Raw genomic sequence first — 115,343 nt, 5'->3', positions numbered from 1 at the left:
TTCCAGAACTCGCTTAATCGCTTCGCGAACTGGCAAAGTTATAATCGTACGCCCTGGAACACCATCTTCTACAACGTAAGAATTGGAAGAAGAATCAAACTTAGCCGTATAAGGCATTGCTCGATCTTTTTGGCTCACAAACTTTTTAACAACATATGCATCCATACGGTCGTTGTTTAACTTAGCTTTAAGCCCAACGTTTTCTTGCATCCACGGCATAAGCATTGTAAACACATTATTGTGCTTTGCGCGCATAATGCTCTGCACGGTTGCGTCTTTATCTATGTTTACCGATAAATCTTTAAGGGTTTCAACGGAGCTTTTTCCAGAATCGTCTTTAATCTCAATCTTTGTGTTTTCAATCGCGTTATTCACAGCGTTGGTAACTTTTTCAACCTGCGCGCCCGAAATCTCGCTGCTGCCAGCAAAATGTACTCCTGGCGCAACGCGATCGCGGAAGTATGCTTGCGACCCCACAAAAGCAGCCGCCAAAAGTATTAAGAAAATAACGAACGAATAAAGCAATACAAGCGCAGACTTATTAGACTTCCTACGCTTTTTTGATACTGCAAATTGTTCAGTATCGTCGGACTCAAAAACGTCTACATTATTTTCTTGTAATTCAGACATGACCATAAACCCCTATAGTTCAATCATGCAAAACGCATGTTGCAAGCTTATCACTTGCGCGTCATATAAGTCGCCATGCAAGTCGCATACAAATCGCCGTACAAATCGCCATATGTTAGGCACACAGTAAAAATGCACAGTCAAGATGCGCTAAATACGTAATGAAAATGTGAAAATAATTAAATATTGGAAATTATTTGACAATTATTAGAAAAATAATGCCCACAACTCGAATATATGTGCAAAAATGAGAATATGCCAGATATGCCAATTCAAGCAACAATTGCGTTAATGGTGATTGTTTTTGCGCTAGTTTTTGCGCCATTCGTCATTATGATAGTCGCGCGCGCCTTGAAAAAGCAGTATTTAGCCGAAAAATTATCGGAAAGGCACGAAGACAGCGTTCACTACGCTTTTATACTTAATCCTTCTAAACCACAAGCCGAACAATACCGAAAAAGCATTAAAGATTACTGCGCTTCCAACGATTTTACGTACGAAATAATAGATACGCAGCTTAACAAGGATGGGCGCGAATGCGCGCTAGAAGCACTGAAAAATGGCGCAAACGTTGTTGTTGCTGTTGGCGGAGATGGCACTGTTAGAACGGTTGCGAGCGCAGTTAGCGGAACAAACCACGCTATGGGAATTATTCCAATCGGCACGGGAAATCTGTTTGCACGAAATATGGGGATTCCAGTAGACGATGTTCAAGCCGCGCTAAAAGTGGCCACTAGCCATGGTTCTAGGTTTGTTGACGTTGGTCGCGTTTTTATACTCGACAAGCCATACGAAGATCATGGTCACGCATTTTTGATTATTGCGGGAATTGGATTCGACGCGCTTATGATAGACGACACTAATCCCGCGCTTAAAAAGAACATAAGCTGGCTGGCGTACTTTGTTGCAGGCGTTAAGCACTTGTTTGCGCCAAAATACCGCGGAGACGTTACTTTTACGCGCACAGATGGAACGGATTACACAGCTAAATCAATATCTTTCCGAACTCTTATGGCTGGAAACTGTGGACAAATTCCAATGTTTTCGCTTATGCCAGATGCCGCTTACGACGACGGCATACTCGACTTTGAGGTTATTGACACTTCTGGCGGATTAATTGGATGGGCTAACTTATTTGGAGATGTTGTGCATCAAACGGTTACAGGCAAAGCGCAACAAAGCCCACTTTCAACAAACTCCAAAATTGACCAATCGCAGGGGCTGGAGGCCATTGTAAAGCTTGAGCGATCTGCTCCAGTGCAGGTTGATGGAGATATTTTGGGATACACAAAACACCTGCGTTTTAGTGTAGATAAACGAGCATTATGCGTACGCGTGCCGCAAAGTCTGCAATCTTCTTTAACCCAAAATAACGCTGACTTACATTAAAATACCGCCGCCGTGGCAAAATAAAAAATTATGGTAGCAAAAAATGCGGGAATGCCCGCCACCCCAGAAGATCTAGTAGACGTTGACGCTTTAATTGGCGCTTACTACGATGAAGTTCCAAATTCCAACATTCCAGAACAGCGCGTGATTTTCGGCACGTCTGGTCACCGTGGTTCTGCTTTAAAAACTTCGTTTAACGAAGCTCATATTGTGGCAATTACGCAAGCAATTGCTGAATATCGCAAGAGCGCTGGCGTTAATGGCCCACTTTATATTGGTAGAGACACACACGCTCTTTCGGAGCCTGCTCAAAAAACAGCAATTGAGGTTTTGGTTGCTAACGGAGTTCACGTTCGCGTGGATTCCCGCGGCGACTTTGTGCCAACACCTGTTGTGTCGCAAGCAATTTTGACGCACAACCGCGCAGCAGATGGCACTCAGCGCTTTAGCGGAGACGGATTGGCCGACGGCATCGTCGTTACTCCTTCGCACAATCCTCCAACCGACGGCGGTTTTAAGTACGACCCTGTAACTGGCGGCCCTGCCCCAGCAGACGTAACTAATGCGATTGCAAACCGCGCAAACGAATTGCTCGACAACTACAAGTCCATTAAGCGCGTGCCTTTTGAAGAGGCAATTAAGTCTGACTTAGTAGAAGGCTTCGATTACCGCGAACACTACGTTAGCGACTTGGCAAACGTTATTGACTTTGATGTAATTCGCTCTAGCGGCGTGCGCTTGGGAATTGATCCTTTGGGCGGCGCAAGCGTAAACTATTGGCCACTTATGAACGAAAAGTACGGCCTGAATATTGGCGTTGTGCGCCCAGACGTAGATCCAACTTGGCGATTTATGACCATTGACCACGACGGCAAGATTCGTATGGATCCAAGCTCCCCTTACGCAATGAAGGGATTGGTTGATCAGCTTAATGCTGGCGCTTGGGATAAGTACGATTTGGTTGGCGGCACCGATCCAGATGCCGACCGCCACGGAATTGTGTGCCCTAACTGGGGTGTTATGAATCCAAACCACTACATTGCAGTGTGCGTGGAATACTTGTTCGGCGGCGCTCGCCCAGATTGGCCAAAGAACACAGCAATTGGCAAGACACTTGTGTCTTCTTCCTTGATTGACCGCGTGGCTGCTTCGATTAACGCAAAGCTTGTGGAAGTTCCTGTTGGCTTTAAGTGGTTTGTTGACCCACTCTTTAGTGGCGAAGTTGCTTTCGGCGGCGAGGAAAGCTCTGGCATGAGCTTCTTGCGCAAAGACGGCCGCGTTTGGACCACCGATAAAGATGGTTTGATTCCTGATTTGCTCGCTGCAGAAATCACTGCAAAGACTGGCAAGAACCCAGCTCAGCTCCATCAAGATCAGGTTGCTCGCTTTGGCGAAAGCTGGTACAAGCGCGTGGATACTCCAACAACGCTTGAGCAAAAGCAAAAGTTTGCATCTCTAAGCGGCAGCGACGTTGAAGCCACTAAGCTTGCTGGCGAAGATATTACTGCAAAGCTTACGGAAGCTCCAGGAAACGGCGCAAAGATTGGCGGCTTAAAGGTTACAACCGAAAACAATTGGTTCGCTGCTCGCCCATCTGGCACCGAAAACATTTACAAGGTGTACGCTGAATCCTTCGTTTCTCCAGAAGCGCTAGATAAGGTGCTTGAAGAAGCTACTGCCGTAGTAGACAAGGCTTTGGCGTAAGGCTTTGGCGCGACTAGTTAAAGTTAAACACATTAGTCGAAGTTGATTTGCGATTAATTCGCTTTTATATCTGCGCTGGTTGCTAATGCGGCCAGCGCATTTTTGAAAGGTTTTGCAATGATTGTTGTTTCTACCGATGGGTCCGCACTTGGAAACCCAAACGGATCAATGGGCTGGGCTTGGGCAGATCACTTAGATAATCTAGGCAATGCTAGCGAACACAATCACAGTGGAAATGCAGACGCAGGAGGTGCAACTAATGGCACTAATCAAATTGGCGAATTATGTGCTGTTCTGGAAGCTTTGCGCGCACACCCTGGAAGTGAGCCTTTAACAATCGAAAGCGACTCGCAATATGCGATTAACTGTGCAACCACTTGGATTCACGGTTGGAAAAAGAACGGTTGGAAGAACTCCAAAAAAGAGCCTGTAAAAAACGCAGATTTAATCCGCGCGATTGATGCAGAAATTTGCAATCGAAAAGGCCCTGTTAAGTTCGTTTGGGTTAAGGGTCATGCTGGAAACGCTGGAAACGAAAAGGTTGACAATCTTGCTAGAACTTACGCCGAAGATTGCCGCAGCAAATTGAAGGATGGATATTTGCCATTAGAAGGATGGAAATCGTTGATTTCTTCTGAATATTCAGATGGTGTTGATGTTCCGCAAGACGCAAAAATGCTGTTGGATGGCACAATTTCTAGTAGCGAATATCACATTGGCAGATGCGTTGGAAAAAGTGTGAATCCAGATTTTGATTGCAAAAACGCCGAGGATTCTAAAGCCGAGAACACTAAAGTCGATAACACTAAAGCCGAGCAGATAACGCGTGAAACAAAGTGTGAAACAACACAGGAATCAGCTTGCGAAGCGCATAAAAAATCAGATGCAAAAGTGGAATATAAACCAGTACCAGGGCTAAGCGTTAGTGGCGTTCTGCAATTTAGCCCCGCTCCACAAACAAGCTCCAACTTTGACGGAAATCCCCGATTTATAACGGGCAACATACAGTTAAGCGGATACGTTATGCCAGATGGCACTTTTAAACTAGACCCAACCGAGTTCTACATTAAGACTACGCGCTAATACTCACTAAACGCGCAATAATCTTAACGCAGACTAATATGTAATATGTATGAAATAGATGCGATTAGATAATCGCTAAAAATGGCGCAGTATCGCACAAAATCGCGCGATATTAGCCTGCCAAAGGCAAGAAAGTAGGCACAAATGGATAAAGCACAACAAGACGCGCTAAAGAAGGCCGCTGGAATTGAAGCTGCAAAAATCGTACAAAATGGCATGATGGTTGGACTCGGAACAGGATCCACCGTTCGTTTTTTGGTAGATGAGCTTGGTCGCCGAGTTAAAGAAGAAGGCTTAAGCTTTACGGGAGTTACCACTTCTCGCCGTACGCAAGAGCAGGCAGAAAGCTACGGAATTAAGATTCTTGATATTAACGATGTTGACCATATTGACGTTACGATTGATGGATCGGACGAAGTAGACAAAAACTTTAACGGAATTAAGGGCGGCGGCGCAGCTCTTCTTTGGGAAAAGATTGTTGCAATCAACTCCGATCGCATTGTGTGGATTGTAGACGCAAGCAAGGTTGTAGACACAATCGGCAAGTTCCCACTCCCAGTTGAGGTAATTCCATTTGGCTCCGCACAGGTTATTCGCAAGTTTGAAAAGCGCGGATACAAGCCAGTTTTGCGCTTGGATGCCAATGGCAAAGAGGTACGCACAGACGAGAATAACTTTGTTGTTGACTTGCACTTGGAGCGCATTGATCACCCACAGGAGCTTGCTAAAGATTTAATTGAAACTGTTGGCGTTGTTGAGCATGGATTGTTCCTTAACATGGTTGATACTGTGATTGTTGGCGATCCAAATGGCCCTCGCACGCTTACAAACCCAAATAAGTAAACGCATAATCTAATATTTAACCAATCATTTCCCGAGAATGTACGTAAAATCCACTGTTTTACGTACATTTTCGGGAAATTTTTTACAGTCGTCAATCAGGGTAATCGCGATAATCCTCAAGCGCAATAATCCTCAAGCGCAATAATCCTCAAGCGCAATAATCCTCAAGCGCAATAAAAAAAAAGCGCCGGAAAAATCCAACGCTTTTAAAAGTGTTACGTGCCCAAACGGGCAGGCGCGCCAAGCAGCTATTACTTACGCTGATGACGAGTCTTACGCAGCAGTTTGCGGTGCTTCTTCTTGCTCATCCGCTTGCGGCGCTTCTTGATGACAGAACCCATCTGAAGCCTCCATTCATATGTAAAGTGTGCAACTTGCCTAATGTTACACCGTTTTAACGACTTTGAAAAATCCTAAAGCAAAATTTTATAAAAACACATGCAAAACACATGCAAAACGGCTTATATTAGCGCAAATTTACATTGGGAATTGCTTGTAGAATCTTTCAACAGACTGCTTTGAGCCAGTTATCTCAAAAACGGAGGTATCGTTCTGCCAAACAGCACTAGCCTTCGATTTATTGCCTGACTCTGTTTTTAGCACATAGCTTCCAGTGGTTTTGCCAGAAACTTGAATCTTTCCAGACGCAACATCTACGCCACTTAATCCATCTACCAAAAGTTCGTACTGCTTGTTTGCTAAATCGCGGCTGCTCCACTGAGCAACAACTAGCGAAATATCACTCCCAGATTCACCCGTAGAATACTTAACTGTATATTCTTCTAGCGGAGAAGCAGAAGACCATTTTGCGCTGGCAGCAGCATCAACACGCGCAAAATCAAGAACGGTATCTGGCATAGATTTTAAAAGTGCGGTAGACGTGCTAGGCAAATCCTTAGCCTTAATAGAAGGCGTTTTAGCAGAAGACACATGCGTTTTAGCATCTTGTGCAGCTTGCTGGCGATTTAACGCCCACCCTGGCCAAACAAATGCAGAAACAATTGCCAAAACAACAACTATTGCGGCAACAACAATCACCTTACGCAAGTTATTATGAGATGCCGAAAAACCTTTAGATGAAGTAGAAGAATTATTCGCATAAAAATTCATTTTTTTACCCCAATAATGCCGTTAATCATAATTGGATTATCTCACAAAACTATGACGGTAAAATGTCTACAAATGCGGCTAGCGTCAAATCATGGCTGCAAAATCTTCTACTTACTACTTATGCTCCGAATGCGGTTGGAGCGGATCAAAATGGTACGGACGCTGCCCAGAATGTGGCGAATGGGGTACGTTAAGCGAGTTTAGCGAGCCAAAGGTGCAAAGTGGCGTCTCCAAAACTTTAAGATCTGCTAGAAATTCTAGAAGCGCAAAAGCTAACGCGATTGCCGCATTAAACCTTGATTCTAGCGTAGACGCACAGCCAATTAGCAGCATTCAAGCAGACAATGGAATTAGAATACACACGGGATTTAGCGAATTTGACCGCGTTTTAGGCGGAGGGCTTGTTCCAGGGTCTGTAACACTTATAGCAGGCGAACCAGGAATCGGAAAATCCACCTTGCTTTTGGAAACCGCTGGAAAAGTGGCCAATGCTTGCAGCAAAATCGCAGAAGTTAGCAGAAACGAATCCCAAAAAGGCATAGTCCTGTATATTTCTGGAGAAGAGTCAAAGTCTCAAGTAAAATTGCGCGCGTCACGCATAAACGCCATAAGTCAAAATCTTCTTCTTGCTAGCACAACAGACTTAAACACAGCTTTAGCGCTAATCGAAAAGTATAAGCCAACTCTTGCAATTGTTGACTCAGCACAAACCATTGTTTCTAGCGATGTTGAGGGCATTACAGGAGGCTCCACTCAAGTTCGAGAAGTAGCTAGTGCACTTATTGACGTTGCTAAAACATGTAATATTCCAGTGCTTTTAGTTGGTCACGTTACAAAAGACGGCTCGATTGCAGGCCCGCGCACACTTGAACACCTTGTAGACACTGTTTGCCAGTTTGAAGGAGACAGTCAAACCGCTTTGCGCATGCTTCGCGCTGTTAAAAATCGTTTTGGGCCTACAGACGAAGTTGGCTGCTTCGATATGAGTGGATGTGGCATTGAAGAAGTTCTAGATCCTTCTGGCCTGTTTTTGTCTTCTAACGAGGATTGCAAAAACGAAGGCACATGCGTAACACTTACTTTAGAAGGCAATCGAAGCCTTGCTATTGAGATTCAGGCGCTTGTTACAAACTCTGTTTTGCCTGCCCCTAGACGTGCAGTTTCTGGAGTAGATGCAAACAGAATTGCCATGCTTACCGCAGTTTTGTATAGGCATGGAGGATTGAATCTTCTTGCCAAAGATCTTTATGTTTCTACGATTGCTGGAGCAAAGGCAAAAGAGCCTGCTTGCGATTTAGCAATAGTGGCGGCCCTTGCAAGCGCAGCAAAGAATAAGCCAGTTTTGCCATTTACGTGCGCAATTGGTGAGATTAGCTTAACTGGCCAAGTTCGCTCGGCTTCTAGAATGGAAACTAGACTTAAAGAGGCGGCCAGAATTGGCTATAAGCGTGCGATTGTTTGCCGTTTGCAAAAAAAGATTCATGTTGCAGGAATTGATGTAATTGAGGTAAATAATCTTAAAGAAGCGTTGAGCGCGCTGGGATTGTAGGAGATAAATATGGTGGACTTTAGCCAATGGGCTGCGTTTACTTCGCAAAAAACTAATCGCTCGCTTGCAGGTTCGCGAGTGTTTATTGAAGATGTAATTGATGAGAACAACAGTGATAACTGCGATAACATCAACAACAGCAATGTGCAAAAATTCCTGCAAAGCACGCAATCTTGGGGAATAATTCCTGTAGATTCTAAGGAAGACGCTGATTTTTGCGTAAAAATCTGCCAAAAAAACCTAGAGACCACTATAGACGCGCCTAAATTAAGCGGAAAAGACGCCATTGACTACGCGCAAAGCCACATGCCAGTAATGCGCACGCTACTTAATGATTTACAAGAAAATGGTCTTAATTTAAAAGGCGTTAGAATAGCCGTTTGCCTTGTGCTGGAGCCAAAAACAGCCGCATTGCTAAGAGAGTTGCACGCGCATGGCGCTATTGTGGGCGTTTTTTGCGGCCCAGACGAAACAGATCAGCGAGTGGCAGATCAGCTTAAAAAAGAGGGCATTTTGGTGCAGGCAAATCGCGAGTGGACACCTGAGCAAACACACCAAGGCGCACTAAATCTTCTAGACGATATACAGCCAGACATAATAATCGACGATGGTGCTAGCTTTGCCCGCCTAGCAAGCCTGGAGCGCCCGCAAATCGCAGCAAATCTAATAGGCATTGCAGAAGAAACAACAAGCGGAGTGCGCGCATTTGAAGCAATGCAAAAAGCGGGTCACCTGCACTACCCTGTAATCGCAGTGAATAACAGCGCTTTAAAAACTGATTTTGACAATCGTCACGGCACTGGCGAAACATGCGTTACAACAATGCAGCAAATTCTTGGAAGCGAATGCTTTAAAAACGCTAAAGTAACCGTTGTTGGATACGGGCCAGTGGGCCGTGGATTTGCATTAAGAATACGCGCTCTGGGCGCAAAAGTTACAATCTGCGACACTAACCCAGTTCAAGCTTTGCGCGCAGTTTTCGACGGATTTGAAGCTAAAAATCTTGATTGTGCTGTTAAAGAAAGCAATATGATTGTTTCTGCAACTGGCGTTCGTCACACAATTACATTGCAACACATGCAGAGCATGCAAGAAAACGCGATTTTGGCTGTTATTGGTGGAATTGCAAACGAGATTGCACTAGACGAAATCCCTGATTTTAAGCCGATTGTTGGAACCGCGCAAAGAAAAATCCAAGTTCCGTTAGGCCCGCAAATTACGTTAATAAGCGAAGGAGACGGAACTAACTACACAACTGGCGGCGGAAACCCAATTGAGATTATGGACTTTAGCTTTGCTGTTCAAGTGAGCGCGGTTGCGTATTTGCTAGAGCACAATGGCAATAACAATAACAATAATGACAACGAAAATCGACTTGATTCTGGAATCTACCAACTTCCAGAAAGCTCCGATAGGCAAATAGCAAGCATCGCACTGGCAAAACGCGGATATAGCGCAAGCGAAGCCAATAAAAACAACGGCTACAAGTGGGATTTAACGCGATTTGCGGAAGAAAAAGCCAATTAACTAAAATCAATTAACCAAAACATAATAAATCTAGGCAATAATAGAATAAAAACAACAAAAGTAGTACAACATAATTCCTTAAGGAACACAATGCTTACAGACCCAATACGCGCACTCGCACACCCAACACCACTTAGCGAAGTTACACTATACAGCGCAGCAATGGTTATTCCAGTAACGGGGCCAATAATCCCCGAAGGTGCTGTTGCTGTATCTAACGGGCGCGTTGTGCACGTTGGAACACGTCAATGGGTTTTAAACACGCTAAAAAGTGAGATGCCTAGCGAATCGTATATGCAAATGTTTAGAAACGAGAAGCATTGGCATGGGCTTATGACGCCAGGCCTTATAAACGCTCACACGCATTTGCAATACACAAACATGGCGAGCGTAGGTCGCGCAGAATATAGAAATTTCCACGATTGGGAACAGGGATTCAACGTTGTTTACGACAAATTGCACGAAGATAAGCAGCAAAACCCTTCTTTAACTACGTGGAAAGATTCCGCATACAAAGGCGCAAGAATGATGGTGGAAGCTGGCACAACCGCAGCCGCCGATATTGTAACCGACATTGAAGCCGTTGGCGCACTTGCAAGCCAGGGAATGCACGGAATTGCCTATTGGGAGGTAATGGGCTGGAAAAACGTTGACTGGAAGGAAGAAGGCTACGCTAAGCTGCTAGAGATGCTTGGCAAAATGATGAACAACGGCAGCATACCGAGTATAGGTATTAGCCCACATGCACCTTATAGCCTAGAAACCGAGCCATTTGTGGACTTGCCAGACATTGCGCGTCAGCTAAATATGCGCTTGCATATACACCTTGCAGAAACGCCAATGGAGGCGGGAAACCACGCAGATACCTTAACTACGTATTCTGCTCCAGATTGGAATAGCAATGTTTGGGAAAGCTATAGCGAACTTAAATCGCACGGAATGACGGCATCCGCAATACAATTTTTGGATCAGCTTGGGTCTTTGGGGCCAGACGTTCATATTGCGCATGGCGTTTGGGCAGACGGCGAAGACCGCAGGATCTTGCGCCAGCGCGGAGTTGGCGTGGCACTTTGCCCAAGATCCAATCGCATTACGGTTACCGAGCGAGACGCGCCAATTCGCGACTATATGGAAGAAGGAAATCTGCTTTCGATTGGCACGGATTCGCTATCTTCTTCCCCATCTTTAGATGTTTTAGACGATGCTGCAAAAGTCTACGACTTAGCAACAGCGCAGGGCTATAGAAAAGATGATTTAACGCATCGCATTATTCGCATGCTCACTTTAGGAGGAGCCAGCGTTATGGGCTTGCATGTAGGCCCGCACAGAATTGGACAGATTAATGCTGGAGCCACGGCAGACCTTGCATTCTTTAACATTCCAACCGATACAAACTCTCCGCAAGGTGTGGAAGAGACTTTGCACAATTTTGTTCGCCACGGCGCAGGAAGTGCAAAAGCAACAGTAATATCGGGAAATCTTGTGTACAATAATGGCGCTTTTGCGCAATAACACTTGCGCAATAACACTTGACTAATATCAATGCAAATATAAGTCAACACATATAAGTCAACACAAAATAAAACAGTAAATATCAGGAGATATTATGAGCGTCAATGCAGAAGATATGAGCGATTACGCTAAAAATCTTGTTAAAGAATTGCACCTAGAAGCCCACCCCGAAGGCGGATGGTACACTCGCGATTGGCAAGCAGCGCAGTTATATAGCGCAAACAACGCAGATGCGAGCGCAAACAACGCGCAAATTGACGAAAACTCTAGTGCAAACGCGCCAAGACCACTTGCATCGCTTATTTACTTTCTTTTACCAGCTGGCGATTCAAGCGCGTGGCATAAAGTTGATGCAGACGAGATTTGGCTTTGGCATGGGCCAGCAAATCTTATGATTGAGCTTGGCGGTTGCGGCGTAAATCCTTGTGCAGAGGCAAATTCGCAGAGCTTTACACTTGGAAACATTAAAGATGGCAGCGGCTTATCTACGCGCGGTCACCTTGTGATTCCTGCTGGAACATGGCAACGAACTGTGCCTAGTAACGCAGATGTATTAGTTTCTTGCGTTGTAAGCCCTGGTTTTACTTTTAGCGGATTTAATTTAGCGCCTAAAAACGAGTAACTACTTTAAAGCGCAATCTACTTTAAAAGCGCGTTCAAAACGCTCAAAGTTAAGCTTCCAGCGCGATTTGCTGCAAGAACTAAATCGTCTTTATGCGCATCAACCGACTCGTATGATTCTCCACAGCGATTGCTCATTGCTCGAATCGCAAGGAACGGCACGCCATTTTTAGCTGCAATATGTGCTGCAGCAGCGCCTTCCATCTCTTCGCAATCGCCAAAAACCTCTTTGCGAACTGCGTCTAGAATCTTTGGATCTGTGTTAAATTGGTCGCTTGTTGCAATGTTTCCGCAAACATAAGCAACGCCATTTTCGCTCTTGTTGGCAGCGCTTTGCTTAAAAGTCGCACAAGAATCGCAAGCAGCCGAAGATAATTCTTGCAAAGACTTTTCAAGCCTAAATCCCAATAGCCTCGCCTGATTTGCTGCTAAATTGCACAGCTTTGAATCCGATTCAAAAACGGCCTTATACGGAGAGCACTCGGCAATAATTTGAGTATTTGTTTCTAGATAGTGAAGATTCTTGCCTATAACAACATCTCCAACACCAAGACGAGGGTTTAAAGCGCCCGCAATTCCGCTAAAAATCAACACTTGCGGCTTGGCTTCAATTATAAGAGCCTGGGCAGCTGCAGCCGCTGCACACTTTCCCATTCCAGCAACGCATATTGTAAGAATCGCGCTATTTTCTTTGTTATTAGAGGCGATTTTACCTTGAATAAAAGTAACACCGTAATCTTGCCAAGACTTATATTCACCATTAAATGCTTGCAAAATAGGCTGAGCTTCTTTTTGAAGAGCCACTATAACAGCGAGGCTTAAAAGATTGCTAAAATCGCCAGAATTACCGATTGAAAATTCCTTTTGCATAGTCTCCCCTAAAAATAAGTTCAATAAATCTAATCTAATAAAATCTAACAAAATCAAATATAGTCAAACACAGTCAAATACTTATGATTCTAAAATCATAAAGGCACTTCAACACACCGCAACACACCGCAACACACCGATTGCAACCACCGCTTAACATTTACAAAATTAAACATAAATAAGCAACCATTACACCACTAAATCAACAAACTATAGCACGTTATAAGCAATCGCGATAACAATTCTGTAGCAATTAAGCCTTAAATGCTTCTATCGTCTTATAAACTATCAAATGTACAACCGCAAAACCTCGATTATAAATCTAATAAAAATTACAATAACAAGGCTTTGCGTAAAGATGCGAAGGAGAAAAAATGGCTATTTTCGTACATAACAACTTGCACACTAACCGCGTAGCAGCAACAGCTACAAAGATTGCAGCAGCAGCATTAGCAGTGGCAGCAATGGTTAGCACAGCAGCATGCGGAAGCCAAAACGCACAAGATTCAAACCAAAAGACGATTACGCCAGGCGTTTTGACAATCGGCACAGCTCAGCCAACTTACACACCATGGATGTACGACAACAAGCCAGAAAACGGTAAAGGATACGAGTCCGCAGTAGCATACGCCGTTGCAAAGAAGCTTGGCTACAGCAAAGACAAGGTTAAGTGGGTTCGCACAACCTTCGATTCCGCAGTAACTCCAGGTCCAAAGGACTTTGATTTTAACCTTCAGCAGTTCTCCATTACCGAAGAACGCAAGAAGGCTGTAGACTTTTCACCAAGCTACTACAACGCAACTCAGGGTGTTGTAGTTAAAAAAGACAGCAAATTTGCTAACGCAAAGACTTTGGCAGATCTTAAAACAGCTACGATTGGCGCAATGGTTGGAACAACAAGCTACAGCTTTGCTAAAGACAAGATTAAGAGCGATATTCAGACCTTTAACGATAACGACGCTTTGGTTCAGGCTCTTGACTCTAAGCAAATCGACGCACTTGTGATTGATACTCCATCTTCTGTAAACATTGTTCGCAGCAAGCAGGTTAAAGATGGCATTGTTCTTGGCCAAATTGCTGGTTCGGAAGATAAAGAAGGAACTGGCCTTGTGCTTCCAAAGGGCTCTAAGCTTACGGCAGACGTTACTAAAGCTGTAAATGCGCTAGAAAAAGATGGTACTTTAAAGAAGCTCCAAGAAAAGTGGCTTGCAGAGTACACAACTAACGTGCCAGTTTTAAAGTAAATTGATCTAAATTAAATCAAACAAAATAGATTAAAAATAGATCAAAATAAATAAAAATCGTACCATCCTCATTACCAATGCGCATTATTGTAAGCAACTTGTAACCCAATCGTCACATAAAAGTGCTTACAATAGTGCGTATCATTCATTATGTCGAAAGGCTTGAGTGCCGCCAATGACAGTACTTAACGGCAATGCATTAGACAGCGAATCAAACAACGCTGGAGAATACGTTTTAAGCAATATCGAGCTTGAGCGTAGGTCAATCCGCAAAAAACAGAATCTTAAATCTGTTTTAACAAGCATAATAAGCACTTTGGTTCTGTTGGGCGTGTGCATTGCAGCGCTTGCAATGAGCCCTGGTTGGCCAAGAGTACGCGAAACGTTCTTTTCTGGCAAGTACTTTATGCTATCTTTGCCTTCTGTTTTGCAAGGCTTAATGCTTAACTTGCAAGTGCTTGTATTTGCCGTAATCGGCGTTGCAATACTTGGAACTTTAATTGCTATTATTCGAACAAGCGTAAGCCCAATGCTTTTCCCTCTGCGAGCTATAGCGCAATTCTACACAACCATTATGCGCGGCATACCAATGCTTGTTGTTCTTTACTTAATTGGCTTTGGCATACCAGGCTTGCAGCTGTTTGGGCGAATTCCGCCAGCAATACTTGGCACGATTGCTATTGTTATGAGCTACTCCGCATACGTTGGCGAGGTATTGCGCGCAGGCTTTGAAGACGTGCATCCATCTATGCGAGCATCCGCAAGGTCGCTTGGCTTAACATCTGGTCAAACTGTGCGATTAGTGGTTATTCCACTCGGCTTAAGAAAAGTGGCTCCTGCCTTAATGAACGACTTTATATCCATGCAAAAAGACGCAGGTCTTATATCGGTTTTGGGCGCTGTAGACGCAGTTCGAGCTGCTCAAATATCTGTTGCAACTTCTTATAACTTCACTCCATACGTTGTAGCAAGCGTTGTGTTTATAGCATTGAGTATTCCATTTATTGTTCTAAACGACTGGTATACAGCAAGGCTACGCAAGCGCGAGCTTAACGGAGGAACCGTGTGATGAATAACGTAACAAATCAAAAGGTAAATCAGCAAATGAGCGATCAAACAAATGCAAATGATTACACGGCTTCAACCCCCGTTTTGCGCCTAAGCAACATTCGTAAATCATATAATTCAACACCTGTTCTTAAGGGTATTTCTTTTGATATTGCGCCTCACGAAGTTGTGGCACTTTTAGGGCCTTCTGGAAGCGGCAAATCTACTCTTATGAAGTGCATTAATCTGCTTGAGCGAGTAGATGACGGCCAGGTCTGGCTTGGAAACACAGACATTACCGACCCGCGCATAAATCAAGATAAAATTAGGTCTCAGATTGGCGTTGTGTTCCAGCAATTCAATCTTTTTACGCATATGAGCGTTTTAGATAACGTAACTCTTGCTGCACGCAAAGTTCACCATTGGAGCAAAGATCGCGCAGAAAGCCGCGCAATGGAGCTTCTATCTAGGATTAAGCTAGAAAATAAAGCAAAGTCCTACCCAGATCAGCTTTCGGGAGGCCAGCAGCAGCGAGTGGCAATTGCGCGCGCACTTATGACCAGCCCGCAGCTTTTGCTTTTAGACGAGATTACGTCTGCGCTAGACCCAATGCTAGTTGGCGAAGTTCTAGACATGGTTGCGGAGCTAAAGCAGCAAGGAACAACCATTTTAATGGCCACTCACGAGATGCATTTTGCGCACGAAGCTGCCGACAGGGTGGTTTTGCTTAGAAATGGCGTTGTTGCAGAAAACGGCACACCATACGAGGTTATGGACGCCTGCAGCGACCCAGAAACGCAAAGCTTCTTTAAATCATTCCGACACTAGAGCGCGTGTTTGCTCAACGTCTTTGCTAATAGCGTCTTTAAGCTGCTCTTGCGATTCAAAAGCCTGCTGAGGGCGCAAGAAGCGCGCAAATTCAATGCAAACCCTGTGCCCGTATAAATCTTGAATCTTATCTGTTAGAGCATACGCTTCAACAGTGCGATTTTGGGCAGCGCGACTGGACTCTTGCTCTTCTAGAGTGTAATCGTAAGCATCCGCGCTATTTGCTGCGTCATCTTTAAAAGTAGGATTAGTGCCAACGGAAATCGCAGCTGGCCAGCGCCAAGGCGAATGCACTCCAAGATGAAGCTCATCTTTACGCAAAACACCCACGCTAGGAATGTTGCTGCAAGAAGAAGTGCCATTTTGCTCGTCTGCATCTAAATCAACAATCCAGCCAGCGTAAACGCCATCAACTGGAACATAGCCATCAATGCGCTCGCCAAGATTTACAGTTGGGAACCCAATTTGGTGGCCTCGCCCAGCTCCGTGAACAACAATGCCTTCTACCCTATGCGGCTGGCCAAGAATATCTCCAGCGTCTCTAACTCTGCCATTTGCAAGCATCCAGCGCACATTTGTAGAGCTCCAAGCACGAACCTTTTTATTTGGAATGCCTTTGCTCCAAGCGCGATATTCCGCCTTATTCATGCCTTCTGCTGGATTCTTTGGCTCCCCACTTTCTTCGGGAACTTCTGGAACAATTGGGTCTGGAACGCGAACGTCTCCTGGACCAAAATCTTCTACAACAACAAGATTAAAAACGCCTGTAGCTTGCGCAAGCTCTTTAATTGCGTGAACATTGCCAGCCCTTCTAGCACCAAGAGCTGCATCCGAGCCTAAAACAAGCGCGCGCATACCAAGCTTTCCAACCAGCTGACCAAGGAAGAACCTATACGATTTTGCCGCAAAAGCCAGGCTGTATCTAACAATAATAACGTGATCAACATCCATCTGTTGCAAAACCCTAAGACGTTGACGAACACTTGTTAGCGCCTGAGAGTCTACTGGAATTTGCGCATTATCGCCAAAGTCGTCGAATAAATCTGGATTCTCGTGCACAACACTTGGACGCGGATCAAACATTATAACAACTGAAAATGCGTTGTTTTTTCGCGCAATCTCCACTGTTCGCGCAATAACCTTACGATGCCCAAGATGCATTCCGTCAAATACGCCTATTGTAACGACTGCCTTACGCTGAGCGCTTAATGTTGGCCAATTAATCATGCCGTTGGCATCTGGTCGAATGTCGATGACCTTCATCATATCCTTACTGTTCGCAAGAGCTGCAAATACTGGTATCGCTTTATTTTTAGATGCCGCTTTGCTTGAGCCCCTATTTTCACACTATTTACTATTTTACCAGCAAACTAGCTTTGCACAAATACTACAATTGGTTTAGCTTCTATAAGATTTGAATTTTTTTCGATTTTTTCGATTTTTTCGATTGTTGTTGGAATTTTGGCTTGAGATATAGAAACCGTTCTGCTTAAATCTTCGGTTGCTTGCGATTTTTGGGCGGTCTGCAAAACAGCAACAACGTCGTTTTGCTCATCTTTTGCGGCTTTTACATACGCAATCGCATTGCTTGCGCTAATAGCAGGAATTGCAATCTTTCTACCAAATCGCAAGTCTTTAGCTTGATTTTCGCTTACTTCTACCACTTGCATTGTTGATTTTGCTGCTTCAAACATGCTGAGCAAATTGGTTTGCAAATCGTAGTTTTTATCGCCATTAGACTCGCTATTGGACTCGCTATTGGACTCGCCAGCATGTTCGCCAGCATGCCCGCCAAGTGTAGCCAAATCAACAATAGCCTTTGTGCGCGTTTTCGTAACGCCATTTTTGTCTGTAAACGTGCGAACTGTAGTCTTAAGCTTAAGCACGCGACTATCTTCTACCGAAAAATCGCCAATCTGCGTTCGCCTAAGGCTCACCAAATGGCCTCCAATGCCAAGAACACGCCCTAAATCGCGAGCCAACGCACGAATATAGGTTCCGCTAGAGCAAGAAACGCTTGCACGCACGTCAATAACCTTTGCGCCGCTTACGCCCACGCCAAAATGCGCATCAAGCAGCGAAAAATCGTGAATAACAACCTCTCGAGGCTCTAAATGCACGTCCTTGCCTGCGCGCGCTAAATCGTAGGCGCGAACACCATTTATTTTTATAGCCGAAAAAGCCGTTGGCGCTTGCATAATCGAGCCAGTAAAATTCTTGGCAACCGTGCAGCGCAATTCTTTAAGAACTTCATCAATATTTGCGTGGTTTGAGCTTAGAATGCCACTCTCATTCTTTGCGCTTTCTACAACATCTCCGTCTGCATCATCCGTATTAGTTGATTCACCAAGACGAATCACAGCCTCGTATGTTTTATTATGACCAAGCAAATAGTTTAGCAAACGAGTGGCGTTACCAAATCCAATGATTAAAAGACCAGTGGCCATTGGATCGAGAGTTCCAGCGTGACCCACGCGCTTAGTGTGCAGCAGGCCACGCGCACAAGATACAACATCGTGGCTGGTAACGCCTTTTGGCTTATCTACTAGCAAAATGCCAGAAGATGGCAATTTAGAATTACTCATTGCCCTCGTTAAAGTCGCTGTTAAAGTCGCCGTCTTCAAAGTCGTTATCTTCATCAGAGTCGCCGTCTTCAAAGTCGTCGTCAAATTCCTCGTCTTCACGCGGCTTTTTGTACGGATCTGCTTCTCCAGCGTATTTAGCTGTTTCTCGCGCTTTAGCTAACTCCTTATCGCGCTTACGCGCCGCAACCAAAATGTCTTCAATCTCGTGAGCTTCGCTAGGAACCTCATCGTAAACAAATTGGATTTGAGGCGTTAATCGCAAGCCTGCTTTAGCTCCAACTAAAGTGCGCAAACGACCCTTAGCTTGCTGCAAAGCCTGATTTGCGCGCATGCGCTCACCCTGCTCTTTTCCAGCAGTGCCAAGCTGCGTCCAATACACTTTGGCGATTTGCAAATCGTTAGTAACCCTTACTTCTGTAATAGTAACGTTAGCAAGTCGCTTATCATGCAAATGCGATTCCATATTGGACGCAATAACTCTGTGAATCAAAGCCGCAATTCGCGCGGCTCTAGGGTTTGTTCCAGCCATACTACTTGCGCTCAATCTGCTTCATCTCAAAGGTTTCGATTATATCGCCAAGCTCAATGTCGTTAAAGCTACCAAGGTTGATGCCTGCCTCGTAGCCTTCGCTAACGGACTGAACGTCATCCTTAAACCTGCGCAAAGTGGAGATTTCAAGATCGTTAACGGTTGCAACGCCGTTTCGCAAAATACGGCACTTTGTACCACGCTTAACTTCGCCATCTTGAACCATAACGCCAGCAATATTGCCAAACTTGGACGAGCGGAAGATTTCGCGAATCTCGGAATGAGATGTAACAACCTCTTCAAACTCTGGCTTAAGCATACCCTTCAAAGCAGCTTCAATATCTTCGATTGCCTTGTAAATAACCGAGTAGTACTTAACTTCAACGCCTTCGCGATCTGCCAAGTCTGCAACCTGGCGATTAGGACGCACGTTAAAGCCAATAATAACGGCCTTATCAACTGTTGCAAGGTTAACATCGTTTTGCGTAATCGCGCCAACACCACGGTGAATAACCTGAATTCCAACTTCGTCGGAAACCTCAATCTTCATTAAGGAGTCTTCCAAAGCCTCAACGGAGCCAGAAGAATCACCCTTAATAACAATGTTAAGCATATCCACTTCGGACTTAGCAAACTGTTCCTTAAGGCTTTCAAGAGAAACAACCTTGCGGCGCTTTGCAAGCTGAGCCGCACGCTCCGTAGCCTGACGCTTTTCTGCAATCTGGCGAGCAGAACGATCGTCGGAAGTAACCAAGAACAAATCTCCTGCAGTTGGAACAGAAGTCAAACCAAGCACCTGAACTGGAGTGGAAGGACCTGCATCTTGCAAGTGATTGCCATTTTCGTCGAGCATTGCTCGAACGCGGCCATAAGACGTGCCTGCAACAATGGAATCTCCAACTTTAAGAGTTCCCTGCTGAACAAGAACCGTAGCAACAGCACCGCGGCCTTTATCCAAACGAGCTTCAACGGTTGCACCGCGAGCATCCATGTTTGGATTTGCCTTAGGATCAAGCTCTGCATCGGTAGTCAAAAGAACAGCCTCAAGAAGCTTATCTACGTTGGTTCCTTGCTTTGCGGAAATATCCACAAACATTGTGTCGCCGCCGTATTCTTCTGGCACAAGACCGTACTCTGTAAGCTGGCCGCGCACCTTATCTGGGTTTGCTCCAGCAACATCAATCTTGTTTACTGCCACAACAATCGGCACGTGAGCAGCCTGCGCGTGGTTAATTGCCTCAACAGTTTGAGGCATAACGCCGTCGTCTGCTGCAACAACAAGAATTGCAACGTCTGTAAGCTCTGCGCCTCGAGCACGCATAGCTGTAAATGCTTCGTGGCCTGGAGTATCCAAGAACGTAATCTTGCGCTTGTCGCCGTCCAAAGTAACTGTAACCTGGTAAGCGCCGATGCGCTGCGTAATACCGCCAGCCTCACGCGCTATAACATTGGACTTGCGAATTGTATCGAGCAAACGAGTTTTACCGTGATCAACGTGGCCCATAACAGTAACAACTGGAGGACGCGTTACAAGATTATCGTCTTCTTGGAGCTCTTCTTCGTCTAAGTCAATGTCAAACTGCTGAAGAAGCTCTTTATCTTCCTCTTCTGCAGAAACAAGGTTAATATTCCAGCCGATTTCTTCGCCAAGAATCTGGAATGTTGTTTCATCCAAAGACTGCGTAGCTGTGGCCATTTCTCCAAGGTGGAACAAAACAGTAACCAAAGCTGCTGGATTTACATCAATCTTTTCTGCCAAATCAGAAAGCGTTGCTCCCTGGCGAAGGCGGATTGTAGCGCCATTACCAGAAGGAATACGCACGCCACCAATAACTGGTGCTTTAAGCTCTTCGTATTCCCTGCGCTTTGCAAGACGATTCTTACGAGCCTTAGAGGACTTTCCGCCCTGGCGACCAAACGCACCTGCAGCTCCTGCGCGACCGCGACCACCTCTAGATGGGCCAGCATTTGGAGCGCCTGCGGCTGCAGCCTGGAAGCTTGCCGCTTGATTTGCGTTAAAGCGCGACTCTGCAGATGGGCGAGAATTTGCTCCGCCGCCATTTGCGCCGCCTGAACGATGCGAACCTTGCCACTGCGAAGAACGATTTGCGCTGCCATTCGCGCCGCCCTGGCGATTTCCGCCACGACCGCGACCGCGACCGCCGCCATTTCCATTGCCGCCATTAGCGCCGCCAGCACCTGGCTTTGCTCCGCGAGCATTCTCTGCAGCCGCACCTGGGCGCGACATTGGGTGTGGACGAGGTATGTCTCCTGGTGTAGGCGCACGCATACCTTGCTTTCGGCTAAACGGATTGTTTCCTGGGCGAGGAGCAGACCCTGCGCCAGCGCCTTGGTGTGGACGAGGACGAGGAGGCATTTGTGCGGAACGATCTTGCTTAGCAGCACGAGATTCTGCGCCTCCGCGCTTTTCTGCACCGCGCTTTGAATCGCCAGCCTTTGAAGAATTATTAGGTTTTGCGCCACCAGCCGAAGGCTTAGGAGCTACAGAAGTCGAAGTGGAAGACCCATTAGAAGCCTTATTTACATCATGATTATCACGCGATTTTTGCGCAGAATTCTGATTTACAGAAGACTTTTGTTCAGACTTTTTTTGTTCAGACTTTTGATTGGTCTTATTTTCGGCATTTTGATCATGCGCTTGCGGCTTTACGCTAGATGCAGAACCTGCAACTTTATTGGACGCGTGCTCAGCACTCTTAGGCGCAGAAGCCTTCGACTCGTTCTTTGCTGCAGGAGCCGAAGACCCAAATTCCGTCTTTAAGCGGCGCACAACAGGAGCCTCAACGGTTGAAGATGCGGATTTTACAAATTCACCCATGCTCTTCAAACGCTCTAATACGGTTTTGCTATCTACGCCAAATTCCTTGGCCAATTCGTATACACGCTTTTTTACCACTCAGTGTTCTCCTCAGTCTGCGGCAGCGCATACGAACGCAGCCACTTTATATTGTTATAAGATTCTTACTCTTATGCTTTTTATTTAGATATCTCATAGCGCGATATCTCATCGTGTAACCATGATTTCAACCATGATTTTGTACCTCGTTCCCTAGGCAAAAAGCTGTTTATAAGCCCAGATTGCAGCTCTTAGCTTACTCGAAACGTTGGATTCTCGGGAGTGTCGCAAGTTTGTTAAATGCTAGCAAAAATCTATTTCGCCGAATTAGAATCGGCGTTCATTTCTTCTTGCTTTTTAGCATGTTCTTCTGCAGACTCAATTCCAATCTTCCAGCCAGTGAGCTTTGCTGCAAGTCGCGCATTCTGACCTTCCTTGCCAATAGCAAGCGAAAGCTGAGAATCGTGAATAAAAGCAACAGCAGTCTGACTTTTTTCGCTAACAACACGAACTTCGGTTACGGTTGCTGGCGACAAAGCTGCGGAAACAAACTGAGCTGGATCTTCCGACCAATCAACAATATCGATTTTTTCTTGACCAAGATTTTCCAATACAGCACGAACACGGGAACCACCAGGGCCAATCAAAGCACCCTTTGGATTAACGCCTTCTGCATTAGCGCGCACAGCAATCTTAGTGCGAGCGCCAGCTTCTCGAGCAATCGCCATAATAGACACAGCTCCCGAAACAAGTTCTGGAACCTCTCGCTCAAAAAGTCTACGCACAAGATCTGGGTGAGACCTAGAAACAACTATTTCTGGGCCGCGCAAACCGCGTGCAACATTAACAACATAAACTCGAATGCGTTCGCCATGGCGGTATCTTTCTCCAGGAACCTGCTCTCTGCGAGGCAAAATGGCCTCAACATCTCCAACAGCAACGTGAATGTTAGAAGGATCTTTAGAATCCTGCTGAACAATTCCGTTAATCAACTTTCCTTTTTGACCAGAAAAAGCTCCAAATACGCGATCGTCTTCCACCTTGCGGAAAAGCTGAGTAATAACCTGACGAGCCGTAGCAGCAGCAAGACGACCAAAATCTCTAGGAGTATCGTCGTACTCTTCGCCAAGAGTATAAGGCGGGTGAGGATTATCTTCTGTAGGAACACCTGGGATTTCATCTCGTGCCCATACAGTAAAGCAGCCAGCGCGCTCATCTAACTCAACGCGAGCATGCCTGGCTGGGTGGGAAGTCTTCATGTATGCAAGACGCAAAGCCTCGGCGAGTGCTTCGTCCAGCTCGTCGGCATTAATCCCCTGCTGAGCCGCAAGCTGATGCATTCCCGCCAAATCCAATTCCATCGTGCATGTCCTCCTGTTGATTCATTTATAAATTCACTTATAAAATTAATTTATTCTTCTTTTATGTTTTTTCACACATAACAAACACGCTAAAATCTAAGTTTAACAGGTCTGCAAAGCGCAAAATTTTATGACTATGATTAAAAATGTTAGACATAAAATGCTGAACAAAAAGCAATCCAACATTGGTCACAGTCACGGACTATTTTAGTAGATTATGCAGACACATTTTGTTTTGTTACAAAGCCTTGATTGGCGCACAAAACATTATCAAACACATGGCAAAAGGTGTTATAAATGCGCGGAAAAAAGTACTTTTTAACAGCTGCAATGCTTATTGCTACTACGCTGATTTTTAGCGCATGTTCTGGATCTAGGCAATTCAATAACACTGCTGTTCATTCTGCTAAAAATAACAATGCTTGCTACAAAGTTCTGCAAAGCGCAAAAACTAATCAAAAAATCGTAGATAAAAAGGGCAAAACTGCAACTAGCAAAGACTTGCAAAATGCTGCTCACTCTTGGAAAAACGTTGCAACGCAATGCAATAGTCGATTTGCACAAGGAGTTGTTTTTAGCGCGCAAAATACTTGGAAGTTGGTTAATTTAAGTCAAAGTGCAGAATCAAGTGCCAACGCGATTAAAATCGCAAATCAAATGGAATCAAACGTTTACAAAAAATTGTACGACTTTTCAAATAACACAAAAGACTTGCATTTATATTGGAATCACGACCCACTTGCAAAAGCGGCATTAGAACAAGATAAACTCGCTTTTATGCTGCAGACTTTAGCAGCAAAAGATGTTGATAACGTTTCACTACGCCAAAGCGATATTACAGCTACGATTGCAAACACACTCATGCACTTTGCTTCAAACGGCAAAGACTTGCGCCAAAAAGTGTACGAAATACCGCAAAAAAATCTGGACTCTGGTGTTGCAAAAGACGAAGCTAGCGAAAAAGATCTTCCAATAGTCGCAATAGCATACATGGATTGCGCACGAGGCGAACTAGACGCGCTAAATCAGGTGATTTTCCCAGCAGATAAAAACGGGAATGTGGATCATAATCAGATTTTTAGCAAAACGAATCAAGATTTTATTGATATTCTTGCAGACATTGCTATTTCGCACATTATAAGCGCGTACTCTTATGGATACCCTAGCGATTCTTCCGCGATTTTTGAGCAATAGCACACTACGATTTATATAGCGCGTTTACGCCACAATATTCCCGAAAATGTTGCTCAACACGCCAAAATCAACAACAAAATCGGGAAGATTTTCCCGAGAATGTAGCTCAAAACCACAAAATCAACAACATAAAGCGGAAATATCACTCGCGCAAGTAAAAAGGGCTTCTAGCGATTTGCTAGAAACCCTGCTTGCGGATGAAGCGAGATTTGAACTCGCGGAGGGTGTAGCCCTCACACGCTTTCGAGGCGTGCTCCTTAGACCGCTCGGACATTCATCCTTTGCGCAACACGCAAATGCTCAAAACGCAAATGCAAAAAGAAACGCAACTTTTCAATTGTAAAACAACCCTAGAATATACAAGCGCATGGCGCGTTGAGCTCATCCAAGCTCCTCAATCGTGCGCTTAGCGCGAATCGCGTTTGCGCGCGCCGCAAGCTCCTCGTCTTTAGGGTATTCAACATATTCCAAAGTCAAACCGTTTGCTGCAATCGGCCCTGTAGAGCCCTCTCTAATCGGATTTTCAATCTTATTTTTAAACCAATCAACTGAGCGCTTTGCACACCCAACTTGCACGCACGCTCCAACAAGCGAACGAACCATGTTATGCGCAAACGCGTCTGCAACAATAGTAAACTCAAGCAAACCGTTTTCAATGCTAGGAATTTTTCCAGTTGATTTAGATAAACAGCTCCCCTGGAAAACACGATTCCAAACAGCCTTTTTAACGCAGCGAATCGTAGTTCCACCAGGATTTGGCCGCGCAAAAGAGCCAAAATCATGCAAACCAACAATCAAAGACGCCGCCTGATTCATGGCATCAACGTTTAAATCGTAGTCAAGCTGCAACACAAAGCCACGCATGCGCGGATCCAAATTAGCGCGATTCGCCGCATCGCTAATCCTATACACGTACGTGCGATCCAACGCAGAAAAACGAGCATCAAAACCGCTTGGCGCAATGCTTACGCTGTGAATTGAAATGTCTTTAGGCAAAACGCCACAGAGCCTATATTCCAAGGCTTTTACTGGCGTAAGATTTGTGTGACCAACGCAATTTTGCAAAACGAATTCCGAAACGTCTAAATGGCAAACCTGGTAAGATGCGTGAACGCCCGTATCTGTGCGGCCAGCAACGCTAAGGCGCAAAGGTTCGCTAGCATCATCTTTATTTACGCGCAAAACCTTATGCAATGCGTCTTCTAAAACACCTTGAACAGTGCGCAAAGTAGGCTGCTTTGCCCAACCATAAAAATCGCCGCCATCATACGCTAAATCTAAACGAAGACGCATTCAAAACCTTTCCAAACAGACTTTCCAAACAGACTTTACACTAGTTTTTCTTATCTGAACCGCCAGCGAGCGCAAAAGCACTCATAACGCTACGAATCAACTCATGTGTTTTTGAATCCATATGCATTGCAATCTTCAATAATTTAGGAACAACCTCCGACCAATGCGCAGACATCTCGTCGAAAGTCGAGTACCCCAAACTGCTAAAAATGCTGTAAACGCTGTCGATTCTGCGCTTTCGCTCTTCAAACGGCAAATTCATCATCCACTCGTTTGCCGCCTTAGAAACGGCCAGAGCGCGCGGAGTTACACAATCGCAGTAGTCAAAATCGCCATCTTTAACTTGCCAATACATACCAAAATGTTGCATTAATCCAATTGAATCGGCAACTGTAACCTTATACGGCACTCCCGTATCCATAATCAATCCAATAAAAGCAGATTGCGGCACAACTTTTTCGATTCTGGAAACAACGCGAGAAAAAACCTTTGGATCAACAACGTCCGAGCCAAAACTAGGGCCGTCCATTGAGTAGATTTTACTAATGTGGTTTCCAAGGCTTCGATCTTGCGCATCCAATCTCATTGCCGCATATGCAGCCATATTCCCGCCTTTTGAATGGCCCACAACAAATATTTGAGGATTATCACTTAAATCGCAATCACTGCTATTTTCTAGATTGATCTTATCTAAATCACTATTCTTAAAATCACTCTTATCTAAATCACTCTTATCTAAATCACTGTCTTCACTATTGTTCTTCTTATTAAACAAATTCGCAAAATAATCCGCAACACTGTTAAAAATCCTACGAATACCGCCACTTTTGCAAGAATCCTTGCACACTCGCCTAGATATAGAGTGCAAATACTCCGCCGCCGACTCCTGCGCGGGCACTGGGCAGCGAAACGCCATGTTAAAGTCTTCCTTCCAGCCAACAAGCGTGTTGTCTGTTCCCCTAAAAGCAACAACAAAGCAGCTAGAGCCAACGCAATCTGTCAAATCAAAAGTAACAGCCGCAAATTGCTGTTCGCAAGAGTCATCAATATTCGACTCGTCAAAACGTTCAAGAACCTCACCAACGCGCATACCGCGATACCTTGGGCTTGCTGCAACCGCCAAAAGTAGATTCTTGCGAAACTCATCTACCTTGGTAGAACCAGAGCTAAACATTGCCGAAAAATCCTCGCCGCGTAGCAAATCGCTTATAGGAACGGTTGCTACTGCGTTAGAATCGTCATTATATTTTGGAATCGATTCAGGCATGCAAACATACGCCAACTCGCATAAAATAAGCGAATCTACGGCATTGAATTTTCGATCCTTAAAGTTAGTAAAATCGGTATTCATTAAATCGAGAATATTTGACATAGTTCAATAGTAGTTGATACCAGATATAGAAAAGATATGTCAGATATAGAAAAACGGGCTGGAGAAATCTCCAACCCGTTTAATAAACCTTTATGCTGGCGATTAATCGCCAAAGATTTACTTACCGATGCATCAAGATGCTAATCTCAACTACTCAGCTGCTTCTTCTTTAGCTGCAACCTTAGTAGCGGACTCAGCTTCCTTAACAACAGCCTTCTTTGGGCTTACTGGCTCAACAACAAGCTCGATAATAGCCTGTGGAGCAGTGTCACCACGACGAGGGGCCATCTTAACGATGCGAGTATAGCCACCTTCACGCTGCTTCATCTGCTCAGCAATCTGAGTGAAAAGCATGTGAACAACGGACTTATTGCGAATTACGCGCAACACGCGGCGGCGCGAATGCAAATCGCCACGCTTAGCGAATGTTACCAAACGCTCAGCGAGTGGACGAAGACGCTTTGCCTTTGGCAAAGTAGTCACAATACGACCGTGCTGGAAGAGGCTTGTAGCCATATTGGCCAGCATCAGGCGCTCATGCGCTGGGCTAGAAGCCAGACGAGGCCCTTGTTTCGGTGTAGGCATTATTACTCCTTATTGCCGCGGAATTCAGGTGGGCAAAAACCCGAACATCCAAAAACCGCGACGATTTGCGGTGGTTGTTTACTCGTCTTCTGGCGAGAAGAACGTGCCACCTTCGAGATTATTGGCGTCAAAGCCAAGCGGTGAAGGCTTAAGAGACAATCCCATGGATTGCAACTTTTCTTTAACCTCATCGATGGATTTCATGCCGAAATTACGAATATCGAGCAAATCCTGCTCAGTGTGGACTACCAGCTCGCCGACTGTGTGGATTCCCTCACGCTTCAAGCAGTTGTAGCTGCGCTGCGTAAGGTTCAAATCCTCAATCGGAGTAGCCATCTGGGAATCAGCTTCCTCCATGACTGGTGCTGGACCAACTTCAACACCCTCAGCATCGACGTTAAGCTCACGGCAAAGACCGAAAAGCTCAACCAAAGTCGAACCTGCGGACGCAACTGCGTCGCGTGGTGTAATAGCTGGCTTGGTTTCCACATCCAGGATTAGCTTATCGAAGTCCGTGCGCTGTTCCACGCGGGTAGCTTCGACCTTATAGCTCACCTTCAAAACTGGCGAGTAGATCGAATCCACTGGAATGCGACCGATTTCGCTGTTTTCCTGCTTATTCATCTGAGCAGGCACGTAGCCACGACCACGCTCCACAGTGAACTCAATTTCGAGCTCGCCATCTTCAGCAAGTGTAGCGATATGCATCTGTGGATTGGCAATAGTGACGCCAGCAGGAGGAGTAATATCTCCAGCTGTTGCTTCACCTTTACCGCTCTTGCGTAGATACATCACTACAGGCTCGTCATACTCACTTGTAAGTACGATGCCCTTGATGTTCAGCAGGATTTCAGTGACATCCTCTTCAACACCTGGCAGAGTCGTGAACTCATGAAGAGCGCCAGAGATGCGTACCGAAGTAACGGCCGCACCTGGAATGGAGCTCAACAGGGTACGACGCAGCGAATTGCCGAGCGTGTATCCGAAACCTGGTTCCAACGGCTCAATAGTAAAGCGAGAACGCTGGGGATTCAGTGATTCCTCGGTAAGTGTTGGACGCTGTGCGATAAGCACTTTTGTATCCTTTCAGCTTCTGGTCGGTGGTGCACTCGCCGCCCATAAGCGGGTTGGATGGATGGATTCGTAAGAGTGCTCAGACGCGGCGACGCTTTGGTGGGCGAACGCCGTTATGCGCTTGTGGGGTGACGTCGGTAATAGAACCGACTTCAAGACCCGCGGACTGAAGGGAACGGATTGCGGTTTCGCGACCGGAACCTGGACCCTTAACAAACACGTCGACCTTTTTAAGGCCATGTTCCATTGCCTTACGAGCGGCAGACTCAGCGGCCATACCTGCAGCGTAAGGAGTCGACTTACGGGAACCCTTAAAGCCGACATCGCCACCAGAAGCCCAAGAGAGGACTGCACCCGATGGATCGGTGATGGAAATAATCGTGTTATTGAATGTTGATTTAATATGCGCCTGCCCAACCGGTACCGACTTGCGGTCCCGGCGACGCGGCTTGCGCGAGGCTTGCTTTGCAGCTGCCATTGACCCTCGTTTCCTATGACGAATTAGTTGGTATGTCTAGGCGATGAGAATTAACTCGTGGCCTAGAGCCGACCACCGACTATCGGGTGGCCTTCTTCTTCCCGGCGACAGTACGCTTTGGACCCTTGCGGGTACGAGCATTAGTCTTAGTACGCTGACCACGCACAGGAAGACCCTTGCGATGACGCTGGCCTTGATAGCAGTTGATCTGAATCTTACGACGGATGTCGGCGTCGATTTCACGACGCAAATCGCCTTCAATCTTGTAGTTGGCCTCAAGATAATCACGCAAAGTGATTAACTGTTCATCCGTAAGATCCTTGACGCGGGTATCCGGATTAACACCGGTCGCGGCAAGCGTTTCCTTAGCGCGAGTGCGACCTACACCAAAAATATAGGTGAGGGCAATCTCAATGCGCTTCTCATTGGGAATATCTACTCCGGCAAGACGTGCCATTGTAATTCCTTTACTATTACGCAGGTCGTGCACCAAGTCTCCCGCAATAATAGCAATTGATTGCGGCCTGGGCCTGCGCACCCAGGGTTCAGCTTAAGCTGCGACTTAGCGCCTTATTCCTTTATCTTCGCGGTGGAGATCCACTCAGCCCTGACGCTGCTTATGACGTGGGTTGATGCAAATCACCATGACGCGACCGTGACGGCGGATCACGCGGCAGTTTTCGCAGATCCTCTTCACGCTAGGGCTGACCTTCATGGTTTTCCTTTGCTTGTACCTTTACTTATAACGGTACGTAATACGTCCGCGGTTCAAATCGTAAGGACTCATCTCCAGCACAACACGATCTTGCGGAAGAATACGAATGTAATTCTTGCGCATTTTCCCCGAAATCGTAGCTAGTACAATGTGCTCGTTCTCAAGCTGAACGCGAAACATCGCGTTAGGCAGTGCTTCCACTACCGTGCCTTCGACTTCAATCACACCGTCTTTTGCCATGAGCCTCGTTCCGTTCCTTGGACATACTACTTCGCGCATCCGAAGACACGCCAATCTTCTATGATACAGTAAATGCGCCCAATACAACACTCGGCGTGTCGCAAGGACGCATTTATAGTACAAAGATTTTTCTTATACCAAAGATTCAACTATGCGATTGTTGATTTCGGCAATGTCTCCAACGCCATCAACCTCAACAAGCTGACCACGGCTTTCGTAAATATCCAGCAATGGAGCTGTTTCCTTCTCGTAGGTTTCCAAACGCTTAGCAATCACTTCTGGAGTGTCGTCGGAACGACCCTGCTCAATAGCGCGCTTTTGCATGCGCTCAAGCAAAACCTCACGCTCCGCCTCAAGAGCAACAACATGATCCAAAGGAGTTCCAAGCTCTTCAAGCATAAGATCAAGAGCCTTAACCTGAGAAGCGTTACGTGGATAGCCATCCAGAATCCAACCATTCTTTGCATCATCTTGAGCAAGACGATCCTTAACAATGCTATTTGTTAATTCATCTGGAACAAGCTCACCTTTATCGAGATAACCTTGAACCTTTTTTCCAAGCTCCGTTTGATTCTTTAAGTTGTAACGGAAAATGTCGCCAGTGGAAATAGCAGGAATATTGTAATGCTCGGCAAGCAAAGCAGCCTGAGTACCCTTACCTACTCCTTGCGGTCCCATAATTAGCAATCGCATATTAATCTCCTTGTTTTATGCTCCATTGCAATCTTGCAAAACCTTAACAATCTTATTTGTAACAATCCTATTTGCTGGCAGCAACAGCAGACTGCTTATTTTTGCCGTGATCAAACAGGAATCCAGCATACTGGAATTGCTCCGTTTGAGCCTTAGCTTGGCGCAAAGTATCCAAGCCAACGCCTGCAATAATAAGAATTGTTGTACCACCAAATGGAAGCTTCATATTAAGGTGCAAAGACATAATCAAAACTGTTGGAATCAAAGCAACAAACAGTAAGTAGATAGCACCAACTGTGTTAAGTCTGTTCATAACGTAGCTAAGATAATGGCTTGTAGCGCTACCAGCACGAATGCCAGGAATAAAGCCGCCGTATTCCTTCATGTTGTCTGCAGTTTCATCTGGATTAAAAGTAATCTCGGTGTAGAAGAAGCAGAAGAACACAATCATAACAGTGTACAGAACAATGTACCAAGCAGAAGTGGAATTAGCTAAATTAGCATTAATCCAGCGCACCCAGCCCTTGCTGCTGTCTCCAAATTGAGCAAGAAGAGTTGGAATAGCAAGAATAGAAGATGCAAAGATTGGTGGAATAACACCACTCATATTTACCTTTAATGGCAAGTAGGTGGAAGAGCCACCATACATCTTTCTACCAATCATTCGACGTGTGTACTGAACAGGGATTCTACGCTGTGCAAGTTCCACAAAGTCAACGAAGATAAGAATAACAAGAAAAACGCCAGCAACAATGGAGAACTTAGTCCAATCTCCATTAAGACCATTAGTACCCCAACCAATTTCCCACAACTTTGGAAGGAATCCAGAGCAGATGGACATAAAGATTAATACAGACATGCCTTGGCCAATACCCTTATCGGTAATAAGCTCTGCCATCCACATTATGAGGCCAGTGCCACCAGTCATGATTAAGACCATTACAATAAGGCTCCACATAGAACCGTCTGGAATAACCTGACCGCACTGATAGTTGAATAACGCACCAGAACGAGCTGTAACCAAAATGGTGGTGGACTGTAAAATAGCCAAGCCAATGGTCAAATAACGCGTATACTGAGTAAGCTTTGTTTCTCCAGACTGACCCTCTTTATGAAGAGCCTCAAATCGAGGAATTACAACTCTAAGCAGCTGAATAACAATGGACGCAGTAATGTATGGCATAACGCCCAATGCAAAAATCGAAAGCTGCAAAAGAGAACCGCCAGAGAACAGGTTCACCAAACCAATAAAGTTCTCGCTAGAAGAAGCCAACTTAGCAGTACAAGCTCGAATAACTTTGTAGTCAACTCCAGGAATTGGAATAAAAGAACCAATCCTGTAGATGATAATCATTGCGAAGACGAAGAGGATCTTGTTCCTCAGCTCCTTCGTTTTGAAGGCCTGGATTAACGTTTTCACCTGGGTCTTCCTCCCTTTTTTGCGCTACAATCTAGGCGCATCAGTAAAAAAACAAACTCTGAGGCAATAGTTTATATCACGGTACATACCGAAACAATGGTTCCGTGAGTTGTGTAATAAATAATCCCCCTAGCCTAAAGCTAGAGGGATTATTGAACAGTTAAATCACTGCGTATTAGCTAATCGACTAATTAGCTGAGTATTACTACTCTTCGCTAACAGAGCCGCCAGCAGCTTCAATCTTGGCCTTAGCAGATGCAGAAGCCTTAACTCCCTTAAGAGTTAGAGCAACCTTAAGATCGCCATCGCCCAAAACCTTAACTGGGTAACCATCACGCACAGCGCCCTTAACTACCAAATCAGCAACAGTGACTTCGCCACCCTTTGGGAAGAGTTCTGCAAGGGCTGCAACATTAACAACCTGGAACTCCTTCTTGAATGGGCTCTTAAAGCCACGAAGCTTAGGCAAGCGCATGTAAAGTGGAAGCTGGCCGCCTTCAAAGCCTGGACGAACTTGGTAACGCTTCTTCGTACCTTTATCTCCACGACCCGAAGTCTTACCCTTAGAGCCTTCACCACGACCCACGCGGATGCGATCCTTCTTAGCTCCTGGAGCTGGACGCAACGTGTGCATGTGCAACATTGGTTCTTCATTAGCCATAATCAGTCAACCTCCTCAACGCTTAGCAAGTGGCGAACGGCCATAACCAAGCCACGATTGACTGGATTGTCCTCGCGAACAACGCTCTGGCCAATCTTGTGAAGGCCAAGAGTCTTAACGTTCGCGCGCTGACGCTCGGTGGAATGAACCAAACCGTGCACCAGAGTGATCTTTAAGTTAGCCATCACTCACCATCCTTTGCCTGGGCAGCCTTAGCAGCCTGAGCTTCTTCACGAGCCTTGCGAGCTTCGGCAATGCCAGCAGCGCGCTCACGAAGCAATGCGTCTGGTGCAACTTCCTCGAGGGAAAGTCCACGACGAGCGCAAATTTCTTCTGGCTCTTCAAGCTTCTTCAAAGCATCCACAGTAGCGCGAACCACGTTAACAGCGGTTGCGGAGCCCATGGACTTGGTGAGGATATCGGTAATGCCAGCGCACTCCATAACAGCACGCACAGCGCCACCTGCGATTACACCAGTACCTGGAGCAGCTGGACGAAGCAAAACTGTACCAGCAGCATCGTGACCCAACACAGGGTGGGTAACGGTGCCACGAATGCGTGGAACAGTAAACATGTGCTTCTTAGCGTCAAGCTGACCCTTAGCGATAGCTGCTGGAACTTCGCGAGACTTACCGTAACCAACACCAACAGTGCCCTTACCGTCGCCAACAACAACAAGTGCTGCAAAGCTAAAGGTACGACCACCCTTGTGGGTCTTGGAAACACGGTTAATAGTAACTACGCGATCCAAAAGCTCTTCGCCGCGGTTTTCTTCACGACGGTTACGACGCTCGCTACGCTTACCTTCGCCCTTAGAACGACGGGAACGACGATCGTCGGTACGCTCCTCAGCGGATGCCTGAGTGTTCTGAGTTTCTTCAGCCACTTGGGTTTCCTTTTCGTTATCGCTCACAGTGCTAGACCTCCCTGACGGGCGCCTTCAGCTACGGCTGCGACGCGACCATGATACTTATTACCGCCACGATCGAAGATAACAGCGGTGATTCCCGCTTCCTTCGCCTTGGCTGCGATTAACTCGCCAACCTTGGTAGCAGCTTCAGTCTTCGTACCAGTAAAACCAGCGAAGTCAGAAGTCAAGGTGGAAGCGCTTACAAGGGTAAGACCCTTGGTGTCATCCACAATCTGAGCAACCATGTGACGGTTAGAACGAGAAACTACCAAACGTGGGCGCTCTGGAGTACCAGAAATGCGCTTACGAAGACGGGCGTGACGACGCAAACGTGCGACTTTGGTACCCTTACCGAAAATCTTAACGCTCATATCACTTACCAGCCTTTCCAGCCTTGCGCAAAATACGCTCATCGCTGTACTTAATGCCCTTGCCCTTATAAGGTTCTGGAGCACGAAGCTTGCGAATGTTAGCGGCAGCCTGACCAACGGCCTGCTTGTCAGTACCCTTGACGATTACCTGATTTGCGTTTGGCAATTCAAACTCAATGCCCTCAGGTGGCTGAACGGTAATGGTGTGCGAATAACCGAGCGAGAACTCAATGCCCTTGCCCTTCATTACAGCACGATAACCAGTTCCAACAATGTCTAGAGTCTTGGTGTAGCCTTCGTGCACACCCTTAACCATAGACGCCACGATTGCGCGAGCCAAACCGTGCTTTGCACGAGTTGGACGCAAATCGTCAACTGGGGTCAAAACAATCTTGCCATCAGCAACTTCAGCGGTAATACCTTCTGGAATTACATAGGAATCAGAGCCCTTAGCACCCTTAGCGCTAAAGGACTGACCTTCAATCTTAACTTCCACGCCTGCAGGAATGTCGACGGGGAGCTTACCAATATGCGATGCCATTTTCAGCTCTCCTTTCTCACCATACGTAGGCGACAATCTCGCCGCCAATGCCTCGATCGAGGCATTCCTTCTGAGTCAACAATCCCGAGCTGGTCGAGATAATAGCGATACCGAGACCGCCAAGAGGCATAGGCAAAGAATCAGACTTTGCGTAACGACGCAAGCCTGGCTTAGAAATGCGCTTAATGCCCTGGATGGAACGCTGACCATTGGAGCCATACTTTAAAGTGACTTCCAAAGTCTGTCCAACCTTAGCTTCTTTAGCAGCGAAGTCTTTAATATAGCCTTCGCGCTTAAGAATCTCGGCGATATTCGCCTTGAACTTGGAGTACGGCATTTCCACGATATCGTGCTTTGCCGCGCTCGCATTACGCAGACGTGTCAACATGTCTGCGATAGGATCTGTCATTGTCATGTTGGGCTAACGCCCTTTCTCGCCGTGGTTTCCACCGCCTGTTTGTTTTAATTAATAAAGCAGTGGACCTTCAGCGTCGATATTTACCAACTGGACTTCGTAACACCCGGCAGTTCACCGCGATGTGCCTTTTCACGAAGGCATACACGGCACAGACCGAACTTGCGATACACGGAGTGAGGACGACCACAAACCTGGCAACGCGTATAAGCGCGCACCTTGAACTTCGGCTTAGCGGCCGCCTTGTTTTTCAGAGCGGTTTTTGCCATATCAGTTCTCCTTGAATGGGAAACCGAGGTGCTTAAGTAGCGACTTCGCTTCCACATCGTCCTTGGTGGTGGTCACCACGGTGATGTCCATACCACGCTGATGATCAATCGAATCAGGATCAATCTCGTGGAACATTGACTGCTCCGTAAGACCGAAGTTGTAGTTACCCTGACCGTCGAACTGGTTGCCATTAATACCACGGAAATCGCGGATACGTGGCAGAGCCAGAGTGAGCAAACGATCCAAGAACTCCCACATACGATCACCGCGAAGAGTTACGTAAGCGCCAATAGCCTGACCTTCGCGCAAATGGAACTGCGCAACAGACTTCTTAGCCTTGGTAACCTTTGGCTTCTGACCAGTAATCAAAGTGAGATCCTTAATCGCACCTTCGATGAGCTTGGAATCACGAGCTGCAGCGCCAACGCCCATAGAGACGACGACCTTCTGCAAACGAGCCACCTGCATAGGATTAGTGTGGCCAAATTCCTTTTCCAAAGCTGGAACGATTTGATCATTGTATTGCTGCTTTAAGCGCGGAGTTGCCGGCGCCTCAACTGTAGTATCGGTCATGCCAGCTCCTTTCCGGACTTCTTAGCTACACGCACGCGCACGGTCTTTACCTTGCCGTCGCGAGCTTCTTGCTTAACAATCACGCCCACGCGGGTTGGCTGCTTGGTCTCTGGGTCAATCACCATAACGTTAGAACGGTGAATTGGAGCCTCAACAGAGACGATGCCTGCCTGCTGACCCTGCTGGGTAGCACGCACATGCTTCTTAACAACCTGAACACCCTCGACGATCAAACGGTCTTCGGCGAGTACACGAAGTACTTTGCCTTCCTTACCGCGATCCTTGCCGCGGATAACCTTTACCTGGTCGCCGGACTTAATCTTGGCTACCATCTCAGATCACCTCCGGGGCGAGGGACACAATCTTCATGAAGCGCTTATCGCGCAATTCACGACCGACTGGTCCAAAGATACGAGTGCCCTTTGGTTCACGGCCAGAGCCGAGAATAACAGCGGCGTTCTCGTCGAACTTAATATAGGAACCATCAACACGACGATGTTCCTTGACAGTACGGACGACGACAGCCTTAACTACGTCGCCTTTCTTGACCGACCCGCCAGGAATAGCATCCTTAACGGAGGCGACGATAATGTCGCCGATGCCGGCATAGCGTCGCTTCGATCCACCGAGCACGCGGATGGCAAGCAATTCCTTAGCACCCGTGTTGTCGGCGACATGAAGCCGCGTTTCCTGCTGAATCATTGATTCTCCTTAGTCGAGCTGGTTCTCCCCGCTCACCCGTACCGCTCAAATAAGCAGCACAGGTGAAGCGCGGAGCCTTGCTGAACTTGTTTACTTGGCGCGCTCGATAATCGAGTCGAGACGCCAACGCTTGGTCTTGCTCAAAGGACGAGTTTCCATAATACTCACGAGGTCGCCAATATGCGCCTCATTGTGTTCATCATGGGCCTTGACCTTGCGGGTGGAGCGGACGACTTTACCGTAAAGTGGGTGTGTCGAACGCTGCTCCAACTCCACGGCAATCGTCTTGTCCATGGCCTCGGACACGACGTAGCCGCGACGAACCTTGCGGAAGTTGCGCTCTTGGTTCTCAGCCATGCTTACTTCTCCTTGACCTCAGTGGCGCCAGGCTCTTGGCTGATGCCGAGTTCACGCTCACGCAGGACAGTATACATCCTGGCTATGTCGTGCTTGACCGCCTTGAGGCGAGCGCTGTTTTCAAGTTGACCAGTTGCTGCCTGGAAGCGCAAGTTAAAAAGCTCTTCCTTAGACTTCTTTAAGAAGCCTTCAATTTCAGCATTAGTCTTCTCGTTTAAATTCTTGATGGTGTAGTCTGCAGTTCCGACTGGCATCAGATGTCACCGCCTTCACGCGCAATAACACGGCATTTCATTGGGAGCTTGTCGATAGCGCGGCGCAAAGCCTCGCGAGCGACGTCCTCAGAAACACCACCGATCTCGAACATTACACGACCTGGGTGAATGTTGGCAATCCAGAATTCTGGAGCGCCCTTACCAGAACCCATTCGTGCACCAAGCGGGTGCTTGGTTAATGGACGATCAGGGAAAACCGTAATCCACACGCGACCACCACGCTTAATATAGCGGGTCATTGCGATACGGGCTGCCTCGATCTGACGGTTAGTGATGTACGCCGGAGCCAGCGCCTGAATACCGAAATCGCCGAAAGCGATAGCGGTTCCACCCTTAGACATGCCGCTACGGGTAGGACGGTGCTGCTTGCGATATTTAGTCCTTTTTGGGATAAGCATCTGCTCACTCCTTCGTTTCCGTTGCGGCAGGAGCTTCAGCAGCTACAGCCTCGGCTGGCTTTTCGGCCTGTGCCTCGGTAGCCTTCTGCTGATTGGCAGAGCGTGCGCCACGACGTGGACGACGATCGCCACGGCGACCTTCACGCTTACCCTGCTGAGCCTGCTGCTCTTCGAACTCACGCTCAGTCATATCGCCCTTGTAAATCCAAACCTTTACGCCAATACGGCCGTAAGTGGTCTTAGCTTCAAAGAAGCCGTAATCAATAAGGGCGCGCAAGGTCTGCAGTGGAACGCGACCTTCGCGGTAGAACTCAGAACGGCTCATTTCGGCGCCACCAAGGCGACCAGAGAGCTTAATACGGATACCCTTGGCACCTGCGCGCATTGCGTCTTGCTGTGCCTTACGCATAGCGCGACGGAATGTAACGCGGTTAGTCAACTGTTCCGCAATTCCCTGAGCAACTAATTGAGCGTCAAGTGCAGCGTTCTTTACTTCAAAGATGTTGAGCTGTACTTGCTTACCAGTGAGCTTCTCAAGCTTTGCACGAACACGCTCGGCTTCTGCGCCACGACGACCGATGATAATACCTGGACGGGCGGTGTGAATATCCACACGAACGCGGTCACGGGTACGCTCGATAACAATGCGGGACACGCCTGCACGCTCGAGGTCATGGCTCATTTCCTTGCGAATCTTGTCATCCTCAAGGACGAAGTCACGGTAACGCTCGCCGGCTTTAGTAGAATCGGAGAACCACCTAGAGCGATGATTCTCGGTAATGCCCAGGCGATAGCCGAAAGGATTGATCTTCTGACCCATCTTTAGCGATCCCCTTCCTTAAGCGAGACGATAACAGTGATATGGCTTGTGCGCTTGTTAATGCGCGCAGCGCGACCCTGTGCACGAGCACGGAAACGCTTAAGCGTTACGCCCTCATCCACATAAGTTTCCTTGATGACCAAGTCTTGCTCGCGGAATGGTTCTCCAGCCTTTTCGGCCTTAACGCGAGCATTAGCGATCGCGCTTTCAAGAACCTTGCGCACCGGCAACGATGCGTCTTGAGGAGCAAACTTCAAAATGGTAATAGCTTCGCTTGCACGCTTGCCTCGGATGAGGTCGACCATGCGGCGAGCCTTGCGCGGCGTCACACGTACGTGACGAGCGATTGCTTTAGCTTCCATGTGTCCTAACTCTCCTTTAGCGGCGTGCTTTCTTGTCGTCCTTCACATGACCCTTGAAGGTCTTGGTTGGGGCGAATTCACCGAGCTTATGACCAACCATTGCTTCGGTAACGAATACCGGCACATGCTTGCGGCCATCGTGTACGGCAAAGGTGTGTCCAATGAAATCAGGAGTGATCATCGAACGACGCGACCACGTCTTGATGACGTTATGCGTGCCCTTGTCGTTTTGCTCATCGACTTTCTTCTGTAAGTGGGCGTCGACGAAAGGGCCCTTCTTGATGCTACGAGTCATCTGTTCGACACTCCCTTACTTGCGGTTCTTACCATTCGGACGACGACGAACAATCATCTTGTTCGAAGCCTTCTTCGGACGGCGGGTACGAACCTCGCCCTTGCCCCATGGAGAAACAGGTGGTTTACCACCACGGGTACGACCACCATGAGGGTGATCAACAGGGTTCATAGATTCGCCTCGGGTGATTGGCCTGCGACCAAGCCAACGAGCACGACCTGCCTTACCAAGCTCGATATTAGCGTGGTCGGAGTTGCCAACCTCGCCGATTGTAGCGCGGCAACGAGCGTCCACGTTACGAATTTCGCCAGATGGCATACGCAACTGAACGTAAGCGCCATCCTTAGCTACGAGCTGAACGGCAGCACCTGCGGAGCGTGCAATCTTTGCGCCACCAAGTGGACGAAGCTCGATTGCGTGAACCACGGTACCAGTTGGGATGTTCTTAAGAGGCAAGTTGTTGCCTGGCTTAATATCAGCCTTGGCGCCAGTCTCAATAACATCTCCCTGGGAAATGCCTTCAGGAGCGATAATGTAGCGCTTCTCACCATCTGCATAATGCAACAATGCGATGCGAGCGGAACGATTAGGGTCATACTCAATGTGAGCAACCTTTGCTGGCACGCCATCCTTGTCCCAACGCTTAAAGTCAATGAGACGATACTGACGCTTGTGTCCGCCGCCGCGATGGCGGGAAGTCATGCGACCGTAAGAGTTACGACCGCCAGTTTTGCTGAGTTTGCGTACCAACGACTTTTCAGGAGTGGAACGCGTAATCTCGGAGAAGTCCGAAACCGAAGCGTTACGACGTCCTGCAGTCGTAGGCTTATAAACGCGGATAGCCATAATGTAGTATTCCTTTACTTTTCTCGGCTAGCCTTCAGTTACCAAAGATATCGATTGTCTGGCCTTGTGCCACGGTGACAATAGCGCGCTTTTGATTCACACGACGACCGAAGCCGGTGCGGGAGCGCTTAAGCTTGCCAGCGCGGTTCAAGGTATTAACATTCGTTACCTTGACCTTGAAGATCTCTTCGATAGCCTGCTTAATCTGAACCTTATTAGCATCTGGAGCTACAACGAAGGTGTACTGGCCACGATCGGAAGCTGCATAGCTTTTTTCGGAAACAACAGGCTTTAAAATGATGTCATGTGCTGGGTTATGGACTGCGACCATTTAAATCAGGCCTCCTTAACTTCAGGCTCGGTCTTAGCTGCAACGAAGGCTTCGAAACCTTCCTTGGAGAAGACGACGTACTGAGCGGTGATGACATCGTAGGTGTTGAGCTGATCAGCGAAGATCACATGCACCGTAGGAATGTTACGAACAGACATCCACTCGTTGATGTTCTCGCGAGAGAGAACAACGGTGGTGAACTGATCCTTAGTTACTGGTGTAAGTGCTGCAACAGCTGCCTTGGTGGATGGAACATCCTTAATGCCAAAGTCCACAATTGCAATGCGACCAGCATTTGCACGATCCGAAAGAGCATAACGAAGAGCAGCTGCCTTCATCTTCTTTGGAGTACGCTGATCGTACTTGCGAGGAACTGGACCGTGTACAACGCCACCATGCACCCACTGTGGAGCGCGAATGGAGCCTTGACGAGCACGACCAGTGCCCTTTTGCTTCCATGGCTTCTTACCGCCACCAGATACGTTAGCGCGATTCTTAACCGCGTGAGTACCCTGGCGAGCAGCAGCAAGCTGAGCAATAACGACCTGATGAACCAATGGGCCGTGAGCCAAAACGTCTTCGTTGGAGATGCCGAAAATCTCGGCAGGAGCTTCAACAGTGCCGTTTGCCTTGCCCTTGGTGTCAGTTACGTTCAGAGTTACGTTTGCCATTTAAATCAGGCTCCCTTCACTGCCGAACGGACTAGAACGATAGCACCCTTAGGCCCTGGAATAGCACCCTTGATAGCTAAAATACCGTTCTCAACATCCGAAGAAACGATTGTGAGGTTGAGCGCAGTAGAAGTCACATGACCCATGCGACCAGCCATACGCTTGCCCTTCAAAATGCGGCTTGGAGTTGCACATGCGCCCACAGAACCTGGACGACGTTCATTCTTGTGCGAGCCGTGAGTACGACGGTAAGACTTGAAGCCCCAACGCTTGATTGTGCCAGCAAAGCCTTTACCCTTTGTAGTACCCGTTACGTCGACTTCTGCACCTTCAGCAAATACCTCAGCGGTCAATTCCTGACCTGGCTTGTAATCTGCTGCATTTTCAGTGCGCACCTCAGCAAGGTGACGACGAGGAGTCACGCCAGCCTTTGCAAAGTGACCAGCCAATGGCTTGGTAACCTTGGTAGGATCAATCTGGCCATAACCGAGCTGTACGGCGCAATAACCGTCAGTTTCTTCGGTCTTAACAGCGGTAACTACGTTGGTAGCAACCTCAACCAGAGTTACGGGGACAAAAAGGCCGTTTTCATCCCAAACCTGGCTCATGCCCAGCTTACGGCCGAGCAAAGCAGTGCGATTCTTATTTTGCGACATTATTTACCCCCCTTCCTACAGCTTAATCTCGATATTTACATCCGCAGGCAGGTCAATGTGCATCAAAGAATCCACAGCCTTTGGCGTTGGATCAACGATGTCAATGAGGCGCTTATGAGTGCGCATCTCGAAATGCTCGCGAGAATCCTTATATTTGTGAGGAGAACGGATAACAACAAACACGTTCTTCTCGGTCGGCAGAGGAACCGGACCCACTACTGTGGCGCCCGCGTTCGTCACCGTCTCGACGATTTTCTTCGCCGATTGGTCGATGACCTCATGGTCATAGGACTTAAGCCTGATGCGGATTTTCTGTCCCGCCATTGCCGTCCGCCCTTTCTAGCGATTCGTTTACTGTTTACCAACCTGTATTAAAGGGCACCGGGAGAATAGACACTAAAGGCCATTCCACATCAGTGCGCAGCCTACAAAAATCAACAAAAAACTGCGATTTCTGCTTCTGCGCTCGCTTTTTTGAATTACAATATGCGAGCCTTAAAAACAGGCAACTAAGTAATTAAACCATCAACCTTGGATTAACAAAAATCGGGCGTGTCGGCTATTTTCCAACGAAAAATGGCAGAAACTACAGCTAGTGCAGCCTCTGCCATTTATAACTAAATATGCAATAAATTACTCAATAATCACTTAGATTCACGCTCTAAACGCATACGATGACCTTCTTCTTGAGAAACGCCATAATATGCTGCAATCGCAATATCCTTCATATCTTCGATTTGAGGAATACGCGGATTTGCAGGAGCGCACTGATCTTCGTAAGCACGCATACCGATCTGATCCAACAAAGACCAATAATATTCTTCATCCACACCGCACGCCTTAAACGAGGCATCCATGCTAAGAAGATTGTCCCTGTAGTTTTCAACAGCACGCGCCAAATTCTCTACGCCCTCCTGAGGAGTTTTACCAGGATCTACGCCAAGATTCTTAGCAAGCTGCTGGTAGCGCTCTGGAGCAATGTAGCGATTGTACTTTGGCCAGCTTGTAGGCTCTTGTGGAATTTGACCATTGTAGCGAATTACATAAGGCAGCAAAATTGCATTCGTGTGACCGTGCACAACGTGGCACAAAGCTCCGATTGTATGCGCCATTGCGTGGCACATTCCAAGGAACGCAGAGCCAAACGCCATTCCAGCCATAGTAGCTGCGTTATGCATCTTCTCTTGCGCTTGAATCTTGCGCTCAGAATCTTCGGCATTCACAGAATCGTTAAGATTATCCCAAATCAACTTTGCTGCATGCAAAGCCATTGCGTCCGTAAAGTCGTTAGCATAAACAGATGCAAAGGCTTCCATAGAGTGCGTCAAAGCGTCAAAACCAGAATCGCAAGCAAGTTTTCTAGGCTGAGTACGCGCCAAAACAGGATCCACAATTGCAACCGAAGGCGTAATCGCGTAATCCGTAATCGGGTACTTGTAACCCGTCTTATGGTCTGTAATAACAGCAAACGGAGTAACTTCCGATCCTGTTCCAGAAGACGTTGGCATGCAAATCAAGCAAGCCTTTTTACCAAGAGGCGGAATCTTAAACGCGCGCTTTCTAATATCAAAGAACTTCTCGCGCAAATCTGCGAAGGAAATTTCTGGGTGCTCGTAAAGAAGCCACATAATCTTTGCCGCGTCCATTGGAGAACCGCCGCCAACAGCAATAATCGTGTCTGGCTGGAACTCTTCACGCATCATTTCCGCGCCGCGCTCAACAGTTTCAACGCTTGGCTCTGGCTCGACGTAGTCAATAATTCTAAACGTTACGCGATTATCTCTAGCACGAAGCTGATCAATCACCTTGTCTATAATCCCAAGCTGTTCCATCACTTTATCGCACACAATAACGGCACGCTCAATGCCATACATGTCACGCAAATAACGAACAGCATTCGGCTCAAAATACGTTTTGGCCGGAATCTTGAACCATTGCATATTGTTATTCCTTCGCGCTATGCGCTTTATATTAATAAGATTGACTGCTTGAACGTTTCCAGAAACGGAGTTTCCACCATAAGAACCGCATCCCAAAGTTAAAGAAGGCGCAATTGCGTTGTAGATATCTCCAACGCCGCCCAAAGATCCTGGGGAGTTCCAAATGATTCGGCATGCGTGCATGCGGCTGCCATATTCGCGAGCAAGCTGCTGATTATTGGTGTGAATTACAGCAGTGTGACCTGCTCCGTGAACAAGCATCTTCTCGCACATTTCAAAGCCTTGTTCTTTGCTATCTGCCTTAAGCAAAGCATGAACAGGAGCCAACTTTTCCATTGTTAGCGGCTCCATCTCGCCAACTTCTTTGCATTCGGCAATAAGAATCACGGCATCTTCTGGAATCTCAAATCCAGCCTGCTGCGCAATAAATTGAGGCGACCTTCCAGGAACAACAGAATTAAGCTTTGGAGTCTGGCCGCTGTAAGACGTGCAACCAAACATGTATTGCTCAAGCTTTGCCTTTTCTTCTTCGTTTACAAAGTAAGCTTTACGGCGCTTTAATTCTAACTTCAAAGCATTGTACACATCTTTATGCGCAATAATCGCTTGCTCGGTTGCGCAAATCATGCCGTAGTCAAAATGCTTTGAAAGTACCAAATCGTTTGCAGCGCGCTCAATATCTACATCTGCATCAACGTATGCTGGAGCGTTTCCTGCGCCAACGCCCAATGCTGGCTTTCCCGAAGAATAAGCTGCCTTAACCATTCCTGGACCGCCCGTTGCAAGAATTGTTGCAACGTCTGGGTGCTTCATCAAAGCTCCCGTAGCTTCGATTGATGGGTGTTCAATCCACTGAATGCAGTTTTCTGGCGCGCCCGCTTCTATTGCTGCATCGCGCACAATCCTGGCCGCTTCTGCAGAGCACTTTTGAGCAAATGGATGGAAGCCAAAAATAATTGGGCAACGAGTTTTAAGTGCGATTAACGACTTAAAAATGGCTGTGGAAGTTGGATTTGTAACTGGTGTAACACCCGCCACAATGCCAACTGGCTCAGCGATTTCGTCGATTCCAAGAACGTCATCTTCTCTAATAATGCCAACCGTACGCTGGCCTGCAAGATAATGCGTAATATGTTCGCATGCAAAGATGTTTTTTGTAGCCTTATCTTCCACTAATCCTCGGCCTGTTTCTTCAACAGCCATTTTTGCTAAGACTAAGTGCTTGTTTAGAGCTGCGATTGAGGCCTTTGCTACGATTCTATCTACCTGAGTTTGATTTAACTTTTCAAATTCATTTAAAGCGACTTTTGCTTTTTTAGCTAACTCATCAACTTCTTGTTTTGCAGCTAATGCCGCTTGCTCTTTTTCATCGAGCACATTTTCTTGCGCCGTTGTTTGCGCCTGCGCCATCTGGTCCTCCTCGATCTTTAGATTCCTTACGTACTTCTACGCTTTGGCACATCAACATTTACATGCATAATCTTCTATGAAAGACGCATCATAATGCTGGTATGTGATACAGTTCACAATCTACTTGATTTACTGTACTATTTTGGCTTTGCAGCGAGTTGCGCTATTTATGAGCGAGGTTTATCCTCTAATGTTCGTTATTTGTTCTTATTTGTAATGATTTATGTGCGACTTGCTGAAAAATTTTCTAGAATGTTAGATTTAGAGACAACTTGCAAACGATTAATAACATTTAACTTGATTTAGATTACGCATAAACAAAAATGGCTCCCAGCATAAGCCAGAAGCCATTGAAGTTGTAATTCTTCGCAGCTTAACGCTTCGAGAACTGAGGTGCACGACGTGCCTTGTGCAAACCAGCCTTCTTGCGTTCCACAACGCGAGAGTCGCGGGTCAAGAAGCCAGCCTTCTTTAGGGAAGCACGGTTTGCATCGCGGTCAATAGCATTCAAAGCGCGGGCAACGCCCAAGCGAATTGCGCCTGCTTGACCAGTGGTGCCGCCGCCGTCTACCAAAACGACAACGTCGAACTTACCTTCAAGCTTTAGAAGCACGATTGGGGAATTAACTTCGCGCTGCAATAAGCGAGATGGGAAGTATTCCTCAAGAGTGCGGCCATTAATAGTCCACTTACCAGAACCTGGAACCAAGCGAACACGAGCAACGGCTTCCTTACGACGACCAGTGCCATAGCCTGGAGCAATAGCGGAAGTACCAGTGCCTGCGCCAGCGTTGGTTTCGGTGGTGTAGCTAGTCAGTTCTTCTTCGTTCTCAAGAACCGCGGAGTTGTTGTTATCTACCATAATCATATTCTCCTTACGATTCACTTAGCCTGCTGGCTAACCTGAGAGATCTCGAAGACCTGTGGCTTTTGCGAAATATGAGGATGCTCAGCGCCAGTGAACACACGAAGGCGATCAAGCTGAACCTTAGCAAGACGATTCTTTGGAAGCATTCCCTTAACAGCGGAAACGATGATGCGCTTTGGATTCTTCTCCAAAAGCTCAGCATAGCTATCGCGGCGAAGTCCACCTGGACGGCCAGAGTGGGAATACAATTCCTTGCTCAACTTATTGCCAGTCAAAGCAATCTTATCTGCGTTAATAATAATAACGTGATTGCCAGAATCAGCGTGAGGAGCATACGTTGGCTTATTCTTACCACGAAGCAAAATAGCTACCTGGGAAGCCAAGCGACCAAGCACCACATCCGTGGCGTCGATAATGTACCAGTCATGAGTTAAATCTGCTGGTTTCGGTGTGAAAGTCTTCACAATCGTACCTTTTCTCTATTGTGTTTCGAGCTTTATATCTTCTTGGTTTATAGAAAATACTCTACTCATAATCCGTGGGCTCCCTGAAAGTCCTCGATGGCGAGTGGGAAAAGCGCTTTGAAGGACCCCTTAGGGAAACACAACAATCTGCAAGTATATCGCTATATGACGACTATTTGCAAATTTCTATTTTACATACAATGCGGACTACATCACGGACCACAATGTTATGCAAATGCGGACTACAACGCTCGCAAGTCAAAAACAAACGCTGCAGCCCGCAATTATTTACGCATCTATCTCTACTTATTCATGATTTGCGCTAAAGACTTAACTCTAGGCAAGTCAAACAAATCGTCCAAAAGAACAGGATTGCAATCGGCATCTGCCAAAGGAATACGCCAATTTGGATATTCGTTGTTTGTTCCAGGCTGATTTTGCGCTCTGTGCTCGCCAGTTGCATCAACAATCGATGCAGCAAGCAGCTTAGAAGGAGCAGCTTTAAGCGCTTTATACAACGCTTCAACAATCTCCTGCTCATGCTGCGACTCGTCCTCTAGCACACTTTCGTTTAAGAATCCGCAAGAGACAAGCATCTTAAGCATTGCATTGTGCTCTTTAACAGCGTCAGCGCGGAACTCTTCTACAGATCCAGTAAGAAGATTCAAACGCTCGCGAATGTTAACATGCTCGTAGTTTAAGTACCCTGCGGCAGGTGGCATATCGTGAGTATTTACAGATGCAAGCGTCATTTCGCGCCACTTCTTAGGCTCGCGGAATACGTTGTTACTCTGTTCAAACCACTCAACTGTACAGCCAAGAACCTTGTTTTTAGCCAAAACTTCTAGAGTTTCAGCTGGCACAACGCCAAGATCTTCTCCAACTACAACGCCATTAGCGCGCGTTGCTTCAATCGCAAGAATGCCAAGCATAATGTTTGCATCGTAGTAAACATAGGCACCGTCGCCTGGTGTAGATCCTTCTGGAATCCACCAAAGGCGGAAAAGTCCAAGAATATGGTCAATTCGTACAGCTCCTGCAGAAGCAAACATGCCATGAACCATATCTCTGTAGGTCTTAAAGCCCGTGCGCTCAAGCTCAAACGGATTAAGCGGAGGCTGGGACCAATTTTGACCCTGCTGGTTAAAGTAATCAGGTGGGGCGCCAACGCACGCACCATTTGCAAATCGCTCTGGATTCCACCAAACTTCAGAACCTGCTGGATGCACACCAACGGCCATATCCGACATAATTCCAATGCGCATGCCTGCTTTTTTAGCCGCCATTTGCGCATCGTGCAACTGGCCAAATGCAATCCACTCAAGCCAGCGATAAAACTCTAGCGTATCTGGGAACTGCTTTGCTAAAGCGCTAATCTCATCGGAATCCTTAGTAAGATGCTTCTCCCAGCAATCGCTGCCGTTAGGAGCGCCCCACTTATCGTAGCAAAGGCACCAAGTCGCATAAGATTCAAGCGTATCTCCCATATCTTTTTTAAACGCTTCAAACTCTTGCGAGCGCACGTCTTGCATGCCCGACTTAAAAATAATCCACAAAGCATGCATTTTTACACGCCACATTGCGTCGCGGTCAATAATCTGAGCATCGTTATTAAGAGGCTCTACTTGACTATGCAAATCGTCAACACTTTTGCGGTCTTGTTCGCTAAGAAGATTATATTCTGGAATGCTTTCTGGGCGAATATACGTAACGTTTACCATAGACCTAGCAACAGGCAAATATGGCGAAGGGGTTAATGGCGCAACTGGCTCGCCTGCATGAAGCGGATTTATAAGAACAAAATCTGCTCCCGACTTTTCCTTAGCTTTAACAAGCAAATCAGCCAAATCGGCGTAATCTCCTACACCCCAAGACTTAGACGAACGAATTGAATAGAGCTGAGCCATCCAACCCCAAATCTGCTTGCCGTCTTTTTCTAGCTTTTCAATCGTATCAATGCTTTCTGGCGCGCTAATAAGAGTGGCCTCTTCTACGCGATCCGCAACGCTAACGCGCAAAGTGTGGTATCCCATTGGAACGTCTGCAGGAATCTTAAGCAAAGATGTTGCTACAAACTTGCCGTCTACTGGGATTGCAACGTCGTTTTTAGAGGGCAAAATCTGCAAATCACCCTTGTATTCGCTCCCATCTTCCAAAACAAGAGTTGCAGTAGGATACTCCAAAATCCCTGTATTTACGCTTACTTCACTTTCTTTTCCAACGGTATGCAAAACCGTTGGCGCAACTAAGCGAGTGTGACGCTCGTTAAGGATTTTTTGCGTGGATTCTTCGATTTGTTCATCGGTTTGCGCTTCTACACATAGCGAGCGCAATACTTTTACAAGCACGCTGTCGGCAATTTGATGCTCAACTCCGTCTGATCCAACGAATTTAGAGCGAACGCCCATCAGCTCAGCCAATCGCTTCAATGGGCTTGCTGGCTTAGTGGTTTCTTCATTTTTAGTGTTCATATTTTCCATCGTAATATATGTGTGTACGTGTGTACGTATTTACGTGCATACGCGTGTTGTTTATGCAAACGTATGCAAACGTATGCAATTATTATTTATTTTACGTTTATACTCAAGACTTAAGTCTGATTTAATGGTATTTATTTATTTCTATTTATTTGCCACTATTCAAAACGCCTAGAGCTGCAAGCGAAACGTCCGAGTCTTTGTCTTTAGATAAAGCCACTAAAGTCGGCTGCGACACGCCGGGATTAAGTGCCACTGCTCGCCTAACCATTGCGGAAAGCACTGGAGAATCATCATCTTGTTCACTTGCGCCAAGCGACGCTAAATAATCCAATGTTTTTGCATCAATTCCATCTGTTTGAGCGCCTTCTAATCGCATTTTCCAAGATGTTCGCGGATTACATAACGCTGCATCTCTAACTTCTGCGCAAGAATCTTTAGTAAGCCTTCCAACAAGCCAATTCTTAGCATTTTTGTTCTTTGCAACAGCTAAACGGACTTTACTAGACTCGTCTTGAGAAAGCTTAACCAAGATATTCGGGAATGGCATTACCGTTGCTAAATGCACGCGATCTTCTTCTGGAGTATTTGCATTACCTGCTACAGCTTCCAAAAGTGCAGTCGCCCTAGAAAATCCTGCCTGATCAGACCTATCCGGTAGTTCTTTGATAGCAAATTCATGCAGCTCTTTAGAGTTGGTGGAGTGCCTTAAACGCTCATAAACCGCTGTTAATGGATTGTAGGAATCGTTTGAATTCTGGCCCAAATCATTGCCAAAATCATCGCCCAAATCACCGTCTTGCTTAACATTGTTTTGATTTTGCGCATCATTCATAAGCCACTCACCAACCTTTGCCTAGTCACCTTATAATCTATCAGCTTTGCAACACAAATCTTATATTTGAGAAATCACAGAAAACGCAAATCAGCAAATTCTACTACAAACACCACAAAAATCAGGAATTATTGCACCAGCAAACGTATTTTTTACTGCTTCAAGGAATCTGTCTGACTCTTCACACGGCACGCATGCTTTTAATTCAATAGAAACGCCGTATTCTTCGTTTACAACTTCCGCATTGTGCTTTAGCAATAAATGCTTAAACATTCTTAACTGCGTGTATTCAATTTTGCAAGAAAAACATTTGCACGAAACAATGTTTGCCATTTTGCTATTCTGCACAGATCCAGCAGCAGCACGCGAATACGCACGTATCAATCCGCCAGAGCCAAGCAAAATCCCACCAAAATAGCGCGTAACAGTTACAACCGTGTCTGTAAGGCTAGATGCGCGCATAACATCTAAAATCGGCTTACCAGCTGTACCCGCTGGCTCACCGTCATCGCTCATACGCTCGCACAATCTACCATTGTTATCTCCGCAAATCGCAGCATACGCAACGTGCCTTGCTTTTGGATTGCTTAGTCTAATGGATTCTACAAAATCCATTGCTTCTTCGAGACTAGAAACATGGCAAGCATCCGAAATAAATTCGGACTTCTTTTCTACAAACGAATAGTGCGAAGGGTTGTTAGGTAAATCGGTTATAGTTCGCATACTCTAAATATTGCTTAAACGCCTACTTTTTAAAACGCAACGATTAAACTCACGGCTTTATAAATCACGACTTATTTTAAAATCACGACTTATCGTAGCGCATTAAGTGGTCTACAACGTCTACAAGCTCAGCAACCTTTTTATCGGTAACCCTTTTATCTGCGGCATTTTGAGCTTCATCTAAAGCTTTTGATATTTCTTGATGAGCAACTATAAGCGCAACTGCCCTAAGAGCTGCTGTAGAAGCAGAAAGCTGCATAAGAATATTGTTGTAGTCTTCACCTTTTTCAACCATATTTTCAACAGCGTGAACTTGTCCGCATACTCTATGCAAGCGAACCAACATCTTCTCTTTATCTATGTTGTAGTCACTCATAAAAACCTCGTACAAAACATTGCGTTTACATTAATTATGCGTTGTATAGTATGCAAAAACTACAAACGCCAAAAATAGCTATGTTTATAGAATAAATTATGCATAATATACAACGCAACTATTTTTATCTCTATTTAATATCTTATCAATATATAGCGCAATATATACGTTTTGCTAAAACTACAGATCCCGAAATCAAAAGTGCAGCCAAAGAGAACATTAACATTGTCTCAACTTTTACACCCGTTGTTACTAAATACCCAGACCGCTCGCCTAAACGAGAATGCCTGCGTCTTTGGCTTCTTGCTCCCTTTCTATGCGGATCACTTTCCTGAGGATTCTGCGGATCTTGCGGGGTTTGCGGATCTTGCGGATCTTGTGGACCTTGCGGATTCTGGGAGCCTTGCGGATTCAGCAGGTCTTGGGAACCGTGGGAGCCTCGTGGATTCTGCGAACCCTGAGGATTCTTGGATTCTTGCGGATTCTTCTTACCGTGCGAACCTTGCGGATCTTGCGGATCTTGGGAACCGCGCAAACCTTGCTGAGCAGCCTTATAAGTGCCCTCTTTAGAACCTTCTTTAGACTCCTTCTTGCCGCCTTCTATCTTAGTTTCATCTTGATTAGAGCCACCCTGTGAGCCACTTTGTGGGCCACTTTGCGAACCACTCTGAGTGCCAGCACCACCTTGCGAAGCAGGATCACCTTGAGAACCCGACTCACCAGGCTTACCACCAGGCTGCGTACCTGCACTAGACTGACCGCCCTGCACGCCGACAGATTTGCCGCCAGATTCACCTTGCGTTCCAGCAACTCCAGAACCAGCAGCTCCAAGCTGCGTATTACCGCCCGCCTGTGCTCCGCCCTGTTTTCCAGCGCCACCTTGTGTACTGGCAGCTCCAGAACCAGCAGTTCCAGCACCGCCCTGAGCGTTACCAGCACCAGGCTTACCACCTTGCATTCCAGCAGTACCAGTCGCACCAGATTCACCAGGCTTACCAGCAGTACCAGCACCAGGCTCACCCTTACCACCAGATTCACCAGGCTTAACACCTGGCTGCGTACCTGCACCAGACTGACCGCCCTGCGTACCATGCGTTACAGATTCAGAACCTTGCGGAGACTTTGGATTCTGCCCATCTTGATTAGAAACAATGTTATCTACAACAGCGCCACCAGCAGACGTTTTTGGATCCACTTCCGCACTTGTAACATTCCCATTATTTTCGCCATTTTGACCACTCTGTGCACCACCTTGAGTACCAGCACCACCTTGCGAACCAGGATTACCTTGCGTACCAGACTCACCAGGCTTACCAGCAGATTCACCAGGCTTACCGCCCTGCGTACCAGATTGCACACCGCTTTGCGAACCGCTCTGCGAGCCAGTGCCACCTTGAGTACCAGCACCGCCCTGTGTACCAGGCTTGCCGCCAGACTGTGTACCAGGCTTACCAGCAGACTCGCCAGGCTTACCGCCTTGCGTACCAGCAGTTCCAACACCACCAGTCGCACCAGACTGATCACCCTGCGCACCACCAGTCGCACCAGCACCCTGCGAATTATTCACAGCATTTTTGCTAAACAAAATTCTGCTTTCCGCATCGTTGTACGCAGTCTTAAGCGCCTCTACTCTAGACGAGCCAGGAATTTCATATATAAAAACGTACATTCCGTTTTGGCCAACATTCCAAGAGTTTATGTTGATGATATTTGGATCTGCACTGGCAGAATTACCCGCACTTGCAGAATCATTTCCACCAGCGGCTTTATCTTCATTCTTACCAGGCTCTGCGCCTTCCTTCTTTCCAGGCTCTGCGCCTTCCTTCTTTCCAGGCTCTGCACCTTCCTTCTTTCCACCAGCCTCATTATCTGGCTTAATAATCACCTTTCTATCCGCAATTGTATAAGTGCCATTTTTAAGCGGCACACTCCATTCGCTGATTTCTTTGTGATTATCGTCTTCATTAGGCTCCCTAGCCGATCTTGGAGCAAGCTTAGCCATAGATTCTTTATCGGTAGCGCCATTTTCATACCCAATCCACCACAAGCGAATTTTCATATCCGAATCGGCAGTAAAATCATATTCCTTATTCCTCTTAAATTCACCATAATCTTTTGGCAATCCACTAACCACAATCGTATCGGATACCACATTATCTACCTTATTTTTTACGTGATTAATCTTTGGCTTTGCCTTATTTGATACAGTTGATTCGTCGACGCCAAATCCTTCAACATAGTCGCTAGCAATAAACTTTTTAGTACCTTCTTCTTGATTTTCAGACGTAATAGTCCAAACCCAAGTTCCGAATAATCCTTGCTCCGCATCCGTAACCTTATATTCTGCAGCGTTTTCAAGATCTGCATGGTCTAAATCGCCATTTGTAACGTGAGCAACTGCCTTAACTTCTTTATCTTCCCCAGAAAAATCAACATCACTTGCAGCAACCTGACGAATACTCTTATCGGCTCGCAACTCCTTTATGTAATCTTTTACACTCTTGTTACTTGCTATTTCTCTTTTTTTCAAAATATCTTTATGCGAACCAACAAAGTAATACCCTCTAGCTCTAACATTCTTTTTATCTATCCAAGTATCGTTTTTGCTATCTTTAAGACTACTTTTTACAACAACATCAACCGAATCGCCAACTTTTAGACTTTTATTAACAACTTCTGAAGATACGATTGGCTGGAACTGCCTATGAACATTAAACTTAAAATTATCCATAGTAAACTTAACGTCTTCTTTTTTTAAGTACAATAAGGTTGTTCCAGAACTTCTCTTTTGGGACCTCAATCTAGGCAGATAATATTCTCCGCTAATCTCCGCTTCTCCGTCCCCTGTGGCAACCCAGCTAACAGTAGTACTATTATTAGAAAAACTACCTAAACTACCCTCAAGTTCTGCAGTTTTATTGCCTTTGTTGTCTACAAACTTTAAATTTTCATTGTTGGATTTTAATTTAAACTTAGTTGCCTCTCCCAAACCAGAACCGTAAGTCATGCCATATCCAAAAATATTTAAATAGCCAGATTTGGTTCCTGTAGAAGAGCTATCGCTAATATATATTCTTGTTATAGTAGAGTTTTTAGCATCAGTCCATACAGATTTGGATCTGGACTCTATGAATTCAATAGAGCCAAATCCACCTTTTTTAGCAGTATCCCACTCAGATCTATTTGTATCAAGATTATCGTGAAGCGCATATGCTGCAGCAGCTAATTGATCTGAATTACTACTTTTCATAGAATCGCTAATCAACTTTGCAGCGATTAAATAATCATGATTATACTGATCTGCATCTTCCCATTCCTCCTCTTTAGGTTTTTCATCACCATAATAATTTTTTCTACTAGCAGTCTCTGGCGTATTAATACAAAATATATAGCCGCCTCCATAGGCAGGAGCATATAACTTTCCATCAGTTTCATTCCGTGCGCAACTGTCTTGTTCACCTTTATATTCTGGGTTATCAAAAGCAAATGCACTATTTATTGCGCCATTACCAACAACGATTGCAATAGTCGCCAGCAACGCTGTTAGTAAAGAGAACATTCGCATACGATTATTGCGCAAAAAGATTGGAATCTTTTTACATCCATGTTTTCCCATATCAACTCCTTAAAACGTTGTTTTCTCTCACGTGACAAACGTTTTGCTAGCCACGATGAACGAAAAAATCGCTCATGCTCTAACTATGATTTAGGGATTTCAATCTGTAAATAAAAAACTTCCAATGTGGTTAAAGGCTATTTTAGGGGGTAGTTATCCACATTGTTATGCACAATTGTGCACAATTACACACAATTTGGACGGCGGAGTAAGCGGCAAAAACTGTGTCTAAAAACTCGAGTTTTCGTTGAAATACCAAGGAAAACTCGCTGTCATTAAGCCCAAAGAACTTCGATTGGTATTACTTAACATTGAAAACAAAAAAGCTCCAAACCATTGATTTTCAACAGTTTAGAGCTAAATCGCGGAGTCAGAGAGATTCGAACTCTCGAGCCGCTTACGCGACTAACACCTTAGCAGGGTGCCCCTATCGGCCACTCAGGCATGACTCCACTTTGTTACCATCTAAGATAGCAACAGGTTCAAACTATATCACCGCTTGAGGACGTGCACAACACCTAAACGACACACCAAACACACAAAAGTGACTAGCACAACACAACTCAAGCGCAGCATAACGCAAGAATTATGCAGGATTATGGTCTCCCGAGAATGTAATCACAACAGCCAACATTACTAAAGCCATTCCGCAAACATCAATCAGCGTTGGCATCTCACCAAAACCCATGCCAACAATGGCCGCAATAGCAGGATAAAGTGCTTGCATAACCGAATATCTTGCTGAAGACACTCGCTTTAGTAAAACCTGGTCTAAAAGTGTTGGAATAAAAGACGCACAAATCGCAATAACAACCATTAACCCAAGAAGTTTTAAAGAGCCATAAGGCCCAGCAGCCCAAGTTGCACTAGCTTTAGGATGCACCACATTCAAAATTGCAGGAACACCAAGAACGCTCGATTGCAAAAGCCAACCAATCAAAATAGCAATGCTAACTCTATCGATTGCATTAGAACCTCTTGCAAGCATACGCCCAGATACAATGTACATTCCCCACATTGATCCGCCAATAAGAATCGCCACTAATCCAACCAAAAAATGCGGGCTTTCGTTAGACCCCATCGACGCGCTTGCAAGAAGCACTATTCCGCAAGCCGCAATAACAATTCCAACGCGCTCTCGCCAAGTTTTACCCGTTATAACAGCAACCATTAAAGGCCCTACAAACTCAATAGTTACAGCCACTCCAACGGCCATGCAGCTAATAGCCAAATAAAACATTGTGTTCATAAGAACAACGGAAATGCCTACTGCAACAACAATTAACCATTCTTTTAACGTTTTAGGAAGAGAGTTGCGAGCGCGCTTTTTACGCGAAAATGGCCTTCTCCAGGCAAGCAAAAACAAAGACATAAACCCAACGCGATACCACACAGAATATAGCGGATCGAGCTGGCTAAACGCGACTTTTGCTATAGAAGTTGCTAGATAAACAATTGCGGCTTCTGCAACAACAATCAGCAAAACAGGCATGCGATTTAGCGCGTTTACTATGATTTGTTTCATATAGCATACCCTACACGGCAGTAGTTATATTTGCAGATTTTAAACTTGATTTTCGCAAAATTTACTGCGACACACTATTGCATAAAATCGAACGTTTGTTCTATTATAAATTCATGAGCACAGCACCGCGAGTTACGGCAGCTAAGCGCGATTGGGGGCGCAATGCGTCTGGCTGCACAATACTTCACATCGATATGGACGCATTTTATGCATCACTCGAAGCGGCGCGTAATCCTAGGTTACTTGGCAAACCTGTGATTATTGGTACAGGCTCGCGCTCCGTAGTTTCGGCAGCCAGCTACGAAGCACGTAAGTATGGCGTGAATTCAGCCATGCCTACAGCGCGAGCACGCAGCTTGTGCCCTAATGGCATTTTCTTACCGGTAGATATGCCATATTACGTTTCCATTTCATCTAGGATTTTTAAGGAGGTCTTTTCAAAGATCACAGATAAGGTTGAACAGGTTTCTATAGACGAGTGTTACATGGACGTTAGTTCCGCATTATTGCAATGGAAAACGCCCATCGCCATAGGCGAGTGGATAAGAAGCGAAGTCGCGCGTAAGTTTCATATCACTTGCTCTGTGGGGATTGCATCAAATAAATTAATCGCAAAAATGGCGTCAACGAACGCAAAGCCAGACGGAATGCTGATTATCCCCCAAAATCGCAATGCCGACTTTGTTTCAATAATGCCATTACGAGCAATACCAGGAATTGGACCCGCGCTTGCTAAAAAACTAGCTACGTGGGGTATAAACAGCATTGAGATGCTTAGAAGTGTAGATGAGAACACTCTGGAACGAGTTGCTGGTTCTAAAGTTCTTGCACGAATGCTTTACAACACCTCGCGCGGAATTGACGCACGGCAAGTAACGCCCCACGTTCCAGAAAAATCCATTGGCACGGAAAGCACTCTTAATAAAGACACCACAGATATTGCAGCAGTGAAAAACCTGATTAGGCACTGCTGCAACGAAGTGGCGCAAGAGTTACGCAAGAAAAACACAATGGCAAGAACGGTAACGCTAAAATTGCGATTCAGTGATTTACATTACGTAACAAGATGCAGAACCTTAAAAAACGTAACTGATTGCGCGCCAGAGCTATACAGGCACGCTTGCGATTTACTAGAAGACGCAAATCCAACGGTTCACAACCACAAATTAGGCGGAAATAACGTTTGTTTACTAAGTCCAATTAGGCTTGCTGGCGTTAGCGTAAGCAATCTTATAGATAAAAGCAAAGCGCTTGTTCAGCCTACAATCAGCGACATTTTAGAAGAAAGCGAAAGAGAAGACACTATAAGCGCTATGCGTAAAAATTCAACAGAAATTACGCAAAACGCCATAAAAAATACGTCTGCAAGAATAAGTCACGCAGAGCACGTATTAGACGCAGTAAGAAAAAAGTATGGAAGCAATGCCGCTCAGATGGGTATTTAAGCATCTTTTTTAGGAAGAGCTGCTACGCGGTCTTCATCCCAACCAGATGGGCCAGCTTCTTGCGCTCCGCCTAAATCTCCAAGCTTGTTAAAGTACTCTACAGCAGCGTCTTTATACCATTCCCACTCTTCTGGAACGTCGTCTTCGTAGAAAATGGCCTCTACAGGGCATGCAGGCTCGCACGCACCGCAATCAACGCATTCGTTAGGATTTATGTAAAGCGTGCGATCGCCTTCGTAAATACAATCAACAGGGCACTCGTCAACACACGCTTTATCTTTAACGTCAACGCATGGTTCTGCAATAACGTAAGGCATAACAAACGCCCCCTTTCACACTCAAAAATCAACTAACTTTTCTATTATAGTTCACACCACGAGCGCAAAACGCATTGAGTCGGCATACGTAACCGCATACCGACTCAACATATTAAATTAATAGCACGTAGGGCAAAAGCCCAATGAGCAGCTACCAAACAGCCTACTGAGCAGACTCAGCAGCCGTCTCTTGAGCTACTTCTTGAGCTGCTTCAGCGCGCGCTTGGTCTTCGGACTCACCTTCCGCAACCTTTTCAGCTGCAGCAGCATCTTGTGCAAACAAGGTTTCTACTGGAACACCAAGCTTCTTAGCTTTATGCAACTGCCTTCCAAGCAAGGAATTTCGGTAGGAATAGCCAAAGTACACGGTAAAGCCAATTGCAAGCCAAATTGCAAAACGAATCCATGTAAGCACAGAAAGGTTTAGCATAAGCCAGAACGTAGAAAGCGCTGCGAAAATAGGCAAAATTGGATTCCACGGAACCATAAAGGATCGATGCAAATCAGGCCTACGCATACGCATAATCGGAACGCCTGCAGAAACAAGCAAGAACGCCGAAAGCGTACCAATATTCACCATATCGGAAAGGATTCCAATATCTAATGTAGAAGCGATTATTGCTACAACAATGCCAGAAACAATCTGAATACGTGCAGGAATTCCTCGCTTGCTAACCTTAGAGAAGCTGCGTGGAAGCAAGCCATCGCGGCTAACAGCAAACACAATACGTGTAAGACCCAAAAGAAGAACCATAACAACAGTTGTTAAGCCGATTACAATACCAAGGGAAATAATCTTTGCAGCCCAAGTTGCTCCTACAAGCTCAAAGCTAGTAGAAAGCGAAGGAGCCTCTTGCTTAGCCAAATCCTTGTAAGAAACCATACCAGTTGTAACAACAGCCACAAGAATGTAAAGAACGGTCACAATCAAAAGACCAAGACCAATACCCTTAGGAATGTTCTTGTGTGGGTCTTTAGTTTCTTCTGCTGTAGTTGCAACAACGTCGAATCCAATAAACGCAAAGAACACAAGAGCCGCGCCAGAAAGAATGCCCGTAACACCGTAAACAGCTGGCTGCATACCAGTTATCCACTGCCAGAGTGGCTGGCTCATCGTGCCAGAAACGTGAATTCCCTTAACGCTAGCAACGTCTGTTGCAGGTGGAACAAATGGAGTGAAGTTAGAAGCCTTAATGTAGAAGAATCCAACAACAACAACGAACAAAACAATACCAATCTTCAAGATTGTTAAAGCACCGTCAAAACGTGCAGAAAGCTTTGTTCCAACAACAAGCATAATCGTAAAGAACGCAACAATAACTACTGGAGCAAGATCAAAAGTAAAACCGCCAAGATTTACCGAAGTAGATACGTTAAGACCAAACAAGTGCATTAAATCGTTAAGATAAACGCCCCAATATTTGGCTATAACAGATCCTGCCATAAGCATTTCCAGAATCATATCCCAGCCAATAATCCAAGCAATAAGCTCGCCGACTGTTGTGTACGTAAAGGTGTATGCAGATCCTGCAACAGGAATCATAGAAGCGAACTCCGCATAGCACATTGCAGCCGTTCCACAAACGATTCCAGCAATAATAAAGCTAATAATAACCGCTGGTCCCGCATGGAATGCAGCAGCCTGAGCACCAACGGAGAAGATTCCAGCGCCAACAGCAACTGCTACACCCATAACCGCAAGATCCCAGGCATTTAGCGTGCGCTTAAGATGGCGATCACCATCCATTGTTTCTGCAATAGTCTGTTCAACAGACTTTTTTCTCCATATTTGCATAATCCAACCTTCTCTAAAAGTACGTCTAAACAATCCATATAAGGGTATATATGTTATAAATCGCAAAAAATACGGTTCAACACACATTAAGTGTCATCAAACAATAATTTTTACGATATTAAAAGAGCATAGTACTTTGTCCAGCGGAAAATCACAACACAAATCGCAATTTATTATGTTAAATTATGCTAAATTTGTGTTAACAGTTGTCTTAACGGTTTACACTAACGCCAATTAAAACAGGTTCTGGAATAAGTTTTACGCCAAAGGAATCGTAAACACCATCTATGATTTTGCGCGCCAAATCAACAATATCCGCGCATTTTGCACAACTGCGATTAGCCAGCGCTAAAGTGTGCAAAGAAGATAATCCAGCTTTACTTTTTTCGCCGTCGCATTGCGTAATCCTAAATCCCTTGTGGAATCCAGCATGGTCAATAAGCCAAGCCGCAGAAGTCTTAACTCCTTTAGAGCCATCTGGCAAAGTGGCGTCAAATCGCGGAGCATCTTCTGGCAGCAAATCTGCCTGAGATTTAGTCAAAATCGGATTCATAAAGAAACTTCCGCAACTATGGCGATCAGCATACTTAGAATCGCCTTCTTGCAAATCTCCAGCAACATAATCTTCGTTTTGAAGCCTAATCGAAGACTCAACACCGTTTTCGCTTTTTGCGTAGCACATCCACTTATTTGCGTAGCGCATGGCATCTTCAAGCATGCCTTTAGACGCTCTAACGCGCAAAACTTCGCGACGAATCTTAGATGTTTCCATGCTATCTCCAACTTGCACGCCAAGCGCGTGAGCAAGCTGCGAATGAGCCACAACACCCGTTTTTGAATGCTTTAAGCAAAAAGTGACAGATAAAACAACATAGCGAGGCGTTGGAAAGAAGCAATCCGCAGCAACACCAGGCGCTTTATACATGCTTTGTTTAAGAACAGACGTGCGGTAGCCAAATTTAAGATCTGCAAGATTCATATAAAAAGTTGTTTTATCTTTACGATCCCAAACCTCTACAGATTCAACGCTTTGCGCCACTTCCGCACCGTATGCGCCAATGTTTTGCACCACGGATGCACCAACCGTTCCAGGAATGCCAGAAAGCGCCTCTACGCCTTGCAGCCCAAGATTAATGGTGTGGCACACAAAATCATCCCAATTGCAGCCAGCTTCCGCGCTAACATGCACTAAAAAATCTCCACTGTTTTTATCAACACCGTCTTCACCAGGAGCCGCCTCGTCTAAAACGCAAATCTCGCGCCGAGCATCTCGCACAACAACGCCGTTAAATGGTTCATCGCCCACAAGCATATTCGACCCACCGCCAACAACGCAAAGCGGCAATCCAGCGCAATCAGCGTCTTCTACAGCCTCAATAACAGCAACTCTGCTGCTTGGCTCTACAAAACGCGCAATAGAACCACCAACGCCAATTGTTGTAATATCTGCAAAAGTTGGATTATCAGATTCCAATAAGGATGATTGCATACTCATACTGCTAATCCTAACAGCACTAAATAACAAAAAACCCCGCAAAACGCGGGGTAATAAAGCTCAAAACTTCGCCAAAGTTCACGCTTTTAGCGAGTCTCGCGATGGAGAGTGTGCTTGCCGCAGCGTGGGCAGAACTTGCTCAACTCAAGGCGATCAGGCGTATTACGACGATTCTTCGTCGTGATGTAATTACGCTCCTTGCACTCCGTGCATGCAAGCGTAATGCCTGGACGGATGTCTGCGCTCTTACTTGCCATTTTGTTCACCTCTAGAATATTGTATGTTGACCAACTCCTGCTGGCCATTGTAGCGAGGAAGAGACTCGAACTCTTGACCTTACGATTATGAGTCGTACGCTCTAGCCAGCTGAGCTACCCCGCCAGAGAGCCTCGAGTGAGAATTGGACTCACGACCTCTTCCTTACCAAGGAAGTGCTCTACCACTGAGCTATCGAGGCGTGGCGGGTAGTGGATTTGAACCACTGAAGCACGAAGCAACTGATTTACAGTCAGTCCCATTTGGCCGCTCTGGTAACCCGCCAACGTTTCCGCGCGGAGAAGAATATCTCCAAACGGCAACTTTGTTATTTTGCCACGAACGCGCGACTAATGCAAGCTTAAGACACGCCGAAGGTAAAAATCGCATCTAAATGCGGCCAAAAATGCAACTATTTATCTTCTATTTATCTTCTATTTAAACGAAAATCCGTCTTTCTTTAACGCCTCGCACACTTTAAGCACGCGATCATTTGCCTCAGTCTCCGCAATCGTAATGCGAATTCCTTCGCCAGCAAACGCGCGAACAGAAAGACCAGCCTCAACAAAACGCTGATTTGCGCTCTCGGTATCTTCGCCAAATGGCATCCAGAAGAAGTTTGCGTATGGATCAACAATATTCCACCCCTGCGCGCGCAAACCGCTTACAACGCGATTACGCTCCTCAACAAGCGCATCTACACGGTTGTGCATTTCTACAAGCGCTTGAGGCTCCAAAGAAGCAAGAGCCGCCACTTGCGCGATTTGACTTACGCCAAATGGAACAGCCACTTTTCGCATACCCTCTACGACTTGCGCATTTGCAATAGCGTAGCCAATGCGCAAACCAGCCAACCCGTAGGCCTTAGAGAAGGTTTGTGCAACAACAACGTTTGGATATTCTCGGTAAAGCTCAATGCCATCCGCCGTACCCTTTGCGTTGTTAAACTGCACATAGGCTTCGTCAATAAGCACCAAAACGTCGCTAGGAACAGCATCCAACACTCTTCTAGCTTCTTCGTTTGAAAGCGCTGCAGACGTTGGATTGTTTGGATTGTTTAAAATAACAAGACGCGTGCGCTCATTAATCGCAGCAATCATTGCGTCCACATCATGCGAACCGTCTGCTCGATTAGGGATTTTAACGCTTGTAGCGCCAGCACCCGTAACAATAATTGGGTACGCTTCAAAGCTTCTCCACGGGTATATAACCTCGTCTCCAGGACCTGCAACAAGGTTTACAAGCTGGGTAATAACCTCTGTAGAGCCACATCCAAGAACAACTTCGTCTGGAGTAACGCTAAACTTCTTAGCCAGCTCTTGAACAACCTCAGTTCCACGCATATTTGGGTAACGATTAATAACCCCAAGTGCGCGGCTAGAAATGGCGTTTTTTACGCTTTCTAGCGGCTCGAATGGATTTTCGTTGCTGGAGATTTTGTATGCACGAACGCCGTCTAGCGCGGGCGCTGGTTTGCCCTGCTTGTAATTTGGCAAAGTATCTAGAATACTGCGGTGTTTATAACTCATGATTTTATAATAGTCGCATCTTAAACAAAAACGCTGAAAACAGCGGCAAGCCGTCATTTTCAGCGTTAAATAAATCTAAGTAATCTAAATAGATTTGATTAATCAGGCGATTGACCTAGCGATTAACCTAACGATTAATCAGAATCAGCCAAGGATTGCAAGAACGTCACGAGACGAAACAATCAAGTAATCCTCGCCTTCGTAATGAACTTCTGTGCCACCATACTTGGAGTAAAGAATCTTGTCTCCAGGCTTAACATCCATAGGAATACGCTCGCCCTTATCGTCTCGGCGGCCTGGGCCTACAGCCAAAACCTCGCCCTGCTGTGGCTTTTCTTTAGCGTTATCTGGAATGTACAAGCCAGAAGCGGTTTGGGTTTCTGCCTGAGCTTGCTTAACAATAATCTTATCTTCCAAAGGTGTGAGCTTAATCGACACTTCGGTACCTCTTTCTAGAGAAATGTAACCTTTGCGCGAATAATGTTGACGAGGCTGACGATCACGTCAAAACTATCGAGCACTGAACCTTATAATAGCGCGTTTTTAGCACTCTACCAACTAGAGTGCTAAAATTTTAGAAAATTTTTACAAACTTTAAGCTGCGCGACGAGCCAAAACGTCCCTTAAATCGGCCTTACCAAGCGAATCTTTGGTGCTAACTGGAGGCTCTACAACAACTTTAGAAACTTCAGAGACTTTAGACACGTCAGAGACTTCAGCAACTTTGCTCGAATCGTTTGCAGGAATCGCCTTAGCAACTTGCTTAGTGGACTTTATTTCTAAGCTTTGTGGGTCTGCATTCTTGCTATTTGCGTTGGAATCGCGGCAATCAGAGCCAAACGAGAACGAGATAAGATCTTGATTAGAATTGCCACTGGCAGCAATATTGGCTACATCTTTTCTATTTGCTTCAGACAAAGCCATGCTTATATCGCGCTGCTGCATAACAGACGTCTCAGTATTGTCTGGATTACTGCCTGGATTTGCGCAAACATCTTCGGCGTTTTCGGCATTTTCAACAACGGAGTTTACTGTTGCGTCAAAAATTGGCTCTACAACAGAATCTTTAAACGCAGAAGAATGCTTTCTGTACACTGCAACCTTGGCTTCCCAAAGGCGAGCATGCTTAGCAGCCATGGATCCAAAGTAAAGAACCGTGCAAAGCGCAGCAAAAGGAATAACGGCAAACCATGCACTATAAATCCCCACAAGACCTGCCGCAAACACAACAAGAGTTAAAACCGCCAGCGAAAGAACTAAAATACGGCGACGGCGGATTGCTGCACGGCGAAGCGCACGAATACGAGCAACATGCTCAGGAGTAAAAATGCCATTAAAAGTGCCATTAGACTGCGCGGCACCCTTACGGTTATTTGCTTTTGCGCCATTACTTCTGGCCTTGCCATTATTAGGCTTTGCATTCGCTTGCATCTTCGACGGCTGCATGCCAACCCCTTTCACCATCGTGCCGCTGCACGCGTGGAACAGTGATTCACTGCGATAATCCACAATGTGCAACGAAGGTGAATACCTATCTTCGCTATGTTCCAACATTGACTTCATGCTGTTAACGGTGCACTTAGGTAACCAACCAAACATTAAGGCTACGATGATGATTAATACTATTAGCGCGCTCACCGATTCATAACCCATACGTACAAATATAAAATGCCTTAAGGATGTAAAGGCCAAAAAATAAGTCGGCGTGTCGGATTTTTTGCAATTGTTTCGCAGAATTTTACAAACAAAAGCGCATACGGGCTTTACACTTAGCTGCTTTAATGCGGCGATATTATGAGCTAGGATATGTGATGGAATTATAGATTGGAGGAACCGTTGCCTACTTATCATTACCGTTGCAAGCAATGCGGATATGATTTTTCACAGCATCAATCGTTTGAAGATGAGCCAATTACCGTGTGCCCAAAGTGCGGAAAACAAGAAGTTCGTAAGGTTTTTAGCGCACCACCAATCAACTTTAAGGGTAGTGGATTCTATCGCACCGATAAATAGAATGCAAATAACCAATTAAAATCTGTGCATATGTGCATAAGTAAAAAAGTATGACGTTACTTATGTGTGTATGTGAATAAGTCGAAGTTTTAAGACGCCATTTATGTGCTTATGTGCATAAATGGCAATTAAGACTCATCAAGAATGTTTATATGTGCGCAAAATCCGCATTTTCGCTAGCCTTTAACCACATTGCATAAAAAAGCTTGCGCAAAAGTTCTGCTTAATGAATGATGCTTATATGCAAACATCATTTTTACTAAAAACAGTTGGCTCCGAAGGCAGCAACAAGGAGCCAGTAGAGCTTTTAAAACGCAGGCAAAAGGCGCAAACCTTAAACCTGCTTTCAATATTTTTTATAAGCGTTGCAACGCTGTTTTCAATACACATGGTTTCAGCGTTTACGGCTACTCAAAGTGTGCCCGTGGCCGTTAGAAACATAGCAAAAGGCAACGTTATTAAGCAAAGTGACCTGCATTATGTTAGCGTGCCTAAAAGCAGCGTTTTTAACAATGTTCTTAACTACGATTCTGTAAACAATTCCGCTAAAAACGCGTATGTTGCCGCATGCAACATTAAATACGGAACGCCAATTTTTAGCAATCAAGTCACAAAGCAAACAAAGATTCCTCCTGGTTTTACAACCATTTCGGTTAATCTTGCAAGCAGTAGCACAAGCCTTGCTTCGGGAGACGTTATTTCTATAGCGTTTAGCAAAGTTCCAAACGATTCAAACGCGGCCAGTCACTCCGCAAACCCCGCAGCCCAGCTAGAAACGTCTAGCGATGCAGGGCAGCCAAATAACCTGGATTTTAACAACAAAAACGTTGAGGTTATTCACAACGTGATTGTTGTTAAGGTAAATAGTTCGGCGCAAAACACACTACTTGCAATGCCAGCGCAAAACGCGTTGCAAATCATAAACACGCAGGCGATTATTCCAAACCTTGCGGTTATAGCTGTGCAAAATTAGTGAGCAATACCTGCTTATCTTCCGCGTTCGCTAAAAACCGCCCAATGTGGAGGAAGCTCGCCAAGAATGCGATTATCGTCGTCTTTTGCACGCTGTTCAATCGTCTGAGCATCGCCTGGCTCTTGTTTTACGCCATCTGCGTCAAAAAGCTCCGAGCCTTTACGAACCACGCGAAAATGACCCCTAGAACATCTGCGATTAGCGTTGTAACCGCTCACTGCTGCTCGCCACTCCCGTAAAGTTCGCCGATTCTAGAAACAATGCGCTCAACTTCTTTTTCGGGATTAACAAACGCTCCAACACTCCAAACGTTCATAACCGACCAACCAAGATACTCCAAATCTTGAGCAAACATGCGATTTCGTTCGCGAGTGGACTCAATGTTCATAAAACGCACGTCGTCGGTTAGAACAGCCAAAGCAAACGGCTTATCTGGCAAACCAACAACAAGAGGAATACTATGATCTGGGTTAAAACCGTAATTTACCGCCACTTTAAGGCCGCGAGCGCGAATTCGCTCTGCCAAGTCGGCAAACAAAACGTTGTTAAAGCCGTTTGCGGAAAAATCGCCAGCCGCTTGCGATTGTTTAGCTTCGCCCGCGTCAGCAGAATCGGCGGAATCGGCGGAATCGCCAGCAACTGCTGCATTTTCAGCATTCTCAGCATCTGCTGGATCCACTGGATTATCCTCCAAATTCTCCGCCCAAGTGAGCAAATCCTTAAGCAGCTTAGGCCCGTCTTGATGCAAACGATCATCTTCCATATCGCTAGACTTAAACGCGCAAACAATGTCCAAATTCCTTCGAGCCAAGGCCAAGGAATCAAGAAGCATAAACTTTCCGCCTTCTTCTTCCAAAACGCCAAACTGCTGCAAAAGCCTGCCGTGCGAAGTCTTTGCGTAGCACAGCGAAAGAATAACATCCGTTGCAGCAGCTCCAACGGCCTCGTTTACGCTTACAAGTCGAACGTGTCTAAGGAACCTACCCATGTTTTCGTCTTTAACAGCCAAAGCCTTAAGCTCCGCGCCAAGCCTGTTTCTAAACACGCTTGTAAGGGTCACAACTGCAAGAACGTAGCTAGAAGGAACAACGCTAAATGTTTTAGCGCGCTGCTTAATCAAAGACACAACCTCGTCAATTTCGCGCTGGCTGCTTTCAATAAGCCCCGTTGCCATAACAGGAACCCCAGCGGCTTCCACCTGATGGAGCTTAACTCTGCCTTGCATTCTTTCTACAGGAACATCGTGCCTAAGCAAGCCGTAGCCGTGATTTTCAAGGAATTCAGCAAGATACGTGGACCGCCTAGTTGCTCGCGACTTAACGCAAACAGTAGGCAAAACGCTAATAAGGTCGCCCACGCTTTGTGAGCTAACCGTTTGCTTGTGCGCAATAACAACAACTTGGCGTGCGCGCGCAAGAACGCTAAGCAGCTCAATGTTGTTAATATGCTCCGCCGAATCAACAATTACAACGTCTACAATCGGCTTAAACTCAGTCATCATAGTTAAGGTAGACGGCATTGCAACCAGAATCGGCTTAGCAGCAAGCAGCAAATCTGGGTAGGAGTTCATCAACTTAGCAAAAGTAACGCCCGACACGTTGCTTGCAAGCGCAGTGTGAAGCTGGTTTGCTTCTTGCGAACGCGCAAAAAGCAAATCGCAAAGCTTTTTAAGTGCTTCTTGTTGAACCATTGGCCCTACGGAACGCACGTGCTCTGTGTCTACCTGAACAAAACGATCGGAAGCATCTTGCAACGCGGAACCGTCTTGGTTAGATATAATCTCGGAAGAATTAACAATATCTTCAAAAACGGTAGTCCACCAAGCAAGATGAAGCTCGCCATCTAAGGCCTGACCCGTAACTTTACGCCTACGCAAATCGCAAACAAGGTCTTCTAAGCCCATGCCACGCAAATCACGCTCAATAATGCACCTTCCTGGAAGCGTATCTAAGGATTCGCGACTATCGTGCAAGGCTTGCAAGCGTTCGTCCAGCTTAGCAAACTCAATGTTTTCAAGGTCTGCACCAAGTCGCGTTGTGGAAAGAACTGCGTTAAGAGCTACAAGATTACGGTCTAAAAGCTCCTGCGTGCTAACGATTTCGTCTAGTTTAGGAGGCAATACTGGCCAACCGCCATGAGGCACAAAAGTACGCCATTGAGACGCTTGCGCAGCAACAATCTTTAACGCTTCGTGAAGGTCGTCTACCTTTGCGCCAACACGCAAAAGACTACGCGCTTCTTTAATGTGATGCCTGCGCTCCCAAAAGCCCATTGGCGAGCCTTCGCGCTTTCTAATGGCCTTCGGTTTGCTTGCCTCAATCATTGCGCTAAGATCGCGCTCAAAAATGTCTGGCTGGAAAACGTCTAAAACGCGGCGAAGATTCTTTAAAACCGTAACCTGCCTGCCCCATTCGCGCGCCGTAGAAGGAATAGGGAAACCGCATTTTTGCACGGTTGACTTAACCTGTTCGCGAGCAGCTGGCAAAAGCTTTGTAAGAACGTCTACAATACGCTGATACACAGCTACGGCCTCTTTTTCGCTAAACAACGAGGCGCCAAACCACGGCGTATCTTCAGCATTGGTGGTAAATTCGCCAAGAGAATCTGCCTCGTGCAGCTTTTGCGCCCACTCGTCTAAATGGCCAGAAAGCGAGCGCGCAGCGTCTACACTAAGACGCACGTGCGTGCATGGATGCGTAGGGAGCATGGCGATTCCTGCAAGATTTTGCATTGTCTGGTATGCAGAAACGCCCCAGCGCTCGTTTACTCCATGTAAATCACCCAAGTAGCGGTTTAATCGCGTTTTAACGCCAACAAGCTCGTCGCAAACCTGCTCAAAACGGCTAGAAGCAACGCTTTGGCGAGAGCCAACGGCCGCTATAAGCTGCGAATCAACATGCTTTGCAAGATGCGAATCCGAAACGTCTAGCGAAAGCGAAGAAATCTCGTTTGCACTGAGCGCGTGACGGAATCGGCGCTGCTGCTCCATAACGTTTGGAACGTACAAAACGGATTTTCCTGCAAGAACGCAGCGCGAAGAAATTGCAGCCGCAATTAGCGCGGAGTCACACCCAGCGTCTGCATCTATAGCCAAAGAAGCGCCATTTGCCGCCATTCCTGCAGCATATCGCACAGCGTTATTAACATCGCCAACTTCGTATTCATGGTGTGGGTCAACGTCTAGCGGCGAGTAGTCGGGAGTGGTTTTTGCAGCAAGCACCTCAACGGCAGTGCTATTTCCCGCAATCGCGTCAATCATTGTATTTCCAACATTCCCCAGCTTAAGCGCGTGCAGAATCTGGCCGCTTTCTGCTAAGAATCTAGATCCCGAATCTGTAAAGCAACCAAGCACAATATCTCGCTCAATGTCAAAATCTGGGAAGACTCTTTGAGCCGCAGCACAAATCACATCGAAAACTGCGGATGTTTCTGGTGTGCCGCTCTGGTAGTTTGCACCATCAAAAAGCGCGTCTTCGCTAAGGTTTATGCCTCTTTCTTGCAATCTAATAACAAGAGCGTGGTTTAGGCGAACGTTTCCCGAAAAGTAAATCGTTGCAGCCGTCTCGTCTTTTCCAGCTTCTCGCAAAACGCGTACTGGGTATGTTAAAACTGGCACATGATTTCCGCTCCAAGAAGCAACGCCAACAACAAGCGAAAGCTCCGAAACGCCATTTTCGTGCGCTTTGTTGTCTCTGTCTTCAAAAACTCTGTCTAACCTGCGACCCGCCGCGCGTAGCATTCCCGAATCACGGAAAAGCGCCTGAAGAGTGGCCTTTCCACTGGCAAAAAGCTGGGCGATTCCCGAAGGGTGTGCGTGAGTCAACTCCAGTTGCGCACAAAGCTTTGTAATGTCTTCCAACGGCGAAGGCGCAAGCTGCGACTTGTATTTTTCATACCATTTGTTCATGCGCTCGAGTTTTTCGGCGCGCAAAGTTTCGGCAGATTGGCGAGATTCAGCCTGGGATGTCTGATTAAGCTGCTCTGGCTCAGCAATTGGCTGAGCACTTAGCTGGTCTGAAAGATTTTGTGCGCTTTGCATGCTTTGCATAAAGTCGTTTTTATTATCGCTCATACTACTCAACTCCCTTGTTTACAAGCCGATTGCATTGCGATACGCGCTGTATCCGCTATTTTGTGCCAACGCTTGATCCACGTCTGCGTTCCCCTGCGCCGAAAGCCACGCGTACAAATCGTCGTACAAATTTATGTTCATTGCCAAGAATGGCAGCAACTCCTGGTACTTTGCCATCTCAAATTGCTCGGCAAAATCGGCGGTTTTCTGCGCTTCTTCCGATGTAAACCCTCCAGCAGAAACCACTTCTTTGCGCGCGCTAAATTCGCCGTTTGAAACTTTTTCAAACACGGATCCTGGCTCAAAAGCTGGTGTAAATTGTGCAGAATCTTCGGCAATTATGGAGCCGCTGGCATCGCTTGCGTTATTAACAGACTGAACTGCCTCCAGCGCCTGATTAGCCTGATTTTGCGCCTCTTGAGCCGCTTCCAAAGCTTTATCAACCTCAATCTGGGCAGCATCTTGAGCCGCTTCTTGAGAGTCTAACTGGGCATCTAGCTGCGTGTCTAACTGCGATGCTTCAGCGTTGCTGTTTGCAGCATCATTATTTGCAGCATCGCTAGCCGCAGAATCATTATCCGCCACATCGTTAGCAGACGCATCATTCACTGCGTCACTATTCGCAGCATCGTCAAACAAATTACGCGGTTCCACAGGCGATTCAAACTCATCTCTAACAACAGGCAAAACAACCTGACCCGCAATAACAGGCTTAATTTGCTCCGCAACACTTTCTGCAACACTTGCAGCATCCGCAACGCTTGAAGCAGCAACACCAGCATCACCAGCACCAGCAACATCACCAGAATCCGCCGCCGAAGCACTACCAAGATCATCCGCAGCAGCCGCATCATTAAGTCGCTTCTGGCTATCCCAAACCAAATCAGGCCGCGAAACCGACTGTGCATGGAACACGCCCGTTGGCTCCCCCGCGCGAATGTCAAGAATGTCGTCTACCGACAAATCCGCCGCATCTGGCTCCTTAATCGCATTGTCTGGCGCGTAAGAGAACAAATCGCGCACTGGCTGCGCACCCGCATCGCTTCCCTGCGGCGCCTTTTCTTCAATGCGCACAAAATCAACTGGAACGTCGCCAAATTGCATGCGAACAATGCTGTCTGGCATGTGGAAATCAACGCCTGGATCTAGTCGCAGCAAATCGCCGCTTTCGTTAACCAAGTAAGTTCCGTTTGTAGAGTTTAAATCGCGAATTGTAGCCGCGCCGTTTGCGTCCACAATCAAAAGCGCATGCCTCTTAGACATGGAGCGCTTATTGTCTACAACGTCTACGCGCATAAAACCGTCTTCGCGCAAAGGGCGTATAGGCTTCCTGCCAATTTCCACAGACTCACCCGCGCCAACGCGTGCCTGCTCCACTCCACCTACCGTAATCATCCAGCGCTGCAAGGTTTGTTGAACACTCACGGAACCTGCTCCCTTCAAAAAACACACTACACACTATTGTGTCATGCTTTGTGTATATTGCGCTAAATGCTAATCAAATGCTTAGCGCGCAAATCAAGCTTTCCGCGCTTTCTTTTAACATCCGCCACAACCATAGTCGCAAGAATCACCGCGCACCCAACAAGCGCAATCACAAACAGCGTCATCCAAAGCGGCCACTGCAGCTTGTCGTCTGGCGCCTTAACAAGATCCGGCAGCACGCGATACCCCGTTACCAGCAGCCTTTGCGAGTTAACACCGTACGGCGTGCAAGTGAGCAGCGTCACCAAATCACGCCCCTTTTCTCGCTGCAACAAGCTTATGTTGTTTGGCTCTACAACGCTAATGCGAAACACCTTGTATCGTAAGGTTTCGCCTTGAATATCCAAATAGAAAAAATCGCCTTTTTTAAGGTAGATTAAGTCGTCAAACATAGTGGCATGCGGCAAACCCGTGTGCGCCGTAATAACCGAATGCCTGTTTTTGCCCCCAACTGGCAAATCCGTGCCATACAAGTGACCAGCACCATACGCTAAAACATCTTGCGAACTGCCGTGATAAATAGGGAGCTTTACACCGATTTTAGGGATTTTTACAATTCCCATAATGCCCATTGGCTCATCCAGCACGCTATCGTACTTTTTATACTCAGGCGTTTTTTTAAAATCTTCCGTGCCGTTATAAGGATCTGCCGTAAAAATCGCGCTACGATGCGCGTTGTACTCGCGCGCCTTGTCTAAGTTAATTGCGCGCGCATCTTTAGGCTGCTCGCGGCTAAGCTTGTCGTAAATGGCAGAGAGCTGCTTAGACGCGTGATTATTCCACAGCGTTGACGCCACTGGGTAAGTGAAACATAGGATTGCGGCGACTGCCAAGACCACTGGCTCTAGCGCGCGGCGCAAAGGGCTTTTCTTTTTCTTAGCCTTCATTCCTCCTCCAATGTTTTAGTACAGATTTTCCCGATTTTGTAGCTGATTTTGCCATTTTGAACAACATTTTCGGGAAATTTTTCCCGAGAATGTAGTGCAAAAAGATTAGAGCACTTTGTACCAGTACACGCCAGCGTAGAAACAAAATGCTCAATGCATTTTGTTTCAAACGCTGCGGCGTGTCTTCTGGTACAAAGTGCCTAAATCTTTTTAACGCTAAACCGAACGTTTAATCAACGCTGGTTATCTACGCACATCAGGCTTTTGCCTGCTCCTCTTCTTTGCGATTGCGCATGTAGAGGAACACGCTAGCCGCAATCAAGCCCATGCCAGCAAGCGCAAACAGAATCACGCCAGCAGCACCAGTTGCAGGAAGGTTGAACCACGCCCACTTATTATCTGTAGAGCTCTTCTTTGTGTTAGAGAATTCAACGGTCGTGAGTTTGTCTGCTTCTACATTCACAGCCTTAACTTCTGGCAAGCGCATGTAGTCTTTTGGAGCTTTAACCTCAACAAGGTAAATGTTTGTGCCAGCTTGAACCTTAACAGCCGCCTTCAATTTACCAGTAGTTTCTTGAGTTGTAGCCTCTTCGCCCTTAAACGTAGAAGAACCAGCTTTGCATTCTTCAACATTATCTGCATCCTTACTTGCGTCAACAAGTTTCTCAGCGCAAGCATTCGCTTTCTCTTCAGTGTTGAAAAGCCTAAACTCAGCACCAGAAAGTCCAGTCCTCTTCGATGCTTCCTTGCTTTCTTCTGCAGCGTCGTACTTGAACACGTCGAACCAGCCATACTTGACTTGAGAAGTACCGCCTTTAACATCGCCATCACCAGAAACGATTGGGTCTGGTACTTTTGGAGCGCTCTTAAAGTGTGCTGGGAAGAAACCAGACTTGTTTACGACTTCGTTCTTGCCACTAGTATCAGTCGCTCCAGCAGCAGGAGCGGTAAGATTATCGTAATATGAGCTATCAAGCTCGAGCTTAATAGTAACATTTACCTTAGTGGCCTTAGTGCTACCATCAGTGTTCATCTGTTGCGCAATCTTGCCCAAGCCAGGATTCTCAAATTTAACCAAGATACGCTTGCGGCCATTTTCAAGACTCTTCTTGTCGTTTTCATCAGATGATGAGGAATCCACGATAGAAACTTTATAATCAGTAGCTTTAGTTAGTTCAGTAGCACTGTCACCCTCGCCAATCTTTACAGATTCAACAGCTGCTGCCGTAATGCTTGTTCCAAATGGAGCAGTTGGCGCGTCATCAAACACAGCAAATCCATAAATGTCGTCTGCTGTCAAATTGTTAAGCTTAGTACGGTTTACAGTAGAGCTAATCGTGTAGTAAAGCGTCTTATCTTTTGCAAGAACAGAGTTGTGATCTTTTCCGTTGTCTAGCGTCTTGGTAAACGTCTTAGAAATATCCTTGTTCTTTGGGTTGATTGTTGGGTTCCAGTTGTAAGTGTTAGTCTTATTATCAGGCTCAATCATAGGCATTGTGATGTAAAACTCGGTCACATCTGCAGCGCCATAGCCTGCAGGAGGCGTTTCAACAACCTTGTACAAGCCCTCTGGAAGATTCTCGAACTTTGTAGCGTTTTCACTTACAGTAGGATTATAAGTTGGATTATCTTCAAACGTAAGATTTGCGCTAGCCTCATCACCACGATTCAGCGAACCGACTATTCCAGCAATCTTGGACCAGGTGGTAAATTGAGTATAGTCAAGATCAACGCCACCAATCTTGGTAACCTTTTTAAGCGTGAACGTTGCGCCAGAAAGAGCATCGCCCTTGTGGTGACCCTCGTTATCTACAGCATCCGAGTACTTAAACTTGTTAATCGTTAACGTACCTGTTTTATCTTTTTTCTTACCCCACGGAGAGTTATCGGCAGAGGGTTGAACAAACGGCTTAGGCACACCCCACGCAACGCTGGCCATGGTGACGGCGCCAGCGACGCACAGCGTGCCAGCCATCGCGAGCGACGCAATCGCCGCCACGCACTTTTTTGTTAATTTATTCATCTTTTCTCCTTTACTCGATGCTCCTAAGAGCTGTTTGAGATAAGTTACTTTGTGTTTTTAGTTTGTGTTTTGTGTGTTTGCGTACCGATTGAGCACTTGTTTACGTACTTACTCGATACTTGTTTATGTTTGTGTGTTTGTTTTGTTTTTTGACTACCTGGAATATCTTCTGGAAATATCTTGGTTTAGTTAATCTAATTATGTTTTTATTTTTGCTACGCGCACTGCACTAATACGCGCGCACAACTTGATTACGTAGGCAGCTTTCACATTAGCATCGCCGCCTTTCGTAAAGCAGCTTTCTGCATGCTTCACTTTGACTTATAACAAATCCAGCAGCGAGCACGTTCACCATAACGGCAGCTATAGCGCCCAGCTGCAAGTTCCAATTCTGCTCGCCCGTGTCTGGCAATTCAAATTTTTTTGGCACGTGAATGTTAATATCCAACTGCGCATAGTCTTTATTGGCTGTTAGCTTCGCAGATGCAAAGGAGGCGGATAATGTGTCTGGCGTTACGTTTGTAGTAACTTCATTGAACTTAGCAAGCGCTTCTGGTTTCAGCGCATACACAACGCACTTGTAATCGCCAACATCAGTCGGCTTTATGCTCACGTCCATAGTAGTTTGCGACGCAACGTCCTTCGCGGTACATTTTTTATCCCCATCCCCTGCTTCATTGCATCTAGTTTGATCTTTATCCTCAGGCACACCACTCAACCCAAGCCCATCAGGATTACTGCTCCACTTCTCCTCGCCCTTTGCGCACAGCATTTTAAGCGTAATTGTTTTTTTAGAATCCGCCGCAGACGTGGCTTCAACAAACGGCTTAAGCTCCATACCGAGCATCGCAGAAATCTTGTTATTCTTGTCAGACAACGCCGCCGGCAACGAACCATCGCCGTTTTTAAACGGATACACTTTCAGCTTAAGATCATTTTCCCCAACATCATTCGACTTAACTTCAATCGTAACTGACTTATAAGCCACGTCGATATCTTTATCAACAGAATATTCAGTATTCGAACCGGTAAATGAAATTAAACTATCTGGATTCTCAAATAAATTCTTTTTTTTATCAGCATACCTTATCTGATCCTTGAAATGGTCTATTGTTTTTGGATGAATTTTAATGTTACCTGTATAACTATATTGAACATCCTTAATAGCAAACACTTTGCACTCAAAAGTTCCAGCCTTTGTAGGAGTTCCACTAATCCAGCTTTGCGAGCGCTCAGTATCGTCATTTTCTTCATATACAGTGTACGGATCTGCATTTTCACTAGGTCGAGTCTGATTTTCCATATGCTTGAACTGAGTCTGCAATTTATCTGTAGAAGGATTATCCTTTTTATCTTTAAGGCTCAAACCATTAACAGTGTCTACCGTGTAACTGGCATCATCATTACTACCATTTTCATGGCAAATCATACGGTGATAAATAACACCAGGCTTTTTAGTTGATTTAGAATCAATAAAAAGCTTATTAATAGAATCGTAAGTATCTTTCTTATCAGTACCGCCAGTAGTACTACCACTAGCACCCTGACTATTAGACTTTGGTTTTATAGTAATTTTATTATCAGTTACCGCAGTACCATCCTGAGCATTTTCAAAATCGTATAAGCTCAGTGATAAGTCATTGTTTAAATGACTCTTCTCATCGTCAGATAGATTAACTTTTACACTTATTTTAGTGTATATTGTTGTGTCTTTATTTTCATTTTTGTAATATGCAAAAACTTTGAATTCATAACTACCGTAATCCCATTTACCATTTGGACTCAAAGTTATAGAACCATCAAAGTCTGTTTGATCTTTAGTACTCTTAACTTTGATAGTTTTACCCTTTTCTGTTTTTTCAAAATTCGCCCAACTTGGTGCAGAATATCTACCAGACTCTACTAATTCAAACCACAAGTCGCTCGGCATAGTGGCGTCTTTTTTCTTACTAGCCGTAAGTTTAATTTTGAATTTTGGATTAATAGTTATAGTGCTACCACGCTTTATTAAAATAGTCTTACCATTATCGACAGTAGCAGCAGTACCAAAATCGTAGCTAATCTCGTAGCATGATTTGAGAGATCTTTTTTTAAGTTGTCTGCACTCTTGTGGAAGATCAACGTTGCCAGCGGCGGCGCGATCCTCTGCTCCTGCAGAACGCTTTTGGCGCTTAGATCTCTTTACAGATTTGGATTTTTCAGCGTCTTTAGCAGCGTCTGCAACGTCTTTGTCAGCGGCTTTGTTTGCACCTTCTGCAGCATTGTTTTGCTGCTGCTTTGTTGGGTCAACGTTTTGGGCGCTGTGCGCATCAGAGACGCCTTGCTTGGAAGGAGTCTGCGAATTTTTAGGCTCAGCGGTATTAGATTCTTCAGTCTTAGAATCGCCAGCATCGCCCTTTGCAGAAGTTTCACCGCTTGCAGCGGATCCGTTTTTTGCAGACGCTCCAGCAGTTTCTGCAGGCTTATTCTCAGCATTCCCATTCTGAGTCTGCACCTGACTAGACTCGCTTTGCTGGCTAGCGCCCATAGAGGCGGATGGCATAATCATAAAAGTGGCAAGAATAGTAGCAACAACAACAAAAAGCGCAACAATCGCGCGGCGAGCGCACGCTGTTTTAGCGCAAATTGAGCGCAATAATCGAAGGAAACGGCTACCGCGATGTAAATCACTCATTGGCACATCTCCTTCCCTGAGTATTTACTAAGATTGCAAACAAATGCAAAATTTATAAATAAATAGCATCTGCAGAGCTGCTACAGATGATGCTTATTATGAGCCGTTAATAATATACCCCCCCCCTGTGAAATTTCAACACCAATTCGCGTTCAACACGCCGTCTAGAACAACAAACTCGGTAAGTTTTTCCCGATTTTGTTGTTAATTTTGCCGTGTTGAACAACATTTTCGGGAAGCTCGCGAGCGATTTTATAGCGGGTATAATTAGAGTGCAAGAAAACGCAGACCAAAAAACACAAACACACAAAACACAGACCAAACAAACACAAGCATTAGGTTAGAACATGAAACGCATTAAAACGAGCACAAACGCGGCAAGCAAAATCGCCGCAAACTCGCTAGTCGTTTTTACATGCATCTTTCTTGCAACCTGCACGAGTCTGGGCGTAATCTACCGCGCGCAAGGATCTTTAACAGATTTTAACTGGTTAAATGCGCTGATTTTTGTAATCGCATTTTGCGCATATTACGCAATTTTGCAAGTTCTTATTTATTTTGGCAAAAACGGAGTTATGCCAAAAATCGTAAGATTTATGCGCACAAAATCATCGCAAGCAGAATCCCAAACGCGTCAAACGCAGCAATCACAACAATCACAAACAAAAATCGCCACAACCTTCCGCGCCGCATTTTTTAACACAAAACGCGCCCTAAAGTGGTGTTTTTACCACTCAACCTGCCGCAAACGAAACATTTTTCTAACGCTGATTATCGGCTGGCTGTGGGCGCCCGTAACGCTGCTCGCCGCATACGGAGCCGACATTTGCTCGCAAATCCGCGAATACAGCTGGGCGTGGAATCAAGTAACTGGCCTAAAACAGCCATACATTGGCTTCTTTAGCTTTGTTCCAGCAGACATTTACCCTACGGCGCACTACCTTTGGCCCGCAAAACCAACGTACTTAAGCGACCAACACAACATTGTTTTAACGCTTATTTACGGTGCCACAGCCGCAATATCGCGCTATTTTACAGAGTCGAACGACGCAGGAATCGTGTTACTTGCCGTTATGCAATTTGTGCTGGCGGCATTTTGTTGCGCTGCAACCGCAAACCGATTCTTAAACACGCCGTGGGCTAATGCTAAAACAAGCGAATCGCAAACTGGATGCGCGCCATGTGCAACAGCACCAACACCAATCGCCCTGCGCGCCGCCGTAATAATCACATTTTTATTTAGCCCACTCGTAGTGTTTTCAACAATTTCGCTTACAAAATCGCCGCTGTTCGCGTTTGCATTTGTGTGGTGGTTTGGCATAATGTACGAGCTTAATTGCCTGGAATTCAAGCAAAAGCCAGCCGTACACACAATCGTCGAATTAATAATCAGCGTGTGCATTATGCTGATTGCCGCAAAATACGCGTGGTATATTCTTGCGATTCAATTTGTATTGCTGATTATATCTAGCAGAAAACGTTGGAAAATCTGGGTTTTGTGCATTCTTCTTCCAACCGTTTTTATACACGGCGCAATTGTGCTTGCCATTTCTAGCGGCGCGATTATAAATGGCGACCCAATCGAAAGCCGCGGAATACAGATTCAGCAAATCGCCAGAATCGCAAAGCTAGATCCAAAAAGCATACCGCATGCAGCAAAGCGCGCAATATCGCCAATTTTCAATCTTAGTCAAGCTGCCGAAGCCTATAATCAGCAAGACGCGGATCCTGTAAAATCTTCGGGATTGCAGTCTAAAAAAGTGAGCTACCGTTGGCGTTATATTACAAAAGACGACATGAAAAAGCTTAACCACGCGTGGTTGCTTATGATTACACACAGCCCGATTGTGGCAACGGACGCGCTGCTAGCAAAGTCGTACGGCTACTTTGACATTCTAGACGTGCCTTATGTTGGCCCCGAATACTACGTAAACACCGAGAATATAAAGAATTCTGAGTGGATTCGCTATTGGCTGCCCGAGTGGCGCAGTACCGTATCGAGCAGCGCGGAATCGTGGAGCGATACGCCGATTCTTGGGTGGATTATTCACGGAAACTTGTATGTTGTTGCAACATTGCTGATTGGCGTTGCCGAGATAGTGCTGCGCAGGTGGAAAACGCTGGTTTTGCACGCGCCGCTTGCGCTTTTGATGGGCGTAATGGTGCTGGCGCCTGCAAACAATTTTGAGCGACACATGCTGCCGATTACGTTTGTGTTCTTCTTTACGCTTCTAATGTTTGTAAGGGATAGCGCTTATAGCGCATGCCGTGGCACATGCCACCAAAGTGATAAAATGGTTTGCGATTTGGCGCATGATAATGCGCATGAGGACTCGCACAAGAATACGCACAAGGATTGAGGGAGTGAATGGACGAAAACACTGACTTTCTTACAATTCTTACAGGCGTAAAGCCAGATAGCACACGCAGCGAAGCATGCGAATCTGCCGAAGAATCTAGCGCACAAGGCTTTACACAAGGCTTTACACCAAGTTTTACACCAATGCCATGCGCTCCAAAAAGCGAAGATGCACTTGGGATTTTTGACATTCGAGACGGCAAAATTTTTGACGCGGCAACACGCTTGCGATTGCACACGCTAATCGCAACATGCCTTATGAACGGCATTGCAGATAGTCGCGTAAGCGCGCTAATGCACCTCTTGCAATGGCAAGAAAATACGCGATTTGTGGCGATTGCGGGCACGTATAAAACGGAATCGAGCGCAAATGACGATAACCCAAATCCAACACCACAAAACGCAGGCGCGCATGCGGCGCAAAACAATACGGACTCTTTAAGACGCGCAATCTGGACGCAACTTGGCGCATGTGGAGCATACGATGCAATAGTTGACCGCGTGCAGCTAGACGCCATTAGCGCGCGTGCAAAAACGTGGAAAATCGGCGGCAAATCGGGGGAAAGCGTCGACGCGAGCAAATGCAAAGATGCGGCGCCTTCGCACATAATCATTCTTGCGCTAAAAGAAAACCCAAATCCAACAGCCCTAAACAAGATGTGCGAAGTGTTTGCAAAGTCGGGAAGGCCTGTTTGCATAAGCGGTGTGGTGGTTGGCGCGCAAAAAATATGCAAAGAAATCACGGCAACACTTGCAGCGCTTGCCGTTGCGCCGTCTGTAACACATTTGCCGCAAATAATACGATGCGACGACGTTCTTCCAGAGCGCGCGCTTATAGGCGACGAAACCGCCGTAGAAACCTTGTACACTAAGGTGTATCAAAGCTTGGCGCCATACAACCCAGACGACCCGACTTTGCAAACAGTCGACGCTTTCTTGCGATTTGGCGGCGCGCTGGATCAAACTTCGCACAATCTTAACGTGCATCCAAACACAATACGATACCGCTTGCGCAAAGTGGCGCAAACAACAGGCTGGGATGCCACTGACCCGCGTGAAGCATACGTTTTGCAAACTGCGATTACGATTGGGCGAATCCGCGATTCTGCGCTCTAAAACATTGACGTATTTTGTTGAGATTTTCGGCGCGCCATGCAATACACTCAGCAAATACTTACACAATTGCTTTCCTTGCTTGCTGTTGCGCGCCTTCCTTACTTGGTATTGCGCGAGGTTTGAGTATTTCTCTCCTCGCAAGTCCCGTCGCTACGCTCCTCTTTTATTGCTCGTAGAGAAATACATCAAACCTTCTGGATATCTAGAACTTTTGCGTAGATTTCATCACTGAGATTCTCGATTTTTCTTGCTCTCTCGGCGAGTCACCACCTTCGGCGCTGAGGCTCGCCTCGCTAGCGGCGAAAAATCTCGAATCTCTACCTAACTTGGTGACGCTGTTTGAAAAGAATATAAAAATAAAAGCGCCGAAAATGGTGCAATCTATAAAAGAACACACTATTTTCAGCGCTAATAAAATTACTCAGCTATGCTTGGCTAAAATCACGCAGCAATGCTTGCAATATCCACTGGAACGCCAGGAGCCATTGTAGAGGTAATCGTTACCTTAGTAATGTAACGACCCTTAATGGTAGTTGGCTTCAAGCGGCGAATCTCATCGGCAACAGCCTTGAAGTTCTCTTCAAGAGCCTTCTCGTCGAAGGAAAGCTTGCCAAAGAGGAAGGAAAGATTGCCCTGACGATCAACGCGGAACTCAATCTTACCGCCCTTAATGTCGGCAACAGCCTTTGCAACATCCATTGTAACGGTGCCAGTCTTAGGATTTGGCATCAAGCTACGAGGACCAAGCACACGACCAAGGCGACCAACCTTGCCCATCATGTCTGGGGTTGCAACAACGGCATCGAAGTCAAGGAATCCACCGGCAACCTTCTCGATAAGCTCGTCATCGCCAACAATGTCTGCGCCAGCTTCTTGAGCCTCAGTAGCCTTTGGGCCACGAGCAAACACCAAAACCTTAGCGGTTTTACCAGTACCATTAGGCAAGTTTACAACGCCACGAACCAACTGATCGGCCTTGCGAGGATCCACATTAAGGCGCATAACAGCCTCAACGGACTCGTCAAAAGCGTACTTTGGCATGCTCTTAATCAAAGCAATAGCCTCAGCTGGGGTGTAAAGGTTGTTACGGTCAATCTTCTCGGCCGCTTCACGATACTTCTTAGAACGCTTCACCATTTTTTCCACTCACTTTCAGTCGGTAACGGTAATACCCATCGAGCGAGCAGTGCCCGCGATAATCTTCATACCAGCTTCAACATCTCGTGCAGAAAGATCTGGCATCTTGATTTCGGCGATTTCGCGCACCTGAGCCTTGGTTACAGAACCAACCTTGTGGGTCAATGGGTTCTCGGTGCCCTTTGGAATGCCAGCAGCCTTAAGCAACAAAGCAGCGGCTGGTGGGGTCTTAAGAATGAATGTGAAGGAACGATCTTCGTAAACAGTAATCTCTACTGGAACGATCTGACCCATCTTGTCCTTCGTCTGGTCGTTATAGGCCTTGCAGAAGTCCATGATGTTTACGCCGTGGGAGCCTAATGCAGGACCCAGTGGTGGGGCTGGATTTGCTTTACCAGCCTGAATCTCGAGCTTAATAAGCGCAGAGACTTTCTTTTTTGGAGCCATAATATGGTTCTTCTTTCTTTTGAAGCGGTTAAATCGGCGCCTTAAAAACGTTGATATTAAGCCGTTTTAAGGATCCTCCCGCAACTTATATTGCTGTGCTGTGCTAGCGGATTACTCCTCCAGTCACAAGCCTTCCTATTATGCCACTTTGCCGCGACGATTTTGGAAACAAATGCGGAAAAGTCGTTCGCGCACTACGCTCTAAGCGCTCAGGCAGGTCGTCGCGCCCACGTTTGTTTCTTTTTTCCCGCGTTTGTTTACGTTTTGGCCGATTTTGGGAACAAACCCGGGCACACTTCCCCACGTTTGTTTCTTTTCCCCCACGTTTGTTTACGTTTTGGCCGATTTTGGGAACAAACCCGGGCACACTTACCCACGTTTGTTTCTTTTCCCCCACGTTTGTTTACGTTTTGGCCGATTTTGGGAACAAACACGGGCAAAAGGGAACAAACACGGGAAAGTAGATTCTATATTGCAGATAAGCAAAAAGCGGCAAGGAATTCGTGATAATCACAAAAACCTTGCCGCCTTCGATTCACGCTTGCGACTATTGCACTAGCAAATCACGCTAGCAACCAGCCGCATGCGTTAACAAAGTTAACAAAAGAGCCTAGAACTACTTAAGTTCAACAGTTGCGCCGGCTTCTTCAAGAGCAGCCTTAGCCTTGTCGGCATCTTCCTTCTTAGCCTTCTCGAGGACTGGCTTTGGAGCATTGTCAACAATGTCCTTAGCTTCCTTCAAGCCGAGGCCAGTCAAAGCCTTAACAGCCTTGATGACGGCAACCTTCTGATCACCTGCAGAAGCGAGGACAACGTCAAACTCGTCCTTCTCTTCCTCAGCAGCGCCAGCAGCAGCGGCTGGAGCAGCAGCAACAGCAGCTACAGGAGCAGCAGCCTCAACATCGAACTTCTCTTCAAAGGCCTTGACGAACTCAGAAAGCTCGACGAGGGTCATTTCACCGAAAGCTTCAAGAAGCTCTTCGCTAGTGAGCTTAGCCATAATGGCTTCCTTTCTTACTTGGCCAGACACACCTTGTGCCTTAGAGCCATAACATTTTTATTATTTTTTGGTCTCATGCAGCAAGCTGCAAGGGAATCAAGCGGCCTTTTCCTGCTTCTCGCGCAAAGCGTCGATAGTACGCACTGCCTTGGTTGGCAAAGCGTTGAACAGGTAGGCGGCCTTGGACATGGTGCCCTTGAGCGCGCCAGCCATCTCGGAAAGCAATTCTGGGCGAGACTTGAGGTCTGCCAGCTGCTTGGCGCCTTCGGCATCGTAAACGGTTCCATCTGCGAAACCGCCCTTAATGACGAGGGTCTTATTCTCTTTGGCAAAATCACGCAAGGTCTTAGCAGCCTCAATGAAATCGCCCTTTACAAAGGTGATTGCAGTTGGGCCAGCAAGAAGCTCATCAAGACCTTCAATGCCCGCTTCCTTAGCGGCAATGCGAGCAAGCGTATTCTTAGCCACAGAGTAGGAAGTATCGCGGCCTAGCTTTTCGCGCAGAGAAGAAATCTGCGGAACTGTAAGCCCGCGGTACTCGGTAAGGTAGACAGCGTCGGCGTTACGAAACAAATCCGTAAGCTCTGCAACTACCGCTTCCTTTTCGGGCCTCTTCATGGCGTTCCTTCCTAAATTGGCCGCTGGAATGGAAATAATATATCGAAAGCCTGCGCACGGCAGAGCAATAAGAAACACATAGTGTTAAAAAGTTTGTGATAAATCGCAAATAAATGCAACCATCACTGCTCAACCTGTGCTGGCATGACACATCATTTTCAGGAATCTTGCGACTCCACCAACGGTCTGTGGTTTACGTTGGGCAAGTTTAATACCCACACGCGACAATGTCAATACCTTATCAATGTCTTATAAATTCTTTACAAAACTGCGTTAGCAACAAAGTCAAGAATGAACAAGATCGAAACAATCCAAAGCATTGGATGAACGTCTTTAGCACGCTTCTTGCAAGTCATAACCAAGCAGTACATGATGAATCCAGCGGCAATGCCGTAAGAAATCGAGTAAGAGAACGCCATAAACACGGCGGCAAAGAACGCAGGAATAGCTTCGGAAATATCATCCCAAGCAATCTCCTTTAACGAGCTTGCCATCATGCAGCCTACAACTACAAGCACGCCAGCCGTAGCAGCCGCAGGAACAGCGCTAGCAAATGGCGCAAGAACAATCGAAAGCGCAAAGCACACGGAAACAACTACAGAAGTCAAACCAGTGCGGCCACCAGCACCAATACCAGCAGCAGACTCAACGTAAGTAGTAGTGTTGGAAGTACCGCAAATTGCGCCAACCGAGGTTGCAATCGAATCAGCAAACAGCGCGCGATCCATCTTGGAGCTAAAGCCAGAGCCGTTTTCCAAAGCCTTCTCATCTTCCTCCGAGAAGATGCCAGTTCTGCGGCCGGTACCAATAAACGTTCCCAAAGTGTCGAAAGTATCCGACATAGAGAAGGCGAAAATAGTTACCAAAACAAGCGGAATGCGTGCTGGATTAGAGAAGAGCGCAGGGAAACCTTGCGGACCAAAAATAGCACCAAAGGTGGTTGGAAGCTGGGCAAAAGCGTCTGTAACAGAAACGGCGTTATTCAGCGAAGTCAATCCAAGCGGAATACCAACCAAAGAGGTTGCAATAATCGTAATAAGCAGGCTTGCGCGAACCTTAAGAACGGTAAGAACAATAGCCAAAACAAGTCCAATAAGGAATAGCCACAAAATAGGATTGTTAATAACAGCAAGGCCTGGAATAGCAGCGGTTGGCTTACTCTTAGCGGCGGCGGCAGGATCTTTAGAAGTAAAAGTGATTAAGCCAACGCTCATAATACCAACGTATGCAACGAATAAACCAATGCCACCACCAATCGCTTGTTGCAGCGAAGTTGGGATGGCACGAATAATCATTTTACGAATCTTGGTAACGGTAATAATGATGTTAATCAAACCGCACAAGAACACCATGCACATGGCTTCTTGCCACGTAAAATGAAGGCCAAAGCACACTGTGTAAGTAAAGAATGCGTTAAGACCCATGCCAGCAGCTTGAGCGTAAGGCACGTTAGCAAACAAGCCCATAACAAGCGTGCCAATGATTGCTGCAATGATTGTAGCGAGGAAAACGCCACCCTTAGGCATGCCAGTTTGGCTTAAAATCATTGGGTTTACAACAATAATGTACGACATTGCAAAGAATGTAGTGAGACCTGCAGTGATCTCCGTTGATACATTCGTGCCGTTTTCTTTGAGATGGAAGAACTTTTCCATAAACTCGGTTCCTTGGTTTTACAGCGCAAAAGACCATAAAAAGCGTGGCGAGAGCACTTGAGCAATCGCGGACGCAATTACATTTGGGCATTCACGCAGAGGTTACTGCGACTCGCTCAGCGCGCAAAGCACACAAGAAGAACGAACACTCTAGAAAACTCGCGAGAATTAGAAACAACTTGTAGAACTTTGAACAACCGAACAGGTTCGACCTTACGCGCACGTGCTGACCAAAGAAAAATCACGCAAAAATAGCGCAAAAATTATGCAAAAATCACACAGTAATCGCCCAAAAATCGCGGCAAAATCACCCAAATCGGCCAGAAATGTAGCGTTCCGCCTCCGCATTGCGCGGATTGTTGAACATAGTGGTTGTATCTGCAAAATACTCAAGATGCCCTGGTTTTCCAACCGCCTTAAGGTTAAAGAACGCAGTGTAATCGGCCACGCGCGCGGCCTGCTGCATGTTGTGCGTTACAATCACAATCGTGTAATCGCGCTTAAGCTCGTTAATCAAATCTTCCACAGCAAGCGTAGAAATTGGGTCTAGAGCAGAGCAAGGCTCGTCCATAAGCAGCACTTGCGGATGCACAGCCACGGCTCGCGCAATGCAAAGTCGTTGCTGCTGGCCGCCAGAAAGCCCGATTCCTGGCTTATCGAGTCTATCTTTAACCTCGTTCCACAAATTCGCGCCACGCAAAGCCCACTCAACTAAGTCGTCGGCATCTTGCTTAGAAATCTTGCGATTGTTTAAGCGCACACCTGCAAGAACGTTTTCTCGAATAGACATTGTTGGAAAAGGATTTGGGCGCTGGAATACCATTCCAACATCTCGGCGAACGGCCACAGGATCCACGTCTTTGCCGTACAAATCGCGGCCTTCAAGCAACACCTGACCTTCCACGCGAGCGCCTGGAGTAATCTCGTGCATGCGGTCTAAAGTGCGCAAAACCGTTGATTTTCCACATCCCGAAGGCCCGATAAAAGCCGTAACCTTGTTTGGCTCAATGTTTATGTTAACGTCTTCTACTGCTAGAAAATCGCCATAGTAAATGTTCAAATTCTTAACATCAATGCGCTGACCCATTTGCGCCTCACTTTCTAAAATCCTTCGCTTACCTTGATTTACCTTGATTTACCTTGATTTACTTCGCTTTGTTTCGCTTAACTTCGCTCTATTTTGCCTTTACTGAAAACACTCGAGCCACAACTCGCCCAACAATATTCAGCAGCAAAACAATCACAATCAGCGCCAAAGCCGCCGCCCACGCGCGCTCCATTGGAATCGTAGTAACACACGAAGCAGGCGCGTTAGCTGGGCAATTTGCCGAAAGCTTGGAATACTCCTGGTAAACGTACACTGGCAAAGTGGTCATTTGCCCGTCAAAAAGATTGAAATTCGTGGATGCAATAAACCCAGCTGCCATTAAAAGCGGAGCCGTCTCTCCAACCACGCGCGCAACCGCAAGAATACAGCCAGAAACAATTCCAGGCAACGCGGTGCGCAACACGATTTTTGTAATCATGCGCTGCTTTGTAACGCCTAGAGCCAGAGCCGCTTCACGCAAATCGTTCGGCACAATTTTTAACATTTCTTGACACGATTTAACAACAGTTGGCAGCATAAGCAGCGAAAGCGCAACCGACCCTTCAAAACCGTTGATTGTTCCAGGGCCTACAAAAATCGTAAAGCTAGAAAACGCAAACAAGCCAGCCACAATCGAAGGAATTCCGCTCATAACGTCTACAACAAGATTAATCACCCTAGCTAAGCGACTTCCTCGCGCGTACTCAATCAAATACACGGAGCACATAATTCCAATCGGAATCGAAATTGCCATTGCGCCAAGAGTAATCTCCAAAGTTCCAATAATGGCGTGCAAAATACCACCGTAACCGCCTGTGCCAGTGGCTGCGCCTCCAACAACATAAGTCATATTATGAGTTAGAAAATCAAGGTTTAGACGCTTAATGCCGTTTACAATAGTGGTAAAAAGCAAAGAAAGTAGCGGAATTAGCGCAATTATAAAAGACAAAAAGATTAGAACGCGCATAAACGCGTCTTTTCGCTTACGACTTGCGATTCTAGAGCGCGTTGGGCGGAACTTGTTAAAGTCGATTTTTGGAGATTCGAGGCTGGCTTCAGAAGAGTCAACAGCCTGGTCAACCCCAACAGAGCCAACTTGCAAAGATTCCGAATTTTGCATCATGCACTCGCCTTTCCCGTGATTTTGCGAGCAATAAGGTTTACAGCGAATGAAATAACAAACAGCACCAAGCCTGTAGCAATAAGCGCGCTAACACCCAATCCGTTTGCTTCTGGGTATTGCGCTGCTATATTTGCTGCAATCGTTTGGTTTTGCGAAGCTTGCAAAATGTTGAATTTAAAGGTGAATCCTGGAGACAAAATCATAAGAACTGCCATTGTTTCGCCCAAAGCGCGACCAAGACCAAGCATAGACGCGGAAACAATTCCCGACTTTGCAAACGGCAAAACCGCTAGCTTTATCATCTCCCACTTTGTGGCACCAAGCGCGAGCGCGCCTTCTTGTTGCAATTGTGGAGCTTGCTGGAAAATATCTCGCGCCATAGAGGTTATAATCGGCAAAATCATAACTGCCAGAACAATACTAACGGTTGCAGCACTACGCGAAGGACTTGCCGCAGGACCCGCAAAAAGCGGAATCCAGCCAAAAATGTGCGAAATAAACTTCCAGAACGGGTATATGGATGGCACCAACACCAATCCGCCCCAAAGACCATAGATTACGGACGGAATCGCAGCAAGCAAATCAACAACACCACTTAAAAGCGGCACTATTTTTGGCGGAGCATAGTGGCTTATAAACAGCGCGATTCCAATCGAAACAAAAAATGCAAAGAGCAGAGCGAGTGCAGACATAAGAACGGTGCCAAAAACCATCGGCGCTACGTAGCCTAGAAAATCGTGCGCTTTGCCGCCAGTAAAGTCTAAAAATACTTGACTTACTTGGCTTTTGTTTGCGCCTATAATAGGCCACGCTTGAAACAGCAAGAACAGTGCCACAGCTGTAAGCACCATTAAAATCAGCAATCCGCAAGCAAGAGCTACGTTTTTGAACAAGCGGTCGGCAAAACCACCTGCAAAACCACCTGCAAAATGGCCACTTTTGTGCGCATCTTTACTGATTTCAGTTCTTTGTTTAGAACTCACTCATGCTCCTTTTGTAGTCATTATATAAATGCTATCAGTAGCAATATATTGACTACTCTATTAACTACTCTAAAACCTTGGCAAAATGCTATTTTTACTTGCCTATAGACTGAACCGACTTGTTAATCCTGCCCATAAGCTTTTCTGGCAAAGGTGCGGTTCCAGCAGCATCTTGAGCCGCAGCCTGGCCTTCTTTGCTAGTAACGTAGCTAAGCCAAGACTTTGCAAATCGTGCAGTTGCAGCATCTTTGTAAGCACCGCACACAATATCGTAAGAAACTAGCACAATTGGGTAAGCGCCTTTTTCTTCCGTTTTGTGGTTTATTTTAACAACAACGCGGTGCTTTGCTTTTGCTGCAGCATCTTCGTCAATCTTTGAATCATTAACTGTTATAGAGCCGCCTTCTGGGCTAATCTCGTTGTAAGAATCTCCCACTTTTATTGCCACAGTTCCAAGCTTTCCAACTTGCGAAAAGTCCGCGTATCCAATCGCTCCGTCTGCCATGCGGATTGTGGAAACAACGCCAGACGTGCCTTTTGCGCCCTGGCCCACGCTATTTGGCCAATTTTCGCTAAGATCGTAGGTCCAATCGTTTGGAGCAACGTCTTTTATGTAGCTTAAGAAGTTTTGCGTTGTGCCAGATTTATCGGACCTGTGAACAACTGTAATCGCCTTATCTGGTAGCTTTAGCTTTGGATTTTGCGATTTAATCGCATCGTCATTCCAACGCGTAATCTTGCCGTCGAAGATTTTTGCGATTGTAGAAGCGTCCATATTTATGTGTTTTCCAGCATCCGAAACGCCTTTTAGATTAAAGATTACTGCGATTGGAGAAACGTATACTGGAACGTCAAAAGCTGTAGTGCCATTTGCGCAAACCGACTTTGACTTTTCTAATTCGTCGTCGCTTAGCGATTTATCGGATCCAGCCCACGCTGTGGCTCCAGTCATAAACGTTGTAACTCCTGCACCCGAGCCAGTTGGATTATAGGCGATTTTTGCGCCAGGATTTTTGGATTGGAATCCTGCAACCCACGCTTCTACAGCAACCTGCTGGGAAGATGCACCCGAGCCTTGGAAATTTCCTACGATTTTTGCGCCAGTATTTGCGGATGATTGCGAACTACTTGCAGGAACATTATCTCCGCAAGCTGCAAAGCTCACTAAAGTTGCGGACGCTAACAATCCTGCTGCAATCGCGCGCATGTTCCACTTTATGTTCAATTTGATTGATTGATTTTCTACTGCATTATTCTTTACTGCATTATTTACTGCATTTTTACGCATATTCTTCATTCCTTTCAAGAAGAATTGCCATCATGCCAGCCAATCTACGTTTCTCGTATAACCTACCGAAAATTTTCCTCTTAAACTATTTAAACTAATGTTTAAAACTGGCATCTTTTATTTCTTATTACCTTTTTCTTCTATTAACGATGCCAATCATAAGAGGTGGGTAAAAACCTTGCCGCCAAAATCTGATTGCACTCAAAAAATGGCGGCATTTAGCACTACTCGCTTTTTGTTTAGCGATGCTGCGCGTCGGCGACCACATCGGCGTGTTGAATTCTACAAATTCCTAACAATATTTACCGTCATTTTTGCAGCCGTATCCGCGTATTCCGATATGTCGAAAGTGTGGAACTCCTCGTATTTTGTGTCTGCATTGTCGCTCATTGCGCGCACAACTAACGCTGGAACGTCGTTTCTTGCAGCCACGTGAAGAATCGCAGCGCCTTCCATTTCTACAGCATCCGCTTGAGTCGCCTCAATAACTTCCGCCACTTTTTCGGGCGTGTCTACAAAATATCCGCCAGAGGCGATTGTTCCCAAAATGTGGTTAATGCCCATCTTTGTTAAAACGCTGTCTGCAGTTTTAAGAAGATACTCGTCTGAATGGTATTCGTTTGTAAACGGCTTCCACTGATTAATCATGCGCATGTCGGTGTCTAAATATCTCAATGTTTTTCCAAGAACAACATCATTCGTATGCAAATTTTTATTGAGACTTCCCGCAATTCCCGAAAAGATTACGGCCTGAGGCTTGTACGCATCAATTAAATACTGCACAGTTGCGGCGGCATTTACTAAGCCCATTCCACCAACAGTAGCGGAAACTTCGATTTTTCCGCCATCTTCGCATTCAAGCATGCCACAAGATACGTCTAAGCTGGCGGCTTTATTATGCTTAACATTGCTAAGAGAAGCGGCAATGTGTGCAACTTCTTCTTCCATAGCGCCAACAATGGCGATTTTTGTAAACTTAGGCATTCGTCAAATCATCCTTTAATCTCGTATGTTACATTGCGTCTAATCAAAAATACGCTTACACAACACATAATAACAAAAGATGCGGTTGCAATTTTTAGCAAAGCGTTGCACGTAAATTCAAACCAAGGATTTGTGGCGGGAACATTCAAAAAGTCCATGATTTGATTTTGAAGCGCAATAAATCCAAAGAAAGACGCTATTAGCAAAACGCAAATTATAGAGCCAACAACAAGACGCCATCCGCGCACAAAAACGCAAAGTACAATCAGCGTAATAAACGGAACAATAACGCTAAACCATAGTGCAGAACAGGTAACAACTGTGTAGCCTTTGCTGTGAGTGCCACGATACCAGGCAAACGCAAGAAGAAATGCGCCAGCAAGCAAAAGCGCAAAAATCGCGTATCGCACAATTGGCAGAGCACGGCTTAAAACGCCATCTTTATCTTTAGGAAGACTGTTGTACTCGGGGGCTGGTGATCCACACATTTTGCACTCCTTTGTTCAAAAATGCTGACTATTTGAGGATTTATTGTAATAGTTTGTAACTAAAAAAAAACACGGCGTGTCGTTTCGTTCGCACGGCCAATCCGCGCGAACGATTTTCCGCTTTTTGTAGCTCGACACGCCGATTAAAGCAACAAAATCGGGAAAATCAAGACTTAAGTCGGCGAGAAGAAACAGACTGCGCAAGAGTGTTAAGCAAGCGCTCGGTATCTTCCCAAGAAATGCATCGATCCGTAATCGACTTTCCGTACTCAAGCTCACTCAAAGGCGCAGAATCTTGGTTTCCGCCTTGCAAGAAGCTCTCCATCATAACGCCTTTAATGCCATTTTCTCCGTGCGCAAATCGATCCGCAATATCTTGTACAACTTGAATCTGACGATTCTCATCTTTGCCAGAATTCCCGTGCGAGCAATCGATTACAACACCATTAGACGCCATGCAATTTGTGCCAAGCCTTAAACGAACCGCCGCAACAGCCGCCGCAACAGAATCCGCATCGTAGTTTGGCCCCTTGCTAGAGCCGCGCAAAACAACATGACAATCAGGGTTTCCAAGCGTTTGCACAGCGCACGCGCGCCCAAGATGGTCAATTCCAAAGAAAGTGTGATGCTGACTAGCTGCCAAGCAGCCATTGACGGCAACCGTAACAGAACCATCTGTGGCGTTCTTAAATCCGACTGGCATAGAAAGACCGCTAGCAAGCTGGCGATGAATCTGCGATTCCGTGTTGCGCGCGCCAATCGCCCCCCAGCTAACCGCATCCGCAATAAACTGAGGGCTAGTCGGCTCCAAAAACTCGGTTGCTGCAGCCAGGCCAGCGTCTAACACGCCAAGAAGCGTTCGACGCGCCAAAAGCAAACCCTTGTGAATATCGTTCGTGCCGTCAATATCTGGGTCGTTAATTAAGCCCTTCCAGCCAACTGTTGTGCGCGGTTTTTCAAAGTAAACACGCATAACAATCAAAAGCTCGCCTTCGAGCTTTGCGCGCAAATCAGCCAAGCGAGCTGCGTAATCAAGAGCCGCAGCGGGGTCGTGAACCGAGCAAGGCCCAACGATTACAAGCAAGCGATCGTCATCTCCGTTAAGGCATTGGCGAATCTCATCGCGCGACTCGGCAACAATGTCTTGCGCATACGGCGAAAGTGGCAACTCGCCAAGAACCTGTGCAGGAGTTGGAAGAGGTTCCAGCTCCAACACGCGGCGGTTGATTATGCGATCTACGCCAACCTGGTCTTCCCAGCGCTGGAATTTAGACGAATCAAGCGGATTCATGCCGTTTTCAAGAGCCTTCTTGACTGCGCTTGAAATGCGTTGATCAGGCGTAGATTCCATTTGTCACCATCCTATAAAATAAGCAGCGCTTGATGTTAGAGCGTTTGACGCAATTACAAAAGCACTACAAGTTTATGTAGTCGCTCTGACCTACCTTTTCGCTTAGAGCAAGATTCGTTATATTTGCATCATTGGTAAGACATTTGTTACGTTTTTTGGCTAATTTTCGTTACATTTGTCTCACTCATGAGACATTTGTAACACTTTTTGACTGATTTTCGTTATATTTGCATCATTGATGAGACAAATATAACGCGAGAACGACATTCTTGCTTTTGTTTCTTTTTTCCCGATTTTGTTTCCCAAATCGACCAAAAAGGGAACAAACGCGGGATAATCGACGATTCCGAGCTGCGTTGAAAGTCCACTTGGCGTGGCACCTGCTGCGTCAATCGAGACGCAGCAGGCCTCGCTTGCGTTGAAAGTCCACTGGACTTTCAACTTGAGCAAGCTCGGGCGCTTTGGAGTAACGCGAAGCGCATTATGCAGCTTCGCGTTAAGCCACTGCATTCGCGCGGTCTACGCGCGCGAATGTCCTCGCCGCAGCAGAAGCAATGCTTCTGCCTTAAGCGGCTCGGGCGCATTAGAGTAGCTTGAAATCCTAGTGATTTCAAGCTAGGCTAATGCGCCCATTGGGTCCCACGCCGGCAAAACAATTGCTGGTTCTTCCAGTGCTTTCTTATATTCCTCTGGCAAAAGCGCCTTAGGAACCGCCACCTCGTACACGTACTCAGTGAACCAATCATCGCTCATCGTAAAGTAACCCTTGTCCGCAATATCCGCGCCCCAAGAGTTCTCCACGCGCCAACGGCGAGTAGTCGTGCCGTCATCCGCAACATCAACTCCAGCAAACGCCATAGCATGATTCATAGCCGAATCAGCAAAACGCACGCGCTGCTCCTTGTTTAAATCAAAATCAACGCCATAAACGCGATCATACTCAAACAAATCCGTAGCCCAAGCGCCATTATCGCGATCCATCATAGGGTGGCAATCGGCACCAAACCAAACTGGAATACCCTGCTCAACAAGAATCTTACGCACACAATCCTTCATAAACTGGTTTGGCACGTTCAAATACTCGGTTGCATCTCCGCCAGCCACATTGCCCAAATGCTCAATGGCAATCTTCTTGCCCTTTGGATGCTCCGCGCGCGGGTCGTCTACCAAGCAAACGTAGTCTTCAAGCCCAGCCGTAACGTACTTATTCCAAAACTCAACTGGCGTAATCTCGCCATCGCGATGGAACTTTCCGTCCTCGTCCGTCCACTCCCAATCGAAGCTCTTTGGTGGCTCACCCAGGTGGATTGTAAGAATCCTATGCCCCGCAGCCATAGTGGTGTCAACAATATTGTCAATGTCGGCAGCGTTGGCATACATATGAGCCACAGCTGTATGCAAAAGCTTTTTAAGCTGAGTATTCATATCGCCAGTGTCTTTAGAAGACTCGGTTTCTGGGTACAAATCCTTTGGAACAGCACCATACTTCTTATAGATGTTCATAGCCATAGTCCACTGGCCGCCGTCGCCCATAACATCACTAAGCAAATGCTGCAACAAACGAGAATCAGAAGGCTCACCAGAGCGAATAAGAGCCGCAACATCCTTTAAGAAGTAGTTGATTCGCTCAAGCTTGTCGAAGTACATTGCGTAATTTTGCGAAAACTCAAAATCCTTAACTTTAAGCGATTTTTTAGCAACAAATCGCGCAACATTCAAAGAGCTAAATAGCCAGCAGCGACCAGAATGATCCTGATGCCTTGCGTCGCCATTATCCACAACCGTTGAGAATCGGCGCTGCAGCAGGCGTGCGCGGTCGTAATTGAGCGCCACCTTGTTTATTCCAGCAGCCGTAACGCCGTTCATTGCCAAACGATTCAATGGATTTGCGTCAAAATCATCGCGCAAACCTTGCAAAGCTTCGGCACTTAATTCAGAGATTTCAGTCACTGTATAACCTTTCTTGTTTTTTATTATTTTATGTTTATTTTTTATAGTTTATTTTAGCTTTTTTCGCAAATCTTGCGGCTGCTTGCGATTCTTCCACGCAATCTCACGCAGCACAAATCACGCCGCCAAATCACAAATCACGCAGTGCAGCTCACGACTCCTGCGCAATCGCCTCTTCAACTTGGGCCTGAGCATCTTTTCTAGCTTGCTTTTGAGCATCAACATCTCTATGCTCCGAAGCATCATCATCTGCAGAATCACTAGAATCGCCAGACCCCCCTTGCACTCCAGCAGCATCTCCAAAGTCAAACCCCGAGAATGCATTTGCAAACAGAGACCTAAGCTCGGTAACGCGCTGCGTGATTTGCGCCTCCCTATGCTGAAGCTGCGTTAAGCGCGCCGTCATGCCATCAAGCTCCTGCTGAGCCGCCGCCCTGCGCTCCTCCACCTGAGCCGTTGCATCTTGCATTGCTTTGCGAACAATTTGCGCCGCCTGAGCATCCGCATCCTTATGCGCCTGAGCCGCATAATCATCCGCATCTTGATGCACCGTCTTGGCTCGCGCAACAAGCGCATCTGCCTCTTCTTGCGCAGCACGCTCGCGCTCTTTTAGCCCAGAAATAAGCTCGTTCACCTTTTTTGTTGCCTCTTCTTGCTGAGCCGCAATGTCGTTTCTAATTTGCTCAACTTCTGCACTAACCTGGCTTAGCGTGCGCGTGCGCTCAATTTGCGCTTCGTCCGCAATCTCTTGAGCCTTTGCCGCAGCCGCATCCGTGATTTCTCCAGCCTTGCGCTGAGCATCCGCCATCATCTTTGTTGCGCGCTCTTGCATATCTGCAAGCTTCTTATTCGCCTCTGCCAAAGCTGATTCAATCTGATCATTCGTTTCTGCTTTAGCATGGGCAATTTCCGCGTTTGCAGCCGATCTCTGCTCCGCGATTTTTTGCGCTGCATCCGCCTTCAGCTGTGCGATTGCTCTCTCTTGTTCAGACTTTTCGGAAGCCATCTTCTTTGCATGCTCTTCGCGCGCATTGTTGATTTCTAGCGCTGCAGCATCTTTTTGCGCCGCAACATCTTTACCCGTTGTTTCGCGCAAACGCTCCGAATCCTCTTTTGCAGCGCTTGTCATCTGATTTGCTTTATTGCTTGCAGTAGAAAGCAGCGTATCTGCCTTGGTTTGCGCCTCTTGCAGCAAATGCTCCGCATCTAACTTCGCATTATTTAGCAAAGTTCCAGCCTGAGCCTGAGCCGTTTTTTTAATCGACGCAGCGTCTTGCTTTGCACGCTCAATTAGCTGCGCACTCGTTTGCTCTGCAGACGCCAGTAATTGTTGCGCATTTGCACCCAAAGATGCAAAAGTATTACCGCTTTTTGCGCGTTTTACATTATTTTTTTCTTCTTGCAATTGTGCCTGCAATTGCAAAATTGATTCATCACTAGAACGCACCTGTTCGCGCAGGCGAGATATTGTTCGTTCATAGTTAGTAAAGGCTTCGTTGACTTTATCTTTGTCGTACCCGCGCAAAGCAGTTGGGAAACGATCTGGCACCATGTTTATTCCTTTCACAAACCCCCGCACGACTCTACTATCGTGCACACTCCATCAGCAATAACGCTATCACTTTAGTCGCTAAAACACTCGGGCGTGTCGAGCAAACTATTCTAGCAATATGCTTAAGGACGAAGGCTTCATATAGTACTTTACGGCTTCGCAAATTATGCTTTTACCAGCTTTGATTTGCGCATCCAATGGCAGCCCGTGGCGTGCATCATGTAGAGCAACCACTGGCGGAAAACTTACAAACCCAGCAATTATGCGCTTTTGGGAGTTATTCGACGCCCAATCCAGCAGCCTGTAAAACAACGAATTGCAAACATACGTACCCGCATCCGAACTTAGCGTAGACGCAATCCCGCTGTGAGCAAAATCATTTAAAATCATTCTTAGCGGCAGCCTCGTCCAATACGCAGCAGGGCCATTTTCAACGATTTGTACGCTTTGCGGCGTGCGATTATCCACGTCTGGCTTGTTTGCATCCATAATGTTTGTGGCGCATCGTTCTAGCTGCACTCCGCGAGCCGCATGTTTTACGCCCGTTGCAATCACAATATCCGCGTCTTGCGCATTAATCGTATCTAAAAGCTGCGGCCAAGCGTTTGCAAAGCTGATCGGCAACATTACAGATTTTACTTTGATTTCAACGTCTTCTGGAAGGTCAAAATCCGACTCTAAGTCGCCATTTTTGGCGTGCTCAAGAGCTAGCGGAACCTCGTACGATGGATTTATGCTTAAATCCTCGTATGGTCCAAATCCAGAAATCACTACGTTAATTTTCGTCATAATGCTTCCATTCGTAGCTCTACTTGTCTTTTATAACTAACGCTAACATTCTGCCTTCGTGCGATTTTCCTGCAAGACCCGCGCGCCTGTGTGAATACCAGAGTGGATTTTCCAGCGTACACATTGGGTTTTGCAACGCCTGCAGGCGATTTTCCAGCGCTTCGCCTTCGCCATCTACCTTACAAATAGTTTGCAATTCCTCGTCTTTAGCCAAATATTGCGTGGCGGCAGTAACGCGCGGAAAAGCCTCCACAACGTTTGCAACTCCTGCCAGCGCTAAATCAATACGAGCAGCTTGCGCAATATCAATTCCAACGCCGCCAAATCGCGTACGCGTTGCAGTCTGCGGGTAGCGCCGCTCAAAGTCGCACGCTATTTCTTCTCCAACTTCGTAGCAATCGCCACAAATGCATGGCCCCAAAACAGCAGTTATGCTAGAACGATTAGCGCCCTTTTTGCACATTGCTTCAATAACCGAATCAAGCACTCCAGCCATTAAGCCTTTGCGGCCGCAATGCGCTGCAGCAACTACTCCCGACTCGCTATCTGCAAGCAAAACTGGCAAGCAGTCGGCAGCAAACATTCCTAAAGCAAGCGAACAAGCAGTTGAAACTTGCGCATCTGCTTCAATTTGCAATTGAGAATCCGCAAAACCCGTGGCATCAAAGCCATACGACGTATCCCACGAATCAACTATTTCGTCTGCATCAAATACGCTATTGCCGTGAACTTGGCTAACAAGGCACAAGTCGGCTTTAATCGCACGTTGCAAAGCGCAACGATTGCTAAACACGGATTTAAAGTCGTCTCCAGCCTTGCCGCCTAAGTTAAGCGAAGCAAACGCGCCTTCGGAAATTCCACCCAAACGCGTTGTAAAAACGGCGTGCGCGCGCGAGCCTAATGGCACTGGAATTGTTACTGGAATTGGCAAGCCGTCTTCATCTTCGTGCGCAAGTGGCATTCCTGCTACGCTAGTTTCTTGCATATTATTCGCTTTCGTTTTGTACCATTTTTGTACCATTTAATGCATTAATGCAACAGACTAATCCAAATCAACTAGCCTAAATAAGCTAATTCTTCGTCGCTTAATTGCAAATCTGCAGCCTTTAAACTGTCTAAAATCGTTGCTGGCCTATGCGCTCCTGGAATAACAAAAACGTTGCTGCCCTTGGCAAGTTCCCAAGCCAAAACAACCTGCTGATAGCTAACTTTGTGAGCATTTGCCACTTTACGGAACGGATCAAAAAGATGCTCATCGTACGGGTGACGGAATCCACCAAGTGGACTCCAGCAAACAAACGCAATTCCAAGCTTCTTGCAATATTGCAACGTGTCTTCGTTTTCTAAATGCACTGGCGAATACTGATTTTGCACAGCCACTAGCTTGCTTCCTAAAATCTTGCGCGCAATGTCAATTTGCTCAACAGACGCGTTAGAAATGCCGATTTCGCGCGCAACACCCTCATCGAGCAACTGTTGCATTGCCTCAATCGACTCGTTGTATGGAACTTGCGGATCTGGCCTGTGGAAGTAAAGCAAATCAATAGTGTCTACTCCAAGAGCCATTGCCGACTCTTTAGCGTGCGCAATCAAATGCTCTGGCTTTCCATCTTTACCCCACGTTGGCTTTCCGTCTGTAAAGTTGCGGAAGTGACCGACTTTTGTTGCAACAAGAATTGAAGATTTGTCTCCATTCCAGCTTTCCAACGCCTCGCGCACAAGCTTTTCGCCAGTTTGCTCCTCGCCACCCGAGCAGTAATACGCCCACGCCGTATCTATATGCGTACAACCCGCGTTTAAAGCTGCGTGGATTGTTTCAATGCCCATACTGTGCCCAAGATTGTTTTCAATCGTTAGAGGCATCTCGCCAAAGCCAATAGCCGTGGTATTAAACGATCCTAGAGTGCGATTCATGGCCATTTTTGCTCCTGTTCAAGTGTTTTAAAAACTGTTTCAAAATGCCCCCAAGCGCAAAAGCAACTTGAAGGCATTTAGATCTTTTATTTTATATGATTACGCGCTTACGATACGCGATTACGTTAAGCGATTACTCGCTTGCATTTGACTTGCGATTAACCTATTTAAATTAATCCTCGTCAAATGGGTCAAAATCGCGGCGGATTCTGCGACGAGGGCGTTCTGCGCGCTCCTCGCGTGCAGCGCGATACTCATCGTAGTGGTCGTCGTCTGCAGCGTAGCGCAGGTTGCGGTCGCTCACTCGGCGATCCGAGTTGCGGCGAGGGCGTTCTGCGCGATCGTCGGAGCGGTCGGAACGTTCGCTCGTATTATCGCCTCTATCGTCATAGCGCGAATCACGGTCGTCACGAGGAGCACGCCTACGTGGACGGTCTTCATAATCGTTGTTATCGTAGCGATCACTTCTACGATCATCTCTTCTAGAAGAGCGGTCATCGTAGCGGCTGGAACGATCAGAACGATTATCCCTGTCGTCGTAGCGCGAATCGCGGTCGTCGCGAACACTGCGGCGGCGAGGGCGATCGTCTCTATCTTCGCGATCTTCCCTATCTTCACGAGGAGCACGCCTACGGTCGCTTCTGCGATCATCCCTGTCATCCCTATCTTCGCGTGGCCCGCGTCCGCGATTTTCGCGAGGTGCTGGCGCCGAAGACTCTTGATTTTCAAAACCAGGAATTGCCAAAGAAATCTTGCCGCGCTCATCCACGCTTTGCACGATTACTTCTACGGTATCTCCCTCTTTAAGCACATCTTCAACAGTGTCAATGCGCTCACCGTTAGCAAGGTTACGAATCTGAGAAATATGCAACAAGCCGTCGCTTCCAGGCGTCAAATTAACAAACGCACCAAAGCTTGTTGTTTTAACAACCTTGCCCGTAAAGGTTTCTCCAGCCTTTGGAATACGTGGGTTAGCAATGGAATCAATGATTTCCTTAGCCTTCTCGGCAGCTTCGCCACCTTCGGAAGAAATGTAAACGGTACCGTCGTCTTCAATAGCAATCTCGGCACCAGTTTCTTCTTGAATCTGGTTAATCATCTTGCCCTTAGGGCCAATCACTTCGCCAATCTTATCTACAGGAATCGTAGTTGTAATAATGCGTGGAGCGAATGGGCTCATCTCTGCTGGGCAGTCGATGCACTCGTTAATAACCTCAAGAATGGTAGCGCGAGCCTCGTGAGCCTGCTGCAAAGCGGAAGCCAAAATGTCTGCTGGAATGCCATCGAGCTTTGTATCCAGCTGCAAAGCGGTGATGAATTCAGATGTACCAGCAACCTTAAAGTCCATATCTCCAAACGCATCTTCTGCGCCAAGAATATCGGTTAAAGTCTTAAAGATGTGCTTGCCATCAACGTCTCCCGAAACCAAGCCCATAGCAATACCGGCAACTGGAGCCTTTAAAGGCACGCCAGCAGCAAGCAGGGAAAGCGTAGAAGCGCACACAGATCCCATAGACGTAGAACCATTGGAACCAATAGCTTCCGATACCTGACGAATAGCATATGGGAACTCTTCGCGACTTGGCAAAACTGGCACCAAAGCCTTCTCTGCCAAAGCACCATGGCCAATCTCGCGACGCTTAGGGGATCCAACTCTGCCCGTTTCGCCAGTGGAGTATGGAGGCATCTCGTAGTTGTGCATGTAGCGCTTGGTCTGTGGGCCAGAAAGCGCATCCACCTGCTGCTCCATCTTAAGCATGTTCAAAGTGGTTACGCCCAAAATCTGGGTTTCGCCGCGCTGGAAGAGCGCAGAACCATGAACGCGTGGAACAATATCTACTTCGGCACTAAGCGTACGAATATCGCGCAAGCCACGGCCATCAATGCGGTAATCTTCCGTCAAAATACGACGACGAACAATCTGGCGCTGCAACTCCTTAAAGGCGTTACCAAGCTCCTTTTCTTTTTCTTCATCGTCCATATCGGTAAACTCTTGCGCAATCGCCTCGCGCACGCCTTCCTTAATTTCCGCAATGCGGTCTTGGCGTGGAAGCTTTTCTGCAATCGAAAGAGCTTCGTTCAAATCTGCATGAGCAATCTCATCGATTCTTGCATAAAGCTCATCCGTGTACTCTGGGAACAGCTGGAATTCCTTGGTTTCCTTAGATGCAATGCGCTTCAACTCATTTTGTGCTTCGCAAATAACCTTAATAAACGGCTTTGCAGCTTCTAAGCCTCCAGCTACAACTTCCTCATCTGGCTTGATTTGACCTTCGTTATAAATCAAATTCCAAGCATTCTTTCCAGCGCCTGCTTCAATCATTGCAATAGCAACGTCGCCATTTTCAATAACGCGACCAGCCACAACAATCTCAAACACAGCGCGTTCGCGTTCGCTCCAACGAGGGAATGCAACCCACTGGCCATCAATCAAAGCCAAACGAACGCCAGAAACTGGGCCTTCAAATGGAAGACCAGAAATCATAGTAGATGCAGATGCAGCGTTTAAAGCAATAACATCGTAGGCGTCATCTGGATTAATCGCCAAAATCGTCTCTACAACCTGCACTTCGTTACGCAAAGTGTGTGGGAAAAGTGGACGCAACGGGCGGTCAATAATACGGCACGCAAGCGTTGCCTCATTTGATGGGCGGCCTTCCCTGCGGAAGAAAGATCCTGGAATCTTACCAGCAGCGTACATTTTTTCTTCCACATCCACAGTCAACGGGAAGAAATCGTAGTTTTCTTTTGGACTAGACCCTGCAGTCGTCGTCGACAAAATCATGGAATCGTCATCCAAGTATGCGGCAACAGCACCGTCAGCCTGCTGAGCGAGGCGACCTGTTTCAAAACGCAGCGTGCGCTTTCCAAATGAACCATTATCAATAACGGCTTCTACAGCCTTAATTTCGGGACCCTCCACGGGTTCCTCCTTTTCTAACTTACCTAATCAACCAACATGCGTCGTCATTGGCAGACCCGCTTTTTTGTTACCTTTACCTAACATCCGCGCGAATCTTTGCAAAATGCATAACCAACATTTCGTAGTTTTTTGTTTCGGTTACTTCAATCATCCATATTCAATTATGTTTTATTCTTCAGTTATAAATCCTACAAACTTAAGAATTCACTAAAACTAAATCGCTTAAATCTTCAATCTAAAATCGCTTTAAATCACTAATCTAAAATCACTTTAAATCTTAAATTCATCTATTTAATCAGCCATTTAATCAAGCTTTTTAATTCTACTTCAAACCCGCTAAATAAACTAGGACTTAATAAATAGTATGCATAAACACAACCGCATAAATACAAAAGCCCGAGCTTATGCCCGGGCAAAAAGACTTATCGACGCAATCCGAGTCGATCAATCAAAGAACGATAGCGGTTGATGTCTACGCGCTTCAAGTAATCAAGAAGACGGCGACGATCACCAATCATGAGCATCATACCACGACGAGAGTGGTGATCATGCTTGTGCTCCTTCAAATGATCGGTAAGGTCGGAGATGCGCTTGCTGAGCAAAGCAACCTGAACCTCTGGGGAACCCGTGTCACCCTCGTGCGTTGCGTATTCGTTGATAATGTTCTTCTTATCTTCAGCCGTTAATGCCACGGCGTCCTCCTTATATAATTACTGCGCGGTGCCGCATCCTTTAATGCAGCGCTTGCAAATCCGCGGGCGTTACACGCCGAGTTTCAATGTTACAACTATGCCCAAACAAGCTTATAAAGGCTACATAGCCGTTATAAATCCGCCAAAAATCACCACAAGAATCGCCAGAACTTCAATAGCGTAAAACATTATGAACGAAGCCCAACTGCGAGTCAAAACGTTTAATCGCGACTTTTTAGGAACTACTACAAGCAATCCAACAAACAGAATCGCATAAATGGCAACACCAAATCCAGCAGAGATTATTCCAAGATTTGCAGCATTTGCAAGTCCACTAAAAGCACCATAAACCACGTACGTTGAATACCAAAAGCTTAAGCGAAGCAGGCATAATCCGCTAATAAACTGTTCAATCGTTAGAAAAACAACAAACAAAAAGCGCCACAACCATTTGCTGGACTCAATTAATGCCATTGCCAAAGCCGTAGCCGTTGCAACAGTTGTAACCCATGCAATAAACACAACACCTTGAGCAGATAGGCCAGAAAAATTCTTAACAACCCAAGCCGTGTGTTGAACCGCCAAAGTTCTACCCACCCAGTATGGAACAACAATCGCTACAAGAAGAATCGCAAAATACAACACCCAACGTTTAGGATTTGAGTGGCGTTTGGAAATATCGGCTATAGATAGCTCCGACTCCAATTCGCTAGGTGATTCAAGGGTTTTATCTGCGTTAGCATTTGCGTTTGCTTTACGCTGATCCATCTCTTGCACTCTCCTTTAACGCGCTAAACACTTAATGAATACCTTACCAGGCACATTCCCCTATCTAAAGCGTGCAATATAATGGTTACTCCACGCGATTGTAGCAAAATGCGCAATCACAAATAGATTTAGGTACGTACATGGGTTTTATTCACTTTATTCTTAACCTTCTTAAAGATCCACGCTCTGCTATAGCTGGCTGGATTGCTATGGGAACCGCCCCAGCACTAGGACTAATCTTTCTAATCATCTTTATTGAAACTGGTGTTGTGTTCTTCCCATTCTTACCTGGCGACTCCTTGCTTTTTGCAGCTGGATTCTTTGCAGCCCCAGATTCCACAACGGGTAAAAGCTCACTTCCACTTGCAATTTTGCTCGCCGTTGTTTGGCTTGCGCCTATTATTGGCGACCAATGCAACTACTTTATTGGCCACTTTTTTGGCAGGCGAATCGTTGAATCTGGCAAAGTTAAAGCCCTAACACCTGAGCGCATTGCTAAAACAGAAAAGATGATAGATAAGTGGGGCCCAATCGCCGTATTCTTAGGCAGATTCTTCCCATTTATCCGCACATTTATGCCGTTTATTTCGGGCATTTCTGGCATGCGCTGGACTCGTTTTACGCCATTTTCTATTTTTGGCGGAGTAGTCTGGTCGTCGCTTTTTACTCTTCTCGGATACTTCTTTGGAAACATTCCTTTTGTTCAAAAGAATTTTGAGCTTGTTATAGTTGCGATTTTGCTGATTTCTCTTGTTCCAACTTTTATTGGACTTTACAAAGCTCACTCTGCCAACAAAGCTAAAAAGCGCTTGGAAGGCAAATCGCAGCAGGATTAACCAAAGGATTAGCAACGTTTTACAACACTCCCACGCTGCTAGCGTTGTACTTTTACACATTTTGTAGTACAGTGTGCAGAGTTGTGTAAAACATTGGGGCTATAGCTCAGTTGGTAGAGCGCTTCGTTCGCATCGAAGAGGTCGTGGTTTCGATTACCATTAGCTCCACTAAGCCCACTGCATTCATTCCACCGCAGTGGGCTTTTTCTTTTCTCTACCTCGCTTGGCGAAGTCATTAAATCCTAGGCACCGCTGTTATCGAATGTGTTTTCAACAGAGTCGATTAGCGAATCCGCCTGGCCTATTATCTGCTTAACTCTGCTATCAACGTTCTTATTTTGCGACTTTAAAGACCGCGCCAAATCCAACGCATCGTCAAAAATCTTTTCAACAATATCTTGATTTACGCCATCTGCCTTAAACTGCGCGCTCCACTTATTTAGCGACTCAAACGCAATCTCGCTTGCATCGATTTTTACAATCTCATTTTCGTTTTTCTTTGCGTTTTCAATAAAAGTGCGCAATTTTGCAGCGTACTCTCGCGCCTTGGGTTTTTCTTTTCCTTGCGTATAATTTGCAAAATCCAAGTAACCGCTGCCAAGCGTAGAATACATTAACGCAGATTCATAATCCTTTGATTTAACTCCTTTTAGCGCCTCTGCAAACCACTTAGCAGATTGCTCTATGCGCTCTTTTCTGTTTGCATTTATTGGCGCTTCTTCGTCTTTAGCCGCATAATACCAATATGCTTTGCCCACAGATAGGCACAGCTCATACCAGTCTTCGGATTTTTTAAGCGTCGACTTGTACTTATCAACAAATGCTGTAAAATCTTCTCTTTCGCTTGCGTTCCACCTAAAATCTTCAATCTGGTTTACTAAAAGTCGCAGCGCTGGCTGAATAGATATAGGCTGAACATTTGCATTAAAAAGTTTGATTTGCAAAGCCATAGCCTTATCAACGTATTCAACAACCTGTTTAGAATCTGTTGACTTTGCAGCTTTAACCATGTATTGCTTATATTCTTGCGCTCTACTTGTTGTTGCAGATGCGTTCTTGTTTTTTGCAGCGATATTGCCATTTTTTACATACGCACTCTTCTGGCTTTGCGTTTGCTTACTTTTAACTGTTATTACAGATTTGCAAGCAAATACAAACACAACACATCCAATAAGTGCCATTAACGCGCAGCAAGCAATCTTAACAATATTTTTCTTTCCACTTTGCACACCATTTTTCTTATGTCTTTTGCCAACATTTTGTTTACCGCCTTTTGCACGCCCTCTTTTGCGCAAAACCAGCCCAGACTCTTCCGTATTTGACTTGATTTTTACGCCAGACTCTAAATCTTCTAAACAATCTTTTAACGCTTGCGCAAACTCCGCGCAATCTTCGTACCGATCCTTTGGATTATTTGCCAAAGCGCGCATCAAAACAGCATTAACGCCACTAGCAGAATCACTCTTAGTTAAATCGAAGTTAGTAAGCGGATGCGATTGTCCTAAACGCGCTTGGCCTAAACGCGCTTGGCCTAAATCTTTAAATCCTTCTAAATAACACCTACCCGTAAGCGCATAAAACAACGTTGCTCCAAGCGCATAAACGTCTGTAAAAACTCCGATTTTAGCGCCCTGCTCAAATAACTCGGGAGCTGCAAATCCCTGCGTTGCAAAACGCGCATCTTGCTTAAATCGGCTTGGCTGCACTAAAACACCATCTTCGTTTTTAAGTTCTAGTGCGGAGCCAAAATCAATTAAATGCACGCTGGAATCGCCAGAAACCATAACGTTAGAAGGTTTTAAATCGCAATAAATAACAGCTGGCTTTAACGAGTGAAGGTATTGCAATAAATCGCATAGCTTAATTCCTAAAACGCACACTTGGCTAGGACTAATAACGCCACTTTGCTCAATAATTGTTTTTAAAGAACAGCCTTCAACATAATCGCGAACAGCGTATGCTCTGCCGTTTTCTTTAAAAAAATCAACGATTCTAGGAATACAAGGATGATTGCAGTGGTTTAAAACCTCCACTTCCGCTCGAAGCGACTGCAAAATCAAGTCATTTTTATCGCTATCTAAATGCTCAGCAGACGTCTCTTTAACAGCCCACTGCTTGTGTAAAACAGTGTCTACAGCAAGATACACGCTAGAAGTTCCGCCAGAACCGAGTTTTCCCAGCAGCTGATATTTTCCACCCACACAAACCATATTTTCCGCACTTTCATAAAATCACGTCGACAATAATCCTGTGCGCTAAACTCTATGCACTAATTTATGCAAAGAAAAGACTTAGAGGAAAATGTGTACCAAAGCCATTAAAGCCCTAGAAAAATAAGGGAAAAGTTATCCACATTGCTAGTCGATGTCTGCACCAAGAGCAGTGAGCTTGCCTCTAAAATCTGCATAACCGCGGTCAATAAGCGAAATACCCTTAACGTTAGACGGCCCCTTAGCTGTAAGAGCAGCAATAAGATGGCTAAAACCGCCTCGCAAATCTGGAACATCAATATCTTGACCAGTAAGAGGAGTTGGCCCAAAAATAACAGCAGAATGCTTGTAATTGCGCTGCTGGAATCGGCATGGAAGCGATCCAAGGCACTCGCGATATAGCTGAATCATTGCGCCCATTTGCACAAGAGGCTTTGTAAAGCCAAAACGATTCTCGTACACCGTTTCGTGCACAATACTCAAGCCCTTAGCCTGCGTTAAAGCAACAACAAGCGGCTGCTGCCAATCGGTCATAAAACCAGGATGAACGTCGGTTTCAATAGCAACTGGATGCAAATCTCCGCCTGGATGCCAGAATCGAATACCGTTATCTGCAACGTCAAACTGTCCGCCAACCTTGCGGAAAACGTTTAAGAATGTCATCATCTCTGGCTGGGTTGCGCCCTTAATAAACACATCTCCATGAGTGGCGAGCGCCGCCGAAGCCCAAGATGCTGCCTCAATCCTATCGGTTAAAGCAGTGTGGTTGTAGCCTTGAAGCTTATCTACGCCTTCGATTCTAAAAGTGCGATCAACATCTACAGAGATGATTGCGCCCATTTTTTGCAAAACGGCCACCAAATCCATAATCTCTGGCTCGATTGCAGCACCCGAAAGCTCCGTTTTGCCATCTGCAAGAACGGCAGCAAGAAGCGTCTGCTCCGTAGCACCAACCGAAGGGTACGGAAGGTGGATTTTGGTGCCATGCAAGCCGTTTGGAGCAGTAATGTGAATACCATCTTCGTGGTCTTTATTTACATTTGCGCCAAGCTTGCGCAAGGTTTCAAGATGAAAATCTATAGGGCGCCCACCAATATTGCACCCACCAAGCGCTGGAATAAAAGCCTCACCAAGCCTATGAAGAAGCGGGCCAGAAAACAGAATTGGAATACGAGAAGACCCCGATAGCGTGTCTACGTCTGCAACGTCTGCAAGTTGAACCTTGCTTGCGTCAATGCTAACAACGCCTGCAGCGCCATCAACGCTTACATCTACGCCATGCAACCGAAGCAAATCCGAAACAACATGAACATCCCTAATTTCTGGAACATTCTTTAACACGGATTTTCCAGGAGCTAAGAGCGCGGCAACCATTGCCTTGCTAACAAAGTTTTTTGCGCCACGAACTTTAATAGTTCCGTTAAGCGGCTTACCACCTTCTACATGCAAAACGTCTGCAGCCCCAACGCCACTTTCGTTCTGTTCAGCCGTGTTTTGCGCAGACACATTTACCTCTTTCGTTTGCAACTAAAACTAATAACTATAATACCTACATGCGTGCCAATCGCGCTCAGATTTGCGCCAATGCTACATAATCACGCGCTACTTTGCAGCTAAAGACCGCCATCTTCTTAAAATCCTTGCAAAAAGTGAAGGCTTTTGCAATAAGTCAACTTCTGGCAAATCGTGACTGCAATCTGCGTTTAAACCATACGTGTATGCCTTTTTAGATGAGGCTTTTCCAACCAAATCGCCAAATTCTAGCATCTGTGTTCTAGGCTCATAAGGGTGACGAATGTCAAACTCAAGAAGCCTTGCGCCGCATTTAGACGCCACTGGCCCGTAAGACCCAAATCCGCACGTTGCAGTGGCCATTAGAAGTATGCCAGAATCCTCGCACCTGCCCGCAAACGCGTTTCTGTGATCATGACCCGCGCAAAAAGCAAAGGCCCCAATCTTTTGCAAAATATTATATTCACCACTGTCTTTATCTGGGCAGCTCACGCCTTCTCCAAGATATCCATCTGGCAAAACGCGATTATCGTCTAAAGCGTAGTATTTTCCAGCAAAACGCCTATAGCCTTCGATTGCGTGTTCTTTAGCAGCGCAATCCTTAGAAACTTCGCGCAGCAAATCGTAGTATTGCGGAAGCGGAAAATGCTGAAAAACGCAGAATTTTGGTGGCAAAAAGCTTGGCAAATCCGCTAAAAAGTCAAGTGCCTTGCTGGAAGGACTTCCGTAACCACCACGCTTTTCGTAGTCGCCAGAATCTACAAGAACAATAGAAAATACGACTTTTTCTTGATTTACATCCATAACAGGCAGAGCAAAAGTTCCCGCTTGGCAAGGAAATATTATTTGCTTTGGCAAAATGCTTTTTGGAAGAGACATTGCAGATGCGCTAGAAAATCCCCCATCGGTTTGCTGGCGATTCAAGCAGCCCGAAAACTCTTGATACAAAGAATCCAGCTCCGCGTTGCTTAATCCGCACTGAAAATCGTGATTCCCGTACGTTAATGCCCATGGAATTGAGCGATCTTCTAAAGGCTTTACCATGCGCTTAATATGCTCTAAGACTTTTTTGCGCGTATCTTGCAAAGCGTTTTCACGCGACTTGCGAGCGTCTACTCCACGGTTATCTTGCGACTCATCCCAGCGCCTACGCACAAAAGTGTTTGCAAAATCTTTAGCATACCCAGCAATCTGATTTCCGCTAAAAATCACAATATCTGGCTTAACTGCATCGCATGCAGACTCTATAAGCTTAATGGTGTCTTTACTGATTTTTGGCGCATCTTGAACATCCGCAAACTGTAAAACACGGAATTTTCCCGAAAGATGAAATTGCAACTTACCTAATCTTGCAGAAACGGACATTGGCAACTTTGGCAAATCCGATGCATTAGATGACTTAGATGCGTTAGATGACTTAGCAAAACTTGACGATTTAGCATTTTGAGAAGACTCTTGCCCGTTTAGACTACTTTTCAAAATCTTAGAGTCGTTTTTATCAGATTCTGCAATTTCTAACATAGTTCAAGCATACGGCACAGCATCGGGCGTATCAACAAAACGCGGAAAAACGGCGATTTTTTACAATATTTTAAGATAACTTTAAGGCAATAACCTATTTGCCTTAAGAAAAGGGTGATTATATATAAACCATAAAGCTAATAAATCGCAATAGGCAGCGATTTACACCAATAACTGAACCTCTCTTCTTCTCTTCTTTCTAACCCCGAGCTAACCGCTCGGGGTTTTTGCTTTGCATGAGATTTGCACAAGAGGGGTTATAGGCAAAAAAGGTAGGTCGGAGAGAACAAAAAAAGCCCCCGCGATTACGAGAGCTATTCGCTGGGGTACCTGGACTCGAACCAAGAATGGATGAACCAGAATCACCTGTGTTGCCAATTACACCATACCCCAATTGGCAGGCGTCGCGGCTCTTGGAACCGTTCCGTCTTTGTACCCCCGACCGGATTTGAACCGGTGTTGGCGCCGTGAGAGGGCGTAGTCCTAGGCCGCTAGACGACGGGGGCTTCATTTATATTTGCTACGCCTCTTGACGCAACAAATGTCGACTTTACAACATAACGCAAATACATGCAACCGCGGCGTGTCGCAGCAAATACAAATCAAACACAAATCAAATACAAAAATGCCCTCACCCAAGTGCAAAAGCACAAGAAGCGAGGGCATTAATCGCGTTAAGTTTGATTACACTCTTACAGGTTTTCGCGCAAACCAGCCAAACGCGCCAAAGTTACATCTTTGCCAATAATTTCCATTGACTCAAAAAGTGGCGGCGAAACGCGGCGTCCAGAAAGAGCCACGCGCACAGGGCCAAACGCCAATCGTGGCTTGTAACCAGCCTCTTCAACAAGCTTCTTGTTCAAAAGCTCATGCAAAGAATCCGTATGCCAATCAGAAGCCTCAACGCTCTTTAAAGCAGCAATCGCAGCGTCAAGCACCTCACCTGCAGATTCCTTAAGCTGCTTACGCGCATCGTCATCTGGCTCAATGTAGGCTGCATCACTTAACAAGCTAGAAACCATTCCAGCAACCTCGCCAAGCAAGCGCACGCGAGGCTGAACAAGCGGAGCTGCAGCGGTGAGCACCTCGCGCTCGCGACTAGTCAAAGCATCCCAGCTTTCTGCGCTCACAACGCCATCCTTATGCAAGTAAGGCACAGAGCGATTCAAGAAGTCTTGCGGATCAAGCATACGAATATGCTCCGCATTAATGGAGATTGCCTTATCTAAGTCAAAGTGCGCAGGATTTGCCTTAACGTCTCGCACATCAAACTTTTCAATCATCTCGTCCATAGAGAACACATCGCGATCAGGCGCAATCGACCAGCCAAGCAAAGCCAAGTAGTTAAGCAAGCCTTCTGGAATAAAGCCGTTATCTCTATGCAAGAACAAGTTGGACTCAGGGTCTCTCTTAGAAAGCTTCTTCTTACCTTCGCCCATAACATAAGGCATATGGCCGTAAAGTGGCGTTTCTTTAGCAATACCCATTTCCATAAGGTAACGGTAAAGCACAATCTGACGAGGTGTGGAGCTAAGAATATCCTCACCACGCAAAACAACGTTTACATCCATTAATGCATCATCAACAGGATTTGTAAGCGTGTAAAGTGGATCACCATTCGGGCGCACAATCACATAATCTGGAACAGATCCAGCTTTAAAAGTGATTTCTCCACGAATCAAATCGTTAAAAGTAATGTCTTCATTTGGCATCTTTAAGCGAAGTGCAGGCTTTCTGCCCTCCTCGCGGAAAGCTTGCTTCTGCTCCTCAGTAAGGTTGCGATCGTATCCATCGTAGCCAAACTCAGCTGGTCGACCTGCAGCAATATTGCGCTCTTTAATCTCTTCTGGAGTAGAGAAAGACTCATAAGCGTAGCCAGCTTCAAAAAGCTTTTGCGCTACATCCTTATAAATCTCCATACGCTGAGACTGGCGGTAAGGGCCATTTTCTCCGCCAACATCAATGCCCTCGTCCCAATCAATATTTAGCCAACGAAGAGCCTCAATAATCTGCTGATAGCTTTCCTCGCTATCTCGCTCGTTATCCGTGTCTTCAATGCGGAATAGCAACTTGCCATGAGTGTGGCGCGCTTCTGCCCAATTAAATAGCGCAGTACGAACCATGCCAACGTGAGGCGTGCCAGTTGGAGAAGGGCAAAAACGCACGCGAACATGCTCTGGCATTTGCGGCTTAGTGGATTTTGCTGCATCGTTAGCAGCGATTTGAGTTTCCTCTGTATCAGTCATAGGTTCCATTGTGCCGCGCGTTACGGACGTGCCTATCTAGTCAAGCGCTTGAGTTGATTCCTTATTCCCCTCCACATGCGCAAACTTAGCAGCCAGCGCTTCGCGTGACTTGCGGTCGTCTTCTTCTTTTGCAAGTTTTTTAGCCTCTTCTGGGTCCCAAAGAACGTCTTCCCTATGCTTTGCCCACTCGCGATTAAGTAATGGAGATGCAAATTCAACCATCGCGCTCATGCCATTTGCGCCATCATCGCCACTTTTTGCACAATCTACAAGCGCACGCCACTGAGTGTCTTTAAACATCATTCGCGGAACTCCAGCAAACTCGCACACTTCGTTTATGTACAAGAATATAGGCAACGTCTCGCAAATATCGCCAGTTTTTTCAATAAGACTTTTAAGAATAAACAGTATTGCCGTAATTTTTTGCGTTTCTACAAGATGTAAATCGTAAAAATTACACTTTTGCTTTGCGTAACTAAACGCATTCTGCAAGATTTCAACGCTCCAATTTCCAGCAACTCCCAAAGCGTCTGCAGCGCTATTTATTGCATTAACATCTTTATAAGCATTGGCTTCAAGTTTGCTAAGAATAGCACTAACATCATTCGCGTTGTTTTCTAGCGCTTCTTGAGCCTCGCTATAGTTTGGATCGTAGCATAAATCCATATCGTCGTAGGCATTTGCCGCTGCAAAAAGCGCGTCAACTATCTCTTGCGGGCGGCCTGGAATTTCGTCCGCGCCTTCGTACACAAACTCTGCGTCTGGAATAGTAACATCAAGATTCGTAAGGATCCTAGCAATCGAATGAATAACCCTAACTTCAAGGTTTTCCGAATATTTTGCATCATTATCTAAATGTCGCGCTTCTTTTAAAGGCCACAATTTTGTTAAATCCACGGCCGTCTTTGCAGCAGACTCAAGCAGACTCAAGGTTTTTGAATCCAGCTTTTCCACAGAATCACTCATGAACGCTCCTTTGCAATGAGTTAGCGCAAACGCAAGGTCTATTAGTTAATCGCATTTGCGATTCGACCACATCTTAAATAATCTATTACCTATTATTCCACACGTTCTACTGCACACGCGCCGCAGGATCCACATATGTGATGGAAAGCACATTCATGTTTTCGCAATCGTAGGTAATCGACGTAATCGACGCCAAAGCTGTTTTTCTAAGCAGCATATTATGCTCCGCGTGACCCGTTTCTAGCAAGTGTCTATAAGACCATATTGGCGATTCATGCGTTACGGCAATAATCTGCTCGCCTGGGTGATTTTTCACTTGCTCGCGTGCAAAATCTCCAACGCGAGACGCAATGCTTTTGTAGGATTCCCCCCAACTCGGCTTCCACAAGTTAGACACAAGCTTCCAATTGTTGTTTTTCCACAAAGCACCTTCGCCGTAGCCGATTCTTTTGCCTCGAAAATTATTTTCCGCTTCGATTAAACGATTGTCTAAAATAATCGGGCCAATTTGCAAAGCGTTTGCGATTTGCTGCGCTGTTTCTTGTGTGCGCTCTAAAGGAGACGAGTAAATCGCACTAATTGTGCGCATTTGTGGAACAGTTGCAATGTATTGCGCCGTGGCACTTGCCATTTTTAAGCCGCGATTAGATAAGTGGAATCCTGGAAGACGCTCGTAAAGCACATGATTTGGATTTTCCACTTCTCCGTGGCGCACAAAATGAATAGTCGTAGCTGGCATATCTTCCCTAAACCTACTTCCAGCTTACTTCCAGCCTTTTGGAGCGTGATTTAAAGACCACTCGCCCAACTTATGTGCAAAGCTGTTATCTTTAGCGGCATCATAATCAGGTTTTTGCGACTTTGTATCGTCTAAAAGCCACTTTCTAATAACAAAATTCCATATAGCTACAACAACAGTGGCAATCAACTTGCCAATGTTTGTGCGAAGCATGTAAATCGCCGTACCGCGCAAAGTTTGCGCCATCCCAAGCGTGCTAAGCCAAATAATCGCATCGTTAATAAGCAAACCAATAACCGCAGAAATAACAAAAATCAGCAACTCCATCCAGCGAGCCATGTCTTCGCGATGCTTAAACACATACTTCATGCTGGCAATGTAGTTAAAAATAAGAGAGATTATAAAAGATATTGTTCCTGCCACAACGTTATTAAAATGCACAAGAAGCAGTAGATTCAACAGCGCCACGTCAATAATAAGCGCAATAATTCCTACGATTCCAAATTTAACAACCTGTTCAATAAGTTTTTTCATACATTCAATTAAACACGCGGAGGCTAACAATTTACTATAATTATTGCGTAACACAAGTTTATAGAACTTAGCAAATTTATAAAAATTAGCAAAGGAGCGATTATGCCAGTTATTCACACTCATGTTTCTGTAAGCACTACACCTGCTCAGCGCGATGCCTTAAAAGCAGCGTACGGCAAGGCGATTAGCGCAGTTCCAGGCAAAAGCGAACATTGGCTTATGTGCCCATTTGAAGACAATATGCCGATTTATTTTGCAGGAGACAATTCCAAGCCTGCAGCTTACGTTGAGGTGAACGTGTTTGGCTCTAGCGTGCCAGGGTCTGCTTGGGAAAAGTTGACAGAGCAGATTATGGCAGCTTTGAATCGCGAGCTTGGAATTCCACAGGATCGCACTTATATTCGTTACACTGCAACCACCGACTGGGGTTGGAACGGCGGCAACTTCTAATCGCGAGTCGCAAGCCACAAGCCGCGTGTAGCACGCAGCACGTAGCAAATCGCACGCCGTAAATAATCACATCAAAACCTAAACAAAAGCCTACCGCAAACAAACGGTAGGCTTTTGCTATACCCAATAGATGTTAGTGCAATCGGCAAAAATTACTTGATGTTTTCTTCCATCATTTTCTTCTTAGAAGAATTGCAAGTCCCGCAATCGAGAAGCCAAGCACTGCAATCAAGCCTGCATACAATGCGATCAAGCCTGCAAATGATGCTGATTCGCCTTTCTTAGGAATCATACCAATACGCTTTTCACGCTGCGGCTTAGGAGCTGGTGCTTCATGCTGCGACTTAGGAGCCGGTGCTTCAGTCTTCGGCTTAGGAGCTGGTGCCTCAGACTGCGACTTACGAGCATCTGCAAGTCTGCGTGCAGCAGGGTCCACCTGAGCCTGCGCCAAAGCTAATGTATCCGCCGACTGCTTAACGGCCGCATCCGACTGCTTAACTTCTGGAGCTGAGCCGGCGTTTGCGTTACCAGCGTTTGCGTTACCAGATCCATCTCCAGCATAGCCAGGCTTATAATCACTTTCAGCACCATCAATCTGAATATTCAACTCGCCATTATCCAAAGTAGCAGGCGCATTATCATTCACACCAGCATCAGAACCACCAGCAGAACCACCAGCAGAACCAGTACTAGAACCACCAGAAGAACCAGCCGACTTCACCTGTAACACATCTGTAACTGCAGTCAAGTTTCCTCTTGTTAAGGTTACAGGCTTTCCACCATCAGTTAACTCTAGTTTCTTACCATTCTTAGGAGTTGCCGTGATGCCATTCGCGTCAAATTCTGCAGGAGTCACGACTTTTTTCACATGATTAGCATCCTCTAACGTGACTTCAAGCCCAGTTAAATCTAGGGTTTCTCCCTCCGTATACTTCAACTTTGTAGGCTGGCTTGTCACACTCATAGACGTTGGTTTCAATTCCTCTACCGCTAGATTTGAAGTCACAGCATCTGCCAAATCTTTTTTAGTTAAAGTAACAGGCTTTCCACCATTTTCTAGTGCTAGTTTTGCACCATTCTCAGGAGTTGCCTTGATCCCAT

General features: G+C 46.1%; 109 protein-coding genes, 8 tRNA genes and 1 pseudogene (1 of these 118 running past the window's edge). 20 read left to right on the top strand and 98 right to left on the bottom strand.

The annotated features are described in order from the left end of the window. On the bottom strand, positions 1-630 hold the beginning of the coding sequence (locus ACZ0NX_RS02205) for a L,D-transpeptidase (RefSeq protein ID WP_464405251.1). The gene continues 894 nt to the left of window position 1, outside the view; only the first 630 of its 1,524 coding nucleotides appear in the window; it begins with the start codon at positions 628-630; the stop codon falls past the left edge of the window. A gap of 255 nt (positions 631-885) precedes the next feature. On the opposite strand from ACZ0NX_RS02205, the gene ACZ0NX_RS02200 reads away from it, so the two are divergent. The 4 genes from ACZ0NX_RS02200 to rpiA all read left to right on the top strand — a co-directional run bounded on the left by ACZ0NX_RS02200 (position 886) and on the right by rpiA (position 5,649). Beyond that, a complete protein-coding gene (locus tag ACZ0NX_RS02200; RefSeq protein WP_060786870.1) occupies positions 886-2,019 on the top strand; it encodes a diacylglycerol/lipid kinase family protein in 1,134 nt (377 codons plus the stop codon). Positions 2,020-2,049: 30 nt separating this feature from the next. Further along, entirely contained in the window at positions 2,050-3,723 is a 1,674-nt protein-coding gene (gene pgm, locus ACZ0NX_RS02195; RefSeq protein ID WP_464405249.1) for a phosphoglucomutase (alpha-D-glucose-1,6-bisphosphate-dependent), read from the top strand. 117 nt (positions 3,724-3,840) lie between these two features. Then, on the top strand, positions 3,841-4,806 hold the full coding sequence (locus tag ACZ0NX_RS02190) for a ribonuclease H family protein (RefSeq protein ID WP_464405247.1): 966 nt from the start codon (positions 3,841-3,843) through the stop codon (positions 4,804-4,806). 144 nt (positions 4,807-4,950) lie between these two features. Next, the gene (gene rpiA / locus ACZ0NX_RS02185) at positions 4,951-5,649 is read left to right on the top strand and encodes a ribose-5-phosphate isomerase RpiA (RefSeq protein ID WP_016635466.1); all 699 of its coding nucleotides are present in this window, start codon (positions 4,951-4,953) and stop codon (positions 5,647-5,649) included. A 251-nt stretch (positions 5,650-5,900) separates the two neighbouring features. Here the strand turns inward: rpiA and ACZ0NX_RS02180 are convergent, their stop codons facing one another. Next, complete coding sequence (locus ACZ0NX_RS02180; protein WP_004268639.1) at positions 5,901-5,990, bottom strand: 30S ribosomal protein bS22; 90 nt, start codon at positions 5,988-5,990, stop codon at positions 5,901-5,903. Positions 5,991-6,126: 136 nt separating this feature from the next. Further along, positions 6,127-6,759 (bottom strand): hypothetical protein, encoded by a 633-nt coding sequence (locus tag ACZ0NX_RS02175; RefSeq protein ID WP_464405245.1) that lies wholly within the window; start codon positions 6,757-6,759, stop codon positions 6,127-6,129. 91 nt (positions 6,760-6,850) lie between these two features. On the opposite strand from ACZ0NX_RS02175, the gene radA reads away from it, so the two are divergent. From radA to ACZ0NX_RS02155, 4 genes are all read left to right on the top strand, one after another. Beyond that, the gene (gene radA / locus ACZ0NX_RS02170; RefSeq protein WP_464405243.1) at positions 6,851-8,308 is read left to right on the top strand and encodes a DNA repair protein RadA; all 1,458 of its coding nucleotides are present in this window, start codon (positions 6,851-6,853) and stop codon (positions 8,306-8,308) included. A 9-nt stretch (positions 8,309-8,317) separates the two neighbouring features. Next, positions 8,318-9,835 (top strand): adenosylhomocysteinase, encoded by a 1,518-nt coding sequence (locus ACZ0NX_RS02165; protein WP_464405241.1) that lies wholly within the window; start codon positions 8,318-8,320, stop codon positions 9,833-9,835. A 90-nt stretch (positions 9,836-9,925) separates the two neighbouring features. Then, the gene (locus ACZ0NX_RS02160; protein ID WP_060786852.1) at positions 9,926-11,347 is read left to right on the top strand and encodes an amidohydrolase family protein; all 1,422 of its coding nucleotides are present in this window, start codon (positions 9,926-9,928) and stop codon (positions 11,345-11,347) included. A gap of 94 nt (positions 11,348-11,441) precedes the next feature. Further along, on the top strand, positions 11,442-11,969 hold the full coding sequence (locus ACZ0NX_RS02155; RefSeq protein WP_464405239.1) for a cupin domain-containing protein: 528 nt from the start codon (positions 11,442-11,444) through the stop codon (positions 11,967-11,969). A gap of 17 nt (positions 11,970-11,986) precedes the next feature. Here ACZ0NX_RS02155 and ACZ0NX_RS02150 read toward each other — a convergent pair whose 3' ends face one another. Then, positions 11,987-12,838, bottom strand: a complete 852-nt coding sequence (locus tag ACZ0NX_RS02150) for a 5'-methylthioadenosine/S-adenosylhomocysteine nucleosidase family protein (RefSeq protein ID WP_464405237.1) — start codon at positions 12,836-12,838, stop codon at positions 11,987-11,989. Positions 12,839-13,212: 374 nt separating this feature from the next. Here ACZ0NX_RS02150 and ACZ0NX_RS02145 point away from each other — a divergent pair, with 374 nt between their 5' ends. The 3 genes from ACZ0NX_RS02145 (at position 13,213) to ACZ0NX_RS02135 (ending at position 15,957) form a co-directional block, all read left to right on the top strand. After that, positions 13,213-14,082 carry an ABC transporter substrate-binding protein gene (locus ACZ0NX_RS02145; RefSeq protein ID WP_464405235.1) on the top strand — a complete coding sequence of 290 codons (870 nt, stop codon included), beginning with the start codon at positions 13,213-13,215 and terminating at the stop codon, positions 14,080-14,082. A gap of 175 nt (positions 14,083-14,257) precedes the next feature. Next, the gene (locus ACZ0NX_RS02140) at positions 14,258-15,151 is read left to right on the top strand and encodes an amino acid ABC transporter permease (protein ID WP_464405233.1); all 894 of its coding nucleotides are present in this window, start codon (positions 14,258-14,260) and stop codon (positions 15,149-15,151) included. Next, positions 15,151-15,957 carry an amino acid ABC transporter ATP-binding protein gene (locus ACZ0NX_RS02135; protein WP_464405231.1) on the top strand — a complete coding sequence of 269 codons (807 nt, stop codon included), beginning with the start codon at positions 15,151-15,153 and terminating at the stop codon, positions 15,955-15,957. The genes ACZ0NX_RS02140 and ACZ0NX_RS02135 overlap by 1 nt, the downstream gene beginning before the upstream one ends. Here ACZ0NX_RS02135 and ribF read toward each other — a convergent pair. The 5 genes from ribF to nusA form a co-directional block, all read right to left on the bottom strand. Then, positions 15,943-17,220: a bifunctional riboflavin kinase/FMN adenylyltransferase gene (ribF, locus tag ACZ0NX_RS02130; RefSeq protein ID WP_060786847.1), complete on the bottom strand. Its 1,278-nt coding sequence runs from the start codon at positions 17,218-17,220 to the stop codon at positions 15,943-15,945. The genes ACZ0NX_RS02135 and ribF overlap by 15 nt on opposite strands. Positions 17,221-17,327: 107 nt before the next feature. Further along, the gene (gene truB, locus ACZ0NX_RS02125; protein ID WP_464405229.1) at positions 17,328-18,542 is read right to left on the bottom strand and encodes a tRNA pseudouridine(55) synthase TruB; all 1,215 of its coding nucleotides are present in this window, start codon (positions 18,540-18,542) and stop codon (positions 17,328-17,330) included. Beyond that, a complete protein-coding gene (rbfA, locus tag ACZ0NX_RS02120) occupies positions 18,535-19,071 on the bottom strand; it encodes a 30S ribosome-binding factor RbfA (protein WP_464405227.1) in 537 nt (178 codons plus the stop codon). The genes truB and rbfA overlap by 8 nt, the downstream gene beginning before the upstream one ends. Position 19,072: 1 nt before the next feature. Continuing rightward, positions 19,073-21,988 (bottom strand): translation initiation factor IF-2, encoded by a 2,916-nt coding sequence (infB, locus tag ACZ0NX_RS02115; protein WP_415688983.1) that lies wholly within the window; start codon positions 21,986-21,988, stop codon positions 19,073-19,075. 254 nt (positions 21,989-22,242) lie between these two features. Further along, positions 22,243-23,289, bottom strand: a complete 1,047-nt coding sequence (nusA, locus tag ACZ0NX_RS02110; protein WP_060786843.1) for a transcription termination factor NusA — start codon at positions 23,287-23,289, stop codon at positions 22,243-22,245. 297 nt (positions 23,290-23,586) lie between these two features. Between nusA and ACZ0NX_RS02105 the strand changes: the two genes are divergently transcribed. After that, a complete protein-coding gene (locus ACZ0NX_RS02105) occupies positions 23,587-24,483 on the top strand; it encodes a hypothetical protein (protein ID WP_464405224.1) in 897 nt (298 codons plus the stop codon). 194 nt (positions 24,484-24,677) lie between these two features. Here ACZ0NX_RS02105 and ACZ0NX_RS02100 read toward each other — a convergent pair. The 42 genes from ACZ0NX_RS02100 to ACZ0NX_RS01895 all read right to left on the bottom strand — a co-directional run bounded on the left by ACZ0NX_RS02100 (position 24,678) and on the right by ACZ0NX_RS01895 (position 56,041). Continuing rightward, positions 24,678-24,763: transfer RNA gene (locus ACZ0NX_RS02100), tRNA-Ser, on the bottom strand. Between the two features lie 101 nt (positions 24,764-24,864). Next, entirely contained in the window at positions 24,865-25,776 is a 912-nt protein-coding gene (truA, locus tag ACZ0NX_RS02095) for a tRNA pseudouridine(38-40) synthase TruA (protein WP_060786842.1), read from the bottom strand. Between the two features lie 40 nt (positions 25,777-25,816). Beyond that, entirely contained in the window at positions 25,817-27,148 is a 1,332-nt protein-coding gene (locus tag ACZ0NX_RS02090; protein ID WP_464405222.1) for an Mbeg1-like protein, read from the bottom strand. A 150-nt stretch (positions 27,149-27,298) separates the two neighbouring features. After that, complete coding sequence (rplQ, locus tag ACZ0NX_RS02085) at positions 27,299-27,733, bottom strand: 50S ribosomal protein L17 (protein WP_004131707.1); 435 nt, start codon at positions 27,731-27,733, stop codon at positions 27,299-27,301. A 78-nt stretch (positions 27,734-27,811) separates the two neighbouring features. Next, a complete protein-coding gene (locus ACZ0NX_RS02080; RefSeq protein ID WP_060786840.1) occupies positions 27,812-28,807 on the bottom strand; it encodes a DNA-directed RNA polymerase subunit alpha in 996 nt (331 codons plus the stop codon). A 79-nt stretch (positions 28,808-28,886) separates the two neighbouring features. Continuing rightward, positions 28,887-29,285: a 30S ribosomal protein S11 gene (gene rpsK / locus ACZ0NX_RS02075; RefSeq protein ID WP_004105468.1), complete on the bottom strand. Its 399-nt coding sequence runs from the start codon at positions 29,283-29,285 to the stop codon at positions 28,887-28,889. 79 nt (positions 29,286-29,364) lie between these two features. Beyond that, the gene (gene rpsM / locus ACZ0NX_RS02070; RefSeq protein WP_004105472.1) at positions 29,365-29,742 is read right to left on the bottom strand and encodes a 30S ribosomal protein S13; all 378 of its coding nucleotides are present in this window, start codon (positions 29,740-29,742) and stop codon (positions 29,365-29,367) included. Positions 29,743-29,886: 144 nt separating this feature from the next. Then, entirely contained in the window at positions 29,887-30,000 is a 114-nt protein-coding gene (gene rpmJ / locus ACZ0NX_RS02065; protein WP_003842636.1) for a 50S ribosomal protein L36, read from the bottom strand. Between the two features lie 21 nt (positions 30,001-30,021). Then, on the bottom strand, positions 30,022-30,240 hold the full coding sequence (gene infA / locus ACZ0NX_RS02060) for a translation initiation factor IF-1 (RefSeq protein WP_004105485.1): 219 nt from the start codon (positions 30,238-30,240) through the stop codon (positions 30,022-30,024). 132 nt (positions 30,241-30,372) lie between these two features. Beyond that, positions 30,373-30,933 (bottom strand): adenylate kinase, encoded by a 561-nt coding sequence (locus ACZ0NX_RS02055; protein ID WP_060786839.1) that lies wholly within the window; start codon positions 30,931-30,933, stop codon positions 30,373-30,375. Positions 30,934-31,000: 67 nt separating this feature from the next. After that, the gene (secY, locus tag ACZ0NX_RS02050) at positions 31,001-32,353 is read right to left on the bottom strand and encodes a preprotein translocase subunit SecY (RefSeq protein ID WP_060786838.1); all 1,353 of its coding nucleotides are present in this window, start codon (positions 32,351-32,353) and stop codon (positions 31,001-31,003) included. Positions 32,354-32,558: 205 nt separating this feature from the next. Continuing rightward, complete coding sequence (gene rplO, locus ACZ0NX_RS02045; protein ID WP_004131703.1) at positions 32,559-33,014, bottom strand: 50S ribosomal protein L15; 456 nt, start codon at positions 33,012-33,014, stop codon at positions 32,559-32,561. A gap of 2 nt (positions 33,015-33,016) precedes the next feature. Continuing rightward, complete coding sequence (gene rpmD, locus ACZ0NX_RS02040; RefSeq protein WP_060786837.1) at positions 33,017-33,199, bottom strand: 50S ribosomal protein L30; 183 nt, start codon at positions 33,197-33,199, stop codon at positions 33,017-33,019. Beyond that, the gene (gene rpsE, locus ACZ0NX_RS02035) at positions 33,199-33,927 is read right to left on the bottom strand and encodes a 30S ribosomal protein S5 (protein WP_060786836.1); all 729 of its coding nucleotides are present in this window, start codon (positions 33,925-33,927) and stop codon (positions 33,199-33,201) included. The genes rpmD and rpsE overlap by 1 nt, the downstream gene beginning before the upstream one ends. Then, positions 33,924-34,295: a 50S ribosomal protein L18 gene (rplR, locus tag ACZ0NX_RS02030; RefSeq protein WP_004114376.1), complete on the bottom strand. Its 372-nt coding sequence runs from the start codon at positions 34,293-34,295 to the stop codon at positions 33,924-33,926. Before rplR ends, rpsE begins: the two co-directional genes overlap by 4 nt. Before the next feature lies 1 nt (position 34,296). Further along, the gene (gene rplF / locus ACZ0NX_RS02025; RefSeq protein ID WP_060786835.1) at positions 34,297-34,836 is read right to left on the bottom strand and encodes a 50S ribosomal protein L6; all 540 of its coding nucleotides are present in this window, start codon (positions 34,834-34,836) and stop codon (positions 34,297-34,299) included. A 16-nt stretch (positions 34,837-34,852) separates the two neighbouring features. Further along, on the bottom strand, positions 34,853-35,251 hold the full coding sequence (gene rpsH / locus ACZ0NX_RS02020; RefSeq protein ID WP_004131699.1) for a 30S ribosomal protein S8: 399 nt from the start codon (positions 35,249-35,251) through the stop codon (positions 34,853-34,855). A gap of 83 nt (positions 35,252-35,334) precedes the next feature. Further along, positions 35,335-35,520, bottom strand: a complete 186-nt coding sequence (locus ACZ0NX_RS02015; protein ID WP_004114370.1) for a type Z 30S ribosomal protein S14 — start codon at positions 35,518-35,520, stop codon at positions 35,335-35,337. Between the two features lies 1 nt (position 35,521). After that, on the bottom strand, positions 35,522-36,094 hold the full coding sequence (gene rplE / locus ACZ0NX_RS02010; RefSeq protein ID WP_004114368.1) for a 50S ribosomal protein L5: 573 nt from the start codon (positions 36,092-36,094) through the stop codon (positions 35,522-35,524). After that, complete coding sequence (gene rplX / locus ACZ0NX_RS02005) at positions 36,091-36,426, bottom strand: 50S ribosomal protein L24 (RefSeq protein ID WP_004114367.1); 336 nt, start codon at positions 36,424-36,426, stop codon at positions 36,091-36,093. Before rplX ends, rplE begins: the two co-directional genes overlap by 4 nt. A gap of 1 nt (position 36,427) precedes the next feature. After that, on the bottom strand, positions 36,428-36,796 hold the full coding sequence (gene rplN / locus ACZ0NX_RS02000; protein WP_004114366.1) for a 50S ribosomal protein L14: 369 nt from the start codon (positions 36,794-36,796) through the stop codon (positions 36,428-36,430). Positions 36,797-36,886: 90 nt separating this feature from the next. Beyond that, positions 36,887-37,153 (bottom strand): 30S ribosomal protein S17, encoded by a 267-nt coding sequence (gene rpsQ / locus ACZ0NX_RS01995; protein ID WP_004114365.1) that lies wholly within the window; start codon positions 37,151-37,153, stop codon positions 36,887-36,889. A gap of 2 nt (positions 37,154-37,155) precedes the next feature. Next, positions 37,156-37,407 (bottom strand): 50S ribosomal protein L29, encoded by a 252-nt coding sequence (gene rpmC, locus ACZ0NX_RS01990; protein WP_004129054.1) that lies wholly within the window; start codon positions 37,405-37,407, stop codon positions 37,156-37,158. Further along, positions 37,407-37,826, bottom strand: coding sequence for a 50S ribosomal protein L16 (gene rplP, locus ACZ0NX_RS01985; RefSeq protein WP_004114362.1), 420 nt, complete (start codon positions 37,824-37,826; stop codon positions 37,407-37,409). The genes rpmC and rplP overlap by 1 nt, the downstream gene beginning before the upstream one ends. 4 nt (positions 37,827-37,830) lie before the next feature. Further along, positions 37,831-38,646 carry a 30S ribosomal protein S3 gene (rpsC, locus tag ACZ0NX_RS01980; protein WP_004131698.1) on the bottom strand — a complete coding sequence of 272 codons (816 nt, stop codon included), beginning with the start codon at positions 38,644-38,646 and terminating at the stop codon, positions 37,831-37,833. Between the two features lie 2 nt (positions 38,647-38,648). Then, positions 38,649-39,008, bottom strand: coding sequence for a 50S ribosomal protein L22 (gene rplV, locus ACZ0NX_RS01975; protein WP_004114358.1), 360 nt, complete (start codon positions 39,006-39,008; stop codon positions 38,649-38,651). Between the two features lie 16 nt (positions 39,009-39,024). Beyond that, positions 39,025-39,303 (bottom strand): 30S ribosomal protein S19, encoded by a 279-nt coding sequence (gene rpsS / locus ACZ0NX_RS01970; protein WP_004114357.1) that lies wholly within the window; start codon positions 39,301-39,303, stop codon positions 39,025-39,027. A gap of 15 nt (positions 39,304-39,318) precedes the next feature. Next, on the bottom strand, positions 39,319-40,149 hold the full coding sequence (rplB, locus tag ACZ0NX_RS01965) for a 50S ribosomal protein L2 (RefSeq protein ID WP_060786834.1): 831 nt from the start codon (positions 40,147-40,149) through the stop codon (positions 39,319-39,321). 34 nt (positions 40,150-40,183) lie between these two features. Beyond that, positions 40,184-40,480, bottom strand: a complete 297-nt coding sequence (gene rplW, locus ACZ0NX_RS01960; RefSeq protein ID WP_415688968.1) for a 50S ribosomal protein L23 — start codon at positions 40,478-40,480, stop codon at positions 40,184-40,186. Positions 40,481-40,485: 5 nt separating this feature from the next. Beyond that, positions 40,486-41,151, bottom strand: a complete 666-nt coding sequence (rplD, locus tag ACZ0NX_RS01955; RefSeq protein ID WP_060786832.1) for a 50S ribosomal protein L4 — start codon at positions 41,149-41,151, stop codon at positions 40,486-40,488. 5 nt (positions 41,152-41,156) lie between these two features. Next, entirely contained in the window at positions 41,157-41,807 is a 651-nt protein-coding gene (gene rplC, locus ACZ0NX_RS01950) for a 50S ribosomal protein L3 (protein ID WP_004116043.1), read from the bottom strand. A 15-nt stretch (positions 41,808-41,822) separates the two neighbouring features. After that, entirely contained in the window at positions 41,823-42,131 is a 309-nt protein-coding gene (rpsJ, locus tag ACZ0NX_RS01945) for a 30S ribosomal protein S10 (RefSeq protein WP_003808013.1), read from the bottom strand. A gap of 320 nt (positions 42,132-42,451) precedes the next feature. Next, positions 42,452-45,157, bottom strand: a complete 2,706-nt coding sequence (gene adhE / locus ACZ0NX_RS01940) for a bifunctional acetaldehyde-CoA/alcohol dehydrogenase (RefSeq protein ID WP_464405217.1) — start codon at positions 45,155-45,157, stop codon at positions 42,452-42,454. Between the two features lie 373 nt (positions 45,158-45,530). Beyond that, on the bottom strand, positions 45,531-46,019 hold the full coding sequence (gene rpsI, locus ACZ0NX_RS01935; RefSeq protein ID WP_060786867.1) for a 30S ribosomal protein S9: 489 nt from the start codon (positions 46,017-46,019) through the stop codon (positions 45,531-45,533). Positions 46,020-46,039: 20 nt separating this feature from the next. Next, positions 46,040-46,489 carry a 50S ribosomal protein L13 gene (rplM, locus tag ACZ0NX_RS01930; RefSeq protein WP_060786830.1) on the bottom strand — a complete coding sequence of 150 codons (450 nt, stop codon included), beginning with the start codon at positions 46,487-46,489 and terminating at the stop codon, positions 46,040-46,042. A 302-nt stretch (positions 46,490-46,791) separates the two neighbouring features. Next, positions 46,792-48,960 (bottom strand): 4-alpha-glucanotransferase, encoded by a 2,169-nt coding sequence (malQ, locus tag ACZ0NX_RS01925; protein WP_464405215.1) that lies wholly within the window; start codon positions 48,958-48,960, stop codon positions 46,792-46,794. Between the two features lie 154 nt (positions 48,961-49,114). Further along, entirely contained in the window at positions 49,115-49,801 is a 687-nt protein-coding gene (locus ACZ0NX_RS01920; RefSeq protein ID WP_464405213.1) for an AbrB family transcriptional regulator, read from the bottom strand. 90 nt (positions 49,802-49,891) lie between these two features. Continuing rightward, positions 49,892-50,524: an IMPACT family protein gene (locus ACZ0NX_RS01915; RefSeq protein WP_464405211.1), complete on the bottom strand. Its 633-nt coding sequence runs from the start codon at positions 50,522-50,524 to the stop codon at positions 49,892-49,894. 82 nt (positions 50,525-50,606) lie between these two features. Beyond that, a complete protein-coding gene (locus ACZ0NX_RS01910; RefSeq protein WP_415688960.1) occupies positions 50,607-50,900 on the bottom strand; it encodes a metal-sensitive transcriptional regulator in 294 nt (97 codons plus the stop codon). Positions 50,901-51,045: 145 nt separating this feature from the next. Then, a complete protein-coding gene (locus ACZ0NX_RS01905) occupies positions 51,046-54,516 on the bottom strand; it encodes a mediator complex subunit 15 domain-containing protein (protein WP_464405209.1) in 3,471 nt (1,156 codons plus the stop codon). 365 nt (positions 54,517-54,881) lie between these two features. Continuing rightward, positions 54,882-54,968, bottom strand: a tRNA-Ser gene (locus ACZ0NX_RS01900). A 134-nt stretch (positions 54,969-55,102) separates the two neighbouring features. Next, positions 55,103-56,041 (bottom strand): EamA family transporter, encoded by a 939-nt coding sequence (locus ACZ0NX_RS01895; RefSeq protein ID WP_415688956.1) that lies wholly within the window; start codon positions 56,039-56,041, stop codon positions 55,103-55,105. Between the two features lie 113 nt (positions 56,042-56,154). Here ACZ0NX_RS01895 and dinB point away from each other — a divergent pair, with 113 nt between their 5' ends. Next, positions 56,155-57,486 (top strand): DNA polymerase IV, encoded by a 1,332-nt coding sequence (dinB, locus tag ACZ0NX_RS01890; RefSeq protein ID WP_464405206.1) that lies wholly within the window; start codon positions 56,155-56,157, stop codon positions 57,484-57,486. On the opposite strand, the gene fdxA is transcribed toward dinB, so the two are convergent. The 10 genes from fdxA to ACZ0NX_RS01840 form a co-directional block, all read right to left on the bottom strand. After that, positions 57,483-57,803 carry a ferredoxin gene (gene fdxA, locus ACZ0NX_RS01885; protein ID WP_004131685.1) on the bottom strand — a complete coding sequence of 107 codons (321 nt, stop codon included), beginning with the start codon at positions 57,801-57,803 and terminating at the stop codon, positions 57,483-57,485. The two genes, dinB and fdxA, sit on opposite strands and share 4 nt — an antisense overlap. A gap of 163 nt (positions 57,804-57,966) precedes the next feature. Further along, positions 57,967-59,598 (bottom strand): APC family permease, encoded by a 1,632-nt coding sequence (locus tag ACZ0NX_RS01880; RefSeq protein ID WP_464405204.1) that lies wholly within the window; start codon positions 59,596-59,598, stop codon positions 57,967-57,969. Between the two features lie 211 nt (positions 59,599-59,809). Beyond that, positions 59,810-61,093, bottom strand: a complete 1,284-nt coding sequence (locus ACZ0NX_RS01875; protein WP_464405202.1) for an FAD-binding protein — start codon at positions 61,091-61,093, stop codon at positions 59,810-59,812. Between the two features lie 86 nt (positions 61,094-61,179). Beyond that, positions 61,180-61,350, bottom strand: coding sequence for a 50S ribosomal protein L33 (rpmG, locus tag ACZ0NX_RS01870; protein WP_004114322.1), 171 nt, complete (start codon positions 61,348-61,350; stop codon positions 61,180-61,182). Between the two features lie 50 nt (positions 61,351-61,400). Beyond that, positions 61,401-61,474: transfer RNA gene (locus tag ACZ0NX_RS01865), tRNA-Met, on the bottom strand. 4 nt (positions 61,475-61,478) lie between these two features. Continuing rightward, positions 61,479-61,550, bottom strand: a tRNA-Thr gene (locus ACZ0NX_RS01860). 1 nt (position 61,551) lies between these two features. Then, a tRNA-Tyr gene (locus ACZ0NX_RS01855) sits at positions 61,552-61,633 on the bottom strand. Between the two features lie 149 nt (positions 61,634-61,782). After that, entirely contained in the window at positions 61,783-62,877 is a 1,095-nt protein-coding gene (gene hisC / locus ACZ0NX_RS01850) for a histidinol-phosphate transaminase (RefSeq protein WP_464405200.1), read from the bottom strand. A 144-nt stretch (positions 62,878-63,021) separates the two neighbouring features. Beyond that, positions 63,022-63,315: a co-chaperone GroES gene (gene groES, locus ACZ0NX_RS01845; protein ID WP_004131681.1), complete on the bottom strand. Its 294-nt coding sequence runs from the start codon at positions 63,313-63,315 to the stop codon at positions 63,022-63,024. Positions 63,316-63,471: 156 nt separating this feature from the next. Further along, on the bottom strand, positions 63,472-64,476 hold the full coding sequence (locus tag ACZ0NX_RS01840; RefSeq protein ID WP_464405198.1) for a hypothetical protein: 1,005 nt from the start codon (positions 64,474-64,476) through the stop codon (positions 63,472-63,474). Between the two features lie 237 nt (positions 64,477-64,713). Here ACZ0NX_RS01840 and ACZ0NX_RS01835 point away from each other — a divergent pair, with 237 nt between their 5' ends. Then, positions 64,714-64,890 carry an FmdB family zinc ribbon protein gene (locus ACZ0NX_RS01835; protein WP_016636054.1) on the top strand — a complete coding sequence of 59 codons (177 nt, stop codon included), beginning with the start codon at positions 64,714-64,716 and terminating at the stop codon, positions 64,888-64,890. Between the two features lie 241 nt (positions 64,891-65,131). Further along, the gene (locus ACZ0NX_RS01830) at positions 65,132-65,863 is read left to right on the top strand and encodes a hypothetical protein (protein WP_464405196.1); all 732 of its coding nucleotides are present in this window, start codon (positions 65,132-65,134) and stop codon (positions 65,861-65,863) included. Between the two features lie 14 nt (positions 65,864-65,877). On the opposite strand, the gene ACZ0NX_RS01825 is transcribed toward ACZ0NX_RS01830, so the two are convergent. The 6 genes from ACZ0NX_RS01825 to ACZ0NX_RS01800 form a co-directional block, all read right to left on the bottom strand. Next, positions 65,878-66,081 (bottom strand): hypothetical protein, encoded by a 204-nt coding sequence (locus tag ACZ0NX_RS01825; RefSeq protein WP_060786818.1) that lies wholly within the window; start codon positions 66,079-66,081, stop codon positions 65,878-65,880. Further along, positions 66,078-69,770, bottom strand: coding sequence for a helicase (locus ACZ0NX_RS01820; RefSeq protein WP_464405481.1), 3,693 nt, complete (start codon positions 69,768-69,770; stop codon positions 66,078-66,080). The genes ACZ0NX_RS01825 and ACZ0NX_RS01820 overlap by 4 nt, the downstream gene beginning before the upstream one ends. A 183-nt stretch (positions 69,771-69,953) precedes the next feature. Beyond that, positions 69,954-71,360, bottom strand: a complete 1,407-nt coding sequence (locus tag ACZ0NX_RS01815; RefSeq protein ID WP_464405194.1) for a variant leucine-rich repeat-containing protein — start codon at positions 71,358-71,360, stop codon at positions 69,954-69,956. Positions 71,361-71,422: 62 nt separating this feature from the next. Then, on the bottom strand, positions 71,423-72,307 hold the full coding sequence (locus tag ACZ0NX_RS01810) for a class C sortase (protein ID WP_464405192.1): 885 nt from the start codon (positions 72,305-72,307) through the stop codon (positions 71,423-71,425). 256 nt (positions 72,308-72,563) lie between these two features. Further along, complete coding sequence (locus tag ACZ0NX_RS01805) at positions 72,564-74,330, bottom strand: SpaH/EbpB family LPXTG-anchored major pilin (protein ID WP_464405190.1); 1,767 nt, start codon at positions 74,328-74,330, stop codon at positions 72,564-72,566. 271 nt (positions 74,331-74,601) lie between these two features. Beyond that, positions 74,602-77,004 (bottom strand): hypothetical protein, encoded by a 2,403-nt coding sequence (locus ACZ0NX_RS01800; RefSeq protein WP_464405188.1) that lies wholly within the window; start codon positions 77,002-77,004, stop codon positions 74,602-74,604. 347 nt (positions 77,005-77,351) lie between these two features. Here ACZ0NX_RS01800 and ACZ0NX_RS01795 point away from each other — a divergent pair, with 347 nt between their 5' ends. After that, entirely contained in the window at positions 77,352-79,364 is a 2,013-nt protein-coding gene (locus ACZ0NX_RS01795) for a DUF6020 family protein (protein ID WP_464405186.1), read from the top strand. An 8-nt stretch (positions 79,365-79,372) separates the two neighbouring features. Next, entirely contained in the window at positions 79,373-80,479 is a 1,107-nt protein-coding gene (locus ACZ0NX_RS01790) for a helix-turn-helix domain-containing protein (RefSeq protein WP_464405184.1), read from the top strand. 441 nt (positions 80,480-80,920) lie between these two features. Here ACZ0NX_RS01790 and rplA read toward each other — a convergent pair whose 3' ends face one another. The 21 genes from rplA to ACZ0NX_RS01685 all read right to left on the bottom strand — a co-directional run bounded on the left by rplA (position 80,921) and on the right by ACZ0NX_RS01685 (position 103,228). Continuing rightward, a complete protein-coding gene (gene rplA, locus ACZ0NX_RS01785; protein WP_060787198.1) occupies positions 80,921-81,616 on the bottom strand; it encodes a 50S ribosomal protein L1 in 696 nt (231 codons plus the stop codon). Positions 81,617-81,631: 15 nt separating this feature from the next. Next, positions 81,632-82,063, bottom strand: a complete 432-nt coding sequence (gene rplK, locus ACZ0NX_RS01780; RefSeq protein ID WP_004112010.1) for a 50S ribosomal protein L11 — start codon at positions 82,061-82,063, stop codon at positions 81,632-81,634. 616 nt (positions 82,064-82,679) lie between these two features. Then, positions 82,680-83,063, bottom strand: coding sequence for a 50S ribosomal protein L7/L12 (gene rplL, locus ACZ0NX_RS01775; RefSeq protein WP_415688929.1), 384 nt, complete (start codon positions 83,061-83,063; stop codon positions 82,680-82,682). A 96-nt stretch (positions 83,064-83,159) separates the two neighbouring features. Then, positions 83,160-83,681 (bottom strand): 50S ribosomal protein L10, encoded by a 522-nt coding sequence (rplJ, locus tag ACZ0NX_RS01770; RefSeq protein WP_004112001.1) that lies wholly within the window; start codon positions 83,679-83,681, stop codon positions 83,160-83,162. A 260-nt stretch (positions 83,682-83,941) separates the two neighbouring features. Beyond that, positions 83,942-85,336: an NCS2 family permease gene (locus ACZ0NX_RS01765; protein ID WP_060787199.1), complete on the bottom strand. Its 1,395-nt coding sequence runs from the start codon at positions 85,334-85,336 to the stop codon at positions 83,942-83,944. A gap of 307 nt (positions 85,337-85,643) precedes the next feature. Continuing rightward, on the bottom strand, positions 85,644-86,423 hold the full coding sequence (gene pstB, locus ACZ0NX_RS01760) for a phosphate ABC transporter ATP-binding protein PstB (RefSeq protein WP_060787200.1): 780 nt from the start codon (positions 86,421-86,423) through the stop codon (positions 85,644-85,646). A gap of 88 nt (positions 86,424-86,511) precedes the next feature. Next, on the bottom strand, positions 86,512-87,546 hold the full coding sequence (pstA, locus tag ACZ0NX_RS01755) for a phosphate ABC transporter permease PstA (RefSeq protein WP_464405182.1): 1,035 nt from the start codon (positions 87,544-87,546) through the stop codon (positions 86,512-86,514). Beyond that, positions 87,543-88,505 carry a phosphate ABC transporter permease subunit PstC gene (gene pstC / locus ACZ0NX_RS01750; RefSeq protein ID WP_464405479.1) on the bottom strand — a complete coding sequence of 321 codons (963 nt, stop codon included), beginning with the start codon at positions 88,503-88,505 and terminating at the stop codon, positions 87,543-87,545. The genes pstA and pstC overlap by 4 nt, the downstream gene beginning before the upstream one ends. Before the next feature lie 118 nt (positions 88,506-88,623). Next, positions 88,624-89,826, bottom strand: a complete 1,203-nt coding sequence (pstS, locus tag ACZ0NX_RS01745; RefSeq protein ID WP_464405180.1) for a phosphate ABC transporter substrate-binding protein PstS — start codon at positions 89,824-89,826, stop codon at positions 88,624-88,626. Positions 89,827-90,099: 273 nt separating this feature from the next. After that, positions 90,100-90,801, bottom strand: a complete 702-nt coding sequence (gene mtnN / locus ACZ0NX_RS01740) for a 5'-methylthioadenosine/S-adenosylhomocysteine nucleosidase (RefSeq protein ID WP_415695620.1) — start codon at positions 90,799-90,801, stop codon at positions 90,100-90,102. A gap of 8 nt (positions 90,802-90,809) precedes the next feature. Then, a complete protein-coding gene (locus ACZ0NX_RS01735) occupies positions 90,810-91,289 on the bottom strand; it encodes a hypothetical protein (protein ID WP_060787204.1) in 480 nt (159 codons plus the stop codon). 166 nt (positions 91,290-91,455) lie between these two features. Further along, positions 91,456-92,640, bottom strand: a complete 1,185-nt coding sequence (locus tag ACZ0NX_RS01730) for a 3-deoxy-7-phosphoheptulonate synthase (RefSeq protein ID WP_464405178.1) — start codon at positions 92,638-92,640, stop codon at positions 91,456-91,458. Positions 92,641-92,820: 180 nt separating this feature from the next. After that, positions 92,821-93,150 (bottom strand): hypothetical protein, encoded by a 330-nt coding sequence (locus tag ACZ0NX_RS01725; RefSeq protein WP_464405176.1) that lies wholly within the window; start codon positions 93,148-93,150, stop codon positions 92,821-92,823. A gap of 105 nt (positions 93,151-93,255) precedes the next feature. Next, positions 93,256-94,590 carry a C1 family peptidase gene (locus ACZ0NX_RS01720; protein ID WP_060787206.1) on the bottom strand — a complete coding sequence of 445 codons (1,335 nt, stop codon included), beginning with the start codon at positions 94,588-94,590 and terminating at the stop codon, positions 93,256-93,258. A gap of 151 nt (positions 94,591-94,741) precedes the next feature. Beyond that, complete coding sequence (locus ACZ0NX_RS01715; RefSeq protein WP_060787207.1) at positions 94,742-96,142, bottom strand: coiled-coil domain-containing protein; 1,401 nt, start codon at positions 96,140-96,142, stop codon at positions 94,742-94,744. Positions 96,143-96,247: 105 nt separating this feature from the next. Continuing rightward, positions 96,248-96,931 (bottom strand): pyroglutamyl-peptidase I, encoded by a 684-nt coding sequence (locus ACZ0NX_RS01710; protein WP_464405174.1) that lies wholly within the window; start codon positions 96,929-96,931, stop codon positions 96,248-96,250. Between the two features lie 19 nt (positions 96,932-96,950). Continuing rightward, on the bottom strand, positions 96,951-97,916 hold the full coding sequence (locus tag ACZ0NX_RS01705) for a purine nucleoside phosphorylase YfiH/LACC1 family protein (RefSeq protein WP_464405172.1): 966 nt from the start codon (positions 97,914-97,916) through the stop codon (positions 96,951-96,953). 71 nt (positions 97,917-97,987) lie between these two features. Next, a complete protein-coding gene (locus ACZ0NX_RS01700; RefSeq protein WP_415695613.1) occupies positions 97,988-98,851 on the bottom strand; it encodes an aldo/keto reductase in 864 nt (287 codons plus the stop codon). A gap of 166 nt (positions 98,852-99,017) precedes the next feature. Next, positions 99,018-101,768 carry a polyribonucleotide nucleotidyltransferase gene (locus ACZ0NX_RS01695; RefSeq protein ID WP_464405170.1) on the bottom strand — a complete coding sequence of 917 codons (2,751 nt, stop codon included), beginning with the start codon at positions 101,766-101,768 and terminating at the stop codon, positions 99,018-99,020. A gap of 422 nt (positions 101,769-102,190) precedes the next feature. Beyond that, positions 102,191-102,460 (bottom strand): 30S ribosomal protein S15, encoded by a 270-nt coding sequence (gene rpsO / locus ACZ0NX_RS01690; RefSeq protein ID WP_004131651.1) that lies wholly within the window; start codon positions 102,458-102,460, stop codon positions 102,191-102,193. A 120-nt stretch (positions 102,461-102,580) separates the two neighbouring features. Beyond that, a complete protein-coding gene (locus ACZ0NX_RS01685; RefSeq protein ID WP_060787123.1) occupies positions 102,581-103,228 on the bottom strand; it encodes a hypothetical protein in 648 nt (215 codons plus the stop codon). A 140-nt stretch (positions 103,229-103,368) separates the two neighbouring features. Between ACZ0NX_RS01685 and ACZ0NX_RS01680 the strand changes: the two genes are divergently transcribed. Next, entirely contained in the window at positions 103,369-104,064 is a 696-nt protein-coding gene (locus tag ACZ0NX_RS01680) for a DedA family protein (RefSeq protein WP_464405168.1), read from the top strand. A 95-nt stretch (positions 104,065-104,159) separates the two neighbouring features. Continuing rightward, positions 104,160-104,232: transfer RNA gene (locus ACZ0NX_RS01675), tRNA-Ala, on the top strand. 74 nt (positions 104,233-104,306) lie between these two features. Here the strand turns inward: ACZ0NX_RS01675 and ACZ0NX_RS01670 are convergent. The 9 genes from ACZ0NX_RS01670 to ACZ0NX_RS01630 form a co-directional block, all read right to left on the bottom strand. After that, complete coding sequence (locus ACZ0NX_RS01670; protein WP_415688907.1) at positions 104,307-106,274, bottom strand: serine/threonine protein kinase; 1,968 nt, start codon at positions 106,272-106,274, stop codon at positions 104,307-104,309. Between the two features lie 147 nt (positions 106,275-106,421). Next, entirely contained in the window at positions 106,422-107,780 is a 1,359-nt protein-coding gene (murA, locus tag ACZ0NX_RS01665) for a UDP-N-acetylglucosamine 1-carboxyvinyltransferase (RefSeq protein WP_060787120.1), read from the bottom strand. A gap of 96 nt (positions 107,781-107,876) precedes the next feature. After that, positions 107,877-109,307: a metallophosphoesterase gene (locus tag ACZ0NX_RS01660; protein WP_464405165.1), complete on the bottom strand. Its 1,431-nt coding sequence runs from the start codon at positions 109,305-109,307 to the stop codon at positions 107,877-107,879. Positions 109,308-109,628: 321 nt separating this feature from the next. Next, positions 109,629-109,700, bottom strand: a tRNA-Gln gene (locus ACZ0NX_RS01655). Positions 109,701-109,740: 40 nt separating this feature from the next. Next, positions 109,741-109,813: transfer RNA gene (locus ACZ0NX_RS01650), tRNA-Glu, on the bottom strand. A 186-nt stretch (positions 109,814-109,999) separates the two neighbouring features. Beyond that, positions 110,000-111,562 carry a glutamate--tRNA ligase gene (gltX, locus tag ACZ0NX_RS01645; RefSeq protein ID WP_415695605.1) on the bottom strand — a complete coding sequence of 521 codons (1,563 nt, stop codon included), beginning with the start codon at positions 111,560-111,562 and terminating at the stop codon, positions 110,000-110,002. 27 nt (positions 111,563-111,589) lie between these two features. After that, on the bottom strand, positions 111,590-112,519 hold the full coding sequence (locus tag ACZ0NX_RS01640) for a hypothetical protein (protein WP_464405163.1): 930 nt from the start codon (positions 112,517-112,519) through the stop codon (positions 111,590-111,592). Positions 112,520-112,625: 106 nt separating this feature from the next. Next, complete coding sequence (locus ACZ0NX_RS01635) at positions 112,626-113,258, bottom strand: histidine phosphatase family protein (RefSeq protein WP_415688898.1); 633 nt, start codon at positions 113,256-113,258, stop codon at positions 112,626-112,628. 24 nt (positions 113,259-113,282) lie between these two features. Continuing rightward, positions 113,283-113,792, bottom strand: coding sequence for a GtrA family protein (locus ACZ0NX_RS01630; RefSeq protein WP_464405161.1), 510 nt, complete (start codon positions 113,790-113,792; stop codon positions 113,283-113,285). 102 nt (positions 113,793-113,894) lie between these two features. Here ACZ0NX_RS01630 and ACZ0NX_RS01625 point away from each other — a divergent pair, with 102 nt between their 5' ends. Further along, a complete protein-coding gene (locus tag ACZ0NX_RS01625; protein ID WP_101886618.1) occupies positions 113,895-114,242 on the top strand; it encodes a phenylpyruvate tautomerase MIF-related protein in 348 nt (115 codons plus the stop codon). 172 nt (positions 114,243-114,414) lie between these two features. On the opposite strand, the pseudogene ACZ0NX_RS01620 reads toward ACZ0NX_RS01625, so the two are convergent. After that, a pseudogene (locus ACZ0NX_RS01620) lies at positions 114,415-115,343 on the bottom strand (hypothetical protein); the annotation flags it as partial.

The sequence above is a fragment of the Gardnerella rara genome (assembly GCF_055452355.1).
This window is presented reverse-complemented; position numbering and strand designations above follow the sequence as displayed.

Bases quoted from the DNA above. Each gene is read 5' to 3' on its own strand.
- rplN (WP_004114366.1), bottom strand. From the start codon at position 36,796: ATGATTCAGCAGGAAACGCGGCTTCATGTCGCCGACAACACGGGTGCT.
- ACZ0NX_RS01715 (WP_060787207.1), bottom strand. From the start codon at position 96,142: ATGGTGCCAGATCGTTTCCCAACTGCTTTGCGCGGGTACGACAAAGAT.
- rplE (WP_004114368.1), bottom strand. From the start codon at position 36,094: ATGACCGATACTACAGTTGAGGCGCCGGCAACTCCGCGCTTAAAGCAG.
- ACZ0NX_RS02165 (WP_464405241.1), top strand. From the start codon at position 8,318: ATGGTGGACTTTAGCCAATGGGCTGCGTTTACTTCGCAAAAAACTAAT.
- ACZ0NX_RS01700 (WP_415695613.1), bottom strand. From the start codon at position 98,851: ATGGCCATGAATCGCACTCTAGGATCGTTTAATACCACGGCTATTGGC.
- rplO (WP_004131703.1), bottom strand. From the start codon at position 33,014: ATGGCTAATGAAGAACCAATGTTGCACATGCACACGTTGCGTCCAGCT.
- rpmJ (WP_003842636.1), bottom strand. From the start codon at position 30,000: ATGAAGGTCAGCCCTAGCGTGAAGAGGATCTGCGAAAACTGCCGCGTG.
- ACZ0NX_RS02145 (WP_464405235.1), top strand. From the start codon at position 13,213: ATGGCTATTTTCGTACATAACAACTTGCACACTAACCGCGTAGCAGCA.
- ACZ0NX_RS01680 (WP_464405168.1), top strand. From the start codon at position 103,369: ATGGGTTTTATTCACTTTATTCTTAACCTTCTTAAAGATCCACGCTCT.
- ACZ0NX_RS01810 (WP_464405192.1), bottom strand. From the start codon at position 72,307: ATGAAGGCTAAGAAAAAGAAAAGCCCTTTGCGCCGCGCGCTAGAGCCA.
- ACZ0NX_RS01905 (WP_464405209.1), bottom strand. From the start codon at position 54,516: ATGGGAAAACATGGATGTAAAAAGATTCCAATCTTTTTGCGCAATAAT.
- nusA (WP_060786843.1), bottom strand. From the start codon at position 23,289: ATGGAATTGGATTTGGCGGGAATGCATCAGCTTGCGGCTCAGCAGGGG.
- ACZ0NX_RS02140 (WP_464405233.1), top strand. From the start codon at position 14,258: ATGACAGTACTTAACGGCAATGCATTAGACAGCGAATCAAACAACGCT.
- ACZ0NX_RS02055 (WP_060786839.1), bottom strand. From the start codon at position 30,933: ATGCGATTGCTAATTATGGGACCGCAAGGAGTAGGTAAGGGTACTCAG.
- ACZ0NX_RS02105 (WP_464405224.1), top strand. From the start codon at position 23,587: ATGCGCGGAAAAAAGTACTTTTTAACAGCTGCAATGCTTATTGCTACT.
- ACZ0NX_RS01670 (WP_415688907.1), bottom strand. From the start codon at position 106,274: ATGGTTTGTGTGGGTGGAAAATATCAGCTGCTGGGAAAACTCGGTTCT.
- ACZ0NX_RS01840 (WP_464405198.1), bottom strand. From the start codon at position 64,476: ATGTTTGGTTGGTTACCTAAGTGCACCGTTAACAGCATGAAGTCAATG.
- ACZ0NX_RS01660 (WP_464405165.1), bottom strand. From the start codon at position 109,307: ATGTTAGAAATTGCAGAATCTGATAAAAACGACTCTAAGATTTTGAAA.
- rpmC (WP_004129054.1), bottom strand. From the start codon at position 37,407: ATGCCAGTCGGAACTGCAGACTACACCATCAAGAATTTAAACGAGAAG.
- rpsS (WP_004114357.1), bottom strand. From the start codon at position 39,303: ATGACTCGTAGCATCAAGAAGGGCCCTTTCGTCGACGCCCACTTACAG.
- ACZ0NX_RS01765 (WP_060787199.1), bottom strand. From the start codon at position 85,336: ATGGAAAAGTTCTTCCATCTCAAAGAAAACGGCACGAATGTATCAACG.
- hisC (WP_464405200.1), bottom strand. From the start codon at position 62,877: ATGAGTTATAAACACCGCAGTATTCTAGATACTTTGCCAAATTACAAG.
- rplQ (WP_004131707.1), bottom strand. From the start codon at position 27,733: ATGCCTACACCGAAACAAGGGCCTCGTCTGGCTTCTAGCCCAGCGCAT.
- rpsI (WP_060786867.1), bottom strand. From the start codon at position 46,019: ATGGTAGATAACAACAACTCCGCGGTTCTTGAGAACGAAGAAGAACTG.
- rpsC (WP_004131698.1), bottom strand. From the start codon at position 38,646: ATGGGTCAGAAGATCAATCCTTTCGGCTATCGCCTGGGCATTACCGAG.
- ACZ0NX_RS01915 (WP_464405211.1), bottom strand. From the start codon at position 50,524: ATGCGAACTATAACCGATTTACCTAACAACCCTTCGCACTATTCGTTT.
- radA (WP_464405243.1), top strand. From the start codon at position 6,851: ATGGCTGCAAAATCTTCTACTTACTACTTATGCTCCGAATGCGGTTGG.
- dinB (WP_464405206.1), top strand. From the start codon at position 56,155: ATGAGCACAGCACCGCGAGTTACGGCAGCTAAGCGCGATTGGGGGCGC.
- ACZ0NX_RS01735 (WP_060787204.1), bottom strand. From the start codon at position 91,289: ATGTGTGGATCACCAGCCCCCGAGTACAACAGTCTTCCTAAAGATAAA.
- ACZ0NX_RS02200 (WP_060786870.1), top strand. From the start codon at position 886: ATGCCAGATATGCCAATTCAAGCAACAATTGCGTTAATGGTGATTGTT.
- truA (WP_060786842.1), bottom strand. From the start codon at position 25,776: ATGCGTCTTCGTTTAGATTTAGCGTATGATGGCGGCGATTTTTATGGT.
- ACZ0NX_RS02180 (WP_004268639.1), bottom strand. From the start codon at position 5,990: ATGGGTTCTGTCATCAAGAAGCGCCGCAAGCGGATGAGCAAGAAGAAG.
- ACZ0NX_RS01685 (WP_060787123.1), bottom strand. From the start codon at position 103,228: ATGGATCAGCGTAAAGCAAACGCAAATGCTAACGCAGATAAAACCCTT.
- rplA (WP_060787198.1), bottom strand. From the start codon at position 81,616: ATGGTGAAGCGTTCTAAGAAGTATCGTGAAGCGGCCGAGAAGATTGAC.
- rpmD (WP_060786837.1), bottom strand. From the start codon at position 33,199: ATGGCTAACTTAAAGATCACTCTGGTGCACGGTTTGGTTCATTCCACC.
- ACZ0NX_RS01710 (WP_464405174.1), bottom strand. From the start codon at position 96,931: ATGACGAAAATTAACGTAGTGATTTCTGGATTTGGACCATACGAGGAT.
- ACZ0NX_RS01805 (WP_464405190.1), bottom strand. From the start codon at position 74,330: ATGAATAAATTAACAAAAAAGTGCGTGGCGGCGATTGCGTCGCTCGCG.
- ACZ0NX_RS01875 (WP_464405202.1), bottom strand. From the start codon at position 61,093: ATGAGTATGCAATCATCCTTATTGGAATCTGATAATCCAACTTTTGCA.
- rplP (WP_004114362.1), bottom strand. From the start codon at position 37,826: ATGCTTATCCCAAAAAGGACTAAATATCGCAAGCAGCACCGTCCTACC.
- ACZ0NX_RS02090 (WP_464405222.1), bottom strand. From the start codon at position 27,148: ATGTCAAATATTCTCGATTTAATGAATACCGATTTTACTAACTTTAAG.
- ACZ0NX_RS01640 (WP_464405163.1), bottom strand. From the start codon at position 112,519: ATGAGTGATTCTGTGGAAAAGCTGGATTCAAAAACCTTGAGTCTGCTT.
- ACZ0NX_RS01790 (WP_464405184.1), top strand. From the start codon at position 79,373: ATGGACGAAAACACTGACTTTCTTACAATTCTTACAGGCGTAAAGCCA.
- ACZ0NX_RS01625 (WP_101886618.1), top strand. From the start codon at position 113,895: ATGCCAGTTATTCACACTCATGTTTCTGTAAGCACTACACCTGCTCAG.
- adhE (WP_464405217.1), bottom strand. From the start codon at position 45,157: ATGGCGCAGGCGCAAACAACGGCGCAAGAAAATGTGCTCGATGAAAAA.
- ACZ0NX_RS01880 (WP_464405204.1), bottom strand. From the start codon at position 59,598: ATGCAAATATGGAGAAAAAAGTCTGTTGAACAGACTATTGCAGAAACA.
- ACZ0NX_RS01895 (WP_415688956.1), bottom strand. From the start codon at position 56,041: ATGAAACAAATCATAGTAAACGCGCTAAATCGCATGCCTGTTTTGCTG.
- ACZ0NX_RS02155 (WP_464405239.1), top strand. From the start codon at position 11,442: ATGAGCGTCAATGCAGAAGATATGAGCGATTACGCTAAAAATCTTGTT.
- rplV (WP_004114358.1), bottom strand. From the start codon at position 39,008: ATGGAAGCTAAAGCAATCGCTCGTCACGTACGTGTGACGCCGCGCAAG.
- rplW (WP_415688968.1), bottom strand. From the start codon at position 40,480: ATGGTCGCAGTCCATAACCCAGCACATGACATCATTTTAAAGCCTGTT.
- ACZ0NX_RS02160 (WP_060786852.1), top strand. From the start codon at position 9,926: ATGCTTACAGACCCAATACGCGCACTCGCACACCCAACACCACTTAGC.
- rpsH (WP_004131699.1), bottom strand. From the start codon at position 35,251: ATGACAATGACAGATCCTATCGCAGACATGTTGACACGTCTGCGTAAT.
- rpsQ (WP_004114365.1), bottom strand. From the start codon at position 37,153: ATGGCTGAGAACCAAGAGCGCAACTTCCGCAAGGTTCGTCGCGGCTAC.
- ACZ0NX_RS02135 (WP_464405231.1), top strand. From the start codon at position 15,151: ATGAATAACGTAACAAATCAAAAGGTAAATCAGCAAATGAGCGATCAA.
- rpiA (WP_016635466.1), top strand. From the start codon at position 4,951: ATGGATAAAGCACAACAAGACGCGCTAAAGAAGGCCGCTGGAATTGAA.
- rplF (WP_060786835.1), bottom strand. From the start codon at position 34,836: ATGGCATCGCATATTGGTAAGCTCCCCGTCGACATTCCTGCAGGCGTG.
- ACZ0NX_RS01725 (WP_464405176.1), bottom strand. From the start codon at position 93,150: ATGCAGTGGCTTAACGCGAAGCTGCATAATGCGCTTCGCGTTACTCCA.
- ACZ0NX_RS02175 (WP_464405245.1), bottom strand. From the start codon at position 6,759: ATGAATTTTTATGCGAATAATTCTTCTACTTCATCTAAAGGTTTTTCG.
- rplJ (WP_004112001.1), bottom strand. From the start codon at position 83,681: ATGAAGAGGCCCGAAAAGGAAGCGGTAGTTGCAGAGCTTACGGATTTG.
- rplD (WP_060786832.1), bottom strand. From the start codon at position 41,151: ATGGCAAACGTAACTCTGAACGTAACTGACACCAAGGGCAAGGCAAAC.
- ribF (WP_060786847.1), bottom strand. From the start codon at position 17,220: ATGAAGGTCATCGACATTCGACCAGATGCCAACGGCATGATTAATTGG.
- malQ (WP_464405215.1), bottom strand. From the start codon at position 48,960: ATGAACACTAAAAATGAAGAAACCACTAAGCCAGCAAGCCCATTGAAG.
- ACZ0NX_RS02190 (WP_464405247.1), top strand. From the start codon at position 3,841: ATGATTGTTGTTTCTACCGATGGGTCCGCACTTGGAAACCCAAACGGA.
- ACZ0NX_RS01830 (WP_464405196.1), top strand. From the start codon at position 65,132: ATGCAAACATCATTTTTACTAAAAACAGTTGGCTCCGAAGGCAGCAAC.
- truB (WP_464405229.1), bottom strand. From the start codon at position 18,542: ATGAGTAATTCTAAATTGCCATCTTCTGGCATTTTGCTAGTAGATAAG.
- ACZ0NX_RS02015 (WP_004114370.1), bottom strand. From the start codon at position 35,520: ATGGCAAAAACCGCTCTGAAAAACAAGGCGGCCGCTAAGCCGAAGTTC.
- ACZ0NX_RS01795 (WP_464405186.1), top strand. From the start codon at position 77,352: ATGAAACGCATTAAAACGAGCACAAACGCGGCAAGCAAAATCGCCGCA.
- rpsM (WP_004105472.1), bottom strand. From the start codon at position 29,742: ATGGCACGTCTTGCCGGAGTAGATATTCCCAATGAGAAGCGCATTGAG.
- ACZ0NX_RS01730 (WP_464405178.1), bottom strand. From the start codon at position 92,640: ATGGAATCTACGCCTGATCAACGCATTTCAAGCGCAGTCAAGAAGGCT.
- rbfA (WP_464405227.1), bottom strand. From the start codon at position 19,071: ATGGCTGGAACAAACCCTAGAGCCGCGCGAATTGCGGCTTTGATTCAC.
- rpsK (WP_004105468.1), bottom strand. From the start codon at position 29,285: ATGGCAGCTGCAAAGCAAGCCTCGCGCAAGCCGCGTCGCCGGGACCGC.
- ACZ0NX_RS02150 (WP_464405237.1), bottom strand. From the start codon at position 12,838: ATGCAAAAGGAATTTTCAATCGGTAATTCTGGCGATTTTAGCAATCTT.
- rplL (WP_415688929.1), bottom strand. From the start codon at position 83,063: ATGGCTAAGCTCACTAGCGAAGAGCTTCTTGAAGCTTTCGGTGAAATG.
- rplX (WP_004114367.1), bottom strand. From the start codon at position 36,426: ATGGTAGCCAAGATTAAGTCCGGCGACCAGGTAAAGGTTATCCGCGGC.
- ACZ0NX_RS01920 (WP_464405213.1), bottom strand. From the start codon at position 49,801: ATGAATGATGCGCAAAATCAAAACAATGTTAAGCAAGACGGTGATTTG.
- rplR (WP_004114376.1), bottom strand. From the start codon at position 34,295: ATGAGCGTTAAGATTTTCGGTAAGGGTACCAAAGTCGCACGTTTGCGT.
- pstA (WP_464405182.1), bottom strand. From the start codon at position 87,546: ATGATGCAAAATTCGGAATCTTTGCAAGTTGGCTCTGTTGGGGTTGAC.
- rpsJ (WP_003808013.1), bottom strand. From the start codon at position 42,131: ATGGCGGGACAGAAAATCCGCATCAGGCTTAAGTCCTATGACCATGAG.
- mtnN (WP_415695620.1), bottom strand. From the start codon at position 90,801: ATGCCTAAGTTTACAAAAATCGCCATTGTTGGCGCTATGGAAGAAGAA.
- gltX (WP_415695605.1), bottom strand. From the start codon at position 111,562: ATGGAACCTATGACTGATACAGAGGAAACTCAAATCGCTGCTAACGAT.
- rplK (WP_004112010.1), bottom strand. From the start codon at position 82,063: ATGGCTCCAAAAAAGAAAGTCTCTGCGCTTATTAAGCTCGAGATTCAG.
- ACZ0NX_RS01635 (WP_415688898.1), bottom strand. From the start codon at position 113,258: ATGCCAGCTACGACTATTCATTTTGTGCGCCACGGAGAAGTGGAAAAT.
- ACZ0NX_RS01630 (WP_464405161.1), bottom strand. From the start codon at position 113,792: ATGAAAAAACTTATTGAACAGGTTGTTAAATTTGGAATCGTAGGAATT.
- rplB (WP_060786834.1), bottom strand. From the start codon at position 40,149: ATGGCTATCCGCGTTTATAAGCCTACGACTGCAGGACGTCGTAACGCT.
- pstB (WP_060787200.1), bottom strand. From the start codon at position 86,423: ATGGGTCAGCGCATTGATGTTAAGAATTTGAACATTTACTATGGCGAT.
- pgm (WP_464405249.1), top strand. From the start codon at position 2,050: ATGGTAGCAAAAAATGCGGGAATGCCCGCCACCCCAGAAGATCTAGTA.
- rplC (WP_004116043.1), bottom strand. From the start codon at position 41,807: ATGTCGCAAAATAAGAATCGCACTGCTTTGCTCGGCCGTAAGCTGGGC.
- pstS (WP_464405180.1), bottom strand. From the start codon at position 89,826: ATGAAGAATATGCGTAAAAATGCAGTAAATAATGCAGTAAAGAATAAT.
- ACZ0NX_RS01800 (WP_464405188.1), bottom strand. From the start codon at position 77,004: ATGAGTGATTTACATCGCGGTAGCCGTTTCCTTCGATTATTGCGCTCA.
- fdxA (WP_004131685.1), bottom strand. From the start codon at position 57,803: ATGCCTTACGTTATTGCAGAACCATGCGTTGACGTTAAAGATAAAGCG.
- ACZ0NX_RS01705 (WP_464405172.1), bottom strand. From the start codon at position 97,916: ATGCAAGAAACTAGCGTAGCAGGAATGCCACTTGCGCACGAAGATGAA.
- ACZ0NX_RS01820 (WP_464405481.1), bottom strand. From the start codon at position 69,770: ATGAACAAATGGTATGAAAAATACAAGTCGCAGCTTGCGCCTTCGCCG.
- rpmG (WP_004114322.1), bottom strand. From the start codon at position 61,350: ATGGCAAGTAAGAGCGCAGACATCCGTCCAGGCATTACGCTTGCATGC.
- ACZ0NX_RS01910 (WP_415688960.1), bottom strand. From the start codon at position 50,900: ATGAGTGACTACAACATAGATAAAGAGAAGATGTTGGTTCGCTTGCAT.
- infA (WP_004105485.1), bottom strand. From the start codon at position 30,240: ATGGCAAAAGACGGTGTGATTGAAGTCGAAGGCACGGTAGTGGAAGCA.